Origin of the sequence: Streptomyces sp. NPDC006691, assembly GCF_042869955.1 — a bacterium.
In the GTDB taxonomy this organism is placed as follows: domain Bacteria; phylum Actinomycetota; class Actinomycetes; order Streptomycetales; family Streptomycetaceae; genus Streptomyces.
Genome location: NZ_JBIAGW010000006.1, coordinates 171268 through 281676, shown reverse-complemented (window position 1 = coordinate 281676; position 110409 = coordinate 171268). Strand labels below are relative to the sequence as shown.

The window sequence follows — 110409 nt, the reverse complement described above, 5'->3', positions numbered from 1 at the left end:
TGCTGCGGGTTCTTGACTGCGGTTGTGCAACGCTGCGGAGGGCTGGTGGTCTGGTCCGACGGGGAAGGGCCCCACAGCGATCGACTGCCGACCGATTTCCACTTCGACGCGGAGCAGTACGACGCCGAACTGGCCCGAGCTCTCGCGGACCGGTGGTGGGACATCTGCACGAGCCCTGCCCGGCACATGCCTACGCAAGCACGCCTCCCAAGGCAGCGGGCATCGCCCTACTGTCGTCGGGACGACCGAGCCAGGGTCCACGCGGCAGTGCCGGGTCCCGGGGACCGGCGGTGCTTGGGACCCGGCACTGGACGACGTTGATCAGGCCTCGACGCGCTCCTCGGACACGATCTGCTGACGCAGTTCCACGAGAGCCCGCAGCGCCTGGCTGTACATCTGGATGCTCTTCTCGTTGTGGCCGTCGACGGCGGTCTTGACCTCCTTGAACGTCTTGGCGATGACCTCGTCCAGGGTGTTCTTGTCGATGCCGTTCATGTTCTTGCTCCGTTCTGTGTAGGACTGGTCCGCCTCGGCCGACGGGCCGAGAGGTGATGCTCCGCGCCGGCGCGGGCCGGCCTCGGCTGTGCCGGACGCCGACAGTTGGACTTCGTTCCGAGCCGGGCCCGGAGCGACGTCGGGCGGAGTCGAGCCAAGCCGATGGAGAACCGGGTCCACGGCGTTGCTTCGTGGGTCGGTCCACCGCTCGCCACCGCCGGGGCCTGGCGCGGCACTGGTTATCCGTCCGGCCGGCAGGGCGGGCCCGCCACCGCCGGTGGCAAGGGCCGCGCCGCAGCGCCGGGCAGGCGGATTCCCGCAGTCACGCGGATGCGTCTGGGCATCAGGTCAACTCCTTTTCTTGCTTCTCTTGCGGGGACAGGTCGGGAGAGGTGCGTAGCCCGTGGTGCCTACGCAGGGCGGACCGGGCCGCGAAATAACCGCACATGCCGTGCACCGACGGCCCGGGTGGAGTGGCCGACGAGCAGAGGAACACGCCCGGCAGCGGTGTGGTGTACGGGTCCCGGCGCGCGGTGGGGCGTGCCAGTGACTGGCGCAGGGTCATGGCCCCGGACGCGATGTCACCACCCACGTAGTTCGGGTTGTACCTCTCGTATTGCATGGCCGAAAGCCCACGAGAGGCTATGACGGTGTCACTGAACCCGGGGGCGTACTCCTCGATGCGTCGGCGGATCAGGCCGACGGGATCGCGGGTGTCGCCGTTGGGGACGTGGGCGTAGGCCCAGACGGGCCGCTTGCCGCCCGAAGTGCGGGAAGGGTCGGTGACGGCCGGGTCCACGACCAGTACGAAGGGGGCGTCGACGCGTTCTCCGGCGGCGGTGGCGGCTTCGGTGCGGACGATCTCGGCGTGGGTGCCGCCGAGGTGCACCGTGCCGGCCTGCCGAACGAGCGGGCTGCTCCAGGGAATCGGTTCGCTCACGAGGAAATCCGCCTTCGCCGCACCGGGTCCGTATCGGTAGCGGCGCAGGGCGCGCGCGTATCGGGAGGGGAGCCGCGGTCCGGCGATGGAGAGGAATTCCTTCGGGCCGACGTCCAGCATGACGATGGGGAATTCGGTGAGTTCGGCCAGGTCACGGATGTGCCGCTCGGTGTGGAACACGCCCCCGTGTGCCGTGATGTCGGACGCCATGGCTTCGGCGATCCGGGCGCTGCCGCCCTGCGGGAGGGGCCAGCCGGTGCTGTGGGCGGTATGGCCCAGGAGCATCGCGACCGCTGCCGAGGGCAGCGAGGGAAGCCTGCCGACGGCGTGCGCGGCCACTCCTGTGAGCAGTGCCCGTGCTGGTTCGTCGCGGAACGCCGTACGGGTGGTGCCGTGAGCCAGTACGCGGGACATGAGCAGCAGAGCCGCGCGCAAGTCCTGCGGAACGGCCCGGCATTGGCACAGGAGCAGGTCGACCACGGAAGCCGACCGAGCGGCGAGGGGAGCCATGAGGCGGGTCCAGCGTGGGCCGTCGGTTCCGAGGTGCTCGGCAGTGCGGCTGATGCTGCGCCACGCCGCTGCCGCGCTGCCGTCGGGCAGGGGGTGTGCGTAGGGCATGTCGGGCTGTACCAGACGTACGCCGCGGGCCTCCAGATCGAACCGGCGGAAGAACGGGGAGGCGGCCGCCATCGGGTGGACCGCCGAGCAGATGTCGTGCGGCACGTCGCGGTCGAACAGCGGCGCGGTGCGCAGACCTCCGCCGATGGTGGTGGCCTTCTCGAACAGGGAGACCTTGAGCCCGGCTCTGGCGAGGGTCACCGCGGCGGCGAGCCCGTTGGGACCGGTACCGACGACGGCGGCATCGGTCATGAGAGGGCCCCCGCGGGGGTGAGCTGCTGGCTGGCCAGCCGCCGGTAGGTGTCGTCACGGGACATCAACTCGGCGTGAGTACCGCGCGCACGCAACCGACCGTCCTCGACGACAAGAATCCGGTCGGCGCCGATGGTGGTGGAGATGCGGTGCGCGATGGTGAGGACCTGACAGCGGGCACCGATGGTGCTCAGAGCGTCTCGCAAGGCAGTCTCGGAGTCGGAGTCGAGGTTGGAAGTGGCCTCGTCGAGAAGCAGTACATCGGGCCGGGTGAGCAGGGCGCGGGCGATGGCCAGGCGCTGGCGCTGGCCACCGGAGAGGCCGGTGCCGCCCTCGCCGAGCTCGGTGTCCAGCCCGTGGGGCATGGCCGCGATCACCCGGGTGAGGTGGGCGGCTTCCACCGCCTCCGTCACGTCCTCGGCAGTGGCGTCGGGCTGGGCGTACATGAGGTTCTCCCGCACGGTGCCGCGCATGAGGGGAGCTTCCTGCTCGACCAGGCCGATACGGGCTCTCAGCTCGGAGAGCGGCATGGCCGCCGTGTCGCTGCCCGAAATGCGGATCGTGCCCTGCTCGGGGGTGTGGAAGCGCTCGATGAGCTGGAACAGCGTGGTCTTTCCCGCACCGGAGGGTCCGACGATCGCTGTCACTCCGGTGGCGGGAAGTGTGAACGACACGTCGTCGACGGCCGGGGTGCCGGCGTCGCCGTACGAGAAGGTCACGTTCTCGAACTCGACTGCGGGAGCCGTCCGATCGGCGGCGGCCGGGCCGGCGCAGCCGTCGGTGGTCTCCTGCTCGATACCGGCCAGGTCCTGGACGCGGTCGATGGCGGCGCGGCCCTGCTGGTACTCCCCGAGGGCCATGAACAGCATCACCAGCGGGGACACCAGATAGAACAGGTACATGATGAACGCGGTGAGGTCCTCTATGGGCAGCGCGCCGGTGGCGGTGCGTGCCATGCCCCAGGTGATCACCACGGCGAGGGACACCTGGGTGCCCACGTTCATGGCGGGCATCAGCATGGCCGACAGACGGGTCACATGGACGCCGCTGTCGCGTGCGGCGTCGGCGAGGCCCTTGAGTCGCGCGGCTTCCCGCTGCTCGGCGCGCGATGCCTTGACCGTGGTCAACGCGCTGAGGATCCGCAGCAGGCCGGAGCCGTAGTCGCTGGTGTCCTCGCGGTTCGTCACCGCGGCCTTGCGGACCGCACGGGCCAGTCCGAGGGCGACGGCCGAGGCGGCGCCCAGGCAGCCGGCGGTCACGAGCAGCAGCTGCCAGTCGATCCACGCCATGACGGCGATACAGCCGACGCTCGTGAATCCGGCGGTGATGATCTGGGCGACGGACGAGGAGAGGGCCACGCGGGCGAGGGAGGTGTCGGCGACGGTGCGGGTGAACACGTCACCGTGTTCGAGCCTGTTGAACGCGGGGATGCGGGAGTGCAGGAGGCGCCCGGTGAGGGTGGTGCGCATGTCGAGCACGATGTTCTCTCCGGCGCGGCCGATCAGATAGAAGTGGGTGGCGGCCAGCAACGCGTCGGCTGCGAACAGCGCGGCGATGAGAACGATCGGCCACACCACCGACTCGTCCAGCGCCACGGCTTCGATCAGTTCGCCGATGAGCAGGGGCTGTACGAGCGTGGCGGCGGTGCCGAGCAGCCCGAGGAGGATGCCGGCGCCGAGCAGCAGTCGGTGGCGGCGGACGATCAGGGATATGTTCACGCTTTGCCCTTACCGAGGGTGATCGCGATGATCGTGGCGATGATGGCCGCGAAGACGACGCTCTGGATCCAGGAGCTCCGGGTGAGTTCGCCGTTGTCGCGGAACAGCACCAGCATGCTTGGCACGGCGAAGGCGAACGTGATGACGAACCACGTCGCCCGACTTACTGTCAGCACTGCCTCCCCCTTCTAGTTGGTGTGTGCGACGTACCAGTCGTAGGGCCCCGGGCCCTCGGCCGGGAACACGTGCTCGACGGTGAATCCGGCCTTGGCCAGGCAGGCCTCGACCTCGTGGCGTTCGATCAGGAGGACCTGTTCGCTGAACTCCAGCGGGGGTTTCCCGGCCTCGTCCACGCGGGTGCGCATCGTGAGTACATCCGAGTCGTCGACGGTCACGACGAAGGTGGTGGTCCCGCCGTGATGTGGCATGGGCACGGTGACGGTGTGCTGCTGCACGAGGGGCAGGTAGGCAGTCATGGAGTAGTACTCCAGCGACAGGGAACCCCCTGGCCTCAGCACGCCGCGTATGTGAGTGAGGACGGTGATGAGTTCCTCGCGGGAGTGCACGCAGGCCAGTGAACCCATCGTGGAGTACGCGGCGTCGAACGGCCCCCCGAGTGACAGGGGTTGACGGAAGTCGGCCTCCACCAGAGACACGTTCGCGGGGACGCCCTTGGCACGGAACCCGTCCAGCATCGGCCTTGAGTTGTCCATGCCGGTCAGTTCGGCGGCCAAGGCGGCCACCGGGTGGGCGACACGGCCGGTGCCCACGCCGATCTCAAGGACGCGCGCACCGGATACGTAGGGACGCAGCCGCTGGACCGCCTCCTCGGCCGGCATGGCGGGCGCGATGAGCGAGTCGTAGACGGATGCCACCGCGGTGCCGTACTGCACGTCCTGGTTCACGGGTTCACCTGTTCGTAGTCGAAGACCAGGTCGTACTTGGGGTCCTCGCTGTGGTCGTAGCCGGAGTAGCGCACCAGCAGCACCTGGAACAGGGGATGGCCCGGCTCGGGTGTGAGGCGCGTACGGACGAAGTCGTTGACGAGCCGGTAGGCGGCCTTCTTCGCCTCCTCGTGCAGCGGCGTCATCGCGCCGGGGTTGTGCACCAGAGTCGAGGCCACGTCGAAGACGGCCTTCTCGATGCGGCGGCCCGGAAACCAGAACGCGTGGATGAGCCTCCTGGGCGTGATCGCGTACACCTCGCGCCACTCCGTGTGCCGGGTCTTGTCCTCGCTGGCGAGCCGGTAGAGGAAGTGCTGGTCCTCGACCGCGGGGGTGGGTGCGAAGAACCGCCAGTTGGGAATGGCGATTCCGGTTCCGGTCTTGTCCGCCTTGCGCACCTTGTCGAAGCCGCGATCGGGGTGCTGAGCGAGCACCGATGCCACGAACCAGCCGGCAAGAGCCACCGGTACTGCCCGCTCCATCACAGCTGATGCCCTGCTCATGCTGCCGTCCCGTGTGTGTCGCCGCCGGTCCGCGCGTGTACCGCGGCCGCGGCCGCGTGCTCGATGGCCGCCGCGGTGAGCGGGGCGTGCTCGATACCGCCGGTGATGGTCAGATGCGTGGAGCCGGGGATGGTGACGATCCGGCCGCCCGTTCCCGAGGCGACGTACTCCTGGTACAGATCACCGTGCTCGGGGGTGTCACGCAGTGTCGATTCCGCTGCCACCACCTCGACCGGTACCTGTAGCCGATCGAGGGGGCGGCCGCCGTCGAGCATGAACGCGTAGGTGTAGTTCCACTCGCGGTTCGCCGCGCGCCAGGTCGAGGTGGCCGAGCCTTCGAGGCGAAGCGTCCGGTAGTGCGGACTTCCCTCGGCGTACGCGAAAAGACCCTTCTTGTCGATGAGGAGGCCGGCTCCGAACGCCGCCGACCAGGGGCCGAGCTTCATGGTGAGGTTCACGCCGCGCGAGCCCTCGCGCTGGCGACGCGAGTGCAGCAGCTCACCCGGGTGGGTCGGATCGACCAGCACGAGGCCGTGGATCCGGTCGGACGCGGCGGCGGCCCGGTGGACGATGTAGCCACCGAGCGAGTGCCCCGCGGCGATGCACGGCCCGCCGGTGCCCACGCCGTCGGCTATGACCTCGGTGAGGTCGTTCACCGATTCGTTGAGGGAGTAGTCCTCCGGGCAGCGCCGCAGTGAACCGCGGTAGCCGGCCCGGTCGTACAGCAACACCGAGATGTCCGGGTCGAGTTGAGCGGCCACGAGCAGCCAGGCCGCGGACGTGTTCATCAGGCCGGCCTCAAGTATGAGCGTCGGGCCCTGTGGCGTTCCGCGTCGGACATGGTAAGTGACGATGTTCCCGCTGGCGCAGCGCACCTGCCGCTTTTCGTAACCGTCGTGACCACGACGGCACTTCAGATCGGCGTAGGCGCGATGACTGAGACCGGCTGCGAGACATGTCGCCAGGGCCGCGGTGGTCAGCTTCGGGAAGGTCAGGTGGGTCACCTCCCCTCCCCGGTGCCCTTGGCGAGAGCCCGCACGGACGGATAGGTGGAGACGAAGGCCCAGGCGAACCGAGACAGACCCATGAAGCGGGCGTTGGCCAGATGGAAGCCGCCCATCACGAGGAGCCCGGCATCGATGTACTTGCCCTTCTTGATCAGGAGCAAGGGGAAACCGCACTCCAGCGCAAGGACGACATGACAGATCGCGCGGGACGCCGCCGGGTACTTGTCGAGTTGCCTGAAGAACCACTCGTCCCCGTAGGTCTGGGTACGCATGATCTTCGCGAGCGCGTCTCCGTTGCGCCAGGCGTCGCCGGGAAGCTTGGCCCAGCCCGACGCTCCGTACGACAGCACGGTCTGGGCGCCGATGAACTGCACGGCGGCGTGGCGGGTGGCATCGGTGCCGCCGGCCCGGCCGAGCGCGGCGGCGGTCTGCACCAGGAACGACACCTGGTCGGATCCATCAGTACCGAACAAGTGCCTTGGGTAGAGCAGCACTTGACTGCCCGCCAGGTACAGGTCCGCGGCCATGCGCACGGTGTTGTCGCGCACCGGCGAGATCAGAACTCCTGCGGCTACGACGCGGGACCCATGGAGGGCCTGAGTCACCGGTTCGCGGGCGATGAAGTCCCTGACCGCCTGCATCGCCTTCGTCTTGGCGGGGACCTGGGATCTGGTGTGGGTCCAGTCGTTGAGACCACCGGGTTCCCGGTCGGTCCTGCGCACCATGTACTCAAGACTGGACAGCAGGTGGGTGGCGGCTGACAGCCGTTCGGCTGTGGCGAGCGGCCGCGCGCACGCCGATTCGGCGGCTTTGCGGATACGTGACAGCATGCTGTGTTCCTGATCGCTGGGCTGGTGCGGTGGCATCGGAGGCGAGGCGGGGAGCCCCCAGTGCTGAAGCCCCCCGCCGGTATCCCCTTACTTCTGGGCAGCCTTCACCGCGGCACCCACACCGGCAGCGGCGGTCAGGACGGCGCAGACCTTCCCGCCGGCCACGACACCGGCCACGAACGCGGCGGGGGTGGCCATGACGGGCGCGACCGGACCGTCGGACGCCCGGCCGACGCCGGCGTTGACCTTCTCGACGAGCACAGACATGGTGTTTCCTCCGTTGATCTGGTAAATCGGACAGTGTCCGGTGTTGGCAGGCACTTCCACTGCCTGCCAACACCGGACCGAGGGAACGGCCCGCGGAGCGGGGCCAAGACCGGCTGTCGCCCGCAGGGCGACGGAGCCGCGATGTGTTGTCCCGCCGCCGACGCGCGTCCGGCGGAGCGGTGATCCGGAAGGCCCGGGCCTCGCCGGACTCAGCCGGTGGCGACCTTGTAGGCGGCGTACGCCGCACCGGTCACCGCACCGGCACCCACTACCGCGCCGGCCGCTTTGGCGATCACCGGAGTCGCGATCAGGGCCGGGGTGGCCATGACGGGCGCCGCCGCGCCGGTGGAGGTGCCGACCTCCAGAACGCCGGCCAGGGACGGGTCGGCGTTGACCTTCTGCGTAAGCATGAATGGTTCCTCTCCATGAAGAAACAACCTCGGAGATTCCCGCTGTACGTGCAGGAGAAATAATGCGCGGGAGACTCTCCATTGGCCGTGTGGAATTAATGGTGATGTGTGTTGCCGGCGGGGCGATATGTACCCGCGATATGGACCCCACAGGGATCCCCTTTTTGTAGGCGCAGACCAGGCGTGGCCAGGGCGCGAAAAACAAGGATGGCTGTTGACGAGACGCGAAGTCGGAGTGCAACAAACTTTGCACTGCCGCTTCGATCGTCCTCCCCGTTCACTCCCCGTGATCGCCCAGGTCGAGGCGCGTGACAGGAACGTTAACCTCTGCCCATGGGAAGGTCAAGACTTTCTTTTATGCAAATTTGTATTGCTGTGATATGGCAATAAAAGCGAAGATTGTCCGTTTTGGTAAACCTCAGAGGGGCCTCAAATTTTCGTCGCTCAGCCGGATCTCGCACTGCTGCACGCTTGTCAAGTACACATAAAATTTCGCGGAGTCTCTAATTCCGGTTCTCTGTGCATCACCTTCCGCGCCAGAGGCAAGGCGCGTGTTTCTCCTTTCAGGCCCCGCACGGAGGAAGGTTCGTTGTCGAAAGGGAGAGCAGTCGTATCCAGGCGGGTAAGTCCGGCTCCACTGGTGGACGAGGAAAGAGAGTGTGCGACGCGGTTCGCGGTGTGAGTTTCACCGTTCGCCCGGTCCTGCCGTCCGCACCCCTCGTCTCGACTCGACTCGAACCGCACCGGCCCTTCGCCTGATCCCCGGCCCGTGGAGCTGATGCTCGGCGGCTTCGACGACGACCTCGCCGGCGAACGTGCGGCCGATGCCCATGCCCGCGCATCTCTGGAACCGGATCCATCGCTGCTCTTCAAAGCGGCCGATACCGCCAACCCGGCAAAGCGAGACACGAGTGGGTGGACGGTTCCCCCGGCAACGGCGGGGGATGGCCATGTGCTTGGGGCGGAGGGATCCCGCACAAGCCGCACCGACATACTTCCTGAATGGACGTCCCCAAGTCTGCCTGGCGCAATACGACACACGACTGGGCAAGCACCGTCAACCTCGGCCACCTGGAGCACATCCGGCAGAACCCGGTTGTCTTCGCCCCCGGGGGCCTTCGGCACCTGGTCCTGGAGGTTGTCGCCTATGCCGTTGACGAGGCCGAGTGCACCGGCGGTGGGCACTGCCGCATCACTCTGCACCCCGATGGCTCGGTGGCTGTCGCCGACGACGGGCGGGGCACCGACACGCGCCTCGACGAACACGGCCGGGTCGTGAAGAAGCCGGTCATGGCGACGGAGGATCTCCGCTTCTTCGACCGCCCCGACACGCCATCGCTGCCCGACCACCATCCCCGCCGGGGCATGTCCACGGTCGCCGCGCTCAGCACCTGGCTGGTCCACACCAACCGCCGCCACAACGGATCCTGGACCCAGCGATACGAGCACGGTGTCCCCACCACCGACCTGCAAGTGATCCCCGCAGACGGCACGACCGGGACCACCGTCCACTTCCTCCCGAACGCACTCCTGCGCACGGCGAGCAGCGCAATCGCTGACGTGATAACACAGCTCACCGCGTCATGGACACATCTCTCCGTCACCATCAACGACCGACGCACCACACTGCCGAGCGCAGGCCGACCCGGCACGGGGCACCGGTGTCCACCGTCCCGGCGAACCCCCTGACCAAGCCCCCTCCCGGATCATCCCCGCCCCGCTTGCGTGGACAGCAGAAGGCCTATTGGTGGCGGTTCGCCACTCGCCGTACTGCGGGAACGCGGGCGCTCATGGGGCCCCGCAACCTGAGGGCCGCGTCGGCAAGGCGGCATGGATGGATGGGGGTGACCGCCTCACGTCGGTGAGAACGGCCGCCGCTCGCTCTGCCCGTCCCCGGTTCCGAGGCCGCGACCATCGCGGCACTCCCGAGACCTGGTCACATCACGACGTCGGTCTCCAACGGGCCCGCTGTGATGCGGAGGGTACGGATGCGGACCGGCTCTTCCTGGTCGAGATAGAAGATGTGCATGAACGGGGCGCGCACCACCCGGTCCGGTGCGCTCTTCTTGGCCATCGTCGCCTCGCCGCGCAGCAGGTGGACGCCGTCGCCCGCGGCCCAGTACTCCAGAACCTCGTGGGTGATGTTCAGCGGAGCGTCGATTTTGACGAAGAACGCCTTGATGGCTTCGACGCCGTGGAGGTGCTCGGTACCGAAGAACATGTCACTGGCCTCGGTCAGCGGCGCGAAGCCGTCGTCGAACTCCAGAGTGTCGATGGCGTCCATGAACTTCAGGACCCAGGCGGGTACGGCCGTCGCGTGTGCGGTGATTGGCATCGTGTCGGTCTCCTGATCAGGCTGCGGGCAACGGGACGAGGAAGGCGTTGATCCCTTCGAAGCTCTGTCGCGCGAACGTCTGTCGAGCTTGACGGCCGGCCCCGTGCCCCGCCTCCGTCGCCGCTCTTGGCGGGCAGTGCCAGGTCACGGGATGTCGAGCAGTACCTTCCCCACTACGCCCTGTTCGAGCGCGGCATGTGCGTCAGCGGTGCGCTCCAGCGTGAAGTGGTGCAGGGGCATCCCGGCATCCTCACCCACCCGCAACGCACCTTCGTCCACGGCTGCCGCAACGTCCGTGAGCGCCTGCTGCTTGGCGGCAGGCGGCACGGTGTAGACGAAGACGCTCTGCCAGCGCAGGTTCGCCGCCATCGAGGACAGCACCGGGACGGAGAGCCGCTCGTCCTCGCCGCCCCCGTAGTACGCCACCACAGCTCCCCGGGCGGCCACCGCGATGTCGAGAGTGGAGTTGGTGCCCGGGGACACCTCCACGATGATGTCGACGCCTTCGGGGGCGAAGGCCAGGATCTCCGTGGCCGCGTCCTGCGAGCGGTAGTCGACCACTTGGTGGGCGCCTGCCGCGCCCGCCAGGGCGCCCTTGGCGGGACCGCTGACGGTGGTGATCACACGCGCTCCGGCCCAGCGGGCAAGCTGGATGGCCGCGTTGCCGACCGCGCCGGCGCCCCCTGCCACCAGTACGGTCGCGCCCTGCAGGGTGCCGGGCGCGAGTCGCCCCGGCCCGCCATCGTGAACTGTCAGCGTGCGGTGGGCGGTCAGGGCCGGGATACCCAGGGCGGCGCCGAGTTCGAACGAGGCGTGGTCGGGCAGGTCGACGGCGTGCCGGTCGGGCACGAGGGTGTACTGCTGCGCTGTTCCCCAGGGCCGCTGCCACGCGGCCTCCCAGATCCACACTCGCCTTCCGACCCGTGCCGGGTCGACCCGCGGACCGACGGCGTCGATCACTCCGGCGCCGTCCTGGTGGGGCACCTGCTCGGTCATGCCCGCCGGCAGCGCACGTCGGCGGCTGCGCCAGTCGGTGGGGTTGACACCCGAGACGTGCATACGGACCCGTACTTCGCCCGGGCCGGGCTCGGGCACGGGACGCTCGACGAGTTGGAGCACCTCGGGGCCGCCGGCGGTCGTCCGGATGACGGACTTCATCGCTCACTCCTCCGCTCACCCCGCGGGCTGCTGCCCAGGGGAAACGCCGCTCTGCGTGGGACACTCCCCGAACCTCGGTCCGGAGCTGGGTATTCCGGGTATGGCAGGGGGAGTGATGTCGTTCGGTGGCTGAAGGGCTTGACGGCGCGAAGTCCATGGGATTCTGGCTCCGGGCGGCAGAGCAGGCGGTCCGGGCTGGTCGGCGCGTCGGGCCCCCAGCCACACAGACACATCGACCGTCAGGACCGGACGCCCGTCGGCGGCCTTGGGCTGCGGCAGCATGGCCAGTGCTTGACCAGACGGACCGCTTCGATGCGGCCCTGGTGGAGTGCGTCGTACAACGCGCCGTGCCCAAACCGGTGTTGATTCACCGGTGTCAGTTCGAGCGGTGAGGCCACCGGCCCGTTCTCGCGGAGCATCGCGTCGCGCACCTCGAACCGCGTGTCACCGCGCCGGGGCAGACATCCGTAGAAGTCCTCGCGAAATGGAGACGTCCTCAGTGGGCCGCCTCGTGCCCGTGTATCACGTCTGGTGCTACTTCCTCCGGAACGTCAAGATCTCAGTGTCCAGGTGTCCACGATCAACACGATCAAGGGGAAGTTTCACCTGCTGGCTCGCTCTGTAGAGGATTCCGGTTCTGGTGGTCGGCGGCTTCGGCTTCCCGCCCTACGTCGACGTCGTCCGTGACCTCGTCCCCGCGACCAAGGGCGAGCGCGGCAGCTTCCGATGGTCGGCCTTCGCACGCCGTCACAGGCAGCTCGCGACGTGTCCGAACGCCGTTGCCCTACGCGTCACTTCGTGAAGTCCGCCCATCACGGTAGAAGGCGCTCGTGCGGGCCGGCGAACTCGACGCCGTCCACGCCCAGTTGCCCTCGCGAGCGGACCCGTCCAGGGTCGGCCGGATCGCAGGGCGGTCGGCGCATCGCGCCCGGAAGTTCTCGCGCGAACACAGCCACACACGCTCACATGCATCAGGCAACCGAGGACGTGTCCCCTTTGGTGCAGTTTCCTTGTGCTTTTTGCGTAACTCTTCCATGTGGAAGCACGGGCTCCGGACTGGCTCGATCCCTTGCCCATGGGGTCCGACGGCACGGGTACACAGTCCTCTAGGTATCTGAAATCCAGCGAGGGGAAACGGCATGCCATTTGGTTTGGTGGCGTTAGGTGACTACTTTCGGATCGCGTTGGGGGGAGGCCGAGATCGGCCACTGGGCCGACACGGTCCAGCCGGCGACCTGCCGCCCGACGCGCGGGACCTCATGCTCGAATGGTCCCTGAAGATGGGCCGCTCCTTGCAGACCACCGGATACCGCGGCTGCCTCAATTGCGATTCCATCCTCAGCGCCGACGGAGAACTCCCCACCCTGCTGACCCGAAACGACCTGCACGTCGACTCCTTCGAGAAGCTCGCATGGGCCATCGGCCACGACGAGCACCTCAACGGCAACAGCGGCACCGGTGCTCTGCTCCTCGTCGACGACGTGCCCCACACCGGAACTGTCCAGTACCTCGCCTACGGCCCGAGCCCCTCGGCTGCCGCGTACGCCGAGGACCGGCTTCACGAGACCGCGACGGCCTGCTGAGACGACCTATGACCACCACCACGCCCACCCACCGTTCCAACTACCGCTCCGTGCTGTCCCTGCCCGGCGCCCGGCTGTGGTACGTCACCGCCGCGCTGGCCCGCGCGCCCGTCGTAATGGCACCACTGGCACTGGTCTTCGTCGGCTATACCGCGGGATCCTTCACCCTGGGTGGAGTTCTGGCCGCCGTCTACGCACTCGGTGAGGCAGCCGCCGCACCTGTGCTCGGGCGGTGGTTCGACACACGACCCTTCGTGCCGGTTCTGCGCTGGACCCTCACCGCCAACGCCCTCGCGTTCGCCGCCCTCGCCGCGGCAGCGGGGCGGACCCCGGCGTTCGTTCTAATCGTTCTGGCTGCTCTGGCCGGAGCAGCCGGTGCCGGCGCACCGGGTGGCATGCGCGCCCAGCTGTCCGCCACGACACCCCACGCCCTGCGTACCAGCGCGCTCAGCCTGGACACCTCCTTGTCGCAGGTCGTCCGCGCCGCCGCGCCCCCGCTCGCATCGGGCCTGTACGCCGTGGCAACCGCGTCCAGCGTACTGATCACGATGGCCGTCTTTGTCGCCATCCCCGCCGCGGCAGCCCATCGAATCCCCCATGCCACGCTTCCGTCCGACCGGCCCCACCGGCCCGTGGCCCTGAGCATCGCCCAGATTCTGCGACGCAGTTGGGCCACCGCACTGCTGTCGGCCGCCATCATGTTCCTGATCGGCACCGTCGACGTCCTGTTGCCGGCCCGCCTGAAGGCCGTCGGCTCCACCCCCGCCCTGGCCGGCCCCGTGCTGGCCGCGTTCGCCGTCACCAGCATCATCGCCGGGCTGCTGTACGGAGCCCGCTCGTGGCCCGGAAGCGCCCGCGTCCAGAGCGCCTGCATGCTGTTGCTCATGACAGCCGCTCTGGCCGTTCCCGGCCTCACTGGCCAACCCCTCACTTACGCCTTCGTCTTCGCCCTGGCCGGAATCCTCTACAGCCCTCTTCTGACCATCCGTAACGTCGCCCTGCAAGAACAGCTCCCCGAGACCGCCTGGGCCACCGGCTTCTCGCTCCTCTATGCCGCGGCCGGCCTCGGTTACGGCGTCGCCGGTCTTCTCGCCGCAGCCCTTCTCGACACCACCACGACCGCGACCGCCTTCCTGATCTGTACCGCCGTGACGCTCCTCCTCGGCGCCGTCGCCCTCGCTGCGGAACGTGCACCGGCGCCTGAGCCCGCCCCACCCCCGCAACAGTGAGGTGTGAGGGCGTGTCCGGAAGGTGGTGTGGGTCCGTGCTCTGATGACTCCGGCGGGCCGCCTGGCGGGGCCGGGCGGCCCCGCCGGATCGGAGAGGCGGATCGCGTGACTGAGATTCGGACATCCGAGGCCGCCGTTGACGGGCAGTTCTCGCCGGAGCAAGTAGAGCCTGTGCTGGCGCAGTTGATGCATGCGGCAGAGGTAACGGGCGCTCCGCCGGCCGGGGAGGAAGTCCGCCAAGCCGTGGGCGGCAGGCCACGGATCCGTCATCGTCCCCATGAGGCCCAACAGGCCGGTGACGATGAGGACTTGAGCCTCAAGGAGTTCGCCATTGGCGACGCCGCCGAACACATCCATGACAGCGGCGTTCAGTAGGGCCGTGATGACGTGGTCGACCTGCCGGTGGCTGAACGGATTGGCGCACCTCGCTGCCGGTGAGCTGGGTAAAGATGACGGCCGAGGCGGCGTCGTGCGGACGAGATTGAGTCTGAAGCGGGTGTTGCGCAGTGGCTCCTCGCTCTGCTGAACGGTGGCCTCGCATTTGCGCCGCAGGTTGTGGCTTCGTGAGAGGCGTCACGAGAGGCGTCACGAGAGGCGTCACGACGTGGCGGCGTCGAGGTCGCTCACGTCGTCGAATCCGGCCTTGCGGTTGAGGTTGCCGGTGATGCGGGCGACCGTGGTCCGGGGGAGCAGGCGCGACGCCCAGGTTGCAGCGCGGGTGGAGGCGCGTCCGGGGAAGGAGACGGACCGGCCGCGTGCGAAGTCGTCGAGTGTTCTGGCGGCGACGCCGGCGGGGGTGTCTGTGGTCTTCGGGTCCATGGACGCGGTCGTGCGGTCGAAGAACCCGGTGTCGGTGGCTCCCGGGTGAGCCGCCATCACGCGCACGCCAGTACCTCGGACCTCCTCGGCGAGCGCCTCGGTGAACGAGAGCACGAATGCTTTGGTGGCGGCGTAACTCGCCTGGTACGGCATGGGCTGGAAGGCCGCGGTGGAGGCGACGTTGACGATGCCGCCGCGGCCGCGTCCGACCATGCCGGGCCCCAGGAGGTGGACCAGGCCGATCAGCGCGGTGACGTTCACGTCGACGGACTGGAGGTTGGGTTCGAGGGGGCGGCCGAGGAAGGGGCCGACTGCCCCCATTCCGGCGTTGTTGACCAAGAGGTCCACGTCCAGGCCGAGTTCCCCGATCGCGTCGACCACCGCCTGCGGGGACCGCCGGTCCGACAGGTCCGCGACGATCACATCGACCCGGACGGAATGCGCCTTCCGGATCTGCCCGGCCAGGGCGTGGAGTGCCTCGGCAGAACGGGCGACAAGGATGAGATGTGCGCCTCGGGAGGCGAGTTCCCGTGCATAGGCCGCGCCTAACCCCTTCGAAGCGCCGGTGACCAGGGCGGTGGTGTTCGCGTAGTCGTGCATGGGTGAGTGCTTCCTGTTCGGCTGGGCGCCGGGCCGCATCACAGCGGACGGGCCTCGGGAAGGACGAGACGCGGGGGAGTGCCCCGCTTCGGGGACGGCCTCCTGTCCACAGCGGGAACGAGGCCAATTGCTTCGAGTCTCGAAGGAACATAACACTTCGAGACTCGAAGGAGAAGGCTAGGATGAGAGCATGACGCGAGGCACCCTTGAGGCAGCGGTGGTGGCAAACCACGAGATCTTCATGCAGACCAGCGACCGGATCGGGACGGTCCTGGCCGAACACGGTCTGACGCAGGCAACCGCTCAGGCACTCTGGGCGATCGACCCGGCCGAGGCGCCGCCCTCGATGAAGGAACTGGCCGGCCGGCTGTACTGCAACGCGCCCAACCTCAGCTTCGTCATGAATCAGCTCACCGGCCGGGGATTCGTCGAACGGTCCACTGACCCCGCCGACCGCCGTTCGCGCGTCGCAGCGCTGACGGAGGGCGGCCGACGGGTACGGTCCGCGCTGATCGAGGCAGCACTGGCCATGAGCCCGTTTGCCCGACTGGACGCCGGCGACCAGCTCAAGCTGGTGAGTCTCCTGAGGAAAGCACTCGAACCGACGGCAGATCCGACGGCCGATCCGGCGTGAGAATAGGCAGGCTGCAAGACGCGGCACGGCGACTCGTCGGCCTGACGACAGGCGCGAGTCCCGGCAACTGATCGAGCACGAAGGGGTATCCGGGCTTCCGAGACGTCCAGTCGTTGACCCGAGTTGCGCGGATGGCCTCGCGGCAGCCCGCCCCAGCGGCTAGCTACGTGACCCGCATGGTTCGTCGGGGTGATGGGGCGTCTCCCCGATCTGAAGATCGCGCGTCGAGGCCCGTGGCTCGGTCCGCCCCCAGGTCGAGGTGGTCGCCGACGTCACCAGCCTCGCGACGCCGACGGCACGCCACCGCATCGCGTTGAACCGACTCGGCCGTCTGGTGCGCACGCTCCGGCCCGGCGCCTGTCCGGGGCGGCTCGGAACGGCGACGGCGATGTCGTGGTCATCCTGGACGCGCACGCGTCGTTCACCCAGGTCGAGCGCGACGACGTGTGGACCTACCGGGGCCCTTGCCTCGGCACCCCGGACGCACTGCTCGCCGCCGGTCCGGTGCGTGAAGTGGGCGAGTGAATGAGGCAGTTGAGGGACGAGATCCGCGAGCGGCACGCTGGATCATGGGCGCCTGCCTCCTGCGTACCGTGAGGCCATGGCCGTCCGAGGGTGCCCGCGGTCAGCCCTCGGCGCGCACGATGGGAGCGGCCGCCCGGCGGCGTGAAGTGCCGTGTTCTGGTTGCGTGTTCAGGGGAGAGCGTCCAGCCCGCTTCGATCGCGGGATGTGTGATCGCGGGCGACGCCCGGTCGGCGCATTGGGGATCACGGAGCTCTCCGTTACGGGCCCGTACGGCAAATACCTCTTTCTCGGGAGTAGTTGACGATCGGCACCGGCCTCCCGGTTGGCCTGGCACTAGGACGAACCTAGGACGGCCGAAGGACCCGCGTCCTTAGCGTCATCGCGGGTCGGTCAGCCACTCCCTGGCACCGAGGAACAGCAACGAGACGCCCGGTCGAGACAGCAGCGGGGGCACGACGACAGCCGTCGCCACCGTCGCCTCGGCCAGTACCGCCACGGGGAGTGGTCCGGGCCCAGCGCTGATCTGCGAGTCGGTGGGAGCGCAGCCTCCCACCGGCCAAGTGGCCACTCCCAACCGGAAGGCACCCATGAGTCTCAAGAAGGCACTCACCGTCTCGGCAGCCGTAGCGGCGTCCCTGGCCGGCAGCCTCCTCACCGCGTCCGGCGCCCATGCCGCTGCCCCGTCGCCCGCCCCCCACGTCGTCTCGCCGGCGTACAGCGCAAACGCGTGCCGGTCGTGGACCACGCACAACTACGCGTACGTCACCAACAACATCTCGATCGACTCCTGCTATTGGGTCGAGAACAACGGCTACACCGTCTCCGCCACGATCCCGTTCCAGAACTACTCCGGCACCGGCGTGGTGTACTGCGCGCACGCGGTCAACGTCAACACCGGCGGCTGGGCGCACGACTTCGGCTGCGGTTCCGGGGTCTCCACCGGCCAGGGCTCCACCACGGCGGGCACCGGCGGAGGCGGGGCCGGGTACAGCGAATACTGGGACGCGCCGGCGGGCACCTACGTGGTCTCCGCCGGGTTCTGGCTGAACGGCAGGTACTACGGCGACGTCCAGAGCCCTAGGACCACGATCGGATCGCACTAGTCCATCAGGGCCGGGCGGTTGCCGGTCCGGTGCCCCGGACCGGCAACCGCCCGGCCTTTCCAGGTCGGGCTGGGCGAGGGTTCGTCGCTGGGCGTAGGACTGCGAGGTGAGACAAGTGAGAGGGGACGACCGTTGATGAACAGTCGTGGGACGAGGTGCCGGAAGCGGCTGGCCGGTGGTGTGGCGGCATTGACCCTGGGGGTCGCGGGACTGATCGCGGGTGTTGCCGTTCCGGCGCAGGCCGATGCGTGCACGGGCGTCCGCGTCACAGGTGCTTCGGGCACGGAGTGCGTCACGGTGCCGGGCGGGACCGTGAACGTGGCGGGGAGGACGACGTTCGTGAACCTCTCGCCCGATACGGCGACCGTGACCTGCGGCTCCGTCCATGGGGTGCTGCCCGCAGATCCTCGGCTGGTGTACATCCGCGACTTCGAGGGCCGGTGCGACGTCAGCTTCTTCCCCCGCTGATGGTGTGCGCCGACGAGTAGTGCCGGACCGGATCTCGCATCACCGTCATCCTCGAAAGGCCCCCTCCAGGACTGTGGGGGTTGCCTTCGAGTGCACTCGAAGGTGTTGTCTGGTGGGAGAAACACGGCGACGTGCTGATCGTACCCATGACGAGTTTCCTTGAGGAGCACACCATGACGGAGAAGATCTGGTTCATCACCGGCGCCTCGCGCGGCTTCGGCCGGGAGTGGGCCATCGCCGCCCTCGAACGCGGCGATTCGGTGGCCGCGACCGCGCGCGACCTTTCCACGCTGAACGATCTGCGCGAGAAGTACGGGGAACGACTGCTGCCCCTGCGCCTCGACGTGACGGACCGTGACGCCGACTTCGCCGCGGTACGGCAGGCGCACGAGCGGTTCGGACGGCTCGACGTGGTGGTCAACAACGCCGGCTACGGCCACTTCGGCTTCATCGAGGAACTCACCGAGGCCGAGGCGCGCGCACAACTGGAGACCAACCTGTTCGGCGCCCTGTGGATCACGCAGGCGGCGCTCCCGTTCCTGCGCGAGCAGGGCGGCGGCCACATCCTCCAGGTCTCCTCCATCGGAGGCATCAGCGCCTTCCCGCTGGTCGGGATCTACCATGCGTCGAAGTGGGCGCTCGAAGGCATGAGCCAGGCGCTGGCCCAGGAGGTGGCGCCGTTCGGCGTCAAGGTCACGCTGATCGAGCCCGGCGGGTTCGCCACCGACTGGGCGGGCTCCTCGTCGAGCACGTCCGAGCCGCTGCCGGCGTACGCCGACTTCCACCAGCAGGTGCAGGAGCAGCGCCGCAAGCGCGTCGGCACGCCGGGGGATCCGACCGCGTCCGCCGCCGCCGTGCTGGAGATCGTCGACGCCGACGAGCCGCCGCTGCGCTGCTTCTTCGGTTCGGCACCGCTGGGCATCGCCAAGGCCGACTACGAGCAGCGGCTCGCGGTGTGGGAGAAGTGGCAGCCCGTGGCGGAGCGGGCGCAGGGCTGAGCCGGGGCGCGGAGGCCCGGCGTACGGAGCGGCAGCCGTAGGCCGGGACGCGGCCACCGGCTCCGGTCAGGCCCGGGCTCGCCGGAGAGCCCGGGCCGTTCCGTCAGAACTCGACGATCTGGAGAAACGCCCCGGGATCGTCGACGTAGTTCACGCCGGTGATGTACATGGTTTCGCCGTCGGGCCCCATGGTCAGACCCGTTCCCCGCTCCATGTCGAATCCGGTGACTGTCTCTCGGGCCACGCGCGTGTTGGTCGCCGTCTTGTAGGAGAGCACCTTCGGCGCGCTGCGCTGATCGTCCTCAAGAACGTAGAACCGGCTGCCGTCTCGGCTCACGGCCGGGCTCAACACCGGTTGGTAGTTCGACTGGAAGTCGATGGTGGTCAGTACCTGGTCGCTGTCGAGGTCGACCAGGACCGCGTGGCCGTCCGGCTTGCTCAGCGCGTACAGGCGGCGGCCGTCGGGCGTGAGAGCCAGTTCATCGACGAAGCCGGTGTCCGAGACGGTGCGCAAGAGCACCGGGACGCCGGTCGAGACGTCCAGGTGGACCAGCCCGACATCGCCGCTGACATAGACGTCCTTGCCGTTCGGCCGGACGACGACGGCGCGCGGGCTCTCGCCGGGCAGCGGCACCGTGGTGGTGAACGCCTGCCGCACCGTCGAGAACACCAGCAGCCGGGACGGACCCGTGCTCTGGGCCCCGTTGTCGGGACCGGTCTGGCTCAGATAGATCGAGGCCCCGTCCGGGCTGATGGCCATGCGCGACAGTGATCCGGGGTTCGAGCCGGTGGGCCGCGGCTGATCGGGAACGGGGAAGCTGGAGCGCAGGGTGCTGGTGGTGGTGTCGAACACGTTCAGGGTGCCCTCGGTGAGCAGGTAGATCTGCTTGCCCCCGGCACCGAACAGCAGGGGCCCGGCCCACCGCCCACTGCCTGTGGAGACGTGGGCCGTGGTCTGCCCGGTCCGGGTGTTGACGACGTCCAGCGAGGTGCCGACGTCGTCGATCGAGGCGACGTACGCCTTGGTGCCGGCCGCGTTGACGAGCGGCGCTATCGCGTACTGGGACGACGGCAGGCGCGTGACGCTCTCGGTACCGGAGCGCGGGCGCGCTTCCGCCATGCCCGTACCGGCGCCCATCAGCAGCCCCACGCATAACAGCGCTGCCATCCAACGGGCTCTGGAATCAAGGGACTTCATGCTTCCTCCCCCACTTCTCCACCGCGTCGTCGCGATGGCGGGGATCAGGCTACGCCGAGGCCCGGTATCGGTGGGTTGAGGCGAGGCGGCGAAGACGGCAACCGGTCAATGTGCCGGGCCCAAAGCGCCGCGCTCGAAGCGTCGCGCTCGAAGCGCGGGGGAGGGAAGAGCGGGGGAGGGGCGGGCGGCGCGGTTCTGCGGCGCCGCCCGCTCGGCGTCCGGAGGTGTCCCGTACTCAGCGGGCCCAAAAAGGCAGCGGAGAACAGGAGTTGGCGCAGGTATAGCCGCCTGGCATCAGAAGGCCGGCTTCGTCCTCGTTGTTGCCGCCACCCGCGAAGCGGTGCGGGAATGTCCGCCACCTCGGCCGCGCGCGGGACGTTTCCTATGAAACACGGACCAGGGTATTCACCTAGGGTGATCGCGTGAGCACTCCAGATGATGCTGCCCGGACGCCCCTCGCGGCCCTGCCTTCCGTCTCCGCTCGCACCCTGCTGCCCGTCGTCGTGCCCGCTCTCGTGGTGGGGGTCGTATGCAGCCTGCTGTTCCTCGCCGTCAGCGCGGTGGCCGAGAGGCTCCAGGACGTGCTGTGGACGGACCTGCCCGGCGCGCTCGGCGTCGGCGGCTACTCCGCGCTGTGGACGATCGCCATCCTCACCCTCACGGGCGTGCTGGTCGGGCTCGTGGTGTGGAAGGCGCCCGGGCACGCCGGCCCCGACCCCGCCACGCTCGGCCTCGGTGAGGAGGAACCGCTGCGGGCCCACGTGGTGCCCGGACTGCTCGTCGCCAACGCGTTGATGCTGGCCGGCGGGCCCAGCCTCGGCCCGGAGAATCCGATCATCGCCGCCAACGTCGCGCTCGCGTTCTGGCTGGGGACCAGGGCAGTGCCGAAGGCTCCGGGACGGATGTGGGTGCCGCTGGCCACCGCGGCGACGCTCGGCGCCCTCTTCGGTACGCCCGTCGCCGCCGCCCTCGTGGTCTCCGAGGCGCTGGCGGGCAGGCCCCTGCCGGTGAGGGGCTCACTGTGGGACAACCTGTTCGGCCCGCTCCTCGCCGCCGGGGCGGGCGCGCTGACGACGACGCTTCTCGCCTCGCCGTCGTTCGACCTGCACCTGCCACCGTTCGGGAAGCCCGGCTGGGGCGACCTGCTCGCCGCGGTCGTGCTGGCCTGCGTGGCCGCGGCCCTCGGCATGGTCGCCGTCTGCCTCTTCCCGTACGTGCACCGCGCCTTCGGGGGGCTGCGGCATCCGATGCTGATGCTGCCGCTCGGCGGGTTGGTACTCGGTCTGCTCGGCGCCCTGGGCGGGCATCTGACCCTGTTCAAGGGACTGCACGAGGTGGGTGAGCTGGCCGCGGACCCGGACGGTTGGACGGCCGGTCAGTTCGCCGTGCTGGCCTTCGTGAAGCTGGCGGCACTCCTGATCGCCGCGTCCTGCGGATTTCGGGGCGGACGGATCTTCCCGGCCGTGTTCATCGGCGCGGCCTTCGGGCTGTGCGCGCACGCGCTCGTGCCGGGCGTGAATCCCTCCGTCGGCATCGCGGCGGGCGTGCTCGGCATGCTGCTCGCCATCACCCGGCAGGGCTGGATCAGTCTGTTCACCGCCGCTGTACTCGTGGCATCACCCGGGATCCTGGCCCTCATGTGCATCGCGTCCTTGCCGGCCTGGCTCCTGGTGACAGGGCGCCCGCAGATGCAGTTGACGAAGGACGGTGTCTCGCTGCGCTGATCCCCTCGGCAACGGGCCGACTCGGGGCGGGCGCGGACGGGCGGCGCAGCACGGCCATCGATCCGGCAGGGGCCTGGTCGGCGCGTGCGGTGCGCTACAGGGAGACGAGGCGCGCGATGAAGAAGGCTGCGATCAGCACGGCTCCGGCAGCGATCAGCCAGAGCCAGAACCGGGGGTGCTCCCAGAGGCCGCCGTCCGGACGTTCCTCGTGGGCCTCGGCGATTGACCCTTCCGCGGGAGGAGTCTCCCCGGGAGGTGTCTTTCCCGTGGACGTCCTTCCGGGAGGGACGAGTGGGTCAGTCATGACATCAGGCTCGCGCAGGCCGCGCGATCGCGCATCCGCTGGCACGTCCCGCCGCGCTGAACCTCCACCGGTGCCGCACACGGTCCGGGTATCGCGTCGGTCGCGAAAGGCTCGTCGGCACGCAAAGCTGAGATGCGAAGCAAAGCTGAGATGTACGGGCGACTGAGGAGCGAAGCCTCTGGCCATCCTGGCCGACCGTCGCGCGTCGAGCGGACACCGAAGGATCACGTCATGAGCCCTACCAGCGAGCGCGGAGCCGGCCAGGCGGACGGGCACGTCCGCCCCCACGGGGTGAGTGACGCCACGGTCGAGGCCCTGGGCACCCTGTCGGAGGCGCTGGAGACCGTGGAACAGGCTCGCGGCCATCTGTACGCCTTCCACCAGCTGACCGGCGGTGCGGATCTGACGCTGGGCCGTGCGGTCGAGCAGCTGCGGGCGGCGGGACACGGGGATCAGGCCGATCTGGTCGAGCGGGAGATCGTGGGGCGCAACGTCATCCCCGGCTGCTGGACCTTCCAGGTCATCGAGGCGTACAACGCCACCTACTACACGCCGTTCACCGAGGTTGAGCACCAAGTACGCCAGGAACTCGTGGAGGGGAGGAAACACCTGTACGAGGCCGAGATGAAAGAGGCCCGCCGCACCCGAGGCCATCCCGACCACACCGCTCGCCCCTGACCGGATTCGGGTCAACGGCCCCTGTGCAACGGGATGAAGCGCCCACCCGAGGGAACGCGAACACCCTCAGAGGAGAAAGGCCACGACGCCATGAAGACAACGGACATCAACCGCCTGCTCGGTGCCGCGACAGCGCTCTACGGCGCAGCCGTCATGGCCAGGCCCGAATGGCTTGCGAAACCCTGCGCTCTCCCGCTGGAGCCCAGTGGCCGCGTGCCAGGCGACACGGGCCTGCTGATCCGGGCCTTAGGATCCCGCGACCTGGTCATCGGTCTTGCCATGGTGGCCGCGACCGACGACGACGCACGGCGTTTCGCCACCTGGTGCCGCGTCGCCGCGGACGCGTCCGACGCCGTGATCTTCGGTACCCAGCTGTCCCATCGGCAAGCCCGGCTGAAAGCCGCGGGAGCCGCCGTCTCCTGGGCGGCTCTCTGCGCGCTGAGTCTGCGGAGCATCCGTTCGTGATGTCACCCCGCCGCTTCTGCCCGCCCCGGAAACCACCGGTCGACCACCCCGGGCCTCACACCCGTGCGGCGGCCCCGCGCCCACCAGTCTCCTGGGCTCCGGCTCCGGCTCCGGCCGCGCATCGGCACGGTCGGCCCGGGCGCTGAGACAGCTGCCGCCCCATGGCGAGATGCGTGATCAGGACTAGCGTGGGAACTCGCGGAGGGGGGCGCTTCGAACGCCGGAGGAACGCATGGCTGTACGGCACCGTTTGATCAAGAAGCCGCCAGAAGACGTCTGGGCGGTCCTGGCCGACGCCGAACGCTACGGGCAATGGGTCGTCGGCCCCGACCGGGCCGAACTGGACGAGGGAACCTGGCCCGAGCTCGGAGCGGCTCTCCGTTACACAATGAAGATCGGGCCGTTCACGCTGCACAACCGGACCGTCGTGCGCCGCGTCGAGCCGTCCGGCATCCTTGAGCTGGAGGCGTACAGCGGGCCACTGGGGACCGCGAGGATCGCCATGGAGCTGCGGCCCTGGGGCAAGGACACGCTCGTCATTCTCGACGAGCACCCCCTGCGCGGTGCGGGAGGCGCCCTGCACAACGGACTCCTGGACGCGGCGCAACAGATCAGACACCGCGCGATGCTGGGCCGACTTGCCCGTCTGTGCGAAGAGAGCGACGACCCGGTGCGTGGCGCTGCCCACGGACCGCGTCCGCGCCACGCCTGATTCGGTACGGGCCAGGCGGACCCGGCCCGCGTCAGACACCGGGCCCGGGGCCCGGGCCTCGGCGCCCCAGTCGCGCCTTCATCCGCAGCACCAACTACCGCTTCTTCTGATGGGGCTCGGGTAGCCGCGAAGTCGATCGAGAACGCGCGCACGGAAGTCCTCACCCAAGCCGGGAGCGACTCATTCCGGACGCCGCAGCGATCGGGGTGCCACGAAGGGGAGGGTCCCCGCCGGCGAACCGGGGGCTGGCCGGGGGCGACGCAACCCCTCCAGCCGGGAGCACCGGTGCAGTCGCCGAGGGTCTTGACCGCTTGCCCGGGGTCACCGGGGGTGGCGCCCTCTAGGATCGGCTAGCTGCTCCCGTTGATTGGATTCGGTGTTGACGGACAAACCTGACGTACCCGCGCCTCCTTCTTCCCCGGGCGCGGCGGCTGAACTGCTCCAGGGGCCAGGGCGTTACGACGGCAGCCGGCCCGGTCGGCACCGCACCGGGACGGCCGCGTTGGTGCTGGGCGCGCTCGGGGTGGTCTTCGGTGACATCGGCACGAGCCCGCTGTACTCGGTCCAGACCGTGTTCACCGCTGACAACCACCGAGTGCAGACCAACCCGGTCGAGGTGTACGGGGTGATCTCGCTCGTGTTCTGGGCGATCACCGTCATCGTCTCGGTCAAGTACGTGTCGTTCATCCTGCGCGCCGACAACGACGGCGAGGGCGGCATCATGGCCCTCACCGCGATGCTGCAGAACCATTCGTTCAAGACCCGGCGGGGCAAAGCCGTTCTGATCGCGCTGGGCATCTTCGGGGCGTCGCTGTTCTACGGCGACGGCATCATCACCCCCGCCATCTCGGTGCTGTCCGCTGTCGAGGGCGTCAAGGTCGCCACCCCGGCTCTCAGCCACCTCGTCGTACCGATCACCCTGACGGTGCTGACCGCCCTGTTCGTCATCCAGCGGTACGGCACGGGCCTGGTCGGCAAGCTCTTCGGTCCGGTGATGGCCCTGTGGTTCACGGTCCTGGCGGCCGCCGGGATCAACGGGATCTGCAAGAACCCCGCCATACTGAGGGCCCTTTCGCCCACCTACGCCGTCACGTTCATCGCTGAACACGGGGCGATCGCGTTCATCGCCCTGGGGGCGGTAGTGCTGGCGGTCACCGGCGCGGAGGCGCTGTACGCGGACATGGGCCACTTCGGCCGCCCGCCGATCACCCGGGCCTGGTTCCTGGTGGTCTTTCCGGCTCTGACCCTCAACTACCTCGGCCAGGGAGCGGTGATCCTGCGTACCCCCTCGGCCGCGGAGAACCCCTTCTTCCTGATCGTCCCCGGCTGGGCGCGGATCCCGATGGTGCTCCTCGCCACGGTGGCCACCATCATCGCCTCGCAGTCGGTGATCTCCGGTGCGTTCAGCGTGACCCGTCAGGCCGTCCAACTCGGCTTTCTGCCGCGCATGACGATCCGGCACACCTCGGAGCGGGAAGTCGGGCAGGTGTACTCCCCGGCGATCAACTGGGCCCTGTACGCCGCGGTGGTGGTCCTGGTGTTGGGTTTCGAGTCGTCGGCCGGGCTGGCGTCCGCCTACGGGTTGGCGGTCACCGGCACCTTCGTCCTGAACACCGTCCTCTTCCTGGCGGTGGCCCGGAGCCTGTGGGACAAACCCCGATGGCTGGTGGCCCTGGGCGGAGCCGTCTTCCTGACCGTCGAGGTCTCGTTCTTCCTCGCCAACCTCACCAAGATCACGCACGGCGGATGGCTGCCACTGCTGGTAGCGGGCGCCGTCTTCACCGTTCTGCTCACCTGGCGACGCGGCCGCATCATCGTGACCCGCAACCGCACCCGCGAAGAGGGCCCGCTCCTGGCGTTCGTGGAGCACCTGCGCACCCTGGACCCGCCGGTCCACCGGGTACCCGGCACAGCCGTCTTCCTCAACGCCAATCCCGACACCACCCCTCTGGCGCTGCGGGCCAACGTCGAACACAACCACGTCCTCCAGGAGCGGGTGATCATCATGCACATCCAGGTCCGCAACGTCCCCCACGTGCCCGCCGACGACCGTCTCACCAGCGGCGACCTGGGCTTCGACGACGACGGCATCAGCAGCCTGAACGCCAGCTTCGGATTCCAGGACGAGCCCAATGTGCCCGCCGCCCTCCAACTGGCCGTCAAAAGCGGGCTCCTGACTGCCCAGGACCTGAAGGAAGTCACCTACTTCCTCTCGCGGATCACGCTCGTGCAGTCCACCCAGCGGAACATGGCGTCCTGGCGCAAGAAGCTGTTCCTCACCATCTCCCGCAACTCCGCCCATCCGGTCGCCTACTTCGGGCTCCCCATCAGCCGCTCCATCAGCATGGGCGAACAAATCCCCCTCTGACCCCGGTCTGGCGCATACGGCCCGAGGGTGGATCCGGCACGCTGATCAGCTACACCGGCGCGAGGGCCGGCAGGGTGCGACCGGAGTGTCGCTGGACGGAGGGGAGGGCGGCGCACAGGACCAGGGCGAGGCGAGGGCGGTGAGCGGTACCAGGACCACGACGACGTGCACGAGCAGGACGTGCGCGGGGATGCCGTTGATCAGGTCCAGTCCCACAGGGACCCCTTCGTGGTGGGCGTGCCTGGTCGGAGAGGTGGGGGTTCATGTGAGGGGGCCGTTGCCCGCGCGGGAAGCGCCCGTTGACCGTGGGTCACCCGCGCCGAGCGATCCGCCTCGTGCGTCATGCCTCATGGCGGCCGAACCCCCGGGTGCGCCACTCCCGGCCGTCGGGCAGGACGGCGAGGGCCTCGTAGCCGTCCAGTGTCTCCAGCCACTCCCGGGCACCCTCGCCCCGGGCAAAGGCCGCGGTGGCGTAGGTGTCGGTCAGGGTCAGACGGGGGCCGATGAGAGTGAGGGAGGCGAAGGAGTCAGCGGGCGCGCCGGTGTGGGGGTTGAAGATGTGGTTGCCGCGTTCACCCGTCCCGGAGGTGGCGACGGCCAGGTCGTGGGGGGCGCTGACGACGGTGAGGAGTTCGCCCGGGCGCAGCGGATGCGCGATGCCAACGCGCCACGCAGAGCCGGGAGTTGGGCGGCCGCGGAGCTGGAGGTCACCTCCGCCGTTGACACAGGTGCGCTGCGCGCCCGCTTCGTACAGGACGTGGGACGCGGCCTCGGCGGCCCAGCCCTTGACGAGGCCGGAGGGGTCGAGGCTGCCGGCCGGGACGACGCTGAACCATCCCTCACTGACGTGCGCGGCCTGGGCGCAGAGCGACATGACTTCGCGGACTTCGGGCGGGCAGTCGGCCAGATGGATCTCGCCGCGGTCGAGTCGGCTGATGTGGCTGTCGGGCCGGTAGGTGGAGAACACGGCATCCACGCGGTGGAGTTGTCGCACGGCCGCGGCGAGTGCGTGACGGATCGCGGGGGTGGGCTCGTCGCGGATGTCGAAGGAGAAGACGGTGCCCATCACGTGCTCGATGTGGCGCAGTCCGGTCGTGGTGTCAGGCATGGGCCTGGTCCAGGGCGCTCTGGAGGGACTGGATGTAGCCCTGGCTGGTGTAGCTGGCACCGGAGACGGCGTCGATCCGGGCGCTCTGGGCACCGAGGGCCTCCTGGGTGAGACGCGGCAGTGCGTACGAGGCGATCCGCTGGTCGCGGCCGTTCTGGTCCGGGGCCTGGAGGACCTTGACGGCAGTGATCTTTCCGCCGGCGAGGGTGGCGGCGACCTGCACGGTCCCGTACTGGGTGTCGATGGGGTCTCCGGTGAACGTGCCCGTTCCGGTGGAGGTGCCCGCGGGGGTGTGGACGGCCGTCGTGGGTCTGGGGGCCACCCCGGCGAGAGCGGGGGTCTGGTGGGGTTTGAGGGCGAGCAGGGTGATGACCAGGGCGCTGATCCCGGTGGTGGCGAGGACGGCTCGGCGCATGACGGTACTCCTCAGAGAGCGAACGACTCGTGGTGGATGCGCCGGGCGGGGACACCGGCTTCGCGCAGGGCCCCGATCGCGGCCCGCGTCATGCCGGGCGGCCCGCACAGGTAGACCTCGTGCGCGGCCAGGTCCGGGACCAGTGCGCCCAGGCCCCGGGCAGTGAGGGGGGAGGAGTACGCGGCCGGTTCGTCGACGACGTAGTGGACGGTGGCCCGGCGGCGCGCGGCTATGGCATCGAGTTCACCGCGCAGAGCGAGATCGTCCGGGCGGCGGGCGCGGTAGACGAGTGTCACCTGGCCGGGCAGGGTCTCGAAGAGCGTACGCAGCGGGGTGATGCCGACGCCGCCGGCCAGGAGCAGCACCTGGGGAGCGGTGCGGCGGTCCGCGGTGAACGCGCCGTAGGGGCCCTCGGCCCACACCCGGGTGCCGGGCCTCAGATGGGCGAGCGCCGCGCTGTGGCCGCCCGCCGTCTTGACGGTGATGCGCAGGTGGGCGGGGTGTGCGGGCGCCGAGAGGGAGTAGGGGTTCGCCGTCCACCACAGCCCGCGGGCCAGGAAGCGCCAGCGCAGGAACTGCCCCGGAGCACCTCCGAGTTCGTCGAGGCGGCGGCCGGTGAGGTGGACGGAGACGATGCCCGGTGCCTCGGGGTGGATCGCGGCCACCCGCAGTCGGTGGCGTAGTCCACGGCGGACGGGGACGGCGAACCGGTACCAGGCGATGAGGGCGGCGACGCCGAGGAACAACGCGTACCAGGCCACCTGGGCGGTTCGGTTCCCCACGAAGTCGGCGCCGTTGGACAGCTGGTGGCCGAAGGTGAGGAAGACCGCCAGGTAGGTCGCGAAGTGGAGGTAGTGCCAGGTTTCGTAACTCATCCTGCGGCGCGCCGCGCGGGCCGAGAGGACTCCGGTCAGCAGGAACAGGAGGAAGCCGATCGTGCCCTTGAGGAGGTCGGGGTAGTCCAGGACGAGGGTGGAGGTCTGACTCACCACGTTCGTGTGGGAGGTCAGCGAATAGCCCCAGATGATCAGCAGGGTGTGGGCGAGGGCGAGGGTGACGGTGCAGCGGCCTCCCAGCGCGTGCCAGCGGGCGAGCCGGTCGGTGCCGACGGTGTGGTCCAAGAGTGGGACACGGGCCATCAGGGCCAGGAGGACCGCGCAGGCATAGCCGGCCAGCAGCCCCGTGATGCGGCCGGCGCCGGTGAGCCAGCCCGAGGGGCCGACGACCGATGACGTGTCACTCCACCACAGGGCCAGCACCCCCGCGGCGCCGGCCCAGATCACCAGTGGCACCAGGTACGGGACGGCACTGCGGCGCGGGCGCCGATGGCGCAGTCCGCGGCTCGCGGCCGTGGTGGGCGTGAAAGTGGCGGTCATGGGCTCCTCCGGATGGGACGCGCTCCGGCGATGGACGGCCAGCCTCACAGCCCAACCTCTGAGCAACCTCTGAAACAGCCCTCATCGGCCCGCTCGGCGCCGATTCAGAGGAAACTCAGAGAGTCGGCCCGTCCCGCCCCGGGGTGCGCCGGGAGATGCTGAAGGAACCATGGACGAACCACACACCACTCCGCATCTGCACCGCCCGGACGGCGAGCCCGTGCGGATCCTCGTCGTCGACGACGAACCGGACATCACGGACGTCCTGTCCGGAGTCATGGCGGGTGAGGGCTGGCAGGTCCGCACCGCCGCCGACGGCACGACCGCTCTCGCGACCGCTCGTGACTTCCGGCCCGACGCGGTGGTACTGGACTGGATGCTGCCCGACCTCGACGGCCTGCAGATCCTGCGCGCACTGCGGCGCGAAGCACCGCAGGTGTGCGTGCTGTTCCTGACCGCCCGCGACGCGGTGGAGGACCGCATCGCCGGGATCACCGCGGGCGGCGACGACTACGTCACCAAGCCCTACAGCCTGGAGGAGGTCCTGGCCCGGCTGCGGGGGCTGCTGCGGCGGGCCGGGATGACCGCGGAGCCGGGTGCCGACAGGATCACCGTCGGGGACCTCACGATGGACGAGGAGGCCAGAGAGGTCCGGCGTGGCGGGGTCGCGGTCGATCTGTCCCGTACCGAGTTCGAACTCCTGCGGTTCCTGATGCGCAACCCCCGCCGGGTGCTGTCCAAGGCCCAGATCCTCGACCGGGTCTGGGCGTACGACTTCGGCGGCCGCGCCCATGTCGTCGAGCTGTACATCAGCTATCTGCGCAAGAAGATCGACGCCGGCCGCACCCCGATGATCCACACGGTGCGCGGGGTCGGCTACGTCCTCAAGCCGGACTCGCCGTGAAGCGCCCCCTGCCCCGCACCCTGCGCGGCCAGCTCACCGCCGGACTCGTCGTCCTGCTCGCCCTGGCCTGCCTCGCCGTCGGCATCATGACGGCCCTCGCCCTGCGCGGCTTCCTGGTGGGGCGCCTCGACGAGCAGCTCGCCGCCTCCGGCGGCCGGTTCGCCGCCAGTCTCGAACACGAAGCCAGGCCCGACACCGACAATCGCCCCGACACCCGGGGCCAGGCCGAATCGACCTTCGGTGCCCGCCTGTTGCACGGCACCACCACCCAGGCAGCCGTGGTCCACGACGCCACCGACCGCACGGTCCGGCTCACGCCCGGGGACCGCGGCGCGCTGGCGAGGGTGCCCGTGGACGGAAACGGGCACAGCATCCGCCTCTCCACTCTGGGCAAGTACCGGGTCACGGCCGTCAACGGCGACGACCAGGACGTCATGATCACCGGCCTGCCCCTGCACCCGGTGGAGGAGACGGTGCACCGCCTCGAAGCCGTCGAGGCCGTACTCTTCGGCGCGGCTCTCCTGGCCACCGGCATCGCGGGCGCCCTGTGGGTACGCATCTCCTTGCGCCCCCTCCAGAAGGTCACCGCACGGGCGGCGGAAGTGGCCCAACTGCCGCTCGCCAGTGGCGAGATCGCCATGCCGGGACCGCTCCCCGACACCGATCCCCGCACCGAGGTCGGGCAGCTCGGCACCGCCCTCAACCACATGCTGGGCCATGTCGAGGACGCGCTGACCCGGCGCCACGCGAGCGAGGAGAGGCTCCGTCACTTCGCCGCCGACGCCAGCCACGAACTGCGCACCCCCGTCGCCAACATCCGAGGCCATGCCGAACTCGCCCTGCGCCATCGCGGAGCCGTCCCCGCCGAGGTCCGCCATGCCCTGGAGCGCATCGGCGGCGAATCGCAGCGGATGTCCCGGCTCGTCGACGACCTGCTGCTCCTCGCCCGCCTGGATGCCGGGCGCCCCCTCGAACACGAGCCCGTCGACCTGACCCTGCTGATCCTGAACGCGACCGATGACGCGCGCGCCGCGGGCCCCGGCCACCGCTGGCTCCTCGACCTTCCCGAAGAACCGGTCACCGTCACCGGCGACGCCCACCGCCTCCAGCAGGCCATCGGCAACCTCCTCGCCAACGCCCGCACCCACACCCCGCCCGGCACCGACGTGACCATCACCCTCGCCACCGGCGAGAGCGGTGTCCAGGTGGACGTCGCCGACAACGGCCCCGGCATCCCTGAAGAAATCCAGCCCGAGGTCTTCGGCCGCTTCGTCCGCGCCGACCACGCCCGCTCCCGCAGCACGGGAAGCACCGGACTCGGCCTCGCCATCGTCCACGCCGTGGTCACCGCCCACGGCGGGACCGCCACCGTCACGAGTCGCCCCGGACACACCATCTTCCGGCTCGCCCTGCCCGGGTGACACACGGGTGGCGAGAACGCCGTTCACGCCCGGACGGTTGGCCCGGACAACCACCCGGTGCGGCGCCGGTCGTCATGTGCAGGTGCCGTGGGAGCGCCCCGGGCAAAGTGCTCGGGCTTGAAGTGGCCGGCCGGCATACGCTGCGCGGTCACCGATGAACGGCGCAGCGAGCAGTTGGCACGTCTGCCGCAGTCGAAGGGAGTCGCGCTCGCGCTCTCGGATTCAGAGGGAATTCAGAGGTCTGAGCGGATGGTGCGGATGAGTGGATCGCGCTCATCATGACGTGTCATGCACATGATGGAAGTCGCGGTCCGTCGCCGGGCTTCCCGAATCGAGGAGTAACCCCCAATGAACTTCTCACGCCCGGAGCAGTTATCCACTGCGGGCCCGGTGGTGCAGGCCGCATTCCGCCTGGTGACAGGATTCCTGTTCGCCTGTCATGGCGCCGCCTCCTTGTTCGGCGTCTTCGGCGGCGCCCATGGTGGCGGTACACCGTCCCTGCTCCAGTGGCCCGGATGGTGGGCGGCTCTCATCGAGTTGGCGGGCGGACTCCTGGTGGCCCTGGGCCTGTTCACCCGTACCGCTGCCGTCATCTGCTCCGGTTCCATGGCCTACGCCTATTTCAGCGTCCACCAGGCAAACGCACTGCTCCCGATCGACAACGGGGGAGAGCCGGCCGTCCAGTTCTGCTGGGCCTTCCTGCTGATCGCCTGTCTCGGGCCGGGCGCCTACGCTGTTGGGGCCCTCCTGAAGCGGGGCCCGGCCGCCGAGGCTGACGATCGAGTGGCGCCGGTGCCCACGTCCTAGACCGGCACGCACGGGGCCGGAAGCTCCGGCTGCCGACCCCGTGCGGGTGTGGGCACACAGATGCCTACGCTTCCCCGGCCGCGAGGGCGGCTGTGATCCTGTCGCAGTATGCGGCGCGCGCCTCTTCCTCCCGCAAGGCGTCGGCAAGCCGCTCGCCCCCGGGACACGACCTCAGCGGATCAATCGAGGCCGAGTTTGGCGAGGGCTTGGGGCCAGTCGGTGGCGATCGCCTTCTGAGCAGCGGCAAGCTGTGCCTTTCCCGAGCAGACCGCGGTGTGGAGCTTGGACTCCACGGCGTCCTTGGGGTTGTTGGGGCCGGCCCCCGGCTTGTGGCTCGGTGAGGGTGGCTCGACCCACAGGTTGCGTGGATCGTCCGGGTCCCCGCCCAGTTCCAGAGAGACCAGGTGGTCGTATTCGGCGTCGTGCGGGCTGCCGGTGTAACCGTAGGACTTGGCGTTCGCGGACTTCTCCGGCCCGGTGACCGACTCGGGGGGACGAATCGTCGAGGTGTATCCCGTCTTGCAAATAGTGGCCCGCAAGGTCGACGGGGTGACTTTCGGGTTCAGGGCACCCGGTGTGCACTTCGCGTCGGGGAGGGGCTGACCGTTCTCAGTGCCGAAATGGCATGTCCCGGCCGCCGGTTGTGTCTGGACGGTGTACTTGGTCTGCGGACCCGGACCGTACGGCAGGGCTGCGGCGCCTGCGGCCGGAGCTCTGGTGGTGGTCGGGCCCGACGGGGCCGCTGAATGTTTCGCGTCCGAAGCCGACGGGGCGCCGCCGGAGCATGCGGTGCTGAAGGCGGTTACGGCAAGAGCGGCGACGGCGGCGAGGCAGTGGCGACGCATACGGTTCCCCCAAGAGCACGGTGACAGCCCGAAATTACCGCTGCGGCCCAATGGGGCGAGTGGCCCTGACTACGGGTTTGCCGGAACAACACCTCGACATTGCCCCGCACTTCGGGCTTGGGTGCACTGTGTGCCGGGGATCCGGGGATCCGGGGGCCTGGAGCCGGCGTACGGGGAGCGGGGCTGTTCCGACCGTCGGTCAGGGGGCCGAATGCCGGATGTCCACACCTCGGCGGAGCCAGGTGTGGAGTCGCGTGGCGCAGCTGCCGTCTGGTGGCGTCGGGTGCCAGGGAGTCGGCCGATGGTGGCCGTGCGAGCCACCCCCGACTGCGGCAACGCTCCTCGCAAGAAGGTGCTCCGCGATCTCGTCATCGCCATGGCCGAGGCGGACGGTGAGACCTGGGCGGGGCTGGTCGGCGAGGACGTGGAATGGAACCTCGTGGGCGAGACCGTACTTCGTGGCGTGCGTGCCGAGAGCCGCCACGGGTGGCCTGCCATACCTGCTCTTGAGCCGGCTTCGCAGAGGAACCGCTCCTCCGCCGTCTGCGCCGTCGCGGCGCTCATGATGCCGCAGCGAGGAGCGATGCCTGACCGGCGGTTTCAGTGGCTGAGTCGACTGACGGTGCCTTGCGAGGCAACCGGTTCGGCGAGCGCGACGAGGTCGGCGACGGCGAAGCTGTAGGCCGTGCACAGTACGGAGCCGATGTGGCAGGGCGATTCGCCGATGCGGGTGGTCGGTACGCCGCTGGCGTGAAACTTGGCTTCGATGGTGACTCCGGAGAGTCCTACGAACTGGTCGACTCCGTGGCCGGCCGCGTAGTCGCCGATCGCGGCCAGTAGCGCCCGGGGCACGGCCTGGAACCCCCGGGGGTTGAGGCGGGGTGCCGGACGGACCCGGGAGTCGATGGCGAACCTGCTGGCTTCCCAGATGTTCGGCGAGCACGGCGCGGGCCTGCCTTGCAGGGCTGAACGGAAGGCTGTCACGTCGCGGAGCATGTTCGGGCCGATGGTGGGCAGGACGCGCACGCAGCCCACCACGGCGTGGCTGGGGCGATGGACCGCGATGGCGTAAACGGGGTCGAGGTCGTCGAACTCGTCGCGTTCGAGGCCGTTGTTGACGTCAACGGCCCAGCCCAGCCGCCGGTGAAAGGTCTCGTAGCGCAGCCGGAACATGTCTTCCAGCAGCGTCGGTGAAAGGCCGGGTTCGCCGGCTCGCCCGGCCAGCACCGTACAGTCCTGTGCCGCGAATGAGGTCATCTGAAAGAGGCCCGCCTTCTCGTACAACGCCATGCGCATCGGCCGAACAAGTTGATCTTCAGGCATGGGGCGTCGTCAGCCGGGCTTCACGGTGGCCGGGTCGGCGAACATCACGCGAACGAGTGGTGCCGGACCAGATTCGCGCCACGAGCCGGTCCACCGGTGTTCCGGGGCACCGCGGCCGAAAGCCGCCCTGGCGCCGGCCTGGACGATTGCGTAGTTGGTCGCGTACGGCGATCGGACAGCCCCGGGCCGTGCCACATGCCGCCATCTCCTCCCGTGTGCGGTCGACAGGTGAGGCAGTGAGGCAGTTGCTCCCGAAGCGGTCGGCGGTAGGGGCGGGCGAGAGGCGCACGGGTTTGTTCTCGCCTCCGGGATTGCCGACCTGCGCCGGTCTTTTCGGCAACTGCCGCCGCACCAACACCCGCCTGCCTGTGCAGAGTTGACGTGAGGTCCAGGACCTCGGGCAGCCTCGCGCCGGCCCCCAACTCGGTCTCGGCCTCCGCCAAGAACGCTGTGGGCAGCAAGTCGGCGAGCTTCTTCTTGAGGTCGCCGGGCATGTCCTCCAGTTTGCGCCGGAACCGGTCGGCTGCGCGCCTGCGGTCCTCGGCGGTGGGGTGTGCCTGGAGGTCGAGCCACACACAGTGGTTGCCGATGTTCTGGTACTCGCCGACGGCGTGGCTGACGCTTGACGCCTGCCCGACCGCTGTCGGCCGTTGGGCGCCGAACGGGGCCGTGCCCGTCGTTGGCCGGCCCCGGGCCCTGGTACGCGGATGGTGCCCGGGCAGGCTAACTTGCACGGATGAGCCTTCTTGATGATGTGGCCGAGCGCGACGGCTGGCGATGCTGGGTGTGTGACGAACCGGTCGACCCCGACGAGTCGGTGAACGACCCGCGGGGGCCCAGTGTCGACAGCCGGACCGCCGACCGGAAAGCCAAGGTCGCCGAGCGGCTCGCGCACCGCGGGTGCAATAGCCGCAAAGGGGCGGTCAAGGTGGTCATCGCCTGGCCAGAGCGTCTGTATGTAGTCGAACCCGCGCCGCTGATCGCCGTTGCCGACAGGCTGGAGCGCAAGGGAGGCCGCGAGATCGTGGGCCGTTGCCCGACCAGGAACGACGCCCAAGCGGCGGCGGATTGGCTGGTGGACCGGTTCTCCCGACTGCTACCGGGGGTGCCGGTGACCGCCGGCATCGAGGCAGGCGGCGGTCAGTTCCTCGTCATCCTGGCCGCCGGCCGCCGCTGACCGAGGGCGATCCCTCAGCCGGAGAGATGCTGACGGCGGGGCGCAGTGGCCGACCTCGAATCGCCCTCTGGAAAAGGGTGTTGGACGCTTCTCTGATCTGAGCAGCTCGTCATGACGCGAGGCGTGGCCGGCGTCGTCGTCGGGTCACGGATTGGATGCCGTCGACCGCGGAGGGGGATCCGGGTACGGATCAGCGAGGTGCCGCGAGTACGTCCCGGAGTACGTGATCGAGCGTGACGCGGGCCAGCTCGTCTCTCAGACTCTCCTCGATGCCCTCGTAGATTCCCCGCATGGCCGGCTGGATGCCGTGACCCACTACGCATCCCTGGTCCGGAGTGGTGCGGTGCATCGCGAAGAGCGGGCCGGGTTCCACCGCCTCGTACACGTCGAGCAGTGTCATCGACCCCAGCTCGCGCGCCAGCGACCAGCCCGCGCCCGCACCCCGCCGAGACTCCACGAGCCCGGCCCTGCGCAGCTCGCCGAGCAGTCGTCTGATCACCACCGGGTTGGTGTTCGCGCTGGTCGCGATCTGCTCGGAGGTGGCGACCTCATGGCCCTGGCGCTGGTAGAGACCGATCCAGGCCAGCGCGTGGGCGGCCAGGGTCAGCCTGCTGTTGGCACTCATGCACCCCTCCTCTCGGCTGCAACTTTCCATGTTACGACAGCGCAGTCGTAACAGTTATGGTTGCAACAAGGAGTCGTAACGGTTAGCGTTACGACTGCTGGAAAGGCCAATCAACGAGGTGAGAAGAATGAGCAAGCCACTCACGGGCAAGGTCGCCCTGGTCACCGGGGGGTCGCGCGGACTGGGAGCCGCGACCGTGCGGCTGCTGGCCGAGCAGGGCGCCCGCGTCGCCTTCTCCTACGCCAGCTCCGAGCAGCAGGCGCAGGCCGTCGTGGACGACGTGCGTCTCAAGGGAGCGGAAGCCGTCGCCTTCAAGTCCAACCAGGCAGACACCACTCAGGCGCCGGCGCTGATCGACGACGTCGTCGCGCACTTCGGCGGCCTGGACGTCCTCGTCAACAACGCGGCGATCTCGGTGGAGCAGGGCCGCACGGTGGACGACCCGGACGCCGACACCGCCGCACTGGACCGGATGCACGCCACCAACTACCTCGGCGTGATCGCCGTCATCCGGGCCGCCTCCCGAGTGCTGCGCACCGGCGGCCGCATCATCACCGTGAGTTCCGGACTGGGTTCCCGGGTCGGAGCCCCCGGCCTTGCCGACTATGCGGCGACCAAGGCAGGCATCGAGAGGTACACCATGGGCGTCGCGCGTGACCTGGGGCCCCGGAACATCACGGCCAACGTCGTCGAAGCCGGACTGATGGAGGGCGGCATGCAGCCGCCGGACCCCGAGACCCTCAAGGCCCTGGTCAGCTCACTGTCCCTGCAACGCGTGGGTCACCCCGAGGAAATCGCCGCGGCGATCGCCTTTCTCGCGAGCCCCGCCGCGTCGTATGTCACGGGCGCGGTGCTGGACGCCCACGGCGGCTACAACGCCTGAACCCGAATCCCGGCCGCGTGCCCCGAAGCACATCCCGCCTTCGGGGCGTGACCGCCGAACAGGACGCCAGTTGGCCATGGCTGCTGGTCGGTGGCTCTCGGGGGTGGGCGCGGGATGTCCGGCGGCGCATCCATGGGGCAACCCAGGCGCTTACGGAGCCCTTTGAGGATTGCTTCCAGGGCGTCGGCCGACATCGGCCGGCCCCGAGTCGGTCCGCGCAGCACCACGAACAGCCGGTCGTGCTGGACCGGCGGTCGCTCGCGGGCCAGGTATGCGTCTACGGCGATGAAGAACTGCGTGGACATGGGCAGCAGACGCTGGCCGCCCCCTGCGGCCTCGCGTATGCGGACGCGGCCCTCGCCAGGAACGAGGTCGCCGAGGCGGAGCCCGAGAACCTCACGACGTCGCACTCTGCTCAGCAGCATGGCCATGACCATGGCGCGATCCCGGGCAGTGTTCAGCGCCGTGAGGATCGATTCGATCTGTCCCGGGGGAAGCGTGCCCACGGGGGAAGGCGATGTGCGCTTCTGTGGCCCTCCACGGGTACAGGCGTGGCGGGTGGCCAGTGACGGCACCGGGTTGTACTCGATGGCCGGATCGTCGCGAGCTGCGAGGAACTCGAACAGCTCTGACACGCTGGCCAGTTGACGCTCAATCGTGCGGATGGAGACGCCCCGGGCACCGCCTTCGAGAGGGGTGGCGGGCGAATGAGGTCGTGCGGCCATCTGCCCGGATATGGCCATCCGCCCGGATACGAAGGTGAAGACGTCGGAGGTGACGACGTCAACCGGGTCCTTGCGTACGGCCGAGAAGAACGCCTTCAGGTCATAGGCCCTGGCCAGCAGCGTGTGGGGGCGGCGGCGTACCGCCAGGCACCTCAGGTACTCGTCGATCAGGGGGTGCCCGAGCGAGAGCGCAGGACTGCCCGGGACGTGGCTGCGAACCAGCTTCGGTTGCCAGGACATATGAACTCCTCGGAGTGTCCGCTGTCCCTTCGCAGGGGGACCCTGCGGGTATGCGGGTCGTCCTCGTCGCGTCGATCGTGATGCGCTCGCTGGACTCCACGCGGGAGACCGGAGGTCCCCCGCGTCAGCACTGCGTGCTCGGTCACGGGCGATCGGGGACGGCCGCGCCCGAGGGTGGCTCGGCCGGAGGGGAAGCGCCTCGCCGAACCGGGCCTGCTAGAAGCCGGTCCAGGTGAAGGCGACCTTGTCGCCGGCCTTGAGGGCGAACTGGCAGCCGCCGACCGGGGTGGGGGTGCCGTTCACCGAGATGTTCCAGTAGGCCGACGTGCTGCCGCTCACGTTCTTGACCGTGTCGACGGAGAAGTCGTCGAAGGAGGCGTACCAGGTGCCGTCCCAGGCGAAGCCGCGCTGGTGGGCCGCGTCGTCGAGGGCGGCTGTCGGAGTGGGGACGGGCGCGGGGTTCTTGGCGCCGTTGGTGCCGTCGCACTTGTGGGTGCCGCCGGTCGCGGTGGTCACGTCGTGGCCCCTGGTTCTGACCTTGCCGTTGAAGAGCGTGCCGGTCGGCCCCTTGACCGTGACCGTCACGACGACGGGAGCGTTCGGGTTCGGTGCGGGGCAGGCGAAGGCCGGGGTCGCCGTCAGGGCGAGACCTATCGCGGCGGTGGACAGGACGGTTCGGCGCAGGACGGTCTGACGCATGGTGGAGCCTTTCTGAGCGGGAAGGGCCGCACGGCGTCCCTGCGCCGTGCGGGGCATGGGGGCGGCGCGGCCTCTCGGCTACACCTCGACGGGCGGTGCGTCCGCGCCGGTGCCGCGCTGGGGCGCGAAGGTGACGGGGGCCTGGAAGCGGGCCTTGCGGGCGGCGCGCCGGAAGACGGTGAGCACGGCCGGGCCCGCGAGGATGACGCACACGAAGTTGGTGACCGCGCGTCCCGTGTCCCAGCCGAGTGACGTGGCCAGGTCGAAGGCGAGGTAGCGGTGCCACTGCTCGGTGAAGGGCAGCCCCGGCAGGTACGCGATGGAGCTGTTGGGGTCGAGTGAGAACGGCCAGAACGACAGGTTGAGGAGGAACCCGAAGAGATAGCCGGACAGCGAGCCGTACACCGCCAGCAGCAGGATCTCCAGGCGTCCGGAGGCGCGCGGCAGGAAGCCCGCCAGCATCCCCACGAAAGCACAGCCGAACATCTGGTACGGCATCCACGGACCCACGCCGCCCGTGATGAGGGCGGAGGCGAACAGTGACGTACAGCCGAGCGTGAACCCGAAGCCGGGGCCGTAGACGCGGCCGGCGAGGACCAGGATGAAGAAGACCGTCTCGATGCCGGCCGTCCCCGCCCCCAGCGGGCGGATCGCCGCGTTGACGGCGGACAGTACGCCCAGCATGGCGAGCGCCTTGGAGTTGATGCCGCCCTCGGCGATCTCCGAGATCACCACGCACAGGACCAGGACGAGCAGCACACCGAAGATGAGCGGCGGTGCGTAACTGGAGCCGAACTTGCCGGGGGCTACCACGAACGGCCAGAAGAAGGCCACCACGCCCACGAACGCCGCCATCGCGATGATGACACCGGCCCGCGGGGTGATGCGTATCGCCGTGGTCCCAAGACGCGCATAGCCGCTCATGGGCGTCCGCCCTCGCCCGGTTCCGCCGCTCTCACTTGAGCCACTGTCAGGTAGTGCAGGGGGGAGAGGACTTTGGCCACTTGGGGTGCGAACACCGGTGAGGAGACGACGACGTCGGCGGCGGGCCCGTCGGCGACGATCTCCCCCTCGGCCATGACCACGACGCGGTCCGCGGTGCGGGCGACGAACTCGACGTCGTGGGTCGACACCACCACGGCACGGCCTTCGGACGCCAACTCGTCGCAGATTCGCGTCAGTTCGGCCTTCGCCCGATAGTCCAGGCCGCGGGTCGGCTCGTCCAGGAGGACGACGCCCGGTGCGGCGCGGAGCTGGATGGCCAGGACCAGGGCCAGCTTCTGTCCTTCGGAGAGGTCGCGGGGGTGTGCGCCGTCGTCGATGCCGGGCGCCAGGCGATCCAGGACGGTTCGTGCCGAGGGCCCGGCGCCGGCAGCGGACTCGGCGTCGGCCTGGTCGAGTTCCTGCTGGACGCTCTCCAGGTAGAGCAGATCGGTCGGAGTCTGGGGGACCAGGCCGACAAGCCGCCGGGCCTGGGCGGCCGACACCGATCCGGGGTCGCGGGCCGGTCGCTCGGGGGAGCTCTTGGGCGGCGGCCAGTGGCTCACCCGCACGGTCCCGCCCGTTCGCTGTCCCGAGCCCTGGAGTGCCCAGAGCAGCGAGGACTTGCCGGAGCCGTTGCGGCCCATGAGCGCCACCGTCTCGCCGCCCCGCAGTTCCAGGCCGACCTCGCGGACGGCAGGCAGAGCCTGGCCGCGGTAGCGGACGCTCACCGCTCGTGCGTCGAGCACGGGCGGGTGCTGTGCTGCGGTGATCGCAGGGCGGGCAGGCGGGACCGGTAGCGCGGCCAGCCGGGCGCGCAGGGGGGCGGCCGCGCGGCGGGCGTCACGTACCGACAGCGGCAGCGGCCGCCATCCGGCGTGCCGCCCCAGCTCGACGACCGGGGGCGCGATGGCGGTCGTGCGGAAAACGTCGGCGGGGGTGCCGGAGACGACGCGTCCGTCACCGGGCAGGTACAGGACCCGGTCCGCGTACTGGACCACCCGTTCCAGGCGGTGTTCGGCGAGCAGCACGGTGACGCCGAGGTCGTGCACGAGGCGGGTGATCGCGGCGAGGACCTCTTCGGCGGCGGTCGGGTCGAGTGCGGAGGTCGGTTCGTCGAGGACGAGGACCCGGGGATGCGCGGTGAGGACGGAGCCGATGGCGACGCGCTGCTGCTGGCCGCCCGAGAGCTCGTGCAGGGCGCGGTGGCGCAGATCGGCCAGGCCGAGCAGATCGAGGGTCTCCTCGACGCGCTTGCGCATCGTCTCGGGTGGAACCGCCAACTGTTCCATCGCGTAGGCGAGTTCCTCTTCCACGGTGTCGGTCACGAAGCCGTCGAGCGGGTCCTGGCCCACGACACCGACCACGTCGGCCAGCTCCCGGGGCGGGTGGTGCGCGGTGTCGCGGCCGTCCACCGTCACGGAGCCGAAGAGGGTGCCGCCGGTGAAGTGCGGGACCAGCCCGTTCACCGCGCCGAGAAGGGTCGACTTGCCGACGCCGGTGTGGCCGACGACCAGACAGAGTTCGCCCTCCTCCACGGTGAGGTCGATGTCGCGCAGCACCGGCTCGGCGGCCTCGTCGTACTGGACGGTGACATGGTCGAAGGTGATCACGTGGCGGTGGCTTTCTCGGAGGGCCGCGCGGGCGCGCCCGGCGTCGGCCGCGCCCCGGTGACAGGGAGGGGCGGAGGGGCGAGGAACCCGGCGGCGCCCGCGAGCAGAATGGCGGCGGCCGGGACCATGGGCAGGGTGGGCCAGCTCAACGGGTAGATGGACGGGTTGAGTTCGGCCGCGTTGAACCCGACATCGGTGAAGAGCAGGACCGCGGACAGCACACCGCAGCCCGCCACGGCCCACTCCTCGAAGCGCCACGGATCGGGGCGGTACGAGGTGCGGGTGACACGCCGGCCGCCGAGCCTCAGTCCCGCTGCGCACAGGAGTGCGCCGGTCGCCATCGAGGGCAGGCCGAGCAGCTTGGGCGCGGTGGCGTCGAGGAGCCCGTACGCCCCCGAGCACAGCCCGCACATGCCGAACAGGAGCAGGGCGCCGGTCAGCCGGCGCGAGCCCTTCGTCGCCCGCCCGGCCCGGCCGTATCCGCGCGAGTCCATGGCCGCGGCGAGCCGCAGCGAGCGCTCCAGGGCGTCTTCGAGGACGGGGACGACGATGCCGCGCAGCGCTCGCAGTCCCTTGGTGCGGCCCGCGCGGAGCCGACGGGCGCGGTGCACCCGCTGGACGCTCTGGACCAGTTGAGGGGCCACGCTGATCGACACGGTGACCGCGACTCCGAGCTCGTAGAGGGCGCCGGGCAGCACGCGCAGCGCGCGCTTCGGGTTGGCCAGGGTGTTGGCGGCGCCGATGCAGCACAGCATGCAGGCCAGGCGCAGCCCGTCCACGGCCGCCGAGAGCAGGGCCTCCAGCGAGACGGGGCCGCCGAGTTGGATGCCCGCGTACCAGGCGGGGGTCGGGATGTGGGGGAGCGAGAAGAGGAAGTGGTCGTGCGGGGTGATGCCGGTGGCGAACAGCGCGCGGAAGATCACGCGGATCGCGACGACCGAGAGGGCCAGGTACAGGTAGTACTTGAAGCCGCGTGCCCAGGGTGCCTCGGTGCGGCGCATGGTGATCACGTAGCCGAGGACGGCGAGGACCAGGACCAGCAGCAGCGGGTTGTTGGTGCGGCTGACGGCGGTGGCCAGGGCCAGCGCCCAGACCCACCAGGCCATGGGGTGCAGCGTGCGGGGCAGGCGGCGCTCGTCCGAGCCGGGGAGGGCGACGGACGCGGACGAGCGGGGGACGGCGGCAGGAGGCACGCGGCTACTCCGACCGTCTGCGACGCCTGGCCGCGTACGCGCCGGCGCCGCCGATCAGGACGACCAGACCAGCGGTGATGGCGACCGGCGCGAACGATCCCGTGTCGTGGGCGGCTTCCCCGGCCGGTGCGGCATCAACAACCTTCGAGCCGCCCGTAGGGGTGGCCGCCGGGCTCGGTGGGGCGCCGGCCGAGGCGGAGGGAGACGGTGATGCCGAAGCGGACGGTGTCGCGCTCGACGGGCTGCTCGACGGTGTGCTGGACGTGACGGGCGGATGTTCGGGGGCCGGTCCGGTGTCGGTGCCGGGCGGGAGCGCGGGTGCCTTCTTCGTGGCGTCCGGCGCCTGTGGGGCACCTCCGGTGGGCTCCGCGTTGTGGGCGCGCAGTTGGTCCGGTGTGACCGAGGGCCGTCCCTCGGTGCCCTCGACATTGGTGCCGCCGAAGATCCACAGGTCGACGCTGCCCGGCTTCGGCTGGTAGAGCATTGCGCCGAGCTGGCTGTACTCCCAGGTGCTCGCGCCGGGGTCCGCGTGCCAGTACGACCAGTAGGCGGAGGCGGGCGGGGTGAGGACGCAGTCCTCCTGCGAGGGCGGCGGGAACTGCTTGCCGCCCTGGTAACCGCTGTAGCCGATGCGGCAGATGAACGCCGGGCCGTCGTGGCCGGTGCCCGTGGTGCGCCAGCCGCCCTGGTTGAGGAGCTCGTAGCCGGTGGTCGGGGTCGTGCCGCAGGAGCGGTAGACCGGGCCGCCCCACTTGCTGAAGTCGACGGCGAGGACCGCCCCCGAGGAGGTGGTGCACTGGCCCGTGGGCTGCGGCGCGGCGGCGGCCGGGCCGGCGCCGGCGGTCAGCGTGCCGACGGCGAGTGCCAGAGCACCAGCCGCTTGGGAGAGTGCCCGGAACGTACGGGTGATCATCGCTGCGCTCCCTCGGTGCTGCGACGGCGGGCTACGACGACCGTGCGCCAGCCTGCGAGGCACAGGAGGGCTGCGGCGAGACCAAGTCCGGTCAGCTGAACGCCGGTTGAGGCGAGACTGCCGCCACCTGCCGCCGTGCCTGCGGCGTTTCCACCGGGAGTGACGATCTCGGGTGTGGTGCCACCGGTGGGCGCGGTCGAGGGCTGAGGCTTGGTTCCGCTCAGGTCTCGCGCCAGCGTCCCGAAGGAGGTCCCGACGGCACCGCCGAGTGCCTGCGTGGAGGCGCGGACGTCCGAGCCGGGCTGGCCGTCGGCGGCGACGTTGAAGCCGCCGTCGCCGTTCTGCTGGCCGGCCAGGAACGTGCGGGCCTTCTTGATCTGCTCCCCGTACTTCGCCGCGTCCAGGGACAGGCCCTGGATGGCGAGCGCCGCGGAGTTGACCGAGTCGCCCGACGCGCCCTTGAAGCCGCCGTCCGACAACTGCTTGGTGGCGATCCAGGCCAGTGCCTTGGTGACGGCGGCCTTCGACTTGTCGTCCTTGACCAGGTCGAGCGCCATGGCGGCCATCGCGGTCGAGTCGACCTCGGAGTCGCCGGTGGCGGGGATCAGGCTCGGCCAGGCTCCCGTGTCGGTGTGCTGAAGGCTCTCCAGATAGGCCACCGGAGCGGCGGCCGCGTCCTTCTGGCCCGCCCTGAGCTGGGCGATCACACCGAGGGACTGCGAGAACACCGAAGGAGCGGAGCGGTAGGCGCCCTTGGCCGGGCAGCTGCGGTCGGTACCCGTGCTCGGCGCGGTGCACACGGCCCCGCCGAGGGCCGCGATGAGGTCGTGGCCCGCGAACTTCCTGGGGTCGCGGCCGACCGCCTGCGCCAGGACGGCGACCTTGCCCAGAGACCCGCCCGCCGCGTGCGAACTGCCCACGCCGGTCCAGTCGTTGACGGTGCGCGCGGGCGTGGAGCCGTCCTCGCCCCGGTTGTCGAGGAAGTCGACGAGGCCGCGGAGCGAGGCGTTGTCGTTGCCGGTCGCCGCCAGTGCGTAGGCCGCGTCGATGGTCAGGCCGAAGTCGGCGAAGCCGGTGCCGGCCACGGTCTCGTAGTAGTGGCCCTGCTTCAGCCGGGAGCGGTCGGTGAGGAAGGCGGCGCCCTTGGCGAGGTCGGGCCCCTCGCCCGCGGCCCATGGCGGGGTCGGTCCGGTGCTGGGCGGAGTGCTGGGGTTCTTGGTCGGGGTGCCGGTGGGCGGGATCGTCGGCGGCACGGTGGGCGGGACGGTCCGCTTCGTGGTCAGGGTCGCCAGATCGGTCCGCGCGCCGGCGATGACGGCGCCCCAGGTCGGGAAGATCTCGGGATCCGTGGCGCCTTCGTCGAAGCCGAAGCCGCCGGCCTTGGTCTGCTGGCGTGCGAGCCAGGAGACCGCGGCGTCGGCGCGGGCGGTGTCTCCGAGCAGGCGCAGCGCCTGTGCCGCTTCCCCGGTCGCGGTGACGTCGCCCGCGGTGACGCCCGGGTAGGCGCCGAAGGCACCGGTGGCCAACTGGGCGCCGCGCAGGTTCGTGCGCGCCCTGGCCACCGCGTCGTCGTGGCCGCCCGCGCGCTCAAGGACGATCGTGGCGTACGGGGTGGTGGCCGGGTCGCTGGAGGAGCAGGTCTCACCGGCGCGCAGCAGGGTGGGGCTGAAGCCTCCGTCCCGGCACTGGTGGGCGGCCACCCGCGCGAGGGCGTCGGCCGGCACCGGCCCGCCCGCACGCTGGAGTGCGAGGACCGCGAGGGCCTGGGTGGCCACGTCGCCCACCGCCGGGAAGTCGCCCTTGCCGACGCAGTCGGGCAGGGCTTCGGCGGTGCACGTGCTCTTGGTGAGGTCACCGAGCAGGTCGTGGCCGCCGAAGGCGTGCGGGTCGCCCTCGGTGCTCTCGGCGAGCAGGGCGAGCAGCGCCGCACCGGTGGGGCTGGGCGCGTTGCCGATGCCGTTCGGATAGGCGAACTCGGCGCTGTGCGCGGCGAGATAGGCCGTCATGCGGGTCAGGGTGTCGCTCTTGCCGCCCGCCGCTGCGAGGGCGAGCGCGGTACGTGCGGTCTGGTACAGGTTGGCCGAACCGCTGCCCTCGTCGTAGATGTGGTCGCCGTCGTGGAGCAACCCCTTGAGCCAGGTGCCCGCGGCGGTGAGGTTGACCTCCGCCGGTTCCACGACCGGTGGGTGGTCGCCCGGATCGGTCTGGCCCTGGGCGCGGACCTGGGCGGGGGTGAAGGCGGGGCCGCCGCTGGTGCCGTTGGGGTCGGTGGGACCGAACACCCAGGCTTCCACGGAGCCGTCCTTGGGGTGCTGGCTCATGGCGCCGAGTGGGCTGTACGTCCAGTAGTCCTGGCCGGGCGGTGCGAGCCAGTACGACCAGTAGGCGGTGGCCGGAGGCGTCAGCTTGCACGCCTCCTGGTCCGAAGTCGGGTACTGCGTACCGGAGTTGAACTGGGAGGTCCCGAGGCGGCAGATGAACGCGGGGCCGTCGTGCTCGGTGCCGGTGGTCGTGAAGCCGGCCTCGTGCAGCAAGTCGTACCCGGTGGTGGGGGTGGCGTCGCAGCCCCGCACGACGCCGCCGCCCCAGTGGCCGAAGTCGACGGCGACGACGGCGCCCTTGGTGGGCGAGCAGTCACCCAGCGGATCCGCTGCCGCGGGCGTCGCGCCGGAGAGGAGGAAGACCCCGCCGCCGATCACCACGCCCACCGAGCACAGCAGGGAAATGAATCGTGCGCCCATGCCTCGCGCCGGCCCGCTCGACTGCCCCACCAGTACCCCCTGCGTCACCCGCAACGGAGCTCTGTATGGGAGGAGGGACCCCATCGCCGCTGGAACGGGGGCCTTCCGCGCCACACCGTAGTCCGCGACGGCGTCTGTAGCTTGGATCAGCCCAGGTAATCCGGCTCATCCGGCGGGTACATGAGGCACCAGCCGAATCCACGGTTGCGGGTCAGCGCCGGATTCCGACCGGCTTCCCCTGGGAACTGACAATAGAATCGGGCGGATTAGAGCACGACTGAACCCGGACCGTCAAGAAGTGGGCAGGTGCGGCCAGTTCGGGTAGCGTCCGGTGCTGCCGCATGGGGGAATCTGGTGCGAATCCAGAGCTGACGCGCAACGGTATGGACCGGCCGGGGGGCCGGGGCGAGCCCGAAGACCCACACGGCAGTTACGTCAAGGAAGTCGAACCACGCGTTTGGACGACGACCTGCTGCCGTTCACCGAGGGGCCTCCTCACCGGAAGGCCGGCGTCCGGGCGGCACCGGTCGGCGTCCCCTTCCCCTGGGAGCACCCGACATGACCTCGAACCGCGCCTCTCGCCGCGCCCTCCTGACAGCGGCCTCTTCGCTGAGCGCTCTTGCCCTGGCGGCCGTTCCCGCCTTCGCCACCTCCTCGCCCGCCCAGATAGCCACGGCGAAGACCAACGGCGTGAGTTACCTCAGATCGCTCCAGGCGGCGGACGGCTCCTACGCCGGCGCCGGACTCTCCAACGAGTGGGCGTTCTCCGCCTTCGCCGCGACCGGCACCGCGTCCGTCGACGTCACCCCGGGCGGCGACCCCACCAAGAACGCCCGTACCGTCTACCGCAACCTCCTCGCCACGACCGCGTGGCCGAGCACTTCGCCGGTGGTGACCGACTACGAGCGCGGCATCATCAACGCCTACTCGGCCGGCATCGACCCGGCCCGCGTCGCGGCCGGCCGCAATCTGCTCGCCGACACCTACGCCTACTGGCAGAACTCCGCCCCCGGCTACTGGGGCGCCCCGTCCAACTTCAACGGCACGGTGTTCGCGCTGATCTCGCTCGGCGGCGCGAAGACGCAGACGGGCGTCCAGCGCATCCCGCAGCCGCTCCTGGACAAGTCCGTCGCCACCGTGCGGGCCAACCAGCACAACGACGGCGGCTGGAACTTCAGCAAGGCCGAGGGCGACCCGTCCGCACTCGCCGCGGGCAGTGACATCGACATGACCGGCGCCGCCATGGCCTCCCTGTGCGTCTCCGGCGTCCCGGCCACCGACCCCGCCATCACCAAGGCCAAGGGCTTCCTGAAGTCGAAGCTCGTCAACACCTCCGGCGCCTTCGACGCCATGTTCGGCGCCAACACCGACTCCAACGGCTGGGCCGTCTCCGGCCTCAACGCCTGCGGCATCAACCCCCAGACCGGCGACTTCCTCACCAAGGCGGGCAAAACCCCGGTCGACTTCCTGATCGCCCAGCAGTTCAAGCCCGGCGGCGGCTTCAAGTACGTGCCCAGCGACACCGCGCCGTCCGCGTACGCGTCCATCGACGGGCTGCGCGCGGTCGCCGGCGGCGGCTTCATGGCCGCCCCTCCGGCCCCCACCACGGCGGGCGCCCCGCAGTGGGTGGCCACCTCCGGCTTCACCCCGGGAACGACCGCCAAGCTCGCCCTGACCGTGGACACCGGCAGCTCGCTGAAGGTCTGCTCGGTCGCGCTCACTCCGACCGCGTCGACCACCACGCTCGGCGCGGTCCTGGACGCGGCGACCACGGCGGCCACCCCCGCGGGGTGCGTCACCTCGGTCACACCCGGCAGCGGAAACGGAACGATCACGGCGGTCAACGGGACGGCCAACAGCGGCAGTTCCACCTGGAAGGCCGGCGTCGACGGCGCGTCGGCGGTCGCCGCCAACCGCGACACGGTGATCAACCTGGGCGACACGATCTCGCTGCGCTACGGCAGCTGACATCGCCTGAGGACGATCCCCAGGCGGTCCGAGCGCTCGGGACCGGCCACGCCACCGAGATGTGCCGTCGGCCGGGTCGACGATGATGGACCCGGACTGCACTTCATGACCAAGAGCTATTCGCAGGTGCCGACCGAGATTCGCCGGAACCTCGGCCTGCTGGCCTGACCCCTTGCCCCTGGCCGGCGGATGACGACGTCACACCCACATGCGAGCGCCTGACGCGCCCGCACACCTGAGAAACTGGGCTTCATGAGCACGGAGCAGCGCCGGATTCTGGTCATCGGCATCGGAGCGGGGGACCCGGACCATTTGACCCTTGGCGCGGTCAAGGCGATCGGCCGGGCCGATGTGTTCTTCATCGTGGGCAAGGGGCCGGACAAGGCCTCGTTGACGGACTTGCGCCACCGGATGATCGAGGAACATGCCCAGGGCCCCTACCGAGTGGTGGAGGTGGAGGATCCCAGCCGCGAGCGCCGCTCGATGGACCGGGGCGAGTACTCCGCCGCGGTCCATGACTGGCGCGAACGGCGTGGGGAGCTGTTCGAGCGGCTGATGCGCGCGGAGATGACGGAGGGGGAGACCGGGGCGTTCCTGGTCTGGGGGGATCCGTCCCTGTACGACAGCACGCTGGGGATCCTCGCCGACATCGAGGCCCGCTCCTCGATCCGTCCGCAGGTGGAGGTGTTCCCGGGCATCACGAGCGTCTCGACGCTGGCCGCCCGGCACCGCATCCCGCTGAACCAGGTCGGCCGTCCGGTGCACATCACTCCAGCTCGGCGGCTGTCCGAAGTGGCGCAGAACGACGACGGGGACATCGTCGTCATGCTGGACGCGCACGAGTCGTTCACTCAGGTCGAGGGCGACGACGTGTGGATCTACTGGGGCGCCTACCTCGGCACCCCGGACGAACTGCTCGTCGCGGGTCCCGTACGTGAAGTCGGCGATGACATCAGGCAGTTGAAGGCCCAAGCACGCGAACGGCACGGCTGGATCATGGACACCTACCTCCTGCGCCTCACGGGGACGCAGTCGTCCGAGGAGGCGGGCGGCCGGCCCTAGGGGTGGCGTGCGTCTGTCCAGGGGCCGTCCCACACAGCCGGACCGCAGGAGCGCCGAGCCGTGGACACGCCACACCGTCGAGGCACGCCCACCTCTCTGCTCATGCCGTGCGGCTTCAGCGCCGACCGCAACCCTGGGTGACCTGGAGGTGCTCGCATCACTGCCCGGCTGGAGAGCCCTGCCGGCGGTGCGCGCGGGGCGAGTCGGGGCTTTGGTCCGTGACTGGTCCGGACGTGCTGGTCAGGCAAGGGCGGGCAGCGGGAGGACATGGGGGAGCGGGGCGTGAACCGCTCAAGGCTCCAAGGCGGTTGAGCGGAAGGCGTCTGACGGGCACAAGACCGCGTCAGGCGCCCCTTCTTGTGCCCTAGAAGTCTTGTGCCCTAGAAGAAGCCCAGCTCCCCCGAGCTCCCGGGCGGAGTGAGTCGCGGTCTTCTTCCAGTCGCGAGCGTCCGGCGATGGTGTCGCGAGAGACGTCGAGAAGGATCCGCTGGTTACTGAAGGTGTGGGCCCGCATGCGGGCGAGTGCTTCCTCGACGCTGCCCCGTCCAGCATCTGCCGCGGCCCCGGTCGCCTCGTGGACCAGGGGCGGGTATCCGGAGGGGCGGTCTCAGGGGACGCCTGGTCCTAGGCGATGCGGGCGGGATGGGCGTCCACAGCGAGCAGCGCCAGGACGCGGGAGTGCGCCCCCAGCCGGGCACGGTCCGTCGCGCTGAGGGCGGTGAAGTGGTGCAGTGGACATCCATATCTTCCGCAGGCGGGCGACGGCATGTGCGGCTTGCCCCGGATGAACGCATGAGGTCCGGCGGGCCAGGTGGCGGCGTGACACGTGGAGCAAGCTGGGTCGTGCCCGAGCCGGGGAGGCGTCGGACAGCGCCCGCAAGGACTGGAAGCGGTGCGGCGACGGTGCTATTGCTCCTCGGGGGTGGTCAGAAGACGGCGGTGCAGTTCTGCGGTCATCGTGTGGATTGCTCGGGTCAGCTCGGTGTTGGTCTTGAGTTCCAGCTCCTGTTCGACGAAGTCGTGGTCGGCCTTGGCCTGTTGGAACTCTGCTTGCCGGTTCTGGCCGATCATGACGAATGTCGACAGGAAGATCGCTTCGAGGGACACGACGAGCGTCAGTGTGGGCCACGGGTTGGTCTCCACGAACAACATCCAGAGCGCGAAGCCGACCGCGTGCAGGTAGACGAACGTCATGGAACCGGCGAACTTGGTGATCGCGTCGGCGATACGCAACTGGACGTTGCCGGCCCGGCCGGCCCGGTGTGCGACGACGACGGGATGATGCCGCCTCGCCGTGTCAGGACTGCTCATTCTCGTCCGCCCACTTCCGTCGATCGGCACGTAATCGTGCTGGTTCGCTGCATGCTGCCAGACAGGCGGGACACCGGCTCATTCCAGCCGCCATCGCCGCCCGGGCTCTGCCCCCAGCCGCTCGATAGCGCTTCCCTGCCGCCAGTTCTCCAGCATGGCCAAGCCATAGGTAGGCATTGACAAGGAGTGCGCACGGCCATTGACTGACAGGTGGGCGCTGGGCCATGACGCTCCGGGATTTCCGGGACGCGACCTCCCGCCACTCGCTTCGCCGGGACCCCGCGGAACGCAGAGTGCACTCCTGCGGACCGGAGGTTCGGCCATGTCTCTCTGGATCGTTCCGATCGTGCTGGTCCTGGCGCTGTTCGGGTTCGGCTTCACCCTGCACCTCTTGTGGTGCCTGGCCGCAGTGCTGCTGGCTCTGTGGGGCATCGGCCCTTTCATGCACGGCCGTATGGGATCGCGACGATCCGCCGGAAGCCGCCTATAACCACCGCCCGGCCGCCCTCTTTGGGGGCGGACCGGCCGCGCCGGGAGGCTCCTCCCGGTGTCTCATCGAACGGGAAGAGGAATCGTCATGGGCCTCGCCGACAGACTCAGGAACAGTGCCCAGTCCTTCCGAGGCCGGGTGAAGGAAGGCACTGGCCGTGCCGTCGGCAACAGGCATCTCAAGCGCGGAGGCCGTCGTGAACAGGCCGGTGGTGACCTCAAGCAAGCCGGCGAGAAGACCAAGGACGCCTCCCGGCGCTGAACAGGTGCGCACAGCGAACTTCCGTGCGGCCGAGGGGAACCAGGCACCTCTCCCTTCCCGCTCACTCTCGATGAGAAGGAGTACTTCCGTGGACGAGAACGTGTGGGGCTACCGGCCGGTGGCCGCCCACCGGACGGGCATGGACCTGACCGGATACAAGGTCGAGGCGAGTGACGGCAGCATCGGCAAGGTCGACAAGCACTCGGAGGAGGTCGGCGCCGCGTACATCGTGGTCGACACCGGAGCGTGGATCTTCGGCAAGGAGGTCCTCCTGCCGGCCGGGGTCGTGGTACGCGTCGACCCCGAGGAGAAGAAGATCTACGTCGACCGCACCAAGGACCAGATCAAGGGCGCCCCGGAGTTCAACAAGGAGAAGCACCTCGGCAACCCGGACTACCACCAGGAAGTGGGCAGCTACTACGGCCGCCCGCGCCCGCCCCAGATGATGTGAGCCGGCCCCGGCCTCCCCGCCGGAACCAGGACCGGGTGCCGGATGCCCGACCGGCCGGCACCCGGCGTCCTGCCTCCGGTCCGTCCGTCCGGACCGCCCCCGTCCAGGCAGTAGAGAGGCATGTCATGTTGATGTTCGTGCTCGTGATGGTGGCAGTGGTCGTCGTGATCGTGGCGGCCGTCCTCGTCATCGGTATCGGGCAACGCGGTGGACGGGGGCTGAAGAAGCGCTTCGGCCCCGAGTACGGCCATGTCGTCGAGCGGCACAACGGCGACACCAAGGCGGCCGAAGCGGAGCTCGGCGAGCGAGTGCAGCGGCACGGCTCCCTGGAGGAACGGACACTGTCACCCGAGGCGCGCGAGGGGTACTGCGCCCAATGGGACCGTATCCAGGCACAGTTCGTCGAATCGCCGGACAAGGCCGTCGCCGAGGCCGACATGCTGCTGTCACGGCTGGCCGAGGACCGGGGCTTCCCGCCGGGCGACGAATTCGAGAATCAGATGGCCGCGCTCTCCGTCCACCACAGCGATCACGTCCGCGGCTACCGCGACCTGCACACCACGGCCCAAGGCCACGGCAGCACCGAAGAGATGCGCGAGGCCATGACCCAGGCCCGCGGCCTCGTCACCGCACTGACCACTGAGCAACCCGCCCCCTCGGGCCGGCACCGCTCGCACCACCACGACGGCCGCGACCCGGAACGACAGGCCCCCGGTGGGCACCATACGAAGGGAAGCACCACCTGATGATGTACGACGCCGAACGCGCACGGCAGCCCGCGGCCCCCCGCCCGGAGCCTCCCAGGCGGCACACTCCGCAAGCTCCGGAACCCGGCCCCGCCACGGACCCGCGCGCACCTTTCACCGGCTCCGACGGCCTGCCCCGCACCGCGGGCTTCGAGCAGCAGCTGCTCCCGGCCGGTGAACGGGACAAGCTGTCCGTCCGACTCCAGCAGGCCGTCAACAACTTCATCGACAGCCCCCGCCACGCCGTGGAGGAGGCCGACGGCACCTTCGACGAGATCGTCAGCCGTCTGAACGGCGCACTCGGGGAACGCCAACGCGCCCTCCGCGCGAACTGGCAGAGCCCGGACACCCAGGCCGAAACGGAGGACCTGCGCGTCGCCCTGCAGGAGTACCGGGAGATCACCGAACAGCTGCTCCAGATGTAGATGCCGGCGACCGTGTCTCCAGTAGCACCCTCTGATGGGGGTGTCCGTCGTCCTGTCGGAGTGCGGGAGCCATGTACGTTCAGCAAGGTGGGCAGCCGTGGCGCTCTGGACCACTGTGGTGTGGCGGACGTCATCCAGCGAGCGCGTCTCCAGTTGGTCGACGTCGGGCAGCACTGCCATGTCAACTTGTGAGTGACGCCCGCGGCTTCGGTGGTCGGCGCTGAGGGCACGGCGCTTCCCGACGGAATGCGGCACGAGCTCGGCCGTGCTGTACGCACGCTCCACGTCGGGGAGCGGCGCTGACTACCGTGCTGTTCTCCTGGTGGTCCCAGCGGGTACTGCGCAGCGGCCGGATCGCCTGGCGAGCCATGTTGCCCGCCGCGGTGGGACTGTACGGGCTCCGGGTCTTCTCGCGACTCGACTTCTCACCGCTGATCGCCTCCAGCGCCGTCACCTACGGCCCCGTCGGCACCGTCCTGGTCATCCAGTCGTGGCTGGCCGGTGCGGGCGTCGTCGTCCTCGGCGGAGCCCTGGTAGGCCGGCTCCTGGACGAGGAACTCCCGCATGTGGCGATCGGGCACTCAACTCGCATACCAATGGCTGGAGTTCGAGTGATGCCGGGTAGGCGTGACGCGCTTCGCGAAGACCGGGTGGCGGCCGCACTTACAAGCCAGAATATGGATAATGCAGCTATTTAAGGACATTTAATCACCAACTGCCGCATGGGGTGGACAATTCCAACCTAGGGTGGGTTCTTGTCAGTTGGAGATTTTCTCCGACTGCACCATCGAAAGGCGTACCTCATGCGCTTCACGCGCACCACCGTCATTCCCCAAACCCTGCTGGTCGCCGCAATCGCTGTGGTCGGCCTCGCCGCCACCCCTTCCCTCGCTTCCGCAACGGCTCAGGCCGGTGCGGGCAGCGCCCGGGCCCACGTCGTCAGTGTCGACGCGCTGGGTCTTCCCGGTGGTAACGGTGCCAACGGCGTGGGGAGCAACGGCGGGATCGGAGGCCTGGGTGGCACCGGTGGCGCGGCCGGCGCGAATGGCAACGGGGGTGTTGGAGGTTCCGGCGGCAACGGCGACGGAAGCGCGAGCACCGGCGGGGCCGGGGGTGCGGGAGGTGCTGGCGGCGCCAACGGCAATGGCGGGAGCGGTGGCACCGGCGGCGCGGCCTCTCTCGGCGGCACCGGAGGCAAGGGCGGTGTGGGCGGAGTCGGTGACGCCGGCACCGGCATCACCGGTGGCAGCGGCGGCAGCGGCGGTGCCTCCACGACCGGCGGTGGCCATAAGGGTGGTACCGGTGGCGCAGGCGGCGCGGCCAGCCCGCTGTGTCCCGGCAAGCCCGGCGGCAACGGCACCGCCGCCACGTTCGGCACGGACGGAACGACTGGAGTCACCGGCGCTGCCGGCCACACCACTCTGCCCTGCTGACAAGATCGCCAGGTGAGCCGCACGGCCCGTTCTCCCGCTCCTTCCGGGGAGGGAGAACGGGCCTCTCGCCGCGCTGGAAGTACGGCCCGGGGGAAACGTCGGCCGCACGCGGCGCATTTGGTCGAACCAGCTGTGGGCCGAACGGCTCGGCACCCCGGATCAACCGGCGTAGATCCGGGAAATGATGCGAGTACGGACCGTTTCGGCCGGTCGACGACGGTTGATTACTACCGGGACATCGCTGTGGGCACGGCCCTCCCCAGGTAAAGCCGTCACCGGTCTCTGTCCTGACGTAGGCCGTGTGGCCCGTGTGTCGGCCGAGGCTCAGTCGCACTCAACAGGGATTGCAGCGCCGCGACGTCTACGTCGGCGATGTACGTGCCGTCGCGGGCCGTCGCCTAGCGCCCGCCGAAGGAGGCCGGAGCGGCTTTGACCGTCGATCCGGCTATGGGCCACGCGCTCTTCGGTCAAGGTGTGTCACGGTCTTCTTCGAGTCGCAGGCGTCCGTCGAGGATGTCGCGGGCGATGTCGAGGAGGAGCCGCTGATTGCTGAAGGCGTGCGCGCGCATACGGGCGAGTGCTTCTTCGACGCTGACCTGGCTGGCTTCGGCGGCGGCTCCGGCTGCTTGGTGGACCAGGGGCGGGTATCCGATGGGGGCGGTCTCGGGGGCCGCCTGGTCCCAGCCGATGAGGGCGGGGTGGGCGTCCAGGGCGAGCAGTGCCAGGACGCGGGAGTACGCCTCCAGACGGGCACGCTCCGCTGTGGTGAGGGGGCTGGGAGTGGTGCGGTAGATGTCCATGGCGCCGATGGGAATGTCGTTGCCGACCAGCAGGGGCACCGCTGTCACGCTGCGAATGCCCAGTCCCTCGGCGGTCCTGACGAAGAGGGGCCATTGTTCGGCGGCAGGGTGCAGGTCCGTCTCCACCAGGCGGCGGCGCAGGTAGGCCTCGGTGCAGGGGCCTTGTCCGGCGACGAGCTGAGCGTCTTCCAGCTGGTAGCTGCGGGGGTCTGTGGCGTAAGCCACGGTTCTGATCTCGCCGCGGGCGATGAGGGAGACGCCGAGCCCGTCGGCGCCGATGTCCTCCCGACACGCGGTGCATCCGGCAGGCAGGGACACCGGGCCCCCCGCAGTGCTGGCTGTCTGTAGAACGCGACTCCAGACCGTCGTGTTCTCCCGTGCGTCCATCGTGGAACTCTCCTGTGCCTGCCTGGAGCGCGGTCAGGCCACGAACTCGCTCACATGCCATCAGCGTAGTCCGGTAGGAAGACACGGAAGTTTTTTGGACGCCAGCACAATCGCAAGTCCACGCGAGATCGAACTCCGTAGGGCAACCTCGTACGCAACGGTGCTGAACAGGCTCCAGCGCGGGACGCTGCGGCAGCCGGCTCCGGCGGTTCCGTCTCCTGTCCTTCGCCGCCACCATCGCCGCTCGGCAGGGGAAGGGGCACGGCCGAGCGGACGCCGTCGACGGGACACCAACAGCGTGGATAGGGTGACAAGTGAGCTGGCGGGCAAGTGGCCCACGACTCCGGCAGGGTGGACCCCATTGATCAGCGACGGCATGGCCCATGTGCTCCGGTCGCTGCGTCACGGCGACAGCGGCGCAGTCGCAGTCGCCTGCGTGCGAGCCCTGGAAGTCGATGGTGTCGCGGTGTCGCTGCTGGCCGGGGAGACCCAGGCGGTGGAGCCGCTCTGGCGTTCACCGGGCATGGCCGCACACTTCGAGGAGTTGCAGTTCACTCTCGGTGTGGGACCGGGCCCTGATGCAGCCCTTACCGGTGCCGTCGTGCTGGCACCCGATCTGAACCGGGTGCGCCACGACCGCTGGCCCGGCCTGCCGGCCGAGGCACGGAAGATCGGCGTGGGCGGAGCCTGCTGCTTTCCTCTGGGGCTCGGCGCGATCCGGCTGGGCGTGCTGAGCCTCGTGACCTCCAGGCCGAGTTCCACCATGCCGGAGCAGCGCTACACCGACGCCCTGGCCCTGGGCGCCGCGCTGACCGGGATGCTCTTGGAGGGTGATGAGAGTGGGCGAGGGCTTCCCGACACGGTCATGGAGCCGCCGGGGGAGCTGCACCGGGCGGTGGTGCACCAGGCGACCGGCATGGTCAGCGTCCAGCTGGAGGTCTCCCTCGCGGAGGCCCTGCTACGGCTGCGGGCGTTCGCCTACAGCCGCGATCTGCCGCTCGACGACGTAGCCGGGGACGTTGTGGCCAGACGGCTGCGGTTCAACGACGATATGGACGGGCCGCAGTCGCGCGGCGGTCGAAAGGGATGATCGGCATGATCCGCGAACAACGTCTGGCGGAGATCTTCATGGAGGTCGCCGACTCCTTGACGGACGACTTCGATGTGCTGGACCTGCTCCAGCGCCTGTCGACCCGGTGCGTCGAGCTCCTCGACGTGTCGGCCGCGGGAATCCTGCTCGCCGACCCGCTCGGGCAACTCCATGTCGTGGCCGCCTCCGACGAGCACGCCCGGCTCCTGGAGCTGTTCGCGCTCCAGCACGACCAGGGCCCGTGCGTGGAGTGCTACCGCAGCGGCAATGCCAGGACCAACATCGACCTCACCAGCCCCAGCGCGAAGGCGAGTTGGCCCGGGTTCGCCACTCGGGCGCGCGATACCGGGTACGTGGCCACGCACGCGATCCCGCTGCGGCTGCGCGACCGCAATATCGGGGCGCTCAACCTCTTCCAGAAGACCTCCCACCGGCTCGGCGACAGCGACATCGCGCTGGCCAAGGCCCTGGCGGGCGTCGCCACGATCACGATCCTCCAGCAGCGCACCCTGGAGCGGTCCCACATCGAGAGGACCCAGCTCCAGACCGCGCTCAACAGCCGCATCCTGGTGGAACAGGTCAAGGGCATTCTCGCGGAACGCTGGGGTACCTCCCCCGACCAGGCCTTCTTCGCCTTCCGCAGCTATGCCCGCAGCCATCACCTGCGGCTGGCCGACTTCGCCGCGTCGATCATCAACGGCGCCTTCGACACCTCCACCATCCCCGCGCCCGAAAGCTGACTCCGCGAGACCGCTGGATCAGCCGCTCGGCACACGAGCAGACGGCATCTGAGCGACATCGCTTTCCCAGTGGCGCGAGACGGACGACCGCGGCAACGCCGCGGTCGTCCTGCGGTACGACGCTGAGCGCGGACGCGTACTGCTCACTCGCCAGTTCCGCTACCCGGCCTACGTCAACTTCTACGCAGCCCCGTACGCCCGGCCGACCGCACCGGCAACGGCGGCGGTCTGGGGGAGGACAGCGAGGACATCGAAGTGCTCGAACTGCCATGCCTGGAACGCGGACGCAGCCACCACGAAGCGGCGGCGCTTGGAGGTTCATCAGCCCCGCCCTCTCCACGACGCGCCGTCGGTGAGCCGTGAAGGAGAGGGCAGCCGTCAGTGACCTGCTCGGTCGCGCCGAGCGGGCCCCAGCCCCTTGCTCTCACCATCGACTTGCTCTAACCATCGACGCGACACCTCGGCCGGTCCCGCACCCGTCAGCACATCGGGTGTGCCGACTCCGGCGCGCCGAAGCGGGTTCGTATCGCTCCTCTGGGCCTCGAACGGGTGAGGATGATCGGTTCCCGTGGAAGGCAGGTATGGATGCGGGCTCTTCGTGCAACGAATGGAGGTGGTCGGCCCGTGCCTGGTGGGGCGTGCGAGAGAGGTGCAGCGTATGCAGATCCGAAGAGTGGCCCTCGCCGTCCTCATGAGTGCTGTGGCGTTCGGCACGACCGTCGGCACCGTAGCCGCGGCAGCCCCCGCCTCCGCCGGGCTCAGGGCTACCAGCTGCGGTGAGGCCGTCCGCAACACCCGGGCCGATCTGCAGAGGGCAGGCGCCTCGACCAGTGCGACCGACTGGCAGAGAGTGCGCAACGCCGCGCAGGACTTCCTCAACCGGCACCCTTGGAACGGCCCGGGCACTCAGGCTCTCCGGGGAGACGTCAACGACCTGAACCGGCTGTGCGCTCTGTAGGGCCCCCGCCTTCCATCGCGGCGGCAGGTCAGTCGCCCGCTGCCCCGGACACCTCGGTGGCAACGTCGTCGAGTCGACCGGTCAGGTGTCTGGTCTGCGGCCGCCCAACAGGACCTCCATTGACGGGACTTCCCTGTATCGCCTTCTCGCCGCGGTCACCCTCATCACCGCGACGCTGTAGCCGCAGCCCCTGCCGGCCCGTGCGACCGCTTCCCGCGCGACTCCTATGCCTATGCCGACTGCGAGGCCCGGAACCACTGGTCCTGAGCAGGCGCGCCGACCTTCTGCACCCTTGAGTATTCGGAATCAAGGCGGCCACCGAGGTTCGACATGGTCGGCTATCGGGAGACGCAGCGGGACTTCTGTCGTGCGCGGGTGGTCCCACGGAGGCCCCCCCGAAGGAGAAGAAGTCGGCGAACTGTGCGATGCGGCCCGCGGTCAAAGCCGCACGCGGCAGCTCGATCATCGTGCCGATCGGGCACCCGGACCGCCTGCCTCGTCTCGTTGGCCACCTGGGCCAGCACCCGCCCGGCCTCGGCCCGTACGAGGCGTTCCTCGACGGCGCCGACGAGCGGGAACGCGGACGGCGAGTTCCGTGCGGCCGGGGAGGAATTCGTGGAGAGGCGGATCCAGCAGGTGGATGGTCACCGGCAGTCCGTCCATCACGGCCAGGATCGCGGTGAAGTCCGATCGCTGCGGTGGCAGCAGGGCCGCCAGCGCCTCCTCGTGTGCCGATTGCCCATCTCATCGGCCAGGATCATCGCCTCGACCAGTGCTTTGCGTTCGCCGAGGATCATGTGCTCCGTGGGGCACAACCCGATGCCCTGCGCGCCGAAGCGGCGGGCCCGGGCCGCGTACTCCGGGGTGTCGGCGTTGGCGCGTACTTCCAGGCGGCGGACCACGTCGGCGTGGGACAGCGCGCGCAGCACGGTTTCGGAAAGCGGCCCCGTCCATTGGCCGGACTTGAGTGCCCGGCCGACATCGGAGGCCGCGAGACTGTGGACCCGGGCGGGACGGGGAGGCCCAGGCGGGTCAGTTCGGCGAGGTTCGCGCCTTTGCCGCCGAGCAGGTCGGCCATCTCCCGGTTGCCCTCGGCGAACTCGTAGACGCAATGGTTCATGGCCGTCCTCTCGGCGTTCGCATGGCATCGGGCATGGTCCCGGCAGCGGCCGGCCGGCGTGTACGCGCGGCTCCGGCTTCCCTCATCAGGGTTGTCGCCCGAGATCTCGTGAGGGAGGGGCCACAGGGGTAGTCGATGGGTCCGTACGGCCCTGTCGGCCGAGCGGCGGAGAACGTGGTCAGCCGGACCGCGGCGGTGTGCGCTCCGGGAGGGCCAGCTCGCGGTTCTCTCCCGGAGCCACGGAAACGGTCCGGTCCGGCAGCTCGATGTCGATCGGAGCCCGGTCGGACGCGGGAACGCGCACGCGCAGCTGTCCCGGCCCCATCTGAAGCCGTACGCCCCAGTGGCCCTGGTAGCGGATCGTGAAGCCGTACTGGGACAGCTCGGGCAGGGGCACCGGGTCCAGCCTCAGTGAGCCGCCGCGGGTCTCCAGACCGGTCAGCCCGCGCTGGACCAGGTCGAGGGTGCCCGCCATGGCTCCCAGATGGATGCCCTCGCCCGTGGTGCCGCCCTGCACATCGGCCACGTCGCCCTTGAGTGCTTCGTGCACGTACGCCCACGCGTCGGACCGCTTGGCCCGGGACAGCACCCATCCGTGGACGAGACCGCTGAGGGTGGAACCGTGGCTGGTGCGGTGAAGGTAGTAGTCGACCGTGCGGCTCCAGGTCTCGTCGTCCAGCCGGTGACCCAGCCGTGTGAAGAGGCCGCGCAGCTCGGCGGGCGCGAAGAGGTAGCCGAGCATCAGCACGTCTGCCTGCTTGGATGCCTGGTAGCGGTTGACCGTGTCGCCCTCGGCCTCAAGGATCCGGTCCAGCCTGCGGATGTCCCCGTACCGGGTGCGGTAGCGGCCCCAGTCCAGCGGGTCGAGGTCCGCGTAGCCCTCGAACTGGCTGATCACGCCGGAATGGAAGGGGACGTACAGCTTCCGCGCGATCTCCTCCCACTGGGACGGGGCATCCCGGTCGAGGCCGATGCGTTCGGTGAGCTCGCGCCTGCACGGTTCGGGCAGGATGCCCAGGAGCTCCACGGCACGCGCCAGGACCCAGGCGGCGGTGACGTTCGTGTAGGCGTTGTCGTCGAGACCCGGATCCTTCGCGTCGGGATAGCCGTCGTGGTACTCGTCGGGGCCGACCACACCCCGGATGCGATAGCGGCCGAGACCCTCGTCGTACGTGGCGGTTCCGGCCCAGAAGCGGGCGATCTCGACGAGCGTCTCGGCGCCCTTGGTGTGCAGGAACTCCGCGTCGCCACTGGCTTCCCAGTAGCGCCAGATGTTGTACGCGACGGCCGAGCCGACGTGGTGCTGCAACCGCGAGTGGTCGGGCAGCCAGCGTCCGGAGCGGGGGTTGAGGTGCATCTCCTGGGTCTCCTCGCGGCCGTCGCTGCCGCTCTGCCAGGGATACATCGCACCGGGCCTGCCGACCGCCCGCGCGGCGTCGCGTGCCGCTCCCAGGCGGCGGTGGCGATACGTGAGGAGTGCGCGGGACACCTCGGGGAAGTGCAGGTTGAGATACGGCAGCACGAACAGCTCGTCCCAGAAGACGTGGCCCCGGTACGCCTCGCCGTGCAGGCCTCGGGCGGGCACGCCGACGTCCAGCTCGGCGGTGTGCGGGGACAAGGTCTGCAGGACATGGAAGAGATGCAGCCGCAGAATGTGTCCCGCTTCCCCCGGAACACTCAACTCGGCCTTCTGCCAAAGGTGTTGCCAGGCCAGCCGGTGCGAACTCAGCAGCACGGCGAATTTCCGGGCGCGGGTCACCCGGTCGACGGCCGCGTCGAGCGGATCGCCGATCGCGGGGTCGCGCGAGGTGTGCAGGGAGACGGTCTTGTCGACCGTGGCCGGGTGACCGGGCGTCAGGCGCAGGCGGATGCGCTGGACGGCCCTGCGTGCCTCGGCGAGCACCCGCACGGATGCCCCTGGCGCGGTGGTGCGTTGAGCCATTCCGATGCGGATCCCGGACGTGCTGGTACGGCAGCGCAGCCAGACCGTTTCGGGGTGCGCGGTACCGGTCTCGACCTGCGTCAGGTGCGAGGCGTTGAGTTCCCGGTAGCGCTCGACACCGGAGTTGCTGACCGAGGCGTCGAGGGCGGACTCCACCTCCAGCTCACCGGACCAGCCCTCGGCGGTGAACTCCGTTCGCAGTGCGGCGAGATGAGGATCGGCCATGTGCGCCAGACGGAGCTGCCGCACGTGCAGTGTCCGGCCCTCCGCGACCAGGTATCGGGACTCGCGCTCAAGCGTCCCTGCCCGCAGGTCGAGAGACTGGCGGTGCGACAGGAGCGCCTCCGCGTCCGGCGTGAACCACACCCCGCCCGGAAGCCGGAAGCGCAGGGGCAGCCAGTTGGGGAGGTTGACCAGATCCTCGTTCTCGACCTCCCGGCCGGCCACCGTGGAGGTCAGGCGGTTGTAGCAGCCCGCCGCGTAGGTTCCGGGATAGTGCACCGAGTCGGCGGTGCACTCCGGGAGCGCACCACGTGTGGCGAAGTAGCCGTTGCCGAGAGTGCACAGCGATTCCCGCAAGCGCTCCTGACCGGGGTCGTAGCCTTCGTAGCGCCAGGCCCGGTCCTTCATGCCGCGTCCTCTTCCGTGAGCAGCTCACCGAGGTCCCGTACGACCAGGTCGGCGCCGTGCTTGAGCAGTGCCTCCCCGGTCCCGGCTCCTTGCGTCCGGTCCACCCCGACGACCAGCCCGAACCCGCCGCTGCGGCCCGCTTCGACGCCGGCCAGGGCGTCCTCCACGACGGCGGTCCGTGACACGGGAGCGCCGAGCCGCCGGGCCGCCTCCAGGAACAGTGCGGGATCGGGTTTGCCCGGCAACGCCAGCCGGGCCACCTCGGTGCCGTCGACCAGAACCTCGAAGAGGTCGAGAACCCCGGCGTGTGTGAGGAGCTCCCGCGCATGGCGTGAGGCGGACGCGGCGGCGAGGAGGACCCCTTCGCGGCGCAGAGCCCGCAGCAGCCGGATCGTGCCCGGGTAGGCATCGATGCCGCCCGCGCGCAGCCGTTGGACGTACCGGCGCTCCTTGTCCGCGGCGACCTCTTCGGCCATCCCCGTGTCGGTCCGCAGGCCGCGGGAGGCCAGGAACGCGACCGCGCCGTCGATACGTGACTTGCCGTCGATGTACTGAAGGTAGTCGTCGCGGACGTCGAACGGCCGCCGCTGGGCCGGGTCCTCGGGCCGATGGCGCAGGAGATGGGCGTCGAACGCCGCCTTCCACGCTTCGGCGTGCACGCGGGCGGAGTCGGTGATCACTCCGTCGGTGTCGAGGACCACGGCACTGATGCCGTGCAGCGTCCTGGAGATCACAGTCGCTCCGCAACGAAGCCCGTGAGGTCGAGCAGGCGGTTGCTGTAGCCCCACTCGTTGTCGTACCAGCCGAACACCTTCACCAGGTCGCCGTGCGCCTGGGTGAGCCCCGGGTCGAAGAGACAGGAGGCCGGATCCCCTATGACGTCCCGGGAGACGATCGGTGCGTCGGCCACCCGCAGGATGCCATGGAGCCTTCCCTGCGCGGCTTCGGAGAACGCGGCGTTGACCTCGTCGGCGGTCGCCTCGTGGCGCAGCACCACCGTGAGGTCTGTGAGCGAGCCGTCCTCGACCGGTACGCGGACGGCGAGGCCGTCCAGCACGCCGTCGAGCTCCGGCACGACCGTGCCGACCGCACGGGCGGCTCCCGTGCTGGTCGGGATGATGCTGAGCGCGGCCGAGCGGGCCCGGCGCAGATCCTTGTGCGGACCGTCCAGGAGCGCTTGGTCGTTGGTGTAGCCGTGGATGGTCGTCATCGTACCTTTGGCGATGCCGAACCGCTCGTGCAGAACGACCGCCATGGGCACGACACAGTTGGTGGTGCAGGAGGCGGCGGAGATCACGTGGTGGCGGACCGGGTCGTAGGTGTTTTCGTTGATGCCCATCACCACCGTCAGGTCTGCCTCCTTGCCGGGCGCCGAGAGCAGCACCTTGCGCGCGCCCGCCTTGAGGTGGAGCGAGGCGTGCCGTCGGTCGCGGAAGCGGCCCGAGGACTCGATGACCACGTCGGCCTGGTGCGCGCCCCAGTCCAGGGCCCCGGGGTCGCGCTCCGCGGTGACGGCGATGCGGCGGCCGTCGACGGTGAGCGAGGTGCTGTCGTGCGCGACGGGGTACGGGAGCCTGCCGTAGGTGGAGTCATACGTGAGGAGGTGGGCCAGCGTGCCGGAAGCGGTGATGTCGTTGATGGCCACCACCTCGACTCCGGTGGCGTCGCGGCCCCGCTCAAGCAGGGCGCGCAGGTAGTTGCGTCCGACCCGGCCGAATCCGTTGATGCCCACTCGTACGGTCATGGCGCGCTCCTTGGCTTGGAGGAGGGACGACTGCCACGGTCGTACCTGCCGGCGCCCGCGAACAGGGGCCGATGCGGCCTTGGTCGGGGCCGTACGGCCCACTGTCCGACAGGGCGCGCGGCGATGGCGGCAGCCTCTGGCCCGCCCCAGGGCACCGGGCGGGGTGCTCGTCAGCCGCGGCGGAGGTCCCCGACGACCCGGTCGGTCCAGGCATCGATGGCGGCCCACTCGCGGAAGTCCCCGTACCGGCACCCCATCAGTCGGAACAGCACGCGGCCCGTGAAGGGGAGCTGATCCCGAGTGATGACGCCGGACATCAATCGGTGGCTCCGGTAGGGGAGTTGGCCCGGAAGTCCCTGGGCGATCAGCGGTTCTTCCTTGCGTGCGGCCCCTTCCACGGACCGCGGAGCGCGCCGGGCATCCCCACGCTGAACAGCCAGACGGGACGGAAGCGGAGCAGCGTGCTGTTGTCGCGGATGAAGTCCTTCGCGGCCGGCAGCCATGCCTGGTGGTGGACGGCGCTGCCGAGCACGAACCCGTCGTGCCCGTCAGCACGATCCACTCGCGTCACAGGCCGCACGTCGACGGTGACCCCGGCCTCGGCGAGCCGTGCGCCGATGTGCTCGGCGATCTCACAGGTGGAGCCGTTCACGGTCGTGCAGCCGACCAGGACGTTCATGAACCTCCCCTCCTCGGTGGGTTGTTCAGTTGGGCGCGACCACCACGACCGGGCACCGCACGTGGTGGATGGCCGCGTGAGCCACGCGCCCCAGGCGCGCACCGGTTGCCGGGCGGTGCGTCTAGCGCCCGATGACCAGCAGGCCGGCCTCACGGGCCCCTTCCAGGATGTGGTGCGTGGGCCTGCCCTCGACGGCCCGGGCCCGGACCGGCACCGTGGGGTACTTCTCCCGCCAGGGATCCAGGGTCGCCGCGCGTGCCCACTCGGCGTCCCTTCGGGTCTGTGCGTTCGTCGTGTGCAGGTCGGGCAAGCGCCGCGCGGACAGCACGCGGAGCCCCGCGTTCCGGCAGCGGGCCGCCTCGCTGGCGAACCCCGGCAGCGAACCGGTCTCATGGCCCACATCGACGCCGACGGCGACATCGCGTTGTGCGGCCTGCCTCGCTTCGGCTTCGGGCAACCGCTCGTCGCCCGGAGAGCAACCGGCGCGGACGAGGACCACCGGCCGTTCGCCCCGGGTCGTCACGGCCATGGCGACCGAACCTGCGAGCAGACCGCCCGGCTCGCTGAACCCGTGCCAGCAGTTCGGCACCCTCCGCCCGGGCAGCGATACTCCCTCGCCCTGGTCGGGCGCGCCCTCCTAGGCGTGCACCAGGCGCAGAGGCAGGGCGCGGCGCCCTCCCCGGCCCCCAGTCGGCGGCGGCGCCGCTTTCGGGCGATCCGTCCAGGCCCACGAGGATCGGCTGGAGCATCATGACCACCTCCTCCACTTCCAGCGTGGTGCGCCGACTGCCCCCCGACGAGGTGCCAGGTGGCCCGGGCGGGGGCCATGAGGGGTAACCGGCGGTCGCGACGGACCCCGGACGGCACCTTCTTTGGCCCATACGGCCCACGGCGTAGCGGCGCCGCTGGGAGTCCCATGGAGGTGGCACCAACCGGTGCCGGCCCGGTGAGCGGGAGACCGCCATCGAGGAGCAGCACTACATCGGTGGTCAGAAGACCACCAGTGCTATCGCAGCTGAAGGGGGTGCGGCGCCCTGTGCGCCCCACCCCGGCGCATTACGGCGCGCTGTCTGGAAGGAGAAGGCGCCATGGAGCAGCCGCTGGTCGTCGGAGTGGACGGTTCGGAGCAGGGTCTGGGGGCGGTGGACTGGGCGGCCGACGAAGCCGCGCTGCGCGGTCTGCCGCTCCGCATCGTGTACGCGTCGCTGTGGGAGCACTACGAGGGTGCGGCATACGTCTACAGCGCGCCGTACGACTCGGACCGGGCTGTGGCCGACGCCATCCTGGGGGCGGCGGATGAGCGGGCGCAGGCCCGGCGCCCCGGTGTCCGCACGTCTTCCGTCGTGCTCCCGCAGGAGCCGGCCGATGCGCTCCTGCGGGAGAGCGATCTCGCCGCCGCGGTCGTCGTCGGCTCGCGCGGGCGGGGCAGCATCAAGGGAATGCTGCTGGGCTCGGTCGGCCTGGCAGTCGCCTCCTGGGCCCGGTGCCCGGTGGTCGTCGTGCGCGGCGACTCGGCGGCCGCCGAGGGACGGCACGAACGGGTTCTGCTGGGTGTGGGCCACCCCGACCGGAACTCGTCGGCCGTCGACTTCGCCTTCCAGGAGGCCATCACCCGGGGCAGCGCCCTCGACGCGGTACGCGCGTGGCGCGGTCCCGCGCGGGGCCGCGGCGCCGACTCGGCCTCGCACGCAGCATCCGGTGACCCCTATGAGGCCAAGGCCGCCGCAGAGCTCGACGAAGCGCTGCGCGGGACGCGGACCCGGCACCCCGAGGTGCGGATCCGCCCCGTCACGGTCGAGGGCCACACCCACAGGGTGCTGCTGGAGAGGTCGGCCGCGGCCGACCTCCTGGTGATCGGAGCTCGTCGGAACAAGGGTCTCGGGCTCCAGCTGAGCCGGACCGGCCACGCGGTGCTCCAGCACGCCGCCTGCCCGGTGGCCGTCGTCCCGCAGCACGGCTGAACCGCCGTGCGCCTCACCGCCCGATCGACGCCGCGTGATCGGGTACGTAGCTCTGCAGTTCCCCAGGGGGCCGCAAGTACCCTGCGCTGGGGGGCGTTGGGGTCGTTCGAGCGGCGGGCCCGGACCGTGCGGTAGGGAACCGTGGACACCAGGTGGGCGGTGATCATGTTGAGGCGGGCCGACCGCTTGTCGTCGCTCTGGACGACGAACCAGGGGGCCTCGGCCATGTCGGTGTGGACGAACATGTCGTCCTTCGCCCGCGAATAGACCTACCACCTGCTGATCGACTCCCTGTCGCGATGGTGGAGGGCTTCCGGCGTCGGGTGGGATCCTCCAGGCGTCGCCGGAACCGCACTTCCTGTACCGAGTCGCTCACCGAGAACCAGTACTTGCGCGACAGGATTCCGTCCTCGACCAGCATCCGCTCGAAGTCCGGGCACTTGCGCAGGAAGCGCTGGTGCTCCTGGCCCGTGCAGAACCCCATGACGTGCTCGACCCCGGCCCGGTTGTACCAACCGCGGTTGAGCCGGACGATCTCGCCCGACAGCCTCCGGCTTCGTCCGTCCTCGCTCCTTGCCGGTCACCCGCGGCCTCCCGTCGCATCCCCCACCTCAGGTTCCGCCATGTGACTTGCGCGGTACACCCCTTGGCGGGAGGCCGACCGGGCAGGACGTTTCCCGGCCGTCCTTGTCGAGGGAGGTCTTCCCGGGACGCCTCACCGTTACGGTGTGGGGAGCACTGTGCTTGTTCTGCTCGAACCAGGTGGGGGCGGTTCCATGACCACGCAGGAGCAGGACGGCTCCGGGGGCCGGCTGGGCAGACTGCGGCTGGACGAACTGCTCGACGAGCTCCAGGTGCGGATCGACGCCGTGCGCGGTACCCGCGACCGGCTGCACAGCCTGTTGGAGGCCGTGCTGTCGGTGGGTCGTGAACTCGACCTGCCGCAGGTGCTGCGGGGCATCGTCGAGGCGGCCGTGGTGCTGGTCGACGCCGAGTACGGGGCGCTGGGTGTGATCGGGCAGGGCGAGATGCTGTCGGAGTTCCTTCCGGTTGGCATCGACGACGAGTTGCGGGCACGGATCGGTGAACTTCCCTCTGGCCACGGCCTGTTGGGGGAGCTGATCCGGCACCCCGACGCGCTCCGGTTGGCGGAACTGTCCGAGCATCCGGCGTCGTCGGGCTTTCCGGCGCACCATCCGCCCATGCACTCCTTCCTCGGCGTTCCGATCCGGGTACGGGAGGAGGTGTTCGGCAACCTCTACCTGACGGAGAAGCGCGGAGGCGCGGAGTTCGACGGCGAGGACGAGTCGGTGCTCGCCACGCTTGCCGTGGCGGCGGGAGTGGCGATCGAGAACGCCCGGCTGTACGCGGAGGCCCGGCTGCGGGAGCAATGGCTCGCTGCCAGTGCGGAGTTCACCGCCGGACTGTTGTCCGGAATGCCGGAAGCCAGGGTCTTGGAGGCGATGGTCGAGCAGGCGAAGGAGATCACTTCGGCCGAGCTGGGTGTCGTCGAACTGGTGGAGGACGGGGCGGAGGAACTCCGCGGCGTGCTGGCGCTTGGGCGGCGGGCGGAATCCCACCGAGGGCTGCGGGTGCCGCGTGACGGGACCATGGCGGGTGCCGCGCTGGCCGAGCGGGGGCTCGTCGCCACCGTGGACGTCAGCACTGATCCGCGGATGACGTACCAGCCCGAACGCTGGAAGGGGATGGGGCCCGCGGTCGCGGTGCCGATGGGGGAGCGGGGGGTGCTGCTCCTGGCGCGCGAGTCGGGCCGGCCGCCTTTCACCCGGGCCGAGACGGCTCCGCTCCCCGCGTTCGCCGGACAGGCCGCGATCGCCCTTGAGTTGGCCGACCGCCGCCGCGACGCCGAACAGGTCAGCCTCCTGGAGGACCGGGACCGGATTGCCCGTGACCTGCACGACCTCGCCATTCAGCGCCTGTTCGCGACCGGCATGACCCTGCAGAGCGCCCAGCGGTTCGTCGACCACCCGGAAGCGGGCGAACGGCTGAGTCGGGCGGTCGACGATCTGGACGAGACCATCAAGATCATTCGCTCGACCATCTTCGGGCTGCGGGCCCATGAGACGAAGGGCCCCGGCGCCGGTCTGCGGGTGCGGGCCGTGCGGGTGCTGGAGGGGGCGGTGGCCTCGCTCGGGTTCACCCCGGCCCTGCGGATGGAGGGACTGCTGGACACCGACGTTCCACAAGGGCTGGCGGACGAGGTGGTTGCCGTGATCGGAGAGGCGCTGGCCAACACGGCCCGTCACGCCCGGGCTTCGCGGGCCGACGTCTGTCTGGTGGTGCGCAGGGAGGAGCTGACGGTCGACGTCGTGGACGACGGCGTGGGCATAGCCGAGGGCGGGCGGCGCAGTGGGCTGCGCAATCTCGCCGAGCGCGCGGAGCGGCTGGGGGGGAAGTTCACGACGGGTGCCGGCCCCGAGGGGGGCACCCGACTGGAGTGGAAGGTTCCGTTGACCGGACCGACATGACGCGCGCGTCAATGCCGCTCGTCAGCAGCCTGGTTGAACTGTGTGGCGAGTACCGCCGCCTGGATGCGGCGCTCGACTCCGAGCTTGGCCAGGAGCCGGGAAATGTGGTTCTTCACGGTCTTCTCCGAGAGGTAGAGCCGCTGGCCGATCTGCCGGTTGGTCATTCCCTCACCGATCCGGGCTAGGATTTCGCGCTCGCGCTCCGACAGCTCGGCAAGCCGCGGATCTTCGGTCGTAGCCTCCTTGTCCGGCTCGCGCAGACTGCTCATCAGGCGGGCGGTGGTGGCCGGGTCCAGCATGGACTGGCCGGAGGCCACGGTCCGTACGGCCTCGACGAGGTCCGAGCCCTTGATCAGTTTGAGGACGTACCCGGCCGCCCCCGCCATGATCGCGTCCAGCAGCGCGTCGTCGTCGTCGAACGACGTCAGCATCAGACAGGCCAGTTCCGGCACCCGGGAGCGCAGTTCGCGGCAGACGGTGATGCCGTCGCCGTCGGGCAGTCGGATGTCGAGGATGGCGACGTCCGGGCGCAGCGCGGGGCCGCGCACCAGCGCCTGCTCGCTCGTGCCGGCCTCGCCGACGACCTCGATGTCCGGCTCGGCGTCGAGCAGGTCGTGCACTCCGCGCCGCACCACCTCGTGGTCGTCAAGGAGGAAGACCCGGATCGGGTGCTGCGGAGAGAAGGCCCGTGCGTCGCTCACGTCGATGTCCCCTGACTGTCGATGGCCACGGGTTGAGCGTGCCCGTAGTGGGGGCCGGTGCGACAGGGGCCGAACGTCCCCATTGGTCGCCCCGCTCGGCGGATGCGGGTCAGCCGATGCGGGGGAGTTGCTCTTCGAGGGGCATGTTCACCACCCGCCGGGGCAGGGGCCGACCGGCTCTGTCGCGGGCCGGGGACCGGCTCTCAGCGCTTGCGCAGATCCCATTGGGGCCCGGTCACGGCCCAGTCGTGTTCCCAATCGGCCATGCGGCGCCGGCCGAGCGCCGACCGGACGGCCAGCCAGACTCCACCGACCACCAGTCCCGCCGCAGTCGTCGACACACCCCCAACTCCCATGGCCTGCGCCCAGCTGTCACTCCTGCTGCGCGGGGCGGTGGTGGCATGGTCGTGGGCATCCACCCAGATCTCGGCGGCGCTGCCTCTTTCTGTACCGTCGGGCATCTTCACCTCGCCCGTGACGCTCCGTCCGTCCGAGGTGGTCCAGCGGACGGCCGCGCGATGGGCCGGGCGGGCCGCGATCTCGTCGGCGGAGGTTGGTGAGGTGGGGACGTCCTCCAACACGGTGGCGCGCACGAGATGACAGGACGAGCGTTGTTGGGCCGCCGTCGCCTGGGCGTGGTCGTACACGGCCAGACCGGTCAGTGAACCGGCCATGGGCGCACCGACGAACAGCGCGGTGCCCAGCACGAGTCCGGTCCACGCTTCGACCCTGTCCGATCTGCGGCACAGGGGATTGCGGCGCCAGCGCCACCATCGCGCTCCCGTCCGGCTATTGACGTGCTTCACGGCGCCGCACCTCTTCTGCTGCCATTGAGTCAGCGATCCCTGACGCCCAGGTGGTGATCTGCCCGAAGTCGCGGAAGTCCCCGCCCTTGCCGGACTTCACGATCCTCCGGGCCGTCCGGCCGGTGGCGGTGTCGTCCAGCCGGCCGCCGAACGTCGCATGCCCCTTGGCATCCAGACGGTCTGCGATACGGCGCACCCCGGGCACCGGCGGGATGTACCGTTCGCCGGCCGAGGGGTCGAGCGGGCCGCTGCTGAACAGCCAGAGCGAGCGGTCGCCCAGCGGACGTCGGTGGCGACGCAGGAAGCGGCGCGCGTCCCGGTGCAAGCGGTTCGCGTAGAGGCCGCCGCCGACGACCACCGAACTGTACGGACGGATGTCCCGCACGTCGGCGGCCCTACGGACGTCGACCACGAGCCCTTCCTTGCGGAGGGTGTCGGCGATGGACTGGGCGATGTCCCGGGTGGAGCCGTTCTTCGTGGCGTACGCGACGAGCATGAGCTCTGCCATCACAAGTCACCTGGCCTTTCTCGGAGGCTTCGTGTCCCGGAGGACCGTGAGCCGGCTGCGGTACTCTTCGTCGTCGATCTCGCCCCGCGCGAAGCGTTCGCTTTGTGGTGTGCCATGGTGCGGGCGACCTCGGCGATGGTGTCCTCGGCGTGAGTACAGACGGGCGGCTTCGACATGAGCCGGCCTGCGGTACGGGCCCGGATCTTGGCGTGCTGCCCACGGGCCGGCGGGCCCAGGCGGATGTACCGGAAGGGCCGCCCCTGCGCCGCCGTTGGTGCCGCCTCGCTTTCGCGGGCCGGGAGGTCGGTCTCGGAGTCGGAGATCACCCCGATCACGTTGTCGTCGGCGTCGATCACCGGCAGACCGCTGATGCGGTGCTGGGCGAGGAGCCGGCCACCTCCCTGAAGGGAGTGGCGAGGCGGGCGGTGACGACCTCGGTGCTCAATACGGAGCCGACCTTGATGTGCTTCATCTCTGTCTCCCCCTCAGCGCAGTCGCCGTAAGTGCGGGTTGGTGGCCTTGCGCGGCAGCAGCCGCACCCGGACGTCGAGTGTGGTGACACCGCCGGGCCGGGCCAGTACGGGGTTGAAGTCGGCCAGGGCCAGCTGTGGCAGGTCGCAGGCCATCCGCGACATGCGCAGCAGCAGTTGTTCCTGGCCTTCGAGGTCGACCGGTCCGTTGCCGCGCTGTCCGAACAGCAGCGGGGCGCAGCGAGGGGCCGTGATCAGGTCGTGCACGTCGAGATCGGTGAGCGGTGCGAGGCAGGCTGCCTGATCCGCGAGGACCTCGGTGGCCGTGCCGCCGAGACCGAACAGGATCAGGGGACCGAAGGCCTCGTCCTGGATGATCCCGGCGAAGAGCTCGAAGCAGTGCGGCGCACTCGCGTGGTGCCAGCCAGCCTCCGTCGGGGTGTTCGGCCAGGTACGTGTCGACGAGTGCCCGCGCGGCGTCGCTCTCGATGCCGTCGAGGTCCTGTGTGCTGCCGTGAGGCAGGGAGAGCCAGCGGGGGCGGTCCACGGCGTGGCCGAGGGCACGAGCCGCCGACTGCGGGTCGGCGTAGGCGGTGACCGAGCCGCCGTCCTCGGTGGGCAGCAGGGTGACGGGCACGTCCTGGCCGAGGCGTACGGCGACGACCGGGCGGGCGCGCGGCCCGGGTCCGCGCAGCAGAGCTCGGGTGAGGTCGTCGCCGGTCGCCTCGGCCAGGGCCGTGGGGACGAGCACCACCAGCACCGCGTCGATGCCGGCGTGCCCGACCAGACGGTCCACGCAACGGCCCAGCTGCTCCTCGGAGACGGCAGCCGTGGCTTCGACGGGGTTGCCCGGGCGGCCGCGCCGGGCGTATCCGTACGGTCGTGCCGTCGGTGAGCAACGCGTGCACCGGCCGTTCGTTGGGCTCGTGGTCGGTCATCTCGGCTCCCTCATCCGCCAGTTGACATACGCAGCATCCGCCTGGCACGGGCCCCGCCCCAGAGGCCGTCGGGGGCAGGAGCAGGGCCGACCGGCCCCTCCCGCGGGGTCGGCCGGCCCCGGGCAGCGGTTCGCCGAGCTCGTCCTCCACCGCCCCGGCCATGGCGCGCAGGACCTCCAGGGTTCGTCGGGCTTCGGCCTCGTCGACGTCGGTGATACCTCGGTGATGGCGAAACCGACGTGCACGATGACGTATCTACCGCCGGACGCCGTCGGTGTGGGGGCGAGGCAGACTTCGCGCCGTACTCCGCCGAAGCCGACCGTTGCCATGGGCAGCCCGGCGTCTTCGTGGATCTCCGTCACCCTGCCCGGTATGCCGAGGCGCACGGCGCTCACTCCTTCGCGAGCCGGGCGGCGGCGATCGCGGCCTGCCCGTAGCTGATTCCGCCGTCGCCCACCGGTACGGCACTGGGGACGGGCACGCGCAGAGCCTGGGCCCGCAGTCGGCGTCGGACCTCGGTGAACAGCCGGCGGTTGACGAAGCAGCCGCCCGCCAGGCAGACAGTGCGCGGGGGGCCGTCCGCGACGGCACGGCCGACGAGCTCGGCGGCGGCGATCGCGACCGTGAGGTGGAAGGCGGCGGCGCGCCGAGCTGGTCGGGGGGTGCCGTAGCCCCCGGCGACGAATTCGAGTCGGTGCACCAGACCGGGGCGGGCCGGATGAGCGTGCGCGGCATCCACGCGACCGCGAGATCAGTGCCGTCCTAGAGCCCTATGAGCCGCAATGGATCGCCGTCACACGTGGCCAGGAAGGTGTCGGCGGGCAGGGGCGGTCGGCGGCCCGCTTTCGCGGTCGGCCGATCACCGCCCAGCCCACTCCGTCGTCCCGCCGGAAGTCGGTGCCGACCCCGATAACGGCGACGCGCGTACGGATGGTCATCGCTTCCCCTTCCGCCGACCCTGTTCCCACCCTGCGGACCTCGCGCGCCGACCGGCAGGGGCCGAACGTCCCCCACTGGGGCCGGTTCGCCCCTCCCGGCCCGCCCCCGAGCGTGGAAACGTCCCCTATGACGCCCCGGACGCGGGCGGGGCCCGGAAGGGGTGGCACCGTGGACAAGCCAGTGATCGTGGGTGTGGACGGCTCGGATCCGAGTCTGCGAGCCCTCGACTGGGCGACTGACGAGGCGGCTCAGCACGGCCTGCCCCTGTGCGTCGTCCATTCGCAGGCATGGGGGTGGTACGAGGGCTACGGCCCGTCGTTCACCACCGACCGGAGTGCCCTCCGCACGTACGGCGAGAACCTGATCGGGTCGGCCGTGGACCGGGTCGGCCGCCGTGCCGCGTCGGTGAAGGCTTACGCGGAACTGGTCGTCGAAGACCCCGCCGCCGTACTCACCAGGTTGAGCCGCGAGGCGTTCGCCGTCGTCGTGGGCGGCTTGGGCGCGGGCGCAGTCGCCGGACTGCCGCTGGGGTCGGTGAGCCTCGCGGTTGCCGCCCGCGCGCAGTCCCCGGTGATCGTGGTACGCGGCAACGAGCGACACCTGCGCCGTGGCTACGGCCGCATCGCCGTCGGCGTCGACGCACCCGAACAACCGGGTCCGGTGGTGGAGTTCGCGTTCGGGGAAGCGGAGGCGTGGGGCGCCGCACTGGTCGCGGTGCACGCCTGGCGGTGCCCGGCCCGGGAGGTCGCCGATCACCCGGACCATCGGGAGGACGTGGAGCGGCACCGTGTGCTGGCGGCTGATGCGCTGACCGAAGCCCTGCGTCCGACCACGCGAGGAGTGGGCAAGGTGGAGGTGCGGCCTCGTGTGATCGAGGGCCACGCCCGCAAGGCTCTCCTGGACACGGCGCTCACGGCCGACATGCTCGTCGTCGGCGTCCGCCGTCGCAAGAGCCAACTGGGCATGCAGCTGGGCCCGGTCAACCATGCTGTGCTGCATCAGGCGGCCTGCCCGGTGGCCGTGGTTCCGCACGCATGAACTTTCTCGTACGGTCAGCGCCGGGCCGGCCACGCCCTTCGACATGGTCGTACGCAACCACCTCGACCGCTACCGGCTGGTCATGGACGTCATCGACCGCGTCCCCGGCCTTGCCACCCGCGCGGCCTCCGTTCGTCGGACGATGGCCGACAGCCGGATCCGCCACCCCTCATGGATCCGCGAACACGGCACCGATCTGCCCGAGATCGTTGACTGGACCTGGACGGGACAACCCCCTCGCACCAAGGAGGTGCGTCATGGAGCACATCATCATCGCCGGGATCGACGGCTCCGCCGAGAGCCTGGACGCGGCCGACTGGGCAGCCCGTGAAGCCCTTCGCCGCGGACTGCCTCTCGTCCTGCTGCACGCAGGGGACGAACCCGAGTCCCACACCGGTCTGCCGGAACTTGACGCTCCGGCCGGCCGGACGGGGCACGCGCTGGACCGAGCGGCCCGAGCGTTGGCCTTCGCCCATCCCAGCCTTGACATCAGCCGCCGCCAAATGGCGGGGCCGCCGGTCGCGGCCCTCCTGGACGTGGCTGCCTCCTGCGAGACCGTCGTCCTGGGGTCGCGCGGGTTCACCGGCTTCGCCGGGTTCCTCGTTGGGTCGGCAGCCCTGGCGGTCACGGCCGGGGCGACCTGCCCGGTCGTCCTCGTCAGGGCGGGAGAGCGGACTGAGGACGAGCATTGGGACTCGGCGGCCGGGCCGTACCGCCCGGTCGTCCTCGGCATCGACCTGGACCACCCGTGCGACGAGCTCATCGAGTACGCCTTCGAAGCGGCCATGGCACGCCGGGCGCCACTGCACGTCCTGCACACCTGGGTGTTTCCGCTGGCTCCGTCCGGTTCCGCGGTGGACCCCGAGGAGGAGCAGCTGCACCACTTGGCTGCCACGTTGAATCCCTGGAGGCACAAGTACGCGGACACGGAAGTGGCGGAGCGGGCGATCCACGGCCGCGCGGCTCACCACCTGCTGATGGCGTCGACCAAAGCGAGCCTGCTGATCGTCGGCCGACGGATCCCAAGTGGCCCCAGGCTGGGCCCGGTTGCACACTCCGTGATCCACCACAGCCTGTGTCCGGTGGCGGTGGTGCCGCACGCCTAGCTGCTGCCTGCTTCACCCTTGTGTGAGCTGTCGGGGCCATTGCTCAGTTGTGCCGGGGGGCGATGGTGGCGGGCAGGGACTGGAGAGGACAGGATCGGGCTGATGGATCAGTTGAGGCTTTTCCTGGTGGAGGAAGGCGCTGACGCCGGGCGCCCTCACGCGCTGACCGGATTCTTGCGCAAGGACCCTCCTTCGCTGTGACGTGAAGGATGTCCTCACGCTACGCGTCGGGACTGCTCCGCCAGGGGCAAGGTCCCTCGACAGGGCTGTGATTGGCGGGCTCCTCGTCAGCCTGGGCCACGCCACGGATGGCTCGGCCATGGTGGTCGCCACCGTTAGGCCATGGTTGAACCGGGCCGGAGGGACTCGTCGCGCCGTGCGCTTGGAACTGGTCGCATCGACCTACACCGTCGTCTGGCTGGGGCTCTGGGTGCCGACGACTGTCCTGGGCACCGCTCCGAGCGGTGAGGCCCCTGTACTTTCTGACATAGTGATGGTCCCTTCCTGGATCGGTACCGTGCATGCGTTCAGGCTGCGGCGACGCGTATTCGGGTGGGGGTAACAACGCCGGCTTGTTCTCGACCACGTGATGCTGTGACGTACGCGTTCTCCGTCAATCCTGTGCAGCTGGGGGTGTGAGAGCACAGTTCACGGCGACCACGCCTTCGACGGTGTGGGCGAGGCGTTCGGCGACCGGGATGAGACTGCTGTCCCGGACGGCTCCCGAGAGTGTGACGACCCCGTCCTCCACGTCGACCCGCACGCCGTGGTGCGAGACGGGGAACAGCCGGTCGACGACCTCGCGCCTTACGTCAAGGGCGAGTTCGGTGTCCGGGCGGAGGAAGACCTTGAGCAGGTCGGCCCGGCTGACGATGCCTTCGAGTACGCCGCCGTTGTCCACGACGGGCAGTCGTTTGACGCCCCGGCCGGCGATCAGCCGAGCAGCCTGCGAAAGGGTGGCGTCGGCATGGACCGTGACGGCCGGGGACGTCATCAGCGCCCGGGCCAGTGTCGATGCCGCCTTCGCGCTGTCGTCGAGCCGCGTCATTTGCTCGATCATGCCGGGGCCGTTCCGGCGGAACTCCTCCTTGGCCAGCAGGTCGGCCTCCGAGACCACACCCACGACCCTGCCTTCGCCTTCGATGGCGGGGACGGCGGCGACCCGCCAGCGTTCCATGGCGGCGACGATCTCCTTGAACCCGGCGTCCGGGGTGACCGTGACGACGGTCGTGGTCATCACGTCGGCGACGGTATAGCGGCTGGTGGCCATGACGCGGTCCTCACTGGGGGCGACGGGCGGTGTTCGCTGATTCTCAGCATGCTCTCGGCCACGCCGTCCGCAAGGTGCCGGGCGGGCCCTTGCGGACGGCGGGGTCAGCGGACCAGGACGCCCTCGCCCGAGCGCGGGACGACCGCCGTCCAGCCGAGTTCGTCGTCGATCCGGTTCCTCAGAGCGTCGGCCGAACTCTCTTCGTCGTGGACCAGGTAAGTGGTGTGCGGGGGCTCGGCGCCGTGCAGCCAGTCGAGGATCTGATCGGCATCCGCGTGCGCCGAGAAGTGGGGTACGTCCGCGACTTCGGCGCGCACGGGCACGTACTCACCGAACATCTTGAGCGTGGATGCTCCGTTCACCAAGTCGCGGGCCGAGTGCCGACTGCCGCGAAGCCGACGATGACCCCGGCGTTGCGGGGATCGGGAAGCAGCCGCTTGAGATGGTGCAGAACACGTCCGCCGGTGGCCATGCCCGCGGAGGACACGATGACGGCAGAGCTCTTGGCACTGTTGCTGTCGATGGACTCGTGGACGGTACGGGCGGCTAGGAACGGATCCGGGCTGAGGGACCCCCTCACTGCTCCAGGATCTGGGGCCGCAGCTCAGGGGCCCGGGTCATGATGGCGTCGCGGTAGACATCCGGCGCGGCCGGCGCCATGGGGCTGTCGGCGTACACAGGAACGGACTTCGGGACGACCCCGTCGTGACGCAGGCCGGCCAGCTCGTGGAGGACGACCTCCGTGCGGTCGATCGCGAGGGACGGTATGACGACCGTGCCGCCGCGTTCCAGGGTCCGCGTGAGGACAGCGGCGAACTGAACGCTGCCCGGCCCGAGGCGGAGTAGTGCCGTCGGTCGCCGTACGTCGACTCCATCAGCAGCACATCGGCCCCGGAGAACGGTTCGGGCGGGAGTAGCAGCGGATGACCCGGACGACCCAGGTCGCCGCTGACGGCAACGGTGTGGCCGTCTTCGAGGGTGAGGTGGGCGGTGTTCGCGGTGGTCAGGATCGGCCCCCGGAAGCGGTGCCGGACCAGCCGGGGCAGATGGCCGCAGTGATCCAGATGGGCATGGGTGACGATCACCGCGTGGATGTCGGACGCGTCGCAGAGCAGCCGGTCCCAGTTTCGGCGCCGCAGATCGGCTTGGCCCTGGAAGAGGCCGCCGTCCACCAGGATGCGGGCGTGGTCGCTCTCGACGAGGAACTCGCTGCCCGTCACCGCGCACACCGCCCAGGAACCTCAGCAGCACCGGCCTGGGTCTCATCGGGCTCGGCGGTGTGTCGGCCGGCCGGCCCTCCTTCGGCTGGTGGGGGGCGGCATCCACCGTCGCACTCCTGGGACGGGCGGTGATGGGTCCGTCAGGTCCCCGGAGGGGACCGTCCGGCCCATGCGGGTGACCCGGTCCCCGCGACAGTCTGGGGCTGACGGCTATCGGAGCGCAGTCGGGAAGGGCGATGTCATGAAGGCACTCGTTTTCCAGGGACGCGGACGGACCTCGTGGCAGGACGTGCCGGACCCGAGCATCAAGGATGCCGGGGACGCGATCGTCCGCGTCGACGCGGTGACCATCTGCGGGACGGACCTGCACATCGTCAAGGGGGACGTACCAGAGGTGGAGCCAGGCCGGATACTCGGGCACGAGGCCGTCGGCACCGTGGTGGAGACCGGCGCGGACGTGATGACGGTACGTCCGGGTGACCGCGTGCTGATCTCCTGCATCTCCGCGTGCGGCCGCTGCCGGTTCTGCCGCGAGGCCCGGTACGGCCAGTGCCGCGGAGGCGGCGGATGGGTGCTCGGCCACACCATCGACGGCACCCAGGCCGAGTACGTGCGGGTGCCCTTCGCCGACCTTTCCGTCTACCCGCTGTCCAGTGCCGTGGACAGCTACGACGCGGTCCTGCTCGCGGACATCTTCCCGACCTCCTACGAGGTGGGGGTCCTGAACGGAGAGGTGCGGCCCGGGGACACCGTGGTCGTGGTCGGAGCCGGACCGATCGGCCTCGCCGCGATCTTGACCTCCCGGCTGTACTCACCGAGTTCCGTCATCGCGGTGGACCTCGCGGAGCCGAGGCTGGAAGCCGCGCGGGCACTGGGTGCCGACGCGACCGTGAATGCCGCCGAGGAACCCGAACGTCTGGTCGCTGAGCTCACCGAAGGACTCGGCGCCGATGTCGTCATGGAGGCCGTGGGCGTTCCGGAAGCCTTCGAGATGTGCACCCGCATGGTCCGCCCCGGCGGGCGGGTCGCGAACATCGGGGTCCACGGCGAGCCCGCCACCCTGCACCTCGAAAACCTGTGGATCAAAGACGTCACCATCACCACGGGGCTCGTGGACACACGGTCCACCCCGATGCTGCTGCGCATGATGGCGGCCGGCCGGCTGCCCTCGTCGTCGCTGATCACCCATCGCTTCGAACTGGGACAGATGGAGGAGGCGTACGAGGTGTTCTCGCGTGCGGGGGAGACCGGCGCGTTGAAGGTGGTGCTGGGCGGCCCCCAGCACACGGTCGTGTCCACATCGGCGCAGGTGTGAGTCGGAGGAGATGACGATCATGGCTGTCAACAGGACCGAGTCGGCCGACGCCGCGGAACCGGCGGGCCGCAGTGACCTCGGGCGACGGATAGCGCAGCGCCGTCAGGCGCTCGGGCTCACTCGCGAAGAGGTGGGCGAGCGCAGCGGTGCGGCTCCCTCGTACATCGCCTACCTCGAAGAACGTGCTGCCCAGCCGGGCCGGGGCGTCATGCTGCGCCTCGCCGACGCGCTGAGCACCAGTGTGGGCGAGCTGGCCGGCACCACGGTCGACCTTCCACCGGGCACGGCAACCGCCGACAGGGACGCCGCCCTGGTGCCCCTGGACGAGTCGGAGTGCCGCCGGTTGCTCTCGACGCACGGTGTGGGCAGGGTGGCGACATTCAACGCCGAGGGGCCGGCCGTGCTTCCGGTGAACTACGTGGTGGCCGGGACCGCGGTGGCCTTCCGCACGTCGCCCGGGGGTGAGCTCGCCGCCGCCGCGGGAACCGAGGTGGCGTTCGAGGTCGACCGCATCGACGACGCCATGCGCAAGGGCTGGAGCGTGCTGGCCGTCGGCCAGGCCGAGACCGTCTCGGACAGCGCCGCCGTCCGGCGACTGGACGACGTGGCACGCTCCTACCCGTGGGCAGGCGGCGATCGCCGGCTGTGGATGACGGTCACGCCGCGGAGGATCACCGGGCGCCGCATCGAGCACGGCTGAAGCGTGAGCCGTGACAAGGAGCGAGCGATGTCGCACACAGCGGAGTGGAAGGTCCGGCTCTACCTCTTCGAGGAACGGGGCCGGACCAAGGCCCGTGCGGAACTGGACACCGGCACGAGGAAGCTCACCGGCCGAGGCGCCGCCCGCTGCCGTCCGCAGGATCGCGAAGTGCCGGAGATCGGTGACGAGCTGGCCGCGGACCGTGCCTTCGCGGACCTCGCGGCCCAGTTGGCGCGGGCTGCCTACGGAGACATGGAAGCTCATCGCGCCCGGTCATCTGGTCAACTCCGCCTGATATAAGGATAGTTGATGTCCAGTCAACGCCAAGGTGCGGGGGTGCGGGTACGCCGTCAACGGCGCGCCGCGTCGCTCGCCCTACCGAAGGGCAACAGCGATCGCGGCGCCTGCCGTTCGGCGGTTCCATCACGCGATGTCCAGCACCTGGGTCACAGGCCGACGGGGAGTGGCCGGCCCCTCAGGGCCGTAGCCGAGGCGGATGATCATGTGGACGTGACCCATCGTGGAGCTCGGATCGCGTACGGCCCACCGCAGCTCCGGCCATTCGAGGGGCTGCGAGGTCATGGAGGCGACGAGGCCGTCCAGCGTTGCCTGGAGCAGAACGCGCTGAAGGGCCTGTCCGGCGCGGAGCCAGTCCGATGGAGCGTCGTCCGGCGTGCCGAGAATCGCGATCTGGGGGTGCTGCTCGAACGGGGCGGTCGGCCGGTCGGTTTCGGGTCGCCAGCCGCTGAAATCCCTTACCGGCGTGCCGGGGTGGTGAGGGCGCGGTCCGTACGCGTAGGCGGGGATGCCGTCGCTGCGCCTCCCGTAGGCCGTGGCGTCCGGTACCGTCCAGCGCGCCGTCTCTTCCCGAACAGCCGGATCGCCGGACTCGTACAGCTCCGAATCCCGGATCAGGCCGAGTACCACTTCGGTGTGCCACAGGTCGGGGACGAGCAGTTTGGCGCCCTCCAGGAGGGCAGCCGCCCGGAGCCCGTCGAGGACGGCGCCGGGGATCTTCTCGTCCGTGAACGGGAAGCGACTCGTGTGACGTCGGCGTATCGCGGGATACAGCGGGGCGAGCCCGTCGTCCGGCCGAGCCGGTTCGCGGAGCTCCAGGTCGGCCAGGTGCCAGGGATCGTCAGGGGAGGGGAGCAGCCGTGTGACCGGCTCCCACCCGGCGTTGGCGGCGCCGACCCTCAAGTTGAAGAGCGCGGCCGCGCAGCCCAGATGTAGCGACCGTCCCTCGGGATCGCTGTGGGGCATGGTCCGCTCGGATTCGCCGTGTACCTCGATCGTGCGTGTGCCGGGCCGGTACAAGAATTTCCACGGCTGGGCGTTGTGCATGGAAGGCGCTGTGACGGCGTCCTCGACCAGAGAGATCACGGACGTTGTGTCCAGATGTGATGAGAGCACGGGACCATCCTGTCTGTGCGGAGCGGTCGGGCGCGGTGACTGCTTCACGGCGATGCCCAGTCCACTTCATTCACGATCGGGCCGACCGGCTGCGGGCCCACTGTCGACCAGTCCGACGGGCGACCGGACGCCGACACCCCTTCGCAGTCACCGTGCACCGGGGATCCGCCGGCCAACGAGGGCCGAACGGGTCCGTGCTGGGGCCGACCGGGCCACGGAACGTTGGGAAGTACCGGGTGCCGGCAGCCGGAAGGGACCTTCGGTCCCGGGGCCGCCCCGTGCGGCCCTCTCGCACAGACCTCTCCCGGTGTCAGCCTGAGAAACAACCTCGCTCGGCACGGGGAGAGGAGAGGCCGTGAAGGACATCATGAGTGGGCCGCAGCCCGGCCCGGTAGTGGTAGGTGTCGACGGTTCGCAGCGGGCCCGCACGGCTGCGCTCTGGGCGGCCGACGAGGCAGTCCGGCGCGGGCGTTCCCTGCGTCTCGTCCATGCGACGGACACCGACGGCCGCGAAGCATTCCTCAACGAGAACGACGTTCTCCGCATCAGCGGCGAGGGACGCGAACTGCTCGACGACACCGCCGCGGCCGTCGCGAAGCGCCATCGTGGCCTGCTGGTCACCACAGAGCTCAGCCACAGCGCCCCGGCCGTCAGCCTCCACGCGGCCGTGCCGGGCGACGGCGTCCTCGTGGTCGGTCATCGCGGGCTCGGCGGGTTCGACCCGCTGCTGCTCGGCTCGGTCGGGCCGAAGGTTGCGGCCGGTGCCGACACAGCGGTGATCGTGGTGCGGGGCGCGGCGGACGCGGTCGAGACCAACACGGTGCTGGTCGCCATCCGTGACGAGCATGACCTGGTCCGCGCCCGGCACGCCGCCCGTGCAGCCGACGCGCGTAAGTCGGCCCTTCGGATTCTGCACGTGTGGAACGTCCTGCAATCCGTCGGAAACGTCGTGACCATGCTCGACGGCACGGACGAGTTGGCCCGGGGACGCATGGGCAGCGTGACAGCGGTCGCAGACCTCATCCGGGAGGAGTTCCGCGAGCTGACCGTGCACCTCGACGCCGAATCGAGCTTCTCGGTGGCAGCCGTCCTGATCGAAGCCTCACATCAGGCGGATCTTCTGGTGATGGGAGGCAGGCGCTCGCCCGGATACATCGGGCCGACCCTCGGACGCGCGACGCACACCCTCATCCACCACGCCCACTGCCCCGTGGAGCTCGTACCCCGCCACCTGTCGCGATTCGGGAGCACGTCATGACGGACATCGCGGAAGGGCGTGACCTCGTCGTCGGCGTCGACCCGACCGGAACGGGTGAACTGGCCCTCGCCTGGGCAGTGGATGAAGCCCACCGCCGTAGGGTCCGTCTCCGGCTCGTAACCGCGGTGCCGCTCCGCCACGACACCCAGCACGTCGACGACGGCCCGCACCAGGACGCCCTCCGGCAGGGGGGCAAGGACGCCCTGCACAGAGCAGCTGAGTGGGCGCACGCGCGCCACCCCGATGTGGAACTCACGCTCGACCTTCTGGCCGGCGCTCCAGCACCCGTGCTGTGCAGGCTCTCCCGACACGCCCGCATGGTGGTCCTGGGATCACGTCACCTCGGCCGGGTGCAGGAGGCTTTCGACGACGGTTCTGCGGTGCTGCCTGTCACCGCTCGGGCGCACTGCCCCGTCGTGGTGGTCGGCGACGCCGAGCACGTCACCCAGGAGCCCGCCTATCTCGTGGTGGGCGTCGACGGCAGCGAGCCTTCAAAGGCGGCGATCGACCTGGCCTTCCGAGAGGCAAGCCTGCGTCGCTGTGCGCTGCGTGCCATCTCCGTATGGCATGCGCCCGCCTTCTCGTTCCAGGAAGACGCCGCTGCCCGCCAAGTGCAGCGGCGGATGCTCTCGGAAGCCGTGGCGGGCTGGTCCGAGCAGTACCCGGATGTGGCGCTCACCCATGAGGTGAGTGCCGGACATCCTGTGGAGGTGCTCGCGGAGGCCGCCGAGCACGCGCTGGCCCTGGTCGTGGGTCGCCGGGGCAACGGCGGCTACACGGGCATGCGCCTCGGATCAGTCGTCCACGGGCTGCTGCACCGTGCGCACTGTCCAGTGATCACGACTCCGACCGCGCCGCGATGAGGCGGTTGCCGAGGTGAAGCCGCATGGAGGGAGGCTTACGGTGAAGGGGAGCAGTGTGTGCTGCCGTCCTCGACGTCGGAGGTATCCATGGCCGGGGAGGGGGGAGCTTCGGCTCGGAACGGGGTTCCGAGCTTGAGACTCGACGAACTCCTGGACGAACTTCAGGCCCGTATCGACGACGTGCGAGGAACCCGCGACCGATTGAACGGCCTGCTGGAAGCCGTCATGTCGGTGGGACGCGAACTCGACCTGGCACAGGTACTGCGCGGCATCGCCGAAGCGGCCGTCGTCCTCGTGGACGCGGAGTACTGCGCCCTCGGCGTCATCGGAGCCGACAAGAAGCTGGCTCAGTTCCTGCCGGTCGGGATCAGTGACGAGCAGCGGGTACGAATCGGGGCCCTGCCGTCCGGGCACGGGCTGCTGGGCGAGCTGATCCGGCACCCGGAACCGCTCCGGCTCGGCGACCTGTCGGAACATCCCGCCTCGGCCGGCTTTCCCGAGCACCATCCGCCGATGCACTCCTTCCTCGGAGTTCCGATCAGGGTTCGCGACGAGGTGTTCGGCAACCTGTACCTGACCGAGAAGCGGGGTGGCGCGGACTTCGGTGCGGAGGACGAGGCCGTCCTGTCCACCTTGGCCGTCGCCGCCGGCATCGCGATCGAGAACGCCCGCCTCTTCGAGGAAGTGCGGCTCAGGGAACGCTGGCAGCAGGCCAACTCCGACTTCACCAGCGCCCTGCTGTCCGGCTCCGGTGAGAGCGCCGTCCTAAAAGGCATGCTGGCGCGTGCCAGCGATATCACCCAGGCCGAGCTGTGCGTCTTCTACCTCGTGGGGTCGAGCGGTGAACTGCGCGGGTCGCTGGCCCTGGGCGAGGGGGCGGAGGCACACCAGGGCATGGCGCTGCCCAGCAACGAGGGCACCCTCGCGGCCGCCGCGGCCGGCACGGAAAAGGGCCTGGTCGTGGTCGCCGATGTGGCCACGGACGAACGCATCACCGTACAGCGCGACCGCTGGAAGGGGTTCGGTCCGGCGGTGGCGGTCACCGTCGGGACGAAGGAGAAGTCGAGTGGCGTGCTGATTCTGGCGCGGCGCACCGGGCGGCCGCCGTTCGCGGCGGCCGAAGTCGAGCCGCTGGCGGGGTTCGCCGGTCAGGCGGCCCTGGCCCTGGAGCTGGCCGACCGACGCCGTGATGCCGAGCAGATGAGTCTGTTGGAGGACCACGATCGGATCGCGCGAGACCTGCACGACCTGGCCATCCAACGGCTTTTCGCCACCGGCATGACACTCCAGAGCATGCAGAGGCTCGTGGAGCATCCGCTGGCCGCGGAGCGGCTGACGCGGGCGATCGACGATTTGGACGCCACTATCAAGATCATCCGCTCGACCATCTTCGGGCTCAGGGAGCACGGGGAGAGCCGAGCGGAGGACAAGCTGCGGCTCCGCGTCGCGCGGGCCGTCGGCGCAGCCGCCGCAGTGCTGGGATTCGCCCCGGCCCTGCGTGTCGAAGGGCTGATCGACACGGATGTCCCGCACGGGGTTGCGGACGATGTCGTAGCAGTGGTTGGCGAGGCGCTCACCAATGCGGCCCGGCACGCCCGGGCCACTCACGCGGAGGTGACCATCACCCTCGTCAGGCGTGTGCTGACAGTCGTGGTGGGGGACGACGGGGTCGGTCTCGGGGAAACCGACCGACGCAGCGGACTGCGCAACCTCGCGGAACGTGCCGAGCGGCTGGGGGGCGCGCTGGCCATCTCGCCGTACGCGGGTGAGCGCGGCACCCGGCTGGAGTGGCGGGTTCCGGTCGAACCTGACGGGCGGCCGGGTTGAGCGCAGGCGTCAGGGGGACGTCTCGTCGTGCTCGTGCACCTGGGCCGCGATCACAGCCGCTTGGACGCGGCGTTCTACGCCCAGCTTGGAGAGCAGCCGGGAGATGTGGTTCTTGACCGTCTTCTCGGACAGGTAGAGGCGCCCCGCGATCTGCCGATTGGTGAGGCCCTCCCCGATGAGCTGGAGGACGGAACGCTCCCGCTCGGACAGCGCGGCGAGGCGTTGGTCCTGGGCAGGCTTGTCGGCCTCGGGGTCCCGGAGCGAATGCATCAGCCGGGCAGTGGTTGCCGGATCGAGCATGGACTGCCCGGTCGCCACCGTGCGTACGGCGGAGATCAGGTCGCTCCCTTTGATCTCCTTCAGCACGTACCCTGCGGCCCCTGCCATGATCGCGTCGAGCAGGGCGTCCTCGTCATCGAAGGACGTGAGCATGAGGCAGGCGAGCTCCGGCATGCGGGAGCGCAGCTCGCGGCACACGGTGATGCCGTCACCGTCGGGCAGTCGTACGTCCAGCACCGCGACGTCCGGTCGCAGAGCCGGGCCCCGGGCCAGTGCCTGCTCGGCCGTCGATGCCTCGCCGACGACTTCGATCCCGGGCTCGGAGTCAAGGAGGTCGTGCAGACCACGCCGAACGACCTCATGGTCGTCGAGGAGGAACACCCGGACGGGTGCCGCGGCGGATCCTGCTGGTGTCTCGGACATCCGTACCCCTGGGGTCGGCTCGGGCCTCAGCCAAAATTGTCCCAGCACCCCGGGAAAACAACCCGTCGAGCCGGACTTCGTCGAAGGGGCCGAAGGGAGCGCTTCATGACGCCGATCTCCTTGCAGGAGGCCTTGCGGCCCACGGCCACGGCCGTGTGGGTCATGACGTCGCTGACGGTGTACCGGGACGCTGGCATGGCTGACTCCTCGCCCAGTCCCCTCAGGCGGGCCCGATGTTCCGTTGACAAGGTGGCAGTAATCCGTGTCCGGGACTGGGCGCTCAAGGTGGCCTCCTTCGCGTCTGCTTCGAGTCTCCGGCGCGGCAGCGCGTGCGAGCAGGGCCGAACGATCCACATCCAGCGCTGGACGGCCTCCACGCCTCTGCTTCAGCATCACCAGGGGCGGCAGCGACGCTGAGGGGCTGCCGGTCCCGGCACGTTTGCCGGGACCGGCAGATGGCCGACTCCGGAACAGCCTGGCGGTGAGGTGTCCGGTGTCCCCAACCTCGTCCTCGCGGTGCATACGCCCGATGAGGACTTGGTCGTCGGGGGCCTCGTAAGAGCAGCCCACTTCCTTCTGCCTCTCGCTCCACTGCCCGACGACGACCTTCAAGGGCTCGGCGTCCATGCCGAGGACGTCGGCGTAGGAGTAGACGGTGGTGCCGTTGTAGTCCCCACTGTGCTCAGGGCCCACCAGGACCTCGTTCTGGGGAGCCTGGAGGGTTGAGGACAGGTCGTCGGCAGGCGGCTCCTGGGCCACCGCTACCACGCTCACCTGGCGCGGTGACCCAGCCACGAGCTCCTCCGCTGCATCGGCCGCTCCACCGCACCGGGACCGCAGTCAGTGTGCGGCAGCCTGCGGACTCCTCAGCCGGATGTGCCGGCCCCGGCCCCGGGCCCGTAGCCCCTTCCACGGCCGTCCCAGTCGCCGCTGTCGATCAGCCGGCCTGTGCGGCCATCGGATGGCGGTTGCTGACCGGGATTTGGGACGGGCGGGGCTGCGCACCAGCACTCAGCCGCCTCTGCAACGCTGTGCATGGGACGGAAGGCATCGGTGAGCCGTGCCAGGCGCAGGAGGCGCAGGACCGGCGGGTGGGGGCAGACCAGGCGGAGTTCGCCGTGTCCTGCGATGACGCGGCGTCTGGCCCGGCACAGCAGGCCGAGTCCGGCGCAGTCGAGAAAGGTCACGTGCGTGAGGTCGATGACGATCAGTGGCTCGGCGCGGCTGGTGTGCGCGTCGAGATACGGCGCGATCGCGATGGTGGCGGCGAGGTCGATCTCGCCGCGGAGTTCCACGACGGTGCACTCCCCGCTGCGGTAGACGTCTAGGTGCTGGCGGGGAAGCGGGGTGTTGTGGAGCATGGGTGCCGCCTCGGTGAGGCCCGCCGCAGGGGAGCTGCGCGCGGGGAGTGGCGCAGGAGCGTGGGGTCACCGGGGTCCGGGGCGACAAGACTGGTCAGCTAGGAGGGGGTCCGGGAGCATGTAGTTGTTCTCCCCTTGTGCGATGCCCTCTGCGGCATGAGCGCCAACCCATCAGCCTGGCGTAGGTAAGTACTAGTTTCGTGGCCCTTTCCCGCCGTTTCGGGCAGGCCCGGCGGGGATGGCCAGCAATCTCCTGTCTCTCTGACCTGGATCGGCGTAGCGGCGCAACAGTTCTGGCGTCTGGGCGCTTTGATGCGTGCCGCGTGCCTGCTGACCGGTGTTCGTCTCTGTGTGCGGCCATCGGCTTCGACGGCCGAGGGGCCGCCCCTGCACGGGGTGGGTGGCTGCTGTGCGAAGGCGACAGCCTTGACCCGGTATGCGGCGAACGCACGGTCGGGTCGCGCGGATTCGGCTTCGGGCACGGTGACCACGGGGCAAGGAGCATGCCGTACGCATTCGCGGGCCACGGGGCCAGCCCAGATGTTCGGGCGTCGTTGCGTTGCCCGCGTCCCACGTCGGGCCTCGGCTGCTGCCCAGCAGTGAGCGTGGATCGAACTCTCCGAGCCGTCGACTCCCACAACCCGGCCGTACGGAGTCGCTTCTCGAACCCCGACCACGGTTTACCCTCACGAACGTTGTCGGGTACGGCAGGTGTGGTCGGAATCCCGCTGTTGCGGTGTGTGACCTGCCTCGTACGAGTGGCTCTCGGCTTGGCCGCCGCGCACAACGGCTGTATCCGGCTGGTAGGCCAGAATGCGATTCAGGGGTTCGGGCCGGTTGGCCGTAGCGCCGGCTGCGTGCCCTGTGCGCTGGGACCGTCGGCGCAGTCACTGCCGAACACTCCTCACGGGCAGCGCCCGGTGGCATGGGATGCCCGGATTGTGAACGTGCTCCCAGGGACGGACTGGACTGTTGGCCTCAGTGGGCTACTGGATTGACGGAGGTGGCCGTGTCACGGGCGCAGTGGTTACGCAACAGCCCGTCCTTGTGCACAAGGCCAGCCCTTGGAAGGCCCCTTGGGGGTTCTGTTCCGCGGGAAGGTGCCGGAGACCGGTGGACGATCATCAAGTTCGTTGTGCAGCTCGTGGACTCCCGCTGGGACAGGCGGAACTCGCGGTCCCGCGTCAAGCTCGGTGTCTCTGTCGCGCCTCGGGCTCTGCCTCGAATCTTGAACGCGGAGTTCGCGGCTGGTGCCAGCGCAGGTAGAGGAAAGGGGAGGCGCGCTCGGAAGCGATGTGATCGTTGTCCGAGGCCAGAGGGCCGACGGCGGATGCTTAAGCGATGGAGCTGTGTGAGGTGTCGAGCCGCGCCTCACGCTCGCCTGGTCGGCCCTTTCGCCCTAGCGGGGTCTCTCGTGTGAAGGTCGCGTTGAAGGACCCGGTGAAAGCGCTGTACGCACTGGACCCGACCGTGCTCGTGATGCGCCGAACCACTGTTGGCCTGCAGGCCTGGGCGAAGGCATTGGATCTTCCACTTCACTCGTGTCGTCAGCACGCGGTGCCGGCGCTGCCCAGGGCTGGGCAGTGGGTGAAGGAAGTGTGGACCATTCGGTCCCTGCCGGGTCCCGGAGGCTTGCGTAATGCTGGGGATAGAGGTGCTCGTCGCTTGCAGCCGAACCCGCGTAGCCCTCTGGGTGGAGCAGACGGAAATGGTTCTGCTGTGCACTCTCGTTGAGGGGCCTCGCGCGGGCGCGACGTGGTCCTCATTGTGAGGAGGAGCGCCATGGGCGCTTTGATCTTTGTTCTGATCGTTCTCGCCGTAGTGGCGCTGGTGGGCCTGGCCATGGCCCTCAAGATCGTCAAGCAGTTCGAGAAGGGTGTGTTGTTCCGCTTCGGCCGGTTGTCGGGAACCAGGGAGCCGGGCCTGCGGATGATCGTGCCGTTCGTACACGTTCTGCACCGGGTGTCGCTGCGGATCGTCACGATGCCGATTCAGTCGCAAGGGATCATCACCCGGGACAACGTCAGCGTCGACGTCTCCGCGGTCGCCTACTTCCGGATCGTGGACGCGACGAAATCGGTCATCGCGATCGAGAACGTGGGCTCTGCCATCAACCAGATCGCACAGACCACACTGCGCAAGGTCGTCGGCCAGCACACACTGGACGAGACGTTGTCGGAGACCGACCGCATCAACATCGACATCCGCGAGATCCTCGACATCACCACCACCGACTGGGGTGTCGAAGTCACTCTGGTCGAGCTGAAGGACATCCAGCTGCCCGACAGCATGAAACGCGCGATGGCCCGCCAGGCCGAGGCCGAGCGGGAGAAGAGGGCGAAGATCATCAACGCGCAGGGCGAATCGCTGGCCGCAGCGGCACTCGGGGACGCGTCGGACATCATGATGGACCATCCGCTGGCGCTCCAACTGCGCAATCTGCAGAGCCTGGTGGAGATCGGCGTCGACAAGAACACCACGGTCGTCTTCCCCGCCCCCCTCATGAGCACCATTGGCGAACTCGGATCGTTCCTCGCGAGGGAAGTGGCGGCAGCGGGAGCCGCGGCCCCCGTCCAGCCGCCGGCCCTGAGCCCGGACATCAACGGCATCGTCGCGGGTCCCGTGAACGGGAAGCCCGAAATGGTGTGAGAGCGACAGGCAGCTCGTGGCGACCGGGCCGCAAGGTCCCGTGGGGACTGCCCCGCGGGGCCTGCGCGCCCCACCCCGTCCCGGTGGCAGGGCTGGACATGGCCGGGGCTGCTCTTGAGGAGGAATCATGGCCGGCGCGATGCATCTCAGTCCGGAGCCCCGTTCGGTGGCTGTCGGTGTCGATGGCTCGCCCAGCGCCCGAACGGCGGCGCTGTGGGCAGGAGCCGAGGCCGCGAGGCGCGACAGCACTCTGCACATCTTCCACGGCGCTGATACCGCCGACCGGATCTTCTATCTGACGGCGGACATCATCGAAGACATCCACGTCGCGGGTCACGAACTGCTTGAGGCCACAGCGTTGGCGGTGTCGAAGCGGTTCCCGGGACTGGATGTCACCACGCAGTACAGCCGCAGGGACCCTGTCTACGGGCTGCGCCGACTGGCGGAGAAGTACTCGATGATCGTGGTCGGTCATCGTGGTCTGGGCGGATTCGAGTCGCTCAGGTTGGGGTCGGTGGGCCTGAAGACGGCGACCGGCGCCACCACGCCCGTCGTCGTGGTGCGAGGCACGGCCAACGCCCAGGCGCAGGACAGTGTGCTGGCCGCCGTACGCGACGAACACGACATCGACTGCGCTCGCCAGGCCGCCTCCGAAGCAGAGCTCCGCAAGGCGTCTCTGCGGCTGCTGACCGTCTGGGACATCTTCCAGTACACAGGAACGGTCGTCACCATGCTCGATGACGTCGGCGAAGTCGCGGGCCGTCGGCTGCGGAGCCTGGAGACCGTTGCTGACCGTGTGCGCAAGGAGTATCCGGGCTTGGCCTTGAACGTGGACGCTGAGAAGAGCGTGTCCGTGGCCGGTGCCCTGGTCGAGGCGTCGCGTACGGCTGACCTGTTGGTCGTTCGTGGCAGACGATCGCCAGGTCACATCGGGCCCGCTCTGGGGCACACAGCACACAGCCTCCTGCACCATGCGCACTGTCCGGTGGAGCTCATCCCGCGGCACGACGAGGACGAAGGGAGCGAAGCCCCGTGAGCGACGTCGTTCAGACCCTGTCCCCGGAACTGCTGCACCGTATGGACGCGTACTGGCGGGCGGCCAACTATGTGTCGGTCGGGCAGCTCTACCTCTACGACAATCCGTTGTTGAGGCGGCCGTTGGAGTTGGCCGATGTGAAGCCGCTGGTGGTCGGCCACTGGGGCACCACACCAGGCCAGAACTTCATCTATGCGCATCTGAACCGGGTCATCAAGAAGTACGACCTCGACATGTTCTACGTCTCCGGGCCGGGCCACGGTGGTCCGGCCGTGGTGGGTAACACCTACCTGGAGGGCACGTACAGCGAGATCTACCCGGACGTCACACAGGACGAGGCCGGCTTGAGGAGGCTGTTCACCCAGTTCTCCTTCCCCGGCGGCATCTCCAGCCACGTCGCCCCGACAACGCCCGGGTCGATCCACGAAGGCGGAGAGCTCGGATATTCCCTCAGCCACGCCTTCGGCGCCGTGTTCGACAACCCTGGTCTGATCGCGGCGTGCGTGGTGGGTGACGGAGAGGCGGAGACGGGGCCGCTGGCAACTGCGTGGCAGTCCACTCGGTTCCTCGATCCGGTCGGCGACGGGGCCGTCCTGCCGATCCTGCACCTGAACGGATACAAGATCAGCAACCCGACGGTACTGGCCCGCATCCACGACGACGAGCTGGCGCAGTATCTGCGCGGCTGCGGCTGGGAGCCCCACTTCGTGTCGGGCGACGATCCCGAGACGATGCACGAGCTGATGGCCACCACGCTGGACCTGGCCATTGAGGACATCCAGCGGATCCAGGAATCCTCCCGCGCCCGCGGGGGAGAGGACCGTCCCCGCTGGCCGATGATCGTCCTGCGGTCTCCCAAAGGCTGGACCGGCCCGAAGACCGTCGACGGCCTGCAGATCGAGGGCACGTTCCGTTCCCACCAGGTCCCCTTGCTGGTCGATGCCGCCCACCCCGAACACGTGAGCCAGCTGGAGAGCTGGATGAAGAGCTACAAGCCCGAGGAGCTCTTCGATGAAACCGGCCGTCTGCTGTCCGACTTGGCGGAGCTGGCGCCGGCAGGGGACCGAAGGATGAGCGCCAACCCCCACACCAACGGCGGCGTCCTGCTGCACGATCTGCGGATGCCCGACTTCCGTACGCATGCCGTGGACGTTCCGGCGCCCGGGGCGGTCAGCGGACAGGACACCCTGGTCCTGGGGCGTTTCCTGCGCGATGTCATCGCCTGTAACGAGGAGCGGCGCAACTTCCGGATCTTCGGACCTGACGAGACCCTCTCCAACTTCCTGGGGGCGATCTTCGAAGAGACCAGTCGGCAATGGAACGCCGGCACGGAGCAGGGAGATGAGTTCCTCGCACCGTCAGGGCGCGTGCTGGACTCCATGCTCAGCGAGCACCAGTGTCAGGGCTGGCTGGAGGGGTACCTGCTGACGGGGCGTCACGGCCTGTTCAACTGCTACGAGGCGTTCATCCACATCGTCGACTCGATGTTCAACCAGCACGCCAAGTGGCTGAAGGTCACCAAACAGTTGCCCTGGCGCCGTGACATCGCCTCGCTGAACTACCTTCTCACCTCGCACGTCTGGCAGCAGGACCACAACGGATTTACCCACCAGGACCCCGGCTTCCTGGACCACGTGGTGAACAAGAAGGCCGACATCGTCCGGGTGTATCTGCCTCCGGACGCCAACTGCCTCCTGTCCGTCATGGACCACTGCCTGCGCAGTCGGCACTACGTGAACGTGGTGGTGGCGAGCAAGCGCGCGATGCCGCAGTGGCTTTCCATGGCCGAGGCCGTCGTGCACTGCACCGAGGGGATCGGCATCTGGCCGTGGGCCGGCAACGACGAGGGCGGGGAGCCGGACATCGTGCTGGCCTGCTGCGGAGACACGCCGACCCTGGAAGTGCTGGCAGCGGTGTCGATCCTGCGCGAGCACCTGCCCGAGGTGTCGGTCCGGGTGGTCAATGTGGTCGACCTGATGAGGCTGGAGTCCGACAGGAAGCATCCGCACGGGCTCAGTGACCGGGACTACGACGCGCTCTTCACCCGGGACAAGCACATCATCTTTGCCTTCCACGGCTATCCCTGGCTGATCCACCGCCTCACCTACAGCCGCACCAACCGCAACCTGCACGTGCGCGGCTACAACGAGGAGGGCACCATCACGACGGCCTTCGACATGCGGGTGCAGAACCACCTGGACCGCTTCCACCTCGTACAGGACGTCATCGACCGCCTGCCTCAACTGGGCTCCCGCGGCGACTACCTGAGGCAGCGGATGAGCGACCGGCTCGTCCAGCACACCCATCACATCGCGTTGCACGGGGTGGACCTGCCCGAGATCAGAGACTGGACCTGGGGTGAACCCCGGTGAGCAGTCCGACAGAACAACGCAGGTCGAGCGCCTGTGACGCAGTTCGAACCTGTCCCGCAGGGACGGTATGCGCCGACCGGTGCCTGCCACCTCCAATGGGGCCGAGTCTCGGCTTGGGCACGGCCGCGGCCGTATGTCGCACGCGGTTGCGGAGTCTCGCGAGGAGGGGCGCGAACGCGGTCGCGAAGTCAGGTGGTCGATGCGTGCGATGCTGGAATGATCTGCCGCGTCCGAGGCTGTGCGGAGGTCGTGCCCTCGGCGCGCGTGCGGTGTTCCTCAAGATGGCGACCGGTATGGCGCAGCAGTTCCACCAAGGCCAACACGGCGCCTTCACCTGCGGAGGGGAGTGGGTGAGGCGGTGAAGGTCGCGGCCCAGGGGATCCCCCCGACAGGTTCGGCGGACGGCATCGTGTCCGCCGGGATGCTGCCGGGCGTTGAGGTCCTGCGGGAGGTGGGCGTCGATGCCGTCCGTGGGCTGGGTCCGGAGGAAGTCGCCCGGCGGCAGGCACAGTTCGGCCCCAACGCCGTGTCATCGCACAAGGCCCGGCTCCTCCCGGTGCTGTGGCATCAGCTGCGCTCTCCTCTGCTCGGGCTGCTCCTGGCTGCGGCGATCGCGTCCTCCTTGGTGGGGGAGCGTGGCGATGCGGTGATCATCGGGGTGATCGTGGCGGTGTCGGTGGGGCTGGGATTCGTCAATGAGTACCGAGCCGAAAAGGCCGCCGAGGCTCTGCACTCGCAGATTCACCACGAGACGGTAGTGGTGCGCGGCGGGCGGGCGGCGTCGGTCGATGTCGCCATGTTGGTGCCCGGTGATGTGGTGGAGCTGCGTCTCGGCGATGTCGTCCCGGCTGATGTTCGGCTACTGGAAGTGACCGGTCTGCAGTGCGACGAGTCGATACTGACCGGGGAGTCGCTGCCCGTGAGCAAGGGCACTGCCTCCGTGCCGGTCGGGACCCCGCTGGCGGAGCTTGCCGGGTGCGCGCTGATGGGGACCGTCATCCGCGTGGGCAGTGGTCGCGGGGTTGTGGTGGCGACGGGCGTGAGGACCGAATTCGGCAAGATCGCCGCCGGTCTTGGCACGCACCAGCTCGATACCGAGTTCCAGGTCGGCCTGCGCCGGTTCTCGCTGCTGCTCGTGTCTGTCGCGGGTGCCCTGACCGCCTCGATCTTCGCGATCAACGTGGTCCTGCACAAGCCGATCATCGACGCGTTGCTGTTCTCGCTGGCCATCGCGGTCGGTATCACTCCGCAGCTACTGCCCGCCGTCGTCTCCACCAGCCTGGCCGCCGGCTCACGACGTATGAGCCGGCACAAAGTCCTGGTCAAGCGGCTGGTCTGCATCGAGGACCTCGGCGACGTCGACGTGCTGTTTACCGACAAGACCGGCACCTTGACGCTGGGCAGGATCGAGTACATGCGCGCCGTGCCCACCGACGGCCAGGATCCGGACACGGTGCTCCGCTGGGGACTCCTCGGCACCGAGAACTCGATCCAGGGCGACCAGGACGCCGCGGGAAACCCGCTCGACCAGGCCCTGTGGCGCACCCCGGCCGCGGCCCAGGAGAAGGCCGTGCTGGCCGGCTACAGCCGCCTCGCGGTGCTGCCCTTCGACCACGAACGCCGCATGGTCTCAGTCCTCGTAAGTGATGGGTCCGGCCAGGCGACCCTGGTCACGAAAGGGGCTCCGGAAAGCGTTCTGGAGCGCTGCGACGACGTCCCGGCCGCCGCTCGCGAGGCGCTGGCAGCGGAGTTCGCGGCCGGCAACCGAGTCATCGCCGTAGCCATACGTCCCGCCGTAACGGAAGCAGCGGTCATCCGGCCCGATGACGAGAACTGCCTCACCCTGGCCGGGCTCCTGGTCTTCCTCGATCCGCCCAAGCCGGATGCGTCCGCAGCGCTGGGCAGGCTCGCCGCGCTCGGTATCGCTGTCAAAGTCGTCACGGGCGACAACCCCGCGGTCGCGGCCAAAGTCTGCCGCGACCTCGGACTCGGCTCGGGCAGGACCATGACGGGTCCCGAGGTCGACGCTCTGGACGAGACCCGGCTCGCCGAAGCGATCATCTCGACCACCGTGTTCGCCCGCGTCAGCCCCGAGGCCAAGGCACGCATCGTGCACGCCCAACGCCGCAGTGGTGGCGGCGTGGCCTTCCTCGGGGACGGGGTCAACGACGCTTTGGCCCTGCACGCGGCCGACGTGGGGATTTCCGTGGACTCGGCCACCGATGTCGCCAAGGACGCGGCCGACGTGATCTTGCTGGAGAAGGACCTCGGCGTTCTCGCCGACGGCGTGGCCGAGGGCCGGCGGATCTTCGCCAACACCATCAAGTACGTGCTGATGGGGACCTCCAGCAACTTCGGCAACATGGCATCTGCGGCCGGCGCCTCCCTGTTCCTGTCCTTCCTCCCGATGCTGCCGTCCCAGATCCTCCTCAACAACCTTCTGTACGACAGCAGTCAGCTGGCGATCCCCACCGACAACGTCGATGAGGAACAGCTGCGCAAGCCCTCCCACTGGGACATCGCCTTCATCCGTCGCTTTATGATCCGCTTCGGCCCGCTCAGCTCCGTGTTCGACTTCGTCACCTTCGCGGTCATGCTCTGGATCTTCCATGCAGGCCCAGCCCAGTTCCGATCCGGCTGGTTCGTCGAATCGCTGGCCACCCAGACCCTGGTCATCTTCGCGATCCGCACCCGCCGCATCCCCTTCTTCCGCAGCCACCCCAGCCTTCCACTGACCCTGGCCGCCCTCGCCGCCGTGACGGTCGGCGCGCTGCTTCCCGCTACCCCGCTGGCCCACACACTCGGCTTCCAGCCGTTGCCGGGAGCGTTCTTCGCCGCACTCGTCTGCATGATCCTCGCCTACCTCGTCCTGATCGAAATCGGCAAGCACTTCTTCTACGCCGCGGCCTCCGCCCCCACTCACCGGCATGCTCGCTACGGATTCCATCGTCATCTGCGCCGCCGCGCCGCCTACTTCAGCACGGCTGAACACCAGCCCGAACACACCCCCACCCGGCCATGACAGGTGCCAGAAGCCGTCCCGTGGGTCTCCGGCTTCTTCACCAGCGCGGTTGCCCAGGTTCGAGCGGAGCCCGGCGGGTCCGACCTGCGATGTCTGTCTTTCCGCCGGCTCTCAACTCTGCGGGTACACGCCTGGTCGACCTGCCGCGCTCCATTGAAGGTGGCGGAGATTACCCGGCGGGGAGACCCGCTGGGCACGCGGCAACTGGCGGTATCGCTTGACAGGAGTTCTGGCGGATCGCGCCGATCGGTTGGTTGCTCAGCCCGAGTCTGTGCGGGGGCGCCGTAGGGCATGGCGGCGCCCTTGTAGAGGGCGTAGCCTCAGTGTCAGGTCCCAGACCCTGGCCACTCGGGTGAAAGTGTGAACCTTCGAGGCAGGACCAGACCGGGTTCTTCCCTCCTGCGGCTGACCACTTTCACGCTCACACCTGCGGGAGGCACGGGAGGCACTCATGGGACGCGTTAACCACCTGTCGTTGGTACCCGTGGCTGTGGCCACGGAGTGCGGTCGGACAGGCACTGATTCGCTGCCCGGAACAGGTTCCTGGGCGGGGCAGCAGATGACCATTGCGCTGACGGCACCGTGCGTGCACGGCAGCAACGAGATGTTGACCGAGACTGTCGAAGCGGCCCTGACTGCTGTCGGAGCGCCTGCGTGGCTGACTTGGCACATGAAAGAGACCGTCCGGGTCGCTACGCAGTACGTTGCAGGCCGCAGTGACGCACCCTGTTATCGGCTCCTGCTCCATGCGGACCCGAACGGTGTCAGCGTGTCAATCACCGACCATGACGAACCGGACATGGACGACTCGCCAGCCTGGCTTCCTGTGCCGCACACCAACCTGCACGACACGCCCGCCTACTGGCCGGCCGCGAATGCCCTGCTCCTCGAACGCACTGGGGACGGCCGCATACGACTGGGCTCCCACACTCCCTGGACCCCACCGGAAACCACCGCGTGACGGGAGCAGAAGTACAGGCTGACGCGTGCCTCCTTCTGGCGGCCACGCGCGGTCGCGGTCGCACAAATCGCCTGGTCAGGGCAGGTCAAGGGCCGGGTGACCGGCGTAGAGTGGAAGTACCGGGAGTACGTCGCACACCGGCTTTTGGATTGGTGTCGTTCCCGGCGACCACAAAGAACCGGGCTGCCGACGCGCAGCCCGGGGTGAGGTGCGCCATGGCCACCACCCTCGACCGCACGGCACCCGCAAACGGTGCAGGTCTGGGGGCCCGCCTGTCGCTCACCCCGAAGAGCAGCCTCGCCGGTCAGCTCGACGGTGCCTGGTGGCCGCGTTCACGCTGTCTCGAAGCCGAGCCCCCGCTCGCGGCTGCACTCGACCTGCGCTGGGGACGCATCACCCACGTCACCGTGAACCTCACACACTGGCCCGTGATCCCGCACAAGGTGCCGGTCGCCGGACACACCGTCCATGTGGGTTGGTTCACCGAGCAGTACCCCGACCAAATGATCCTGCTCTCCTGCACCGTGGGTCGCTGGGATCTGCTGGTGATCCCTCCCGAGCGCGAACCCGCCGCCGCAGCACGGCTGATGGACGCCGCAGCGATCCCCGGCAGCGTCCTGACCGCAGGTGTCCTGATGGCCAACGAAGCCGCTGCCGAACGCGACATCCTTCACAGTCGGCAACGGAAGACCATCTGGGAAAGCGAAGGCGGCGCCTGCTTGTGCCCCTCCGGCATTCCCATGCGGCGATCCACCGCTCTATCGTCAGCCAATTCCTGAACCCCCAGCCATGGCGCGTAGCGCTCGATCGCGATGCCCCCTGCGGTATGACCAACCGCCCCTCGTCCTGGCGTAGGGCCCCCATCCATGAGCCACGGATTCCCGCTGTACGGGGCGCCGGTTTACCGAAGGCCGTCAAATGCCTGGCTCTGCTCCCTCGGACGGCGTAGCGTCGATCACGCCCCCAGCCCCTGGGCTTCTTGGTGACTGCGGGGCACGGAACCAGTCCGTCCCTGCAGCCCCCGCCGTGGTCATAACCGTGGATCCGAGGGGAGCAGGTGATGGGACGCACCGTCAGCATGAGGGGCCTGCCCCGCATTGAGGACCACAGCGTGACATCAGCCACGCGGATCCCCGCGCGGCTTGTGACGCTGTCCTTCGAAACCCTGCGACTGCCCGGCAGCCAGGCGGCCCTGGCAGACGTCGCCACGACGGCCCTGTCTGCCGCCGCACTCCCTGCGTGGCTGGCCCGCAAGCTCAGTGAAGCGGTCCGCGTATCAGCCCAGTTCATCTACGAACACAGCCACGCTCCCCGCTACCGCCTCCTGATCGTCTCGGACGGCAACGGGATCACTGTCGCGGTCACCGACTACGACGACCTGCCGGGCGGGCGCCCTGCGTGGCTGGACGTCACCCGTGCCAACACCCTCCAGCACGACGGCATCCAGCCCGGAATCGATCCCCTCACCCGCCACACCCCCGACGACGGCCTGCGCCTGCACCGCACCCCCGATGGACACATCCGCCTCGGCTGCCACGCCCCCTGGGACGCACCGGCCGGCACCTGACCCCCGACCTGCCCCGGCCGCCCCGGTGCACCAAGCGGCCAGGGCCCGCAAGGCGTGTGACCGCCAATGGGGTTGGGGGGCCGGTCACACGTCAGGGGTGTGCTGTGCGGCGAGAGCCCGCCGCACAGCACACCACCCCACCTGAACGAAGCCGGTCCGGCCTGCCATTGCGCTTTCATGTCATGTGGCGCCCCCTGTCTGGCCAGGGCGGTCGCCAACTGCTCCACCGAGGCCGCCCCAACTGGCCCCAGTTTGCGCATGATCCATGAAGAACAGGCGGCGTGAGGTGACTCCAGGAGGCGGCTGGAATTGGAGCCATCTGGCGCCGAGACCGGAGAGGGGGGATCGGTGCAGAGGTCGCTGCACGATTCCGGGATGCTTCGTCAGCGCGAGCAGACCACGGTGACGAGTGTGAAGGACACGAAGAAAGGTCCCGCAGGGAGCGACGTGAACCACCAGCGGCCGCGTGCGTCGTCGATGCGGCCGTCCTGGATGGCCCGCTCCATGCTGCGGCCGAGTCGCAGGGTGACCCTCTTCTCACCTCGTACCGGGGAGTGCTCCCCGGTACGGGTGCTATCGTCGAGCGAGCGTAAATGGGGATGGTTCCCCGTTTCGCTTCCCGTGGGCGGGACGTCCGCGGCCGTCCACGGGGAGGGGAAAGCATGGCCGGCACCGCACTCGTGCTCGGCGGCGGCGGACCAGTGGGTGGAGCCTGGTTGACGGGGGTGCTCGCCGGGCTGGCTGAGGCCGGGATCAATCTCGGCAGCGCCGACGTTGTGATCGGCACTTCCGCCGGTGCCGTCTTCGGAGCCCGGCTCCGGGCCGGCGTTCCGGCCTCGGATCTGTACGAGCGTCAGGTCTCCGGAGCAGACGCGGTCCATCTGCCGGTGACAGCGCGCCAGACGGTGCGCTTCCTTTGGGCCGCGCTCGGGTCCCGCGATCCCCAGCGATCCGTTGAACGCCTCGCCCACGCAGCGCTGCACGCCCGGACCGGCCCGGAGTCGGACGTCTTCGACACGGTGGGCGCGCTCCTGGGCGACGTACGCGACTGGCCCGAGCGTGAGCTGCGGATCGCCGCGGTCGACGCGCGGAGCGGACAGACCGAGATGTTCGACTCGCGCTCTGGAGCGACACTCCTCGAAGCCGTTGCGGCGAGCTGCGCCGTACCCGTTGTATGGCCGCCGGTCACCGTAGCGGGCCGGCGCTGGATGGACGGCGGGAGTCGTTCGACCGCCAACCTCCAGCTCGCACGCGGGTATCGCCGGGTATTGGCGGTCACGCCGGTTCCCCGGGCGGTCGGGCCGCATCCGAGCGCCGCGCAGCAGGCCGCGGAACTGTCCGACGACGGGGCACGCGTCATGCTGCTGTCCCCGGACCGCGCCGCACGCCGCACGATGGGCCGCAACATGGCGGACGACACTCGCCGGCTGGCTGCCGCCCGCGCGGGCCATGCCCAGGCCAGTGCGTTGGCGCCTGCAGTGGCCGACGTCTGGCAGGGGTGAGGTCCGTCGAAGCGCACAGAGCCAAACTCAGGGCTCGGTCCGCGATTGAGGTCAGGGCGTGCCGTCCTGGCGGGTCGCCTTGTGGTTGATCAGCAGGCGGTCCGCTGGGCGAGTACGAGTTCGGTGCTCGGCCGGAGGCGGAACTGCTCGGCGATGCCCTCGGTGCGCATAGCGGTCTGGTCGGGTGCGGCCCGGGCGGTCCGCACCCGACCACAGCAGGCGGCCCTGGCCGTCGCTGATCGTGGTGGTCTTGATGGTGTTCTGCTTCCTCTCGCCGGAGGCGAAGGCCCGCCGTCCGGGCCTGTTGGCCCTGGGGCGGCGGACCTGGGTCTCGGCGCCGTCGATCCGCAGCCGGATCCCCTCGATGTCGGCGTAGGCGAACACGTCCGCCAGGGTGCGCAGTCGGATTTCGGGGCGGTTGGGGACAGCGAAACCGCGCACCGCCAGCAGCGGGCGGATCTCTCCGATCGCGCGGGAGACCGCGGAGCGGGCGGTGCCATGAAGTTCGGCGAGCGCGGCGTGCGGAAGCCCGGTGCACAGGTGGACCAAGGGACGAGCACGCGGTCGGTGAAGACCAGGTCGTGCTTCGGCCCGGCGCCGGCCTCGCACTGTCGCTCCGCACCACGGCGCTCACGCAGCTGCGACTCGCAGTGGGCGAACCACGGATCGGCCAACTCCTCGATCGAATCACCGAGATGTGCCCGCGAGACACCGCAGAAAGGCAGAATGGGTCGAGGCCGTGCGGGCCCACTTCCTGGTCACACTCGAAGAACCCGCGCGGCCCTTGCCGTGTCACGGCCGTTCCAAGGCTCGCCGCCGGCAGGAGGTTCGGCCCTCAGCGGGGAACGCCGTGATGGATAGGGTGACCGCTATGGACGATCGCTCGGGCCCACGGGGCGTGTCACCGGCACTGCTCGGCATCGGCGGCGACTGGCTGCCTGTCACCACCGGCGAGTCAGGGGCCCTCGTCTTTCGCAGTGCGGACGCCCGTCGGTATGCGAAGTGCATGCCCGCTGCAGATGCGGCGAACCTGGCGGCAGAGCGCGACCGGATCGAGTGGCTGAGCGCCCAGGAAGTACCGGGTCCGGCCGCCCTCGACTGGTACGACACTGATGCGGGAGCCTGTCTGGTGACCAGTGCTGTCCCTGGCGTTCCTGCTGATCAAGTGTCGGCCGAGGACCTGCGGCGCTCTTGGGACCGTGTCGCGGATGCGATTCGTCGACTGCACGAGGTACCCGTGTCACAGTGCCCGTTCCACCGGCGCCTGGACACCATGGTCACCCTGGCACGCGACGTCGTCGCACGTGACGCGGTGAACCCGCAGTTCCTCCCCATCGACCAGCAGCACACACCTCCCAGCGACCTCCTGGCCCGCCTGACCCAGCAGGTCCCCCGTCGACGGGACCAGGAGGCTGCCGACGCAGTCGTCTGCCACGGGGACCTGTGCCTGCCCAATATCATGCTCGATCCACAGAGCCTGGACGTATCAGGCTTCATCGACCTGGGCCGCCTCGGACAGGCCGACCGCTACGCCGACCTGGCACTGCTCCTGACCAATGCGCGAGAGACATGGACGGACGAGGAGCAGGCACATGCCTCAGACGTGGCGTTCGCCAAGAGGTACGGCATCACCCTGGACCACGAACGCCTGCGCTTCTACCTCCACCTCGACCCGCTCACCTGGGGCTAACAACTCGGTCCGGAACCCACCAATCGCGGATCGGTTCGTTACCTTGCCCGCGGGAAGTTGAGGCCGTCTTGCCGCATGACGCGGTAAAGCACGTGGCAGGTGGGCTTTCGTGAGTCGGGGTTTTGGTCCGTGACTGGTCCGGAAGAGCTGGTCAGGAGTGGGATACCGGTGGGAGGAACGGGGAGATAGGGCGTGAATCGCTCCTGGCTCCAGGCCAACCCCTCATCGAGGAGTCCATGGGACCACCGGACGAGGAGACGACACGCGCAGCCTCCGGCAGAGACGGTCTCTGGTGCGGGATTGAGCGGAAGGCGCCTGACGGGCACAAGACCGCGTCAGGCGCCCCTTCTTGTGCCCTAGAAGTCTTGTGCCCTAGAAGAAGCCCAGCTTCTTCGGCGAGTACGACACCAGGAGGTTCTTCGTCTGCTGATAGTGATCCAGCATCATCCGGTGCGTCTCGCGCCCGATGCCCGACTGCTTGTAGCCGCCGAACGCGGCGTGCGCCGGGTACGCGTGGTAGCAGTTGGTCCAGACCCGCCCCGCCTGGATGGCTCGGCCGGCGCGGTAGGCCGTGTTCATGTCGCGGGTCCAGACGCCCGCGCCGAGGCCGTACAGGGTGTCGTTCGCCGTGCCGATCGCGTCGTCGAAGTCGGTGAAGGACGTCACCGCGACGACCGGGCCGAAGATCTCCTCCTGGAAGATCCGCATGCGGTTGTCGCCCTCGAAGATGGTGGGCTGGACGTAGTAACCGCCCTCCAACTCGCCGCCGTGGTACACGCGTTGGCCACCCGTCAAGATCTTGGCACCCTCCTGCTGGCCGATGTCCAGATAGGAGAGGATCTTCTGGAGCTGGTCGTTGGAAGCCTGGGCGCCGATCATCGTGTCGGTGTCCAGCGGGTGGCCCGGCACGATCTGCTCGGTGCGGGCGATCGCCGCCTCCAGGAACTCGCTGTAGTGACCACGCTGGATCAGGGCGCGGGACGGGCAGGTGCAGACCTCGCCCTGGTTGAGGGCGAACATCGTGAAGCCTTCGAGCGCCTTGTCGCGGAAGTCGTCGTCCCGCGCCCACACGTCGTCGAAGAAGATGTTCGGTGACTTGCCGCCCAGTTCGAGCGTGACGGGCTTGATGTTCTCCGAGGCGTACTGCATGATCAGCCGCCCCGTCGTGGTCTCGCCCGTGAACGCGATCTTCGCGACGCGCGGGCTCGACGCCAGCGGCTTGCCCGCTTCCACGCCGAAGCCGTTGACGATGTTCACCACGCCCGGCGGGAGGAGGTCCGCCACCAGGCTCATCCAGAAGTGGATGGACGCCGGGGTCTGCTCGGCCGGCTTGAGCACCACCGCGTTGCCCGCCGCCAGCGCCGGGGCCAGCTTCCACACCGCCATCAGGATCGGGAAGTTCCACGGGATGATCTGGCCGACCACGCCCAGCGGCTCGTGGAAGTGGTATGCCACCGTGTCGTCGTCGAGCTCGCTGAGCGTGCCCTCCTGCGCGCGCAGCGCTCCCGCGAAGTAACGGAAGTGGTCGATGGCGAGCGGGATGTCGGCGGCCAGCGTCTCGCGGACGGGCTTGCCGTTCTCCCAGCTCTCCGCGACAGCCAGCTCCTCCAGATGGGCCTCCATCCGGTCCGCGATCTTCAGCAGCACGTTCCCGCGGGCCTCGGGCGAGGTGCGACCCCAGGCGGGCGCGGCCGCGTGCGCGGCGTCCAGCGCCAGCTCGACGTCCTCGGCGGTGCCGTGGGCGATCTCGGCGAAGGGGCGGCCGTTGACGGGGCTCGGGTTCTCGAAGTACTGGCCGAGCCTCGGCGGTACGTACTCGCCGCCGATCCAGTTGTCGTAGCGGGACTCGAACGAGACGAGCGCACCCTCAGTGCCGGGCGCTGCGTATCGGGTCATCTGCGTGGGCCTCCCTCTGTCGCGCCGCCCGCCCTTGGGCGGCGCACGCCGCGCAGACTAGGCACCCGGACGTTGCGGCTCCGTTGCGAGGCCGTGGTCCGCTGCCAGCTCCCTCAACTTGCTGCGTACGGGCGGTTGTTGGCATCTCGGCAGTGCCGTCGCCAGGGCCTGCCACACCGAAAGGTCGTCCTCGCCCCACGGGCTGTACGCCCAGTCGGCGAGGAGGCCGGGATCGCCGCGTGCGATCAGTGCGGCGCGCAGTTGATCGGCGAGGCGCCGGCGCAGCCGCGCCACCACGGGCGACTGCGAGCCCGGCAGGAGCGGCCCCGCGTAGACCGTCATGGCCGCGGCCACCGCCCCCGAGCCGAGCCTTCGGGCCACCGTGTCGAAGTCCGCGTCGACCGGGGCGGTCAGCCGGTAGGGCCGTGAGGCGAGCAGATCGGGTCCCAACAGCCTTCGCAGGCGGGTTAGTTCGGCCCGCAGGGTGACGGGGCTGACCGCCTCGTCCTCGTACAGCGCCACCAGGAGCTCATCGCCGGTCAGGCCCTCGGGGTGCCGGGCGAGCAGGACCACGATCTCGCTGTGCCGCCGGCTCAGCCGCAGCTTGCGGCCGCCCGCCACCAGCAGTGCCTCGTCCCGGCCGAGGGCTCCGAGCGCGATGGCGTCGAGCGCGGGCGGCGGTGCCAGCAGGACGAGTTCGGACTCGGCGGCCCGCGCGACCGCCTGCACGAAGCCGAGGCTGTGCGGATGGGCGAGGCCGTCGCCGCCGGTCAGATCGACGGCGCCGAGCAGGCGCCCGGTCCGGGGGTCGTGCACCGGGGCCGCTGCGCAGGTCCAGCGTTGCACCGGACGGCGGAAGTGCTCGGCCGAGAAGACCTGGACCGGCCGGTCCTCGGCGAGGGCGGTGCCCGGGGCGTTGGTTCCCACGGCCGACTCCGCCCAGCGGGCACCGGGCACGAAGTTCATGCGCCCGGCCGCGCTCCGGGTCCGCGGATGACCCTCCACCCACAAGAGCCGCCCCTGCGCGTCGCACACCGCGACCAGGTGCTCGCCGTCACCGGCGTACGTCCCGGTCAGCTCCCGTATCAGCGGCATGACGCGGGCGAGCGGATGGGCGTCACGGCAGGCGGCGAGATCCTCTTCGCCGAGTTCCACGCCGGCCGCGCCGTCCGGACTGACCCGGGCCCGCGCGGAGCGCTGCCAGGATGCCGCGACCAGCGGACGTACCGAACGCGTCACCCGCCCGAGGGCGGTGAACTGCTCGTGTGCCCGCCGAAGTTGACGCGTCCTTTCGGCCGGGTCCGCCCCCGCCTCCAGGGCCACCCAGGACTCGTCCCGCCTGTCCGTCACCTAGGGCCTCCCCGCGCACCGTATGGGCCGCATCCCATCGTCGTCGCGGCACGGCGATGCGGCAAGGAGCGCGGGGCCGGCGCTTACGGGGCGATGCCCGACAGCGCCCCGACAGTGCCCCGACAGGGCGTCGGCCAGGCGAAGCCGACCAGCCGTCCGTGAAGCGAAGTGGACCGGCGGACCGGCCCGTCAAGCGAAGTTGACCAGTCGGATGTACCGCACCCAGTCCCACTCCGGTCCCGGATCGGTGTGGTCGGTGCCGGGCACCTGGTAGTGGCCGAGGATGTGCTCACGGTCCTTCGGGATCCCGTACCGGTCGCAGATGTTCGCGGTGAGCGCCGCCGAACGCTCGTACAGGGCGTTGGTGAAATAGGCCGGTTGATCGACCCAGCCCTCGTGCTCGATGCCGATGCTGCGGGTGTTGTAGTCCCAGTTCCCGGCGTGCCAGGCGATGTCGTGCTCCCGGACCATCTGCGCGATGTATCCGTCGGCCGAACGCGTCACGTAGTGCGCGGACACCTGCTTGGCCGGGTTCTGGAAGATGCCGATGGTGTTCGACCACGTCTCCTGGGTGACGTGGATGATGACGTAGTCGATCGAGTAGGACGAAGGCCTGCTCGACGCGGTGTAGTTGGAGGACGACGCGGGCGTCCAGTGGGCCCCCGGATAGTCGGTGGTGCCGTCCGCCGCCGCCTCCGTGGCCGGGAACAGGAAACCGGCGCCGACCGTGGCGGCCGCGCCCTGGAGGAGTCTTCTTCGGTTCATGGACGCACCCCTGAACTAGTCTGTGAACGTGGGGAGTTGACCGGCCCGCTCCCTCAGGTGGCGGTGCAGGCCGTGGTGCGGCTCGCCCTGTCGGGGCAGCCACTCCTTGCGGATCTTGGCGACACAGGTGTAGTTGGTGTCGCAGACGTTGGCAAGCGGGGCCTCACCCGCCTGGCTCACCAGCTGGTACGCGTCCAGCTCGGAAAGCCCGTAGTCGCGCTCCAGCCAGCGCACCAGGTCCAACTGCGAGATGCGGAAGGCGTCTTCGAGGGGCCGGGCCGATCCCGTCGACATGATGTGCGAGTCGGACTCGATGCGCGGCCAGGGCGTTGCCACGCCCTTGAGCAGCTCCACCACGACCACGGAGTTCATGGCGCACTCCACGGCGACCCCACATGTCTCGCCCTCGCCCTGGCGTGCGTGCCCGTCGCCGAGGCTGAACAGGGCACCCTCCACGTTGACGCCCAGATAGCAGGTCACCCCGGCCCGCATCTCGGGCGTGTCCATGTTCCCGCCGTGCGCGTCGGGCACCAGGGCCGAACGCACCTCCAGATTGGCCGGGGCCACCCCGACCGTGCCGTGCATCGGGTCCATCGGCAGCTCGATCTCGATGTCGCTCTCCCGCGCCCGGAACAGACATGTCCCGCGGGTCCGGTCGAGCTCCCACATCCACACCACCTCGGGCAGCGGCGGCTGGAGCGTCGCCGTCGCATGGGTGGAGGTGAGCGCGCCGAACAGCGGGACGGTCGTGGAGGCCGCCCAGTCCCGCGCGGGGCGGATCGACACGAAGTGGACGGCCAGGGTGTCGCCCGGCTCGGCGCCCTCCACGTAGAACGGCCCGGTCTGCGGGTTGAGGAACGGGAACTCGCAGACGCGGGAGACCAGGTCGCGCTCGGAGCGCACCCGCCCGGCGAAGCAGTCCTCGGTATAGAGGTCGAGGACGGTGCCGGGCGCGATGCGCGCGACGTGTGCCGCCCCGCCGAACGTCCAGGCGTACTCGTTCTCCTTGGGCCGCACGGTCACGATCACCGGGTCGTCGCTCATCCTCGTACCGCTCCTGTCTCCTCGTGTTCCTCATCGGGATCGATGAGGTGAACGCGGCCGGTCTGCGCCAGCCGCTCCGGGTGGCGTCGTGCGAGCACCACGAGCGCGACGACCCCGGCCGCCATCCAGACCGCGACGACGGGCCCGGCGTACGACACCGGAGGTGTCAGCTCGGCGACGAAGCTGAAGGCCGGTATTCCCGCCGCCGTCAGGAGCGCCGGGACGAACGCGGCGATGCCGAGCGCCGGGAACAGGACGTGCCGCAGCGGACTGAACAGTTCGCGGCGCCGCCGCAGGAAGTAGCCGGCGCAGGCCGCGTCGGCCACGATGTACACGCCGATGATCACGGTGACGATGACCGTGGCGAGAGTCGCGAAGGCCGTGACCGGGTCGTACGCCAGGCCGAGCCCGAGCATGACGGCCACCGCCACCACGAACTGCACGGCGACCCCCGTCACGGGGGAGCGGCGGCTCGGGTGGAGTCGGGCGAAGGAGCGCGGGAAGACCCCGATCCGCCCCAGTGCGAAGGCGGTGCGGGTCGACACGTTGGAACAGGCGTTGGCGTTCGCCACCGTCGAGTTGACCACCGCCAGGAACAGAATCACCCAGAAGAGGCCGAACGAGGCCCGCGCCACCCCCTCCCACGAGGCGTCGCCGGAGGCGCCGAAGCCCGCGAACCGGTCCGGGCCGAAGTAGACGGCCATCGCGTACGTGGTGAGGACGTACACCACCCCGATCGCGAGGGCCGCTCCGAACACCGCCCGCCGCATCGTGCGACGAGGGTCCTTCGCCTCCTCGGCGAGCGGGGCCGCCGCCTCGAACCCGGCGAAGGCGAGCACGGTGTACACGGACCCGGCGAACACCCCGCCGAAGCCGCCGTAGCCGTGCGCGGTGTGCGAAGTGCCGAACACCGAAAGCGTGTTGTCGGATCCGGCCGCCACGATCAGCATCACCGCGAAGGCCACGAACACGAGGATCTCGAAGACGCCGAGGACCGTGCCGAACCGCGCCGAGGCGCGTACCCCGAAGAAGCCCGCGATCGCGATGACGACGGCTCCGGCGAGCGACCAGGGCCACCACAGGTCCGCCGGATACGACGTCCACTGCTGGTGCAGGGTGCCCGCCGTGGTGAAGCCCAGTTGCAGCAGAAGGAGCGGTGGCACCAGGGCCTCGACGAACACATAGCCCCAGCCGACCAGGAACCCGACCGCCGGATGCAGGCCCTGGGCGCTGTAGGTGGCGACCGAGCCGGCGGCGGGCAGATGCTGCGCGAGCTCCGCCACGCAGGAGGCGGTGAACAGACAGGCCACCAGAGCCACCACGACCGACAGCGGCAGGCTGCCGCCGGCGAACGCGGCGCCCGCCGGAATGGACGCGGCAACAGCCGCCGCGGGCGCCATCGCGGTGACGCTCTGGAACAGGACCTCGCGCAGCCCGACGGCGTTCCGCGCGAGACCCGTGCCCGCACCCCTGCTGGTTTCCCCCGGCACCGTCGGCTCCCTCGATCGGTCAACAGGCAGGCATCACACGGTAGTTACCGTACGGTCCGGGGCGCGCGGGGTGGAAGAGGGCGGGCGATGCGGGCGAGGCGGACGCCCGGGGCGCACCTTCGCGCCGGCCGACGCGACTTCCGCGGAAGGCCACGGACGCGCCCCCTCCGCGCCCCCGCTGCGTCGATTCCGGCGGGCACGGCAACACCGGCGAGCGGCCCCCGGCTGGTGGGCCGCGTCACCTGCGGCCCGGGTGGGTGTTGCCAGCCCCACCCATGAACGCGGGGCAACCCCCCGTCAGCAGACGGGGGGTGACTCCATGGTCGTCAAGGGGTGCCGGTCCGTACGTTCAGTCAGGTCAGCGCAGGGAACTGCGGGGGACGACCCAACACCGGAGACGTCATGCCACAGGCCACCATGCCCCAACCGAGCACGGGCCTCGGCGCCCCGGCCGAGCCGCGGGCCGGGAGCGAGTTCGCGCCCCTGCTCAAGACGGTGAAGGGGCAGGGCCTTCTCGACCGGCGCACCGGCTGGTACGCCGCCCGCATCGCCGTCAACCTGCTCGCGCTCGCCGGGACGGTCGCCGCGATGGTGTTCACCGGCGACACCTGGTGGACCCTGCTGCTGGCCGTGCCGCTCTCCGTGTTCTGGGCGCGAGCCGCGTTCTTCGGCCACGACGCCGGGCACGGCCAGATCACCCGCGGCAAGCGCATGGGCCGGGTGATCGGGCTGTGCCACAGCGACCTCCTCCTCGGCATGAGCTACGCCTGGTGGAACGACAAGCACAACCGGCACCACGCCAACCCCAACCATGTGGACAAGGACCCCGATGTCGGCGTCGGCGCCCTCGTGTGGACCCAGCGCCAGGCCGAGCACCGCGAAGGCTTCGCCCGCTGGCTCACCCGCAACCAGGCCCGGCTCTTCTTCCCGATGCTGCTCCTGGAGGGCATCGCCCTGAAGGTGTACGGATTCCAGGACCTCAAGCGGCAGCCGCCGCGCGAGCGCGCCGTGGAAGCACCGCTCCTCCTGGTCCACCTCGCCGGATACGCGACGCTGCTCCTGACGATC

General features: G+C 69.7%; 105 protein-coding genes, 7 pseudogenes and 2 riboswitches (1 of these 114 only partly in view). Of the genes and pseudogenes, 53 read left to right on the top strand and 59 right to left on the bottom strand.

The window, feature by feature from the left end; translation table 11 throughout:
- Window positions 1-321 precede the first annotated feature (321 nt).
- The 10 genes from ACFYNP_RS16830 to ACFYNP_RS16785 form a co-directional block, all read right to left on the bottom strand.
- A complete protein-coding gene (locus ACFYNP_RS16830) occupies window positions 322-495 on the bottom strand; it encodes a hypothetical protein (RefSeq protein WP_388786126.1) in 174 nt (57 codons plus the stop codon).
- A 343-nt stretch (window positions 496-838) separates the two neighbouring features.
- Window positions 839-2305 carry a phytoene desaturase family protein gene (locus ACFYNP_RS16825; protein WP_388786124.1) on the bottom strand — a complete coding sequence of 489 codons (1467 nt, stop codon included), beginning with the start codon at window positions 2303-2305 and terminating at the stop codon, window positions 839-841.
- Window positions 2302-4023 carry an ABC transporter ATP-binding protein gene (locus tag ACFYNP_RS16820; protein ID WP_388786122.1) on the bottom strand — a complete coding sequence of 574 codons (1722 nt, stop codon included), beginning with the start codon at window positions 4021-4023 and terminating at the stop codon, window positions 2302-2304. The genes ACFYNP_RS16825 and ACFYNP_RS16820 overlap by 4 nt, the downstream gene beginning before the upstream one ends.
- Window positions 4020-4199 (bottom strand): hypothetical protein, encoded by a 180-nt coding sequence (locus tag ACFYNP_RS16815; protein WP_388786121.1) that lies wholly within the window; start codon window positions 4197-4199, stop codon window positions 4020-4022. Before ACFYNP_RS16815 ends, ACFYNP_RS16820 begins: the two co-directional genes overlap by 4 nt.
- 12 nt (window positions 4200-4211) lie before the next feature.
- Entirely contained in the window at window positions 4212-4928 is a 717-nt protein-coding gene (locus ACFYNP_RS16810; RefSeq protein WP_388786119.1) for a class I SAM-dependent DNA methyltransferase, read from the bottom strand.
- The gene (locus ACFYNP_RS16805; protein WP_388786117.1) at window positions 4925-5470 is read right to left on the bottom strand and encodes a hypothetical protein; all 546 of its coding nucleotides are present in this window, start codon (window positions 5468-5470) and stop codon (window positions 4925-4927) included. The genes ACFYNP_RS16810 and ACFYNP_RS16805 overlap by 4 nt, the downstream gene beginning before the upstream one ends.
- A complete protein-coding gene (locus tag ACFYNP_RS16800) occupies window positions 5467-6474 on the bottom strand; it encodes an alpha/beta hydrolase (RefSeq protein WP_388786115.1) in 1008 nt (335 codons plus the stop codon). The genes ACFYNP_RS16805 and ACFYNP_RS16800 overlap by 4 nt, the downstream gene beginning before the upstream one ends.
- Complete coding sequence (locus tag ACFYNP_RS16795; RefSeq protein WP_388786114.1) at window positions 6471-7307, bottom strand: hypothetical protein; 837 nt, start codon at window positions 7305-7307, stop codon at window positions 6471-6473. Before ACFYNP_RS16795 ends, ACFYNP_RS16800 begins: the two co-directional genes overlap by 4 nt.
- An 87-nt stretch (window positions 7308-7394) precedes the next feature.
- Window positions 7395-7574 (bottom strand): hypothetical protein, encoded by a 180-nt coding sequence (locus tag ACFYNP_RS16790; protein WP_388786113.1) that lies wholly within the window; start codon window positions 7572-7574, stop codon window positions 7395-7397.
- Between the two features lie 209 nt (window positions 7575-7783).
- Window positions 7784-7984 (bottom strand): hypothetical protein, encoded by a 201-nt coding sequence (locus tag ACFYNP_RS16785; protein WP_388786111.1) that lies wholly within the window; start codon window positions 7982-7984, stop codon window positions 7784-7786.
- 1002 nt (window positions 7985-8986) lie between these two features.
- On the opposite strand from ACFYNP_RS16785, the gene ACFYNP_RS16780 reads away from it, so the two are divergent.
- Window positions 8987-9673 (top strand): ATP-binding protein, encoded by a 687-nt coding sequence (locus tag ACFYNP_RS16780; RefSeq protein ID WP_388786109.1) that lies wholly within the window; start codon window positions 8987-8989, stop codon window positions 9671-9673.
- A 247-nt stretch (window positions 9674-9920) separates the two neighbouring features.
- Here the strand turns inward: ACFYNP_RS16780 and ACFYNP_RS16775 are convergent, their stop codons facing one another.
- Window positions 9921-10319: a nuclear transport factor 2 family protein gene (locus ACFYNP_RS16775; protein WP_388420695.1), complete on the bottom strand. Its 399-nt coding sequence runs from the start codon at window positions 10317-10319 to the stop codon at window positions 9921-9923.
- Between the two features lie 144 nt (window positions 10320-10463).
- The gene (locus tag ACFYNP_RS16770) at window positions 10464-11477 is read right to left on the bottom strand and encodes an NADPH:quinone reductase (RefSeq protein WP_388786108.1); all 1014 of its coding nucleotides are present in this window, start codon (window positions 11475-11477) and stop codon (window positions 10464-10466) included.
- A 1259-nt stretch (window positions 11478-12736) separates the two neighbouring features.
- Between ACFYNP_RS16770 and ACFYNP_RS16765 the strand changes: the two genes are divergently transcribed.
- From ACFYNP_RS16765 to ACFYNP_RS16755, 3 genes are all read left to right on the top strand, one after another.
- Window positions 12737-13060: a hypothetical protein gene (locus ACFYNP_RS16765; protein ID WP_388786106.1), complete on the top strand. Its 324-nt coding sequence runs from the start codon at window positions 12737-12739 to the stop codon at window positions 13058-13060.
- Between the two features lie 8 nt (window positions 13061-13068).
- Complete coding sequence (locus ACFYNP_RS16760; protein ID WP_388786105.1) at window positions 13069-14289, top strand: MFS transporter; 1221 nt, start codon at window positions 13069-13071, stop codon at window positions 14287-14289.
- Window positions 14290-14394: 105 nt separating this feature from the next.
- A complete protein-coding gene (locus tag ACFYNP_RS16755; RefSeq protein ID WP_388786104.1) occupies window positions 14395-14664 on the top strand; it encodes a hypothetical protein in 270 nt (89 codons plus the stop codon).
- A gap of 222 nt (window positions 14665-14886) precedes the next feature.
- On the opposite strand, the gene ACFYNP_RS16750 is transcribed toward ACFYNP_RS16755, so the two are convergent.
- Entirely contained in the window at window positions 14887-15708 is an 822-nt protein-coding gene (locus ACFYNP_RS16750; RefSeq protein WP_388786102.1) for an SDR family NAD(P)-dependent oxidoreductase, read from the bottom strand.
- Window positions 15709-15898: 190 nt separating this feature from the next.
- Between ACFYNP_RS16750 and ACFYNP_RS16745 the strand changes: the two genes are divergently transcribed.
- The 5 genes from ACFYNP_RS16745 (at window position 15899) to ACFYNP_RS16725 (ending at window position 19437) form a co-directional block, all read left to right on the top strand.
- Entirely contained in the window at window positions 15899-16342 is a 444-nt protein-coding gene (locus ACFYNP_RS16745; protein WP_388786101.1) for a MarR family winged helix-turn-helix transcriptional regulator, read from the top strand.
- A 393-nt stretch (window positions 16343-16735) separates the two neighbouring features.
- The gene (locus ACFYNP_RS16740; RefSeq protein WP_388786099.1) at window positions 16736-16867 is read left to right on the top strand and encodes a hypothetical protein; all 132 of its coding nucleotides are present in this window, start codon (window positions 16736-16738) and stop codon (window positions 16865-16867) included.
- Between the two features lie 588 nt (window positions 16868-17455).
- A complete protein-coding gene (locus ACFYNP_RS16735; RefSeq protein WP_388786098.1) occupies window positions 17456-17971 on the top strand; it encodes a hypothetical protein in 516 nt (171 codons plus the stop codon).
- Between the two features lie 339 nt (window positions 17972-18310).
- A complete protein-coding gene (locus tag ACFYNP_RS16730; RefSeq protein WP_388786096.1) occupies window positions 18311-18439 on the top strand; it encodes a hypothetical protein in 129 nt (42 codons plus the stop codon).
- Between the two features lie 173 nt (window positions 18440-18612).
- Window positions 18613-19437 carry an SDR family oxidoreductase gene (locus ACFYNP_RS16725; RefSeq protein WP_388409693.1) on the top strand — a complete coding sequence of 275 codons (825 nt, stop codon included), beginning with the start codon at window positions 18613-18615 and terminating at the stop codon, window positions 19435-19437.
- 103 nt (window positions 19438-19540) lie between these two features.
- Here ACFYNP_RS16725 and ACFYNP_RS16720 read toward each other — a convergent pair whose 3' ends face one another.
- Window positions 19541-20605, bottom strand: coding sequence for a WD40 repeat domain-containing protein (locus tag ACFYNP_RS16720; RefSeq protein WP_388786094.1), 1065 nt, complete (start codon window positions 20603-20605; stop codon window positions 19541-19543).
- Window positions 20606-21057: 452 nt separating this feature from the next.
- Between ACFYNP_RS16720 and ACFYNP_RS16715 the strand changes: the two genes are divergently transcribed.
- Window positions 21058-22359, top strand: a complete 1302-nt coding sequence (locus tag ACFYNP_RS16715) for an ion channel protein (protein ID WP_388786092.1) — start codon at window positions 21058-21060, stop codon at window positions 22357-22359.
- Window positions 22360-22453: 94 nt separating this feature from the next.
- On the opposite strand, the gene ACFYNP_RS16710 is transcribed toward ACFYNP_RS16715, so the two are convergent.
- Window positions 22454-22663: a DUF6480 family protein gene (locus ACFYNP_RS16710; RefSeq protein ID WP_388409685.1), complete on the bottom strand. Its 210-nt coding sequence runs from the start codon at window positions 22661-22663 to the stop codon at window positions 22454-22456.
- Window positions 22664-22894: 231 nt separating this feature from the next.
- Here ACFYNP_RS16710 and ACFYNP_RS16705 point away from each other — a divergent pair, with 231 nt between their 5' ends.
- The 4 genes from ACFYNP_RS16705 to ACFYNP_RS16690 all read left to right on the top strand — a co-directional run bounded on the left by ACFYNP_RS16705 (window position 22895) and on the right by ACFYNP_RS16690 (window position 26886).
- A complete protein-coding gene (locus tag ACFYNP_RS16705) occupies window positions 22895-23341 on the top strand; it encodes a hypothetical protein (protein ID WP_388786091.1) in 447 nt (148 codons plus the stop codon).
- Window positions 23342-23431: 90 nt separating this feature from the next.
- The gene (locus ACFYNP_RS16700) at window positions 23432-23806 is read left to right on the top strand and encodes a hypothetical protein (protein WP_388786089.1); all 375 of its coding nucleotides are present in this window, start codon (window positions 23432-23434) and stop codon (window positions 23804-23806) included.
- Between the two features lie 232 nt (window positions 23807-24038).
- On the top strand, window positions 24039-24518 hold the full coding sequence (locus ACFYNP_RS16695) for an SRPBCC family protein (RefSeq protein WP_388409676.1): 480 nt from the start codon (window positions 24039-24041) through the stop codon (window positions 24516-24518).
- Window positions 24519-24897: 379 nt separating this feature from the next.
- The gene (locus ACFYNP_RS16690) at window positions 24898-26886 is read left to right on the top strand and encodes a potassium transporter Kup (protein ID WP_388786088.1); all 1989 of its coding nucleotides are present in this window, start codon (window positions 24898-24900) and stop codon (window positions 26884-26886) included.
- Window positions 26887-26931: 45 nt separating this feature from the next.
- Here the strand turns inward: ACFYNP_RS16690 and ACFYNP_RS16685 are convergent, their stop codons facing one another.
- From ACFYNP_RS16685 to ACFYNP_RS16670, 4 genes are all read right to left on the bottom strand, one after another.
- On the bottom strand, window positions 26932-27102 hold the full coding sequence (locus ACFYNP_RS16685; protein ID WP_388786086.1) for a hypothetical protein: 171 nt from the start codon (window positions 27100-27102) through the stop codon (window positions 26932-26934).
- Between the two features lie 124 nt (window positions 27103-27226).
- Window positions 27227-27994, bottom strand: a complete 768-nt coding sequence (locus ACFYNP_RS16680) for an FAD:protein FMN transferase (RefSeq protein ID WP_388786084.1) — start codon at window positions 27992-27994, stop codon at window positions 27227-27229.
- On the bottom strand, window positions 27987-28409 hold the full coding sequence (locus tag ACFYNP_RS16675; RefSeq protein WP_388409669.1) for an FMN-binding protein: 423 nt from the start codon (window positions 28407-28409) through the stop codon (window positions 27987-27989). Before ACFYNP_RS16675 ends, ACFYNP_RS16680 begins: the two co-directional genes overlap by 8 nt.
- A gap of 11 nt (window positions 28410-28420) precedes the next feature.
- Window positions 28421-29785, bottom strand: a complete 1365-nt coding sequence (locus ACFYNP_RS16670; protein ID WP_388786082.1) for a ferric reductase-like transmembrane domain-containing protein — start codon at window positions 29783-29785, stop codon at window positions 28421-28423.
- A gap of 169 nt (window positions 29786-29954) precedes the next feature.
- On the opposite strand from ACFYNP_RS16670, the gene ACFYNP_RS16665 reads away from it, so the two are divergent.
- The 3 genes from ACFYNP_RS16665 to ACFYNP_RS16655 all read left to right on the top strand — a co-directional run bounded on the left by ACFYNP_RS16665 (window position 29955) and on the right by ACFYNP_RS16655 (window position 32917).
- Entirely contained in the window at window positions 29955-30689 is a 735-nt protein-coding gene (locus tag ACFYNP_RS16665; RefSeq protein WP_388409664.1) for a response regulator transcription factor, read from the top strand.
- A complete protein-coding gene (locus ACFYNP_RS16660; RefSeq protein ID WP_388786080.1) occupies window positions 30686-32110 on the top strand; it encodes an ATP-binding protein in 1425 nt (474 codons plus the stop codon). The genes ACFYNP_RS16665 and ACFYNP_RS16660 overlap by 4 nt, the downstream gene beginning before the upstream one ends.
- A 348-nt stretch (window positions 32111-32458) precedes the next feature.
- Entirely contained in the window at window positions 32459-32917 is a 459-nt protein-coding gene (locus ACFYNP_RS16655; RefSeq protein WP_388786078.1) for a DoxX family protein, read from the top strand.
- A gap of 179 nt (window positions 32918-33096) precedes the next feature.
- Here ACFYNP_RS16655 and ACFYNP_RS16650 read toward each other — a convergent pair whose 3' ends face one another.
- Together ACFYNP_RS16650 and ACFYNP_RS16645 are read right to left on the bottom strand one after the other, a co-directional pair.
- On the bottom strand, window positions 33097-33762 hold the full coding sequence (locus ACFYNP_RS16650) for a hypothetical protein (protein ID WP_388786077.1): 666 nt from the start codon (window positions 33760-33762) through the stop codon (window positions 33097-33099).
- Between the two features lie 600 nt (window positions 33763-34362).
- Window positions 34363-35085: an acyl-homoserine-lactone synthase gene (locus tag ACFYNP_RS16645; protein WP_388786075.1), complete on the bottom strand. Its 723-nt coding sequence runs from the start codon at window positions 35083-35085 to the stop codon at window positions 34363-34365.
- Between the two features lie 736 nt (window positions 35086-35821).
- Here ACFYNP_RS16645 and ACFYNP_RS16640 point away from each other — a divergent pair.
- Window positions 35822-36262, top strand: coding sequence for a hypothetical protein (locus tag ACFYNP_RS16640; RefSeq protein ID WP_388786074.1), 441 nt, complete (start codon window positions 35822-35824; stop codon window positions 36260-36262).
- A 190-nt stretch (window positions 36263-36452) separates the two neighbouring features.
- On the opposite strand, the gene ACFYNP_RS16635 is transcribed toward ACFYNP_RS16640, so the two are convergent.
- Window positions 36453-36887, bottom strand: a complete 435-nt coding sequence (locus ACFYNP_RS16635) for an Rrf2 family transcriptional regulator (protein WP_388409646.1) — start codon at window positions 36885-36887, stop codon at window positions 36453-36455.
- A gap of 127 nt (window positions 36888-37014) precedes the next feature.
- Between ACFYNP_RS16635 and ACFYNP_RS16630 the strand changes: the two genes are divergently transcribed.
- Window positions 37015-37770 carry an SDR family NAD(P)-dependent oxidoreductase gene (locus ACFYNP_RS16630; RefSeq protein WP_388786072.1) on the top strand — a complete coding sequence of 252 codons (756 nt, stop codon included), beginning with the start codon at window positions 37015-37017 and terminating at the stop codon, window positions 37768-37770.
- Here the strand turns inward: ACFYNP_RS16630 and ACFYNP_RS16625 are convergent.
- The 7 genes from ACFYNP_RS16625 to ACFYNP_RS16595 all read right to left on the bottom strand — a co-directional run bounded on the left by ACFYNP_RS16625 (window position 37758) and on the right by ACFYNP_RS16595 (window position 46875).
- The gene (locus ACFYNP_RS16625) at window positions 37758-38735 is read right to left on the bottom strand and encodes a tyrosine-type recombinase/integrase (protein ID WP_388786071.1); all 978 of its coding nucleotides are present in this window, start codon (window positions 38733-38735) and stop codon (window positions 37758-37760) included. The two genes, ACFYNP_RS16630 and ACFYNP_RS16625, sit on opposite strands and share 13 nt — an antisense overlap.
- A 216-nt stretch (window positions 38736-38951) precedes the next feature.
- On the bottom strand, window positions 38952-39434 hold the full coding sequence (locus ACFYNP_RS16620; protein WP_388786069.1) for a DUF4430 domain-containing protein: 483 nt from the start codon (window positions 39432-39434) through the stop codon (window positions 38952-38954).
- Between the two features lie 78 nt (window positions 39435-39512).
- Entirely contained in the window at window positions 39513-40358 is an 846-nt protein-coding gene (locus ACFYNP_RS16615) for an ECF transporter S component (RefSeq protein WP_388409635.1), read from the bottom strand.
- Window positions 40355-42028 carry an ABC transporter ATP-binding protein gene (locus tag ACFYNP_RS16610; protein WP_388786067.1) on the bottom strand — a complete coding sequence of 558 codons (1674 nt, stop codon included), beginning with the start codon at window positions 42026-42028 and terminating at the stop codon, window positions 40355-40357. The genes ACFYNP_RS16615 and ACFYNP_RS16610 overlap by 4 nt, the downstream gene beginning before the upstream one ends.
- Window positions 42025-43221: an energy-coupling factor transporter transmembrane component T gene (locus tag ACFYNP_RS16605; protein WP_388786065.1), complete on the bottom strand. Its 1197-nt coding sequence runs from the start codon at window positions 43219-43221 to the stop codon at window positions 42025-42027. Before ACFYNP_RS16605 ends, ACFYNP_RS16610 begins: the two co-directional genes overlap by 4 nt.
- Window positions 43222-43225: 4 nt before the next feature.
- Window positions 43226-44134, bottom strand: a complete 909-nt coding sequence (locus ACFYNP_RS16600; RefSeq protein WP_388786063.1) for an LPXTG cell wall anchor domain-containing protein — start codon at window positions 44132-44134, stop codon at window positions 43226-43228.
- Window positions 44131-46875, bottom strand: a complete 2745-nt coding sequence (locus tag ACFYNP_RS16595) for a prenyltransferase/squalene oxidase repeat-containing protein (protein ID WP_388786061.1) — start codon at window positions 46873-46875, stop codon at window positions 44131-44133. The genes ACFYNP_RS16600 and ACFYNP_RS16595 overlap by 4 nt, the downstream gene beginning before the upstream one ends.
- A 132-nt stretch (window positions 46876-47007) precedes the next feature.
- Window positions 47008-47155: riboswitch (cobalamin riboswitch) on the bottom strand.
- A gap of 22 nt (window positions 47156-47177) precedes the next feature.
- Window positions 47178-47317: riboswitch (cobalamin riboswitch) on the top strand.
- Between the two features lie 116 nt (window positions 47318-47433).
- Between ACFYNP_RS16595 and ACFYNP_RS16590 the strand changes: the two genes are divergently transcribed.
- Together ACFYNP_RS16590 and cobF are read left to right on the top strand one after the other, a co-directional pair.
- The gene (locus ACFYNP_RS16590) at window positions 47434-48843 is read left to right on the top strand and encodes a hypothetical protein (RefSeq protein WP_388786060.1); all 1410 of its coding nucleotides are present in this window, start codon (window positions 47434-47436) and stop codon (window positions 48841-48843) included.
- Between the two features lie 252 nt (window positions 48844-49095).
- Window positions 49096-49905, top strand: coding sequence for a precorrin-6A synthase (deacetylating) (cobF, locus tag ACFYNP_RS16585; RefSeq protein ID WP_388786058.1), 810 nt, complete (start codon window positions 49096-49098; stop codon window positions 49903-49905).
- Between the two features lie 906 nt (window positions 49906-50811).
- On the opposite strand, the gene ACFYNP_RS16580 is transcribed toward cobF, so the two are convergent.
- The gene (locus ACFYNP_RS16580) at window positions 50812-51216 is read right to left on the bottom strand and encodes a DUF1003 domain-containing protein (RefSeq protein ID WP_388409618.1); all 405 of its coding nucleotides are present in this window, start codon (window positions 51214-51216) and stop codon (window positions 50812-50814) included.
- Between the two features lie 322 nt (window positions 51217-51538).
- On the opposite strand from ACFYNP_RS16580, the gene ACFYNP_RS16575 reads away from it, so the two are divergent.
- The 7 genes and pseudogenes from ACFYNP_RS16575 to ACFYNP_RS16545 all read left to right on the top strand — a co-directional run bounded on the left by ACFYNP_RS16575 (window position 51539) and on the right by ACFYNP_RS16545 (window position 55022).
- Window positions 51539-51706 carry a hydrophobic protein gene (locus tag ACFYNP_RS16575; RefSeq protein ID WP_388786057.1) on the top strand — a complete coding sequence of 56 codons (168 nt, stop codon included), beginning with the start codon at window positions 51539-51541 and terminating at the stop codon, window positions 51704-51706.
- An 87-nt stretch (window positions 51707-51793) separates the two neighbouring features.
- Complete coding sequence (locus ACFYNP_RS16570; RefSeq protein WP_388409613.1) at window positions 51794-51967, top strand: CsbD family protein; 174 nt, start codon at window positions 51794-51796, stop codon at window positions 51965-51967.
- 88 nt (window positions 51968-52055) lie between these two features.
- On the top strand, window positions 52056-52418 hold the full coding sequence (locus ACFYNP_RS16565) for a PRC-barrel domain-containing protein (protein ID WP_388786056.1): 363 nt from the start codon (window positions 52056-52058) through the stop codon (window positions 52416-52418).
- A 125-nt stretch (window positions 52419-52543) separates the two neighbouring features.
- Window positions 52544-53164 (top strand): hypothetical protein, encoded by a 621-nt coding sequence (locus tag ACFYNP_RS16560; RefSeq protein WP_388786054.1) that lies wholly within the window; start codon window positions 52544-52546, stop codon window positions 53162-53164.
- Window positions 53164-53589 (top strand): hypothetical protein, encoded by a 426-nt coding sequence (locus ACFYNP_RS16555; protein WP_388786052.1) that lies wholly within the window; start codon window positions 53164-53166, stop codon window positions 53587-53589. Before ACFYNP_RS16560 ends, ACFYNP_RS16555 begins: the two co-directional genes overlap by 1 nt.
- A gap of 299 nt (window positions 53590-53888) precedes the next feature.
- Window positions 53889-54149: pseudogene (locus ACFYNP_RS16550) on the top strand (ribonuclease BN); the annotation flags it as partial.
- Window positions 54150-54392: 243 nt separating this feature from the next.
- Complete coding sequence (locus tag ACFYNP_RS16545; protein ID WP_388409602.1) at window positions 54393-55022, top strand: hypothetical protein; 630 nt, start codon at window positions 54393-54395, stop codon at window positions 55020-55022.
- Window positions 55023-55489: 467 nt separating this feature from the next.
- On the opposite strand, the gene ACFYNP_RS16540 is transcribed toward ACFYNP_RS16545, so the two are convergent.
- On the bottom strand, window positions 55490-56140 hold the full coding sequence (locus ACFYNP_RS16540) for a GAF domain-containing protein (RefSeq protein WP_388409600.1): 651 nt from the start codon (window positions 56138-56140) through the stop codon (window positions 55490-55492).
- Between the two features lie 430 nt (window positions 56141-56570).
- On the opposite strand from ACFYNP_RS16540, the gene ACFYNP_RS16535 reads away from it, so the two are divergent.
- The 4 genes and pseudogenes from ACFYNP_RS16535 (at window position 56571) to ACFYNP_RS16520 (ending at window position 58997) form a co-directional block, all read left to right on the top strand.
- Window positions 56571-57299, top strand: a complete 729-nt coding sequence (locus ACFYNP_RS16535) for an ANTAR domain-containing protein (protein ID WP_388409597.1) — start codon at window positions 56571-56573, stop codon at window positions 57297-57299.
- Window positions 57296-58039, top strand: a complete 744-nt coding sequence (locus ACFYNP_RS16530; protein ID WP_388786050.1) for an ANTAR domain-containing protein — start codon at window positions 57296-57298, stop codon at window positions 58037-58039. Before ACFYNP_RS16535 ends, ACFYNP_RS16530 begins: the two co-directional genes overlap by 4 nt.
- A 64-nt stretch (window positions 58040-58103) precedes the next feature.
- A pseudogene (locus tag ACFYNP_RS16525) lies at window positions 58104-58318 on the top strand (GDP-mannose pyrophosphatase); the annotation flags it as partial.
- Window positions 58319-58697: 379 nt separating this feature from the next.
- The gene (locus ACFYNP_RS16520) at window positions 58698-58997 is read left to right on the top strand and encodes a hypothetical protein (protein ID WP_388786048.1); all 300 of its coding nucleotides are present in this window, start codon (window positions 58698-58700) and stop codon (window positions 58995-58997) included.
- Window positions 58998-59391: 394 nt separating this feature from the next.
- Here ACFYNP_RS16520 and ACFYNP_RS16515 read toward each other — a convergent pair.
- The 6 genes and pseudogenes from ACFYNP_RS16515 to ACFYNP_RS16490 all read right to left on the bottom strand — a co-directional run.
- Window positions 59392-59956, bottom strand: a pseudogene (locus ACFYNP_RS16515) (putative PEP-binding protein); the annotation flags it as partial.
- Window positions 59957-60295: 339 nt separating this feature from the next.
- Window positions 60296-62689 carry a glycoside hydrolase family 65 protein gene (locus ACFYNP_RS16510; protein WP_388786046.1) on the bottom strand — a complete coding sequence of 798 codons (2394 nt, stop codon included), beginning with the start codon at window positions 62687-62689 and terminating at the stop codon, window positions 60296-60298.
- On the bottom strand, window positions 62686-63423 hold the full coding sequence (locus ACFYNP_RS16505) for an HAD family hydrolase (protein ID WP_388786044.1): 738 nt from the start codon (window positions 63421-63423) through the stop codon (window positions 62686-62688). Before ACFYNP_RS16505 ends, ACFYNP_RS16510 begins: the two co-directional genes overlap by 4 nt.
- A complete protein-coding gene (gene gap, locus ACFYNP_RS16500) occupies window positions 63420-64433 on the bottom strand; it encodes a type I glyceraldehyde-3-phosphate dehydrogenase (RefSeq protein WP_388786042.1) in 1014 nt (337 codons plus the stop codon). The genes ACFYNP_RS16505 and gap overlap by 4 nt, the downstream gene beginning before the upstream one ends.
- Window positions 64434-64797: 364 nt before the next feature.
- Window positions 64798-65112, bottom strand: a complete 315-nt coding sequence (locus ACFYNP_RS16495) for a flavodoxin domain-containing protein (RefSeq protein WP_388786040.1) — start codon at window positions 65110-65112, stop codon at window positions 64798-64800.
- Window positions 65113-65233: 121 nt separating this feature from the next.
- A complete protein-coding gene (locus ACFYNP_RS16490; RefSeq protein WP_388786038.1) occupies window positions 65234-65641 on the bottom strand; it encodes a hypothetical protein in 408 nt (135 codons plus the stop codon).
- A 559-nt stretch (window positions 65642-66200) separates the two neighbouring features.
- On the opposite strand from ACFYNP_RS16490, the gene ACFYNP_RS16485 reads away from it, so the two are divergent.
- Complete coding sequence (locus ACFYNP_RS16485) at window positions 66201-67073, top strand: universal stress protein (RefSeq protein WP_388786036.1); 873 nt, start codon at window positions 66201-66203, stop codon at window positions 67071-67073.
- Between the two features lie 13 nt (window positions 67074-67086).
- Here the strand turns inward: ACFYNP_RS16485 and ACFYNP_RS16480 are convergent.
- Window positions 67087-67617: pseudogene (locus tag ACFYNP_RS16480) on the bottom strand (polyphosphate kinase 2); the annotation flags it as partial.
- A 232-nt stretch (window positions 67618-67849) separates the two neighbouring features.
- Between ACFYNP_RS16480 and ACFYNP_RS16475 the strand changes: the two are divergent.
- Window positions 67850-69562, top strand: a complete 1713-nt coding sequence (locus tag ACFYNP_RS16475; protein WP_388786034.1) for a GAF domain-containing protein — start codon at window positions 67850-67852, stop codon at window positions 69560-69562.
- An 8-nt stretch (window positions 69563-69570) separates the two neighbouring features.
- Here the strand turns inward: ACFYNP_RS16475 and ACFYNP_RS16470 are convergent, their stop codons facing one another.
- The 7 genes and pseudogenes from ACFYNP_RS16470 to ACFYNP_RS16440 form a co-directional block, all read right to left on the bottom strand.
- On the bottom strand, window positions 69571-70263 hold the full coding sequence (locus tag ACFYNP_RS16470; RefSeq protein ID WP_388786032.1) for a response regulator: 693 nt from the start codon (window positions 70261-70263) through the stop codon (window positions 69571-69573).
- Between the two features lie 203 nt (window positions 70264-70466).
- Window positions 70467-71069, bottom strand: a complete 603-nt coding sequence (locus ACFYNP_RS16465; RefSeq protein ID WP_388409570.1) for a hypothetical protein — start codon at window positions 71067-71069, stop codon at window positions 70467-70469.
- Window positions 71053-71577, bottom strand: coding sequence for a flavodoxin domain-containing protein (locus tag ACFYNP_RS16460; protein WP_388409568.1), 525 nt, complete (start codon window positions 71575-71577; stop codon window positions 71053-71055). Before ACFYNP_RS16460 ends, ACFYNP_RS16465 begins: the two co-directional genes overlap by 17 nt.
- Window positions 71577-71933 (bottom strand): CBS domain-containing protein, encoded by a 357-nt coding sequence (locus ACFYNP_RS16455; protein ID WP_388786030.1) that lies wholly within the window; start codon window positions 71931-71933, stop codon window positions 71577-71579. The genes ACFYNP_RS16460 and ACFYNP_RS16455 overlap by 1 nt, the downstream gene beginning before the upstream one ends.
- Window positions 71934-72062: 129 nt before the next feature.
- A pseudogene (locus ACFYNP_RS16450) lies at window positions 72063-72897 on the bottom strand (acetate--CoA ligase family protein); the annotation flags it as partial.
- Between the two features lie 84 nt (window positions 72898-72981).
- Window positions 72982-73314 carry a HypC/HybG/HupF family hydrogenase formation chaperone gene (locus tag ACFYNP_RS16445; protein ID WP_388786280.1) on the bottom strand — a complete coding sequence of 111 codons (333 nt, stop codon included), beginning with the start codon at window positions 73312-73314 and terminating at the stop codon, window positions 72982-72984.
- A gap of 62 nt (window positions 73315-73376) precedes the next feature.
- Window positions 73377-73634: pseudogene (locus tag ACFYNP_RS16440) on the bottom strand (carbamoyltransferase HypF); the annotation flags it as partial.
- A 458-nt stretch (window positions 73635-74092) separates the two neighbouring features.
- Here ACFYNP_RS16440 and ACFYNP_RS16435 point away from each other — a divergent pair.
- The 3 genes and pseudogenes from ACFYNP_RS16435 (at window position 74093) to ACFYNP_RS16425 (ending at window position 76068) form a co-directional block, all read left to right on the top strand.
- A complete protein-coding gene (locus tag ACFYNP_RS16435; RefSeq protein WP_388786028.1) occupies window positions 74093-74962 on the top strand; it encodes a universal stress protein in 870 nt (289 codons plus the stop codon).
- Between the two features lie 31 nt (window positions 74963-74993).
- A pseudogene (locus ACFYNP_RS16430) lies at window positions 74994-75188 on the top strand (hypothetical protein); the annotation flags it as partial.
- 31 nt (window positions 75189-75219) lie between these two features.
- Entirely contained in the window at window positions 75220-76068 is an 849-nt protein-coding gene (locus tag ACFYNP_RS16425; protein WP_388786026.1) for a universal stress protein, read from the top strand.
- Between the two features lie 613 nt (window positions 76069-76681).
- Here the strand turns inward: ACFYNP_RS16425 and ACFYNP_RS16420 are convergent.
- The 4 genes from ACFYNP_RS16420 to ACFYNP_RS16405 form a co-directional block, all read right to left on the bottom strand.
- Entirely contained in the window at window positions 76682-77338 is a 657-nt protein-coding gene (locus ACFYNP_RS16420; protein ID WP_388786024.1) for a CBS domain-containing protein, read from the bottom strand.
- Between the two features lie 104 nt (window positions 77339-77442).
- Window positions 77443-77700: an MBL fold metallo-hydrolase RNA specificity domain-containing protein gene (locus tag ACFYNP_RS16415; RefSeq protein WP_388786022.1), complete on the bottom strand. Its 258-nt coding sequence runs from the start codon at window positions 77698-77700 to the stop codon at window positions 77443-77445.
- A complete protein-coding gene (locus tag ACFYNP_RS16410; RefSeq protein ID WP_388786020.1) occupies window positions 77697-77918 on the bottom strand; it encodes a hypothetical protein in 222 nt (73 codons plus the stop codon). Before ACFYNP_RS16410 ends, ACFYNP_RS16415 begins: the two co-directional genes overlap by 4 nt.
- A 37-nt stretch (window positions 77919-77955) precedes the next feature.
- Window positions 77956-78558, bottom strand: coding sequence for an MBL fold metallo-hydrolase (locus ACFYNP_RS16405; protein ID WP_388409551.1), 603 nt, complete (start codon window positions 78556-78558; stop codon window positions 77956-77958).
- Window positions 78559-78799: 241 nt separating this feature from the next.
- Between ACFYNP_RS16405 and ACFYNP_RS16400 the strand changes: the two genes are divergently transcribed.
- The 3 genes from ACFYNP_RS16400 to ACFYNP_RS16390 are packed head-to-tail and all read left to right on the top strand — an operon-like array spanning window position 78800 to window position 80873.
- Window positions 78800-79873: a zinc-dependent alcohol dehydrogenase family protein gene (locus tag ACFYNP_RS16400; protein WP_388786018.1), complete on the top strand. Its 1074-nt coding sequence runs from the start codon at window positions 78800-78802 to the stop codon at window positions 79871-79873.
- Window positions 79874-79892: 19 nt separating this feature from the next.
- Window positions 79893-80573 carry a helix-turn-helix domain-containing protein gene (locus ACFYNP_RS16395; RefSeq protein WP_388786017.1) on the top strand — a complete coding sequence of 227 codons (681 nt, stop codon included), beginning with the start codon at window positions 79893-79895 and terminating at the stop codon, window positions 80571-80573.
- A gap of 27 nt (window positions 80574-80600) precedes the next feature.
- Window positions 80601-80873, top strand: coding sequence for a dsRBD fold-containing protein (locus ACFYNP_RS16390; RefSeq protein WP_388786015.1), 273 nt, complete (start codon window positions 80601-80603; stop codon window positions 80871-80873).
- A 123-nt stretch (window positions 80874-80996) separates the two neighbouring features.
- Here the strand turns inward: ACFYNP_RS16390 and ACFYNP_RS16385 are convergent, their stop codons facing one another.
- Complete coding sequence (locus ACFYNP_RS16385; RefSeq protein ID WP_388786013.1) at window positions 80997-81986, bottom strand: Acg family FMN-binding oxidoreductase; 990 nt, start codon at window positions 81984-81986, stop codon at window positions 80997-80999.
- Window positions 81987-82341: 355 nt separating this feature from the next.
- On the opposite strand from ACFYNP_RS16385, the gene ACFYNP_RS16380 reads away from it, so the two are divergent.
- From ACFYNP_RS16380 to ACFYNP_RS16370, 3 genes are all read left to right on the top strand, one after another.
- Complete coding sequence (locus ACFYNP_RS16380) at window positions 82342-83244, top strand: universal stress protein (RefSeq protein WP_388786011.1); 903 nt, start codon at window positions 82342-82344, stop codon at window positions 83242-83244.
- Window positions 83241-84107: a universal stress protein gene (locus ACFYNP_RS16375; protein WP_388786009.1), complete on the top strand. Its 867-nt coding sequence runs from the start codon at window positions 83241-83243 to the stop codon at window positions 84105-84107. Before ACFYNP_RS16380 ends, ACFYNP_RS16375 begins: the two co-directional genes overlap by 4 nt.
- An 87-nt stretch (window positions 84108-84194) precedes the next feature.
- Entirely contained in the window at window positions 84195-85934 is a 1740-nt protein-coding gene (locus ACFYNP_RS16370; protein WP_388786007.1) for a GAF domain-containing protein, read from the top strand.
- A gap of 9 nt (window positions 85935-85943) precedes the next feature.
- On the opposite strand, the gene ACFYNP_RS16365 is transcribed toward ACFYNP_RS16370, so the two are convergent.
- A complete protein-coding gene (locus ACFYNP_RS16365; RefSeq protein WP_388786005.1) occupies window positions 85944-86636 on the bottom strand; it encodes a response regulator in 693 nt (230 codons plus the stop codon).
- An 866-nt stretch (window positions 86637-87502) separates the two neighbouring features.
- Window positions 87503-87997 (bottom strand): STAS domain-containing protein, encoded by a 495-nt coding sequence (locus ACFYNP_RS16360; RefSeq protein WP_388786003.1) that lies wholly within the window; start codon window positions 87995-87997, stop codon window positions 87503-87505.
- Window positions 87998-89779: 1782 nt separating this feature from the next.
- Between ACFYNP_RS16360 and ACFYNP_RS16355 the strand changes: the two genes are divergently transcribed.
- From ACFYNP_RS16355 to ACFYNP_RS16325, 7 genes are all read left to right on the top strand, one after another.
- A complete protein-coding gene (locus ACFYNP_RS16355) occupies window positions 89780-90646 on the top strand; it encodes a slipin family protein (RefSeq protein WP_388786001.1) in 867 nt (288 codons plus the stop codon).
- A 127-nt stretch (window positions 90647-90773) separates the two neighbouring features.
- Window positions 90774-91682 carry a universal stress protein gene (locus tag ACFYNP_RS16350; protein WP_388785999.1) on the top strand — a complete coding sequence of 303 codons (909 nt, stop codon included), beginning with the start codon at window positions 90774-90776 and terminating at the stop codon, window positions 91680-91682.
- Window positions 91679-94054, top strand: coding sequence for a phosphoketolase (locus ACFYNP_RS16345; protein ID WP_388409514.1), 2376 nt, complete (start codon window positions 91679-91681; stop codon window positions 94052-94054). The genes ACFYNP_RS16350 and ACFYNP_RS16345 overlap by 4 nt, the downstream gene beginning before the upstream one ends.
- Window positions 94055-94400: 346 nt before the next feature.
- On the top strand, window positions 94401-97076 hold the full coding sequence (mgtA, locus tag ACFYNP_RS16340) for a magnesium-translocating P-type ATPase (RefSeq protein ID WP_388785997.1): 2676 nt from the start codon (window positions 94401-94403) through the stop codon (window positions 97074-97076).
- A gap of 559 nt (window positions 97077-97635) precedes the next feature.
- A complete protein-coding gene (locus tag ACFYNP_RS16335) occupies window positions 97636-98037 on the top strand; it encodes a hypothetical protein (protein ID WP_388409512.1) in 402 nt (133 codons plus the stop codon).
- A gap of 215 nt (window positions 98038-98252) precedes the next feature.
- Window positions 98253-98816, top strand: a complete 564-nt coding sequence (locus ACFYNP_RS16330) for a DUF5994 family protein (RefSeq protein WP_388785995.1) — start codon at window positions 98253-98255, stop codon at window positions 98814-98816.
- A gap of 332 nt (window positions 98817-99148) precedes the next feature.
- Window positions 99149-99604 (top strand): hypothetical protein, encoded by a 456-nt coding sequence (locus ACFYNP_RS16325; RefSeq protein ID WP_388785993.1) that lies wholly within the window; start codon window positions 99149-99151, stop codon window positions 99602-99604.
- Between the two features lie 383 nt (window positions 99605-99987).
- On the opposite strand, the gene ACFYNP_RS16320 is transcribed toward ACFYNP_RS16325, so the two are convergent.
- A complete protein-coding gene (locus ACFYNP_RS16320; RefSeq protein ID WP_388409505.1) occupies window positions 99988-100110 on the bottom strand; it encodes a hypothetical protein in 123 nt (40 codons plus the stop codon).
- Between the two features lie 156 nt (window positions 100111-100266).
- Here ACFYNP_RS16320 and ACFYNP_RS16315 point away from each other — a divergent pair, with 156 nt between their 5' ends.
- Window positions 100267-101106 (top strand): patatin-like phospholipase family protein, encoded by an 840-nt coding sequence (locus tag ACFYNP_RS16315; RefSeq protein WP_388785991.1) that lies wholly within the window; start codon window positions 100267-100269, stop codon window positions 101104-101106.
- Window positions 101107-101157: 51 nt separating this feature from the next.
- Here the strand turns inward: ACFYNP_RS16315 and ACFYNP_RS16310 are convergent, their stop codons facing one another.
- A complete protein-coding gene (locus tag ACFYNP_RS16310; RefSeq protein ID WP_388785989.1) occupies window positions 101158-101655 on the bottom strand; it encodes a hypothetical protein in 498 nt (165 codons plus the stop codon).
- Between the two features lie 322 nt (window positions 101656-101977).
- On the opposite strand from ACFYNP_RS16310, the gene ACFYNP_RS16305 reads away from it, so the two are divergent.
- Window positions 101978-102796: an APH(3'') family aminoglycoside O-phosphotransferase gene (locus tag ACFYNP_RS16305; RefSeq protein WP_388785988.1), complete on the top strand. Its 819-nt coding sequence runs from the start codon at window positions 101978-101980 to the stop codon at window positions 102794-102796.
- Window positions 102797-103168: 372 nt separating this feature from the next.
- On the opposite strand, the gene adh is transcribed toward ACFYNP_RS16305, so the two are convergent.
- The 5 genes from adh to ACFYNP_RS16280 form a co-directional block, all read right to left on the bottom strand.
- Window positions 103169-104692, bottom strand: a complete 1524-nt coding sequence (adh, locus tag ACFYNP_RS16300; protein ID WP_388785986.1) for an aldehyde dehydrogenase — start codon at window positions 104690-104692, stop codon at window positions 103169-103171.
- A gap of 57 nt (window positions 104693-104749) precedes the next feature.
- Window positions 104750-106042 carry a GAF domain-containing protein gene (locus tag ACFYNP_RS16295; protein ID WP_388785985.1) on the bottom strand — a complete coding sequence of 431 codons (1293 nt, stop codon included), beginning with the start codon at window positions 106040-106042 and terminating at the stop codon, window positions 104750-104752.
- Between the two features lie 189 nt (window positions 106043-106231).
- Complete coding sequence (locus ACFYNP_RS16290; RefSeq protein ID WP_388409478.1) at window positions 106232-106807, bottom strand: N-acetylmuramoyl-L-alanine amidase; 576 nt, start codon at window positions 106805-106807, stop codon at window positions 106232-106234.
- A 15-nt stretch (window positions 106808-106822) separates the two neighbouring features.
- Entirely contained in the window at window positions 106823-107851 is a 1029-nt protein-coding gene (locus ACFYNP_RS16285) for an acetamidase/formamidase family protein (RefSeq protein ID WP_388785983.1), read from the bottom strand.
- A complete protein-coding gene (locus tag ACFYNP_RS16280) occupies window positions 107848-109341 on the bottom strand; it encodes an APC family permease (protein WP_388409473.1) in 1494 nt (497 codons plus the stop codon). The genes ACFYNP_RS16285 and ACFYNP_RS16280 overlap by 4 nt, the downstream gene beginning before the upstream one ends.
- Before the next feature lie 402 nt (window positions 109342-109743).
- Between ACFYNP_RS16280 and ACFYNP_RS16275 the strand changes: the two genes are divergently transcribed.
- Window positions 109744-110409 carry the 5' portion of a fatty acid desaturase family protein gene (locus ACFYNP_RS16275; protein WP_388785981.1) on the top strand. It continues 396 nt past the right edge of the window, so the window shows 666 of its 1062 coding nt (coding positions 1-666); the start codon lies at window positions 109744-109746; the stop codon falls past the right edge of the window.

What these genes read in the sequence shown, in the direction of transcription:
- ACFYNP_RS16640 (WP_388786074.1), top strand. Translation starts at nt 35,822, where the DNA reads ATGAGCCTTCTTGATGATGTGGCCGAGCGCGACGGCTGGCGATGCTGG.
- ACFYNP_RS16425 (WP_388786026.1), top strand. Translation starts at nt 75,220, where the DNA reads ATGGAGCACATCATCATCGCCGGGATCGACGGCTCCGCCGAGAGCCTG.
- ACFYNP_RS16720 (WP_388786094.1), bottom strand. Translation starts at nt 20,605, where the DNA reads ATGGCAGCGCTGTTATGCGTGGGGCTGCTGATGGGCGCCGGTACGGGC.
- ACFYNP_RS16735 (WP_388786098.1), top strand. Translation starts at nt 17,456, where the DNA reads ATGAGTCTCAAGAAGGCACTCACCGTCTCGGCAGCCGTAGCGGCGTCC.
- gap (WP_388786042.1), bottom strand. Translation starts at nt 64,433, where the DNA reads ATGACCGTACGAGTGGGCATCAACGGATTCGGCCGGGTCGGACGCAAC.
- ACFYNP_RS16395 (WP_388786017.1), top strand. Translation starts at nt 79,893, where the DNA reads ATGGCTGTCAACAGGACCGAGTCGGCCGACGCCGCGGAACCGGCGGGC.
- ACFYNP_RS16365 (WP_388786005.1), bottom strand. Translation starts at nt 86,636, where the DNA reads ATGTCCGAGACACCAGCAGGATCCGCCGCGGCACCCGTCCGGGTGTTC.
- ACFYNP_RS16495 (WP_388786040.1), bottom strand. Translation starts at nt 65,112, where the DNA reads ATGAACGTCCTGGTCGGCTGCACGACCGTGAACGGCTCCACCTGTGAG.
- ACFYNP_RS16785 (WP_388786111.1), bottom strand. Translation starts at nt 7,984, where the DNA reads ATGCTTACGCAGAAGGTCAACGCCGACCCGTCCCTGGCCGGCGTTCTG.
- ACFYNP_RS16360 (WP_388786003.1), bottom strand. Translation starts at nt 87,997, where the DNA reads ATGCTCCACAACACCCCGCTTCCCCGCCAGCACCTAGACGTCTACCGC.
- ACFYNP_RS16655 (WP_388786078.1), top strand. Translation starts at nt 32,459, where the DNA reads ATGAACTTCTCACGCCCGGAGCAGTTATCCACTGCGGGCCCGGTGGTG.
- ACFYNP_RS16630 (WP_388786072.1), top strand. Translation starts at nt 37,015, where the DNA reads ATGAGCAAGCCACTCACGGGCAAGGTCGCCCTGGTCACCGGGGGGTCG.
- cobF (WP_388786058.1), top strand. Translation starts at nt 49,096, where the DNA reads ATGAGCACGGAGCAGCGCCGGATTCTGGTCATCGGCATCGGAGCGGGG.
- ACFYNP_RS16555 (WP_388786052.1), top strand. Translation starts at nt 53,164, where the DNA reads ATGATGTACGACGCCGAACGCGCACGGCAGCCCGCGGCCCCCCGCCCG.
- ACFYNP_RS16375 (WP_388786009.1), top strand. Translation starts at nt 83,241, where the DNA reads ATGACGGACATCGCGGAAGGGCGTGACCTCGTCGTCGGCGTCGACCCG.
- ACFYNP_RS16795 (WP_388786114.1), bottom strand. Translation starts at nt 7,307, where the DNA reads ATGCTGTCACGTATCCGCAAAGCCGCCGAATCGGCGTGCGCGCGGCCG.
- ACFYNP_RS16615 (WP_388409635.1), bottom strand. Translation starts at nt 40,358, where the DNA reads ATGAGCGGCTATGCGCGTCTTGGGACCACGGCGATACGCATCACCCCG.
- ACFYNP_RS16370 (WP_388786007.1), top strand. Translation starts at nt 84,195, where the DNA reads ATGGCCGGGGAGGGGGGAGCTTCGGCTCGGAACGGGGTTCCGAGCTTG.
- ACFYNP_RS16390 (WP_388786015.1), top strand. Translation starts at nt 80,601, where the DNA reads ATGTCGCACACAGCGGAGTGGAAGGTCCGGCTCTACCTCTTCGAGGAA.
- ACFYNP_RS16760 (WP_388786105.1), top strand. Translation starts at nt 13,069, where the DNA reads ATGACCACCACCACGCCCACCCACCGTTCCAACTACCGCTCCGTGCTG.
- ACFYNP_RS16335 (WP_388409512.1), top strand. Translation starts at nt 97,636, where the DNA reads ATGACCATTGCGCTGACGGCACCGTGCGTGCACGGCAGCAACGAGATG.
- ACFYNP_RS16350 (WP_388785999.1), top strand. Translation starts at nt 90,774, where the DNA reads ATGGCCGGCGCGATGCATCTCAGTCCGGAGCCCCGTTCGGTGGCTGTC.
- ACFYNP_RS16590 (WP_388786060.1), top strand. Translation starts at nt 47,434, where the DNA reads ATGACCTCGAACCGCGCCTCTCGCCGCGCCCTCCTGACAGCGGCCTCT.
- ACFYNP_RS16705 (WP_388786091.1), top strand. Translation starts at nt 22,895, where the DNA reads ATGAGCCCTACCAGCGAGCGCGGAGCCGGCCAGGCGGACGGGCACGTC.
- ACFYNP_RS16570 (WP_388409613.1), top strand. Translation starts at nt 51,794, where the DNA reads ATGGGCCTCGCCGACAGACTCAGGAACAGTGCCCAGTCCTTCCGAGGC.
- ACFYNP_RS16485 (WP_388786036.1), top strand. Translation starts at nt 66,201, where the DNA reads ATGGAGCAGCCGCTGGTCGTCGGAGTGGACGGTTCGGAGCAGGGTCTG.
- ACFYNP_RS16680 (WP_388786084.1), bottom strand. Translation starts at nt 27,994, where the DNA reads ATGCCTGACACCACGACCGGACTGCGCCACATCGAGCACGTGATGGGC.
- ACFYNP_RS16765 (WP_388786106.1), top strand. Translation starts at nt 12,737, where the DNA reads ATGCTCGAATGGTCCCTGAAGATGGGCCGCTCCTTGCAGACCACCGGA.
- ACFYNP_RS16830 (WP_388786126.1), bottom strand. Translation starts at nt 495, where the DNA reads ATGAACGGCATCGACAAGAACACCCTGGACGAGGTCATCGCCAAGACG.
- ACFYNP_RS16790 (WP_388786113.1), bottom strand. Translation starts at nt 7,574, where the DNA reads ATGTCTGTGCTCGTCGAGAAGGTCAACGCCGGCGTCGGCCGGGCGTCC.
- ACFYNP_RS16580 (WP_388409618.1), bottom strand. Translation starts at nt 51,216, where the DNA reads ATGAGCAGTCCTGACACGGCGAGGCGGCATCATCCCGTCGTCGTCGCA.
- ACFYNP_RS16290 (WP_388409478.1), bottom strand. Translation starts at nt 106,807, where the DNA reads ATGAACCGAAGAAGACTCCTCCAGGGCGCGGCCGCCACGGTCGGCGCC.
- ACFYNP_RS16745 (WP_388786101.1), top strand. Translation starts at nt 15,899, where the DNA reads ATGACGCGAGGCACCCTTGAGGCAGCGGTGGTGGCAAACCACGAGATC.
- ACFYNP_RS16545 (WP_388409602.1), top strand. Translation starts at nt 54,393, where the DNA reads ATGCGCTTCACGCGCACCACCGTCATTCCCCAAACCCTGCTGGTCGCC.
- ACFYNP_RS16600 (WP_388786063.1), bottom strand. Translation starts at nt 44,134, where the DNA reads ATGATCACCCGTACGTTCCGGGCACTCTCCCAAGCGGCTGGTGCTCTG.
- ACFYNP_RS16780 (WP_388786109.1), top strand. Translation starts at nt 8,987, where the DNA reads ATGGACGTCCCCAAGTCTGCCTGGCGCAATACGACACACGACTGGGCA.
- ACFYNP_RS16665 (WP_388409664.1), top strand. Translation starts at nt 29,955, where the DNA reads ATGGACGAACCACACACCACTCCGCATCTGCACCGCCCGGACGGCGAG.
- ACFYNP_RS16635 (WP_388409646.1), bottom strand. Translation starts at nt 36,887, where the DNA reads ATGAGTGCCAACAGCAGGCTGACCCTGGCCGCCCACGCGCTGGCCTGG.
- ACFYNP_RS16805 (WP_388786117.1), bottom strand. Translation starts at nt 5,470, where the DNA reads ATGAGCAGGGCATCAGCTGTGATGGAGCGGGCAGTACCGGTGGCTCTT.
- ACFYNP_RS16675 (WP_388409669.1), bottom strand. Translation starts at nt 28,409, where the DNA reads ATGCGCCGAGCCGTCCTCGCCACCACCGGGATCAGCGCCCTGGTCATC.
- ACFYNP_RS16725 (WP_388409693.1), top strand. Translation starts at nt 18,613, where the DNA reads ATGACGGAGAAGATCTGGTTCATCACCGGCGCCTCGCGCGGCTTCGGC.
- ACFYNP_RS16490 (WP_388786038.1), bottom strand. Translation starts at nt 65,641, where the DNA reads ATGGCCGTGACGACCCGGGGCGAACGGCCGGTGGTCCTCGTCCGCGCC.
- ACFYNP_RS16695 (WP_388409676.1), top strand. Translation starts at nt 24,039, where the DNA reads ATGGCTGTACGGCACCGTTTGATCAAGAAGCCGCCAGAAGACGTCTGG.
- ACFYNP_RS16475 (WP_388786034.1), top strand. Translation starts at nt 67,850, where the DNA reads ATGACCACGCAGGAGCAGGACGGCTCCGGGGGCCGGCTGGGCAGACTG.
- ACFYNP_RS16460 (WP_388409568.1), bottom strand. Translation starts at nt 71,577, where the DNA reads ATGGCAGAGCTCATGCTCGTCGCGTACGCCACGAAGAACGGCTCCACC.
- ACFYNP_RS16330 (WP_388785995.1), top strand. Translation starts at nt 98,253, where the DNA reads ATGGCCACCACCCTCGACCGCACGGCACCCGCAAACGGTGCAGGTCTG.
- ACFYNP_RS16645 (WP_388786075.1), bottom strand. Translation starts at nt 35,085, where the DNA reads ATGCCTGAAGATCAACTTGTTCGGCCGATGCGCATGGCGTTGTACGAG.
- ACFYNP_RS16575 (WP_388786057.1), top strand. Translation starts at nt 51,539, where the DNA reads ATGTCTCTCTGGATCGTTCCGATCGTGCTGGTCCTGGCGCTGTTCGGG.
- ACFYNP_RS16530 (WP_388786050.1), top strand. Translation starts at nt 57,296, where the DNA reads ATGATCGGCATGATCCGCGAACAACGTCTGGCGGAGATCTTCATGGAG.
- ACFYNP_RS16400 (WP_388786018.1), top strand. Translation starts at nt 78,800, where the DNA reads ATGAAGGCACTCGTTTTCCAGGGACGCGGACGGACCTCGTGGCAGGAC.
- ACFYNP_RS16420 (WP_388786024.1), bottom strand. Translation starts at nt 77,338, where the DNA reads ATGGCCACCAGCCGCTATACCGTCGCCGACGTGATGACCACGACCGTC.
- ACFYNP_RS16320 (WP_388409505.1), bottom strand. Translation starts at nt 100,110, where the DNA reads ATGGAGCGGGCCATCCAGGACGGCCGCATCGACGACGCACGCGGCCGC.
- ACFYNP_RS16355 (WP_388786001.1), top strand. Translation starts at nt 89,780, where the DNA reads ATGGGCGCTTTGATCTTTGTTCTGATCGTTCTCGCCGTAGTGGCGCTG.
- ACFYNP_RS16775 (WP_388420695.1), bottom strand. Translation starts at nt 10,319, where the DNA reads ATGCCAATCACCGCACACGCGACGGCCGTACCCGCCTGGGTCCTGAAG.
- ACFYNP_RS16305 (WP_388785988.1), top strand. Translation starts at nt 101,978, where the DNA reads ATGGACGATCGCTCGGGCCCACGGGGCGTGTCACCGGCACTGCTCGGC.
- ACFYNP_RS16285 (WP_388785983.1), bottom strand. Translation starts at nt 107,851, where the DNA reads ATGAGCGACGACCCGGTGATCGTGACCGTGCGGCCCAAGGAGAACGAG.
- ACFYNP_RS16595 (WP_388786061.1), bottom strand. Translation starts at nt 46,875, where the DNA reads ATGGGCGCACGATTCATTTCCCTGCTGTGCTCGGTGGGCGTGGTGATC.
- ACFYNP_RS16510 (WP_388786046.1), bottom strand. Translation starts at nt 62,689, where the DNA reads ATGAAGGACCGGGCCTGGCGCTACGAAGGCTACGACCCCGGTCAGGAG.
- ACFYNP_RS16825 (WP_388786124.1), bottom strand. Translation starts at nt 2,305, where the DNA reads ATGACCGATGCCGCCGTCGTCGGTACCGGTCCCAACGGGCTCGCCGCC.
- ACFYNP_RS16650 (WP_388786077.1), bottom strand. Translation starts at nt 33,762, where the DNA reads ATGCGTCGCCACTGCCTCGCCGCCGTCGCCGCTCTTGCCGTAACCGCC.
- ACFYNP_RS16520 (WP_388786048.1), top strand. Translation starts at nt 58,698, where the DNA reads ATGCAGATCCGAAGAGTGGCCCTCGCCGTCCTCATGAGTGCTGTGGCG.
- ACFYNP_RS16625 (WP_388786071.1), bottom strand. Translation starts at nt 38,735, where the DNA reads ATGTCCTGGCAACCGAAGCTGGTTCGCAGCCACGTCCCGGGCAGTCCT.
- ACFYNP_RS16445 (WP_388786280.1), bottom strand. Translation starts at nt 73,314, where the DNA reads ATGGCAACGGTCGGCTTCGGCGGAGTACGGCGCGAAGTCTGCCTCGCC.
- ACFYNP_RS16620 (WP_388786069.1), bottom strand. Translation starts at nt 39,434, where the DNA reads ATGCGTCAGACCGTCCTGCGCCGAACCGTCCTGTCCACCGCCGCGATA.
- ACFYNP_RS16560 (WP_388786054.1), top strand. Translation starts at nt 52,544, where the DNA reads ATGTTGATGTTCGTGCTCGTGATGGTGGCAGTGGTCGTCGTGATCGTG.
- ACFYNP_RS16710 (WP_388409685.1), bottom strand. Translation starts at nt 22,663, where the DNA reads ATGACTGACCCACTCGTCCCTCCCGGAAGGACGTCCACGGGAAAGACA.
- ACFYNP_RS16750 (WP_388786102.1), bottom strand. Translation starts at nt 15,708, where the DNA reads ATGCACGACTACGCGAACACCACCGCCCTGGTCACCGGCGCTTCGAAG.
- ACFYNP_RS16670 (WP_388786082.1), bottom strand. Translation starts at nt 29,785, where the DNA reads ATGACCGCCACTTTCACGCCCACCACGGCCGCGAGCCGCGGACTGCGC.
- ACFYNP_RS16315 (WP_388785991.1), top strand. Translation starts at nt 100,267, where the DNA reads ATGGCCGGCACCGCACTCGTGCTCGGCGGCGGCGGACCAGTGGGTGGA.
- adh (WP_388785986.1), bottom strand. Translation starts at nt 104,692, where the DNA reads ATGACCCGATACGCAGCGCCCGGCACTGAGGGTGCGCTCGTCTCGTTC.
- ACFYNP_RS16700 (WP_388786089.1), top strand. Translation starts at nt 23,432, where the DNA reads ATGAAGACAACGGACATCAACCGCCTGCTCGGTGCCGCGACAGCGCTC.
- ACFYNP_RS16770 (WP_388786108.1), bottom strand. Translation starts at nt 11,477, where the DNA reads ATGAAGTCCGTCATCCGGACGACCGCCGGCGGCCCCGAGGTGCTCCAA.